General features: G+C 71.0%; 97 protein-coding genes, 2 tRNA genes and 1 pseudogene (2 of these 100 only partly in view). 54 read left to right on the top strand and 46 right to left on the bottom strand.

Annotated elements, in window-relative coordinates; all coding sequences use genetic code 11:
* Positions 1–1,300: the 3' portion of a monodechloroaminopyrrolnitrin synthase PrnB family protein gene (locus tag IEY79_RS10325; RefSeq protein WP_189107067.1), read on the top strand. It extends 17 nt beyond the left edge of the window; the window shows 1,300 of its 1,317 coding nt (coding positions 18–1,317); its start codon lies off the left edge, out of view; its stop codon occupies positions 1,298–1,300.
* Here the strand turns inward: IEY79_RS10325 and IEY79_RS10320 are convergent.
* From IEY79_RS10320 to IEY79_RS10305, 4 genes are all read right to left on the bottom strand, one after another.
* Positions 1,195–1,740: a DUF6630 family protein gene (locus IEY79_RS10320; RefSeq protein WP_189107066.1), complete on the bottom strand. Its 546-nt coding sequence runs from the start codon at positions 1,738–1,740 to the stop codon at positions 1,195–1,197. The two genes, IEY79_RS10325 and IEY79_RS10320, sit on opposite strands and share 106 nt — an antisense overlap.
* A gap of 123 nt (positions 1,741–1,863) precedes the next feature.
* Positions 1,864–3,552 carry an MFS transporter gene (locus IEY79_RS10315; RefSeq protein WP_189107065.1) on the bottom strand — a complete coding sequence of 563 codons (1,689 nt, stop codon included), beginning with the start codon at positions 3,550–3,552 and terminating at the stop codon, positions 1,864–1,866.
* 214 nt (positions 3,553–3,766) lie between these two features.
* Positions 3,767–5,011, bottom strand: coding sequence for a DUF4032 domain-containing protein (locus IEY79_RS10310; protein WP_189107064.1), 1,245 nt, complete (start codon positions 5,009–5,011; stop codon positions 3,767–3,769).
* Positions 5,012–5,065: 54 nt separating this feature from the next.
* On the bottom strand, positions 5,066–6,355 hold the full coding sequence (locus tag IEY79_RS10305; RefSeq protein ID WP_189107063.1) for a damage-control phosphatase ARMT1 family protein: 1,290 nt from the start codon (positions 6,353–6,355) through the stop codon (positions 5,066–5,068).
* Positions 6,356–6,507: 152 nt separating this feature from the next.
* Here IEY79_RS10305 and IEY79_RS10300 point away from each other — a divergent pair, with 152 nt between their 5' ends.
* Entirely contained in the window at positions 6,508–6,981 is a 474-nt protein-coding gene (locus IEY79_RS10300; protein ID WP_189107062.1) for a PaaI family thioesterase, read from the top strand.
* A gap of 45 nt (positions 6,982–7,026) precedes the next feature.
* Positions 7,027–7,887, top strand: a complete 861-nt coding sequence (locus IEY79_RS10295) for a class I SAM-dependent methyltransferase family protein (RefSeq protein WP_189107061.1) — start codon at positions 7,027–7,029, stop codon at positions 7,885–7,887.
* Here IEY79_RS10295 and IEY79_RS10290 read toward each other — a convergent pair.
* Complete coding sequence (locus IEY79_RS10290) at positions 7,868–8,341, bottom strand: anthrone oxygenase family protein (RefSeq protein ID WP_189107060.1); 474 nt, start codon at positions 8,339–8,341, stop codon at positions 7,868–7,870. The genes IEY79_RS10295 and IEY79_RS10290 overlap by 20 nt on opposite strands.
* A gap of 192 nt (positions 8,342–8,533) precedes the next feature.
* On the bottom strand, positions 8,534–10,156 hold the full coding sequence (locus IEY79_RS10285; RefSeq protein WP_229700784.1) for a vWA domain-containing protein: 1,623 nt from the start codon (positions 10,154–10,156) through the stop codon (positions 8,534–8,536).
* Positions 10,157–10,453: 297 nt separating this feature from the next.
* Here IEY79_RS10285 and IEY79_RS10280 point away from each other — a divergent pair, with 297 nt between their 5' ends.
* On the top strand, positions 10,454–11,398 hold the full coding sequence (locus IEY79_RS10280) for a helix-turn-helix transcriptional regulator (RefSeq protein WP_189107058.1): 945 nt from the start codon (positions 10,454–10,456) through the stop codon (positions 11,396–11,398).
* 26 nt (positions 11,399–11,424) lie between these two features.
* Here IEY79_RS10280 and IEY79_RS10275 read toward each other — a convergent pair whose 3' ends face one another.
* Together IEY79_RS10275 and IEY79_RS10270 are read right to left on the bottom strand one after the other, a co-directional pair.
* On the bottom strand, positions 11,425–12,297 hold the full coding sequence (locus tag IEY79_RS10275; RefSeq protein ID WP_189107057.1) for an ABC transporter permease: 873 nt from the start codon (positions 12,295–12,297) through the stop codon (positions 11,425–11,427).
* The gene (locus IEY79_RS10270; RefSeq protein WP_189107056.1) at positions 12,294–14,936 is read right to left on the bottom strand and encodes an alpha/beta fold hydrolase; all 2,643 of its coding nucleotides are present in this window, start codon (positions 14,934–14,936) and stop codon (positions 12,294–12,296) included. The genes IEY79_RS10275 and IEY79_RS10270 overlap by 4 nt, the downstream gene beginning before the upstream one ends.
* A gap of 174 nt (positions 14,937–15,110) precedes the next feature.
* Here IEY79_RS10270 and IEY79_RS10265 point away from each other — a divergent pair, with 174 nt between their 5' ends.
* Positions 15,111–15,527 carry a GNAT family N-acetyltransferase gene (locus tag IEY79_RS10265; RefSeq protein ID WP_189107168.1) on the top strand — a complete coding sequence of 139 codons (417 nt, stop codon included), beginning with the start codon at positions 15,111–15,113 and terminating at the stop codon, positions 15,525–15,527.
* A gap of 19 nt (positions 15,528–15,546) precedes the next feature.
* Here the strand turns inward: IEY79_RS10265 and IEY79_RS10260 are convergent, their stop codons facing one another.
* From IEY79_RS10260 to iolC, 7 genes are all read right to left on the bottom strand, one after another.
* Complete coding sequence (locus tag IEY79_RS10260; protein WP_229700783.1) at positions 15,547–16,398, bottom strand: class I SAM-dependent methyltransferase; 852 nt, start codon at positions 16,396–16,398, stop codon at positions 15,547–15,549.
* Positions 16,399–16,515: 117 nt separating this feature from the next.
* Positions 16,516–17,148: a DUF4291 domain-containing protein gene (locus IEY79_RS10255; RefSeq protein ID WP_189107055.1), complete on the bottom strand. Its 633-nt coding sequence runs from the start codon at positions 17,146–17,148 to the stop codon at positions 16,516–16,518.
* A gap of 124 nt (positions 17,149–17,272) precedes the next feature.
* Positions 17,273–18,772, bottom strand: a complete 1,500-nt coding sequence (locus IEY79_RS10250; protein ID WP_189107054.1) for a CoA-acylating methylmalonate-semialdehyde dehydrogenase — start codon at positions 18,770–18,772, stop codon at positions 17,273–17,275.
* Between the two features lie 49 nt (positions 18,773–18,821).
* Positions 18,822–20,708, bottom strand: a complete 1,887-nt coding sequence (gene iolD, locus IEY79_RS10245) for a 3D-(3,5/4)-trihydroxycyclohexane-1,2-dione acylhydrolase (decyclizing) (protein ID WP_189107053.1) — start codon at positions 20,706–20,708, stop codon at positions 18,822–18,824.
* Complete coding sequence (gene iolB / locus IEY79_RS10240; protein WP_189107052.1) at positions 20,705–21,685, bottom strand: 5-deoxy-glucuronate isomerase; 981 nt, start codon at positions 21,683–21,685, stop codon at positions 20,705–20,707. Before iolB ends, iolD begins: the two co-directional genes overlap by 4 nt.
* Before the next feature lie 81 nt (positions 21,686–21,766).
* A complete protein-coding gene (locus IEY79_RS10235) occupies positions 21,767–22,648 on the bottom strand; it encodes a Cgl0159 family (beta/alpha)8-fold protein (RefSeq protein WP_189107051.1) in 882 nt (293 codons plus the stop codon).
* Positions 22,645–23,763 carry a 5-dehydro-2-deoxygluconokinase gene (gene iolC, locus IEY79_RS10230; protein ID WP_189107050.1) on the bottom strand — a complete coding sequence of 373 codons (1,119 nt, stop codon included), beginning with the start codon at positions 23,761–23,763 and terminating at the stop codon, positions 22,645–22,647. The genes IEY79_RS10235 and iolC overlap by 4 nt, the downstream gene beginning before the upstream one ends.
* A 126-nt stretch (positions 23,764–23,889) precedes the next feature.
* Here iolC and IEY79_RS10225 point away from each other — a divergent pair, with 126 nt between their 5' ends.
* Together IEY79_RS10225 and IEY79_RS10220 are read left to right on the top strand one after the other, a co-directional pair.
* The gene (locus IEY79_RS10225; protein ID WP_189107049.1) at positions 23,890–24,801 is read left to right on the top strand and encodes a sugar phosphate isomerase/epimerase family protein; all 912 of its coding nucleotides are present in this window, start codon (positions 23,890–23,892) and stop codon (positions 24,799–24,801) included.
* 254 nt (positions 24,802–25,055) lie between these two features.
* Positions 25,056–25,253, top strand: coding sequence for a helix-turn-helix transcriptional regulator (locus IEY79_RS10220; protein ID WP_189107048.1), 198 nt, complete (start codon positions 25,056–25,058; stop codon positions 25,251–25,253).
* Positions 25,254–25,349: 96 nt separating this feature from the next.
* Here IEY79_RS10220 and IEY79_RS10215 read toward each other — a convergent pair whose 3' ends face one another.
* Positions 25,350–27,644: an MMPL family transporter gene (locus tag IEY79_RS10215; RefSeq protein ID WP_189107047.1), complete on the bottom strand. Its 2,295-nt coding sequence runs from the start codon at positions 27,642–27,644 to the stop codon at positions 25,350–25,352.
* 152 nt (positions 27,645–27,796) lie between these two features.
* On the opposite strand from IEY79_RS10215, the gene IEY79_RS10210 reads away from it, so the two are divergent.
* Together IEY79_RS10210 and IEY79_RS10205 are read left to right on the top strand one after the other, a co-directional pair.
* Entirely contained in the window at positions 27,797–28,531 is a 735-nt protein-coding gene (locus tag IEY79_RS10210) for a TetR family transcriptional regulator (RefSeq protein WP_373292509.1), read from the top strand.
* A 143-nt stretch (positions 28,532–28,674) separates the two neighbouring features.
* Complete coding sequence (locus IEY79_RS10205) at positions 28,675–28,929, top strand: heavy-metal-associated domain-containing protein (RefSeq protein WP_189107045.1); 255 nt, start codon at positions 28,675–28,677, stop codon at positions 28,927–28,929.
* A 576-nt stretch (positions 28,930–29,505) separates the two neighbouring features.
* Here IEY79_RS10205 and IEY79_RS10200 read toward each other — a convergent pair.
* The 5 genes from IEY79_RS10200 to IEY79_RS10180 all read right to left on the bottom strand — a co-directional run bounded on the left by IEY79_RS10200 (position 29,506) and on the right by IEY79_RS10180 (position 36,825).
* Positions 29,506–30,795 carry a citrate synthase gene (locus tag IEY79_RS10200; protein ID WP_189107044.1) on the bottom strand — a complete coding sequence of 430 codons (1,290 nt, stop codon included), beginning with the start codon at positions 30,793–30,795 and terminating at the stop codon, positions 29,506–29,508.
* A 222-nt stretch (positions 30,796–31,017) separates the two neighbouring features.
* Complete coding sequence (gene recD2 / locus IEY79_RS10195; protein ID WP_189107043.1) at positions 31,018–33,240, bottom strand: SF1B family DNA helicase RecD2; 2,223 nt, start codon at positions 33,238–33,240, stop codon at positions 31,018–31,020.
* Positions 33,241–33,563: 323 nt separating this feature from the next.
* A complete protein-coding gene (locus tag IEY79_RS10190; protein WP_189107166.1) occupies positions 33,564–34,442 on the bottom strand; it encodes a sugar phosphate isomerase/epimerase family protein in 879 nt (292 codons plus the stop codon).
* A 5-nt stretch (positions 34,443–34,447) separates the two neighbouring features.
* Complete coding sequence (locus tag IEY79_RS10185; protein ID WP_189107042.1) at positions 34,448–35,677, bottom strand: dihydrodipicolinate synthase family protein; 1,230 nt, start codon at positions 35,675–35,677, stop codon at positions 34,448–34,450.
* Positions 35,674–36,825: a Gfo/Idh/MocA family protein gene (locus IEY79_RS10180; RefSeq protein ID WP_189107041.1), complete on the bottom strand. Its 1,152-nt coding sequence runs from the start codon at positions 36,823–36,825 to the stop codon at positions 35,674–35,676. Before IEY79_RS10180 ends, IEY79_RS10185 begins: the two co-directional genes overlap by 4 nt.
* A gap of 124 nt (positions 36,826–36,949) precedes the next feature.
* On the opposite strand from IEY79_RS10180, the gene IEY79_RS10175 reads away from it, so the two are divergent.
* From IEY79_RS10175 to IEY79_RS10165, 3 genes are all read left to right on the top strand, one after another.
* Positions 36,950–38,011 (top strand): LacI family DNA-binding transcriptional regulator, encoded by a 1,062-nt coding sequence (locus tag IEY79_RS10175; protein ID WP_189107040.1) that lies wholly within the window; start codon positions 36,950–36,952, stop codon positions 38,009–38,011.
* Positions 38,012–38,157: 146 nt separating this feature from the next.
* A complete protein-coding gene (locus tag IEY79_RS10170) occupies positions 38,158–39,144 on the top strand; it encodes a bifunctional helix-turn-helix transcriptional regulator/GNAT family N-acetyltransferase (protein WP_189107039.1) in 987 nt (328 codons plus the stop codon).
* A complete protein-coding gene (locus IEY79_RS10165) occupies positions 39,141–39,941 on the top strand; it encodes a sugar phosphate isomerase/epimerase family protein (protein WP_189107038.1) in 801 nt (266 codons plus the stop codon). The genes IEY79_RS10170 and IEY79_RS10165 overlap by 4 nt, the downstream gene beginning before the upstream one ends.
* A 190-nt stretch (positions 39,942–40,131) precedes the next feature.
* Here IEY79_RS10165 and IEY79_RS10160 read toward each other — a convergent pair whose 3' ends face one another.
* Both IEY79_RS10160 and IEY79_RS10155 read right to left on the bottom strand, forming a co-directional pair.
* Positions 40,132–40,809: a class I SAM-dependent DNA methyltransferase gene (locus tag IEY79_RS10160; protein WP_189107037.1), complete on the bottom strand. Its 678-nt coding sequence runs from the start codon at positions 40,807–40,809 to the stop codon at positions 40,132–40,134.
* A gap of 294 nt (positions 40,810–41,103) precedes the next feature.
* Positions 41,104–42,531, bottom strand: a complete 1,428-nt coding sequence (locus IEY79_RS10155) for a serine protease (protein WP_189107036.1) — start codon at positions 42,529–42,531, stop codon at positions 41,104–41,106.
* Between the two features lie 1,891 nt (positions 42,532–44,422).
* Between IEY79_RS10155 and lxmK the strand changes: the two genes are divergently transcribed.
* The 7 genes from lxmK to IEY79_RS10115 all read left to right on the top strand — a co-directional run bounded on the left by lxmK (position 44,423) and on the right by IEY79_RS10115 (position 52,698).
* Positions 44,423–45,481, top strand: a complete 1,059-nt coding sequence (lxmK, locus tag IEY79_RS10145; protein ID WP_189107035.1) for a class V lanthionine synthetase subunit LxmK — start codon at positions 44,423–44,425, stop codon at positions 45,479–45,481.
* Positions 45,478–46,803 (top strand): T3SS effector HopA1 family protein, encoded by a 1,326-nt coding sequence (locus IEY79_RS10140; RefSeq protein WP_189107034.1) that lies wholly within the window; start codon positions 45,478–45,480, stop codon positions 46,801–46,803. The genes lxmK and IEY79_RS10140 overlap by 4 nt, the downstream gene beginning before the upstream one ends.
* A 62-nt stretch (positions 46,804–46,865) precedes the next feature.
* The gene (locus IEY79_RS10135) at positions 46,866–48,803 is read left to right on the top strand and encodes an ABC transporter ATP-binding protein (RefSeq protein WP_189107033.1); all 1,938 of its coding nucleotides are present in this window, start codon (positions 46,866–46,868) and stop codon (positions 48,801–48,803) included.
* A complete protein-coding gene (locus IEY79_RS10130; RefSeq protein ID WP_229700781.1) occupies positions 48,800–49,510 on the top strand; it encodes a flavoprotein in 711 nt (236 codons plus the stop codon). Before IEY79_RS10135 ends, IEY79_RS10130 begins: the two co-directional genes overlap by 4 nt.
* On the top strand, positions 49,507–50,334 hold the full coding sequence (locus IEY79_RS10125) for a class I SAM-dependent methyltransferase (protein ID WP_189107032.1): 828 nt from the start codon (positions 49,507–49,509) through the stop codon (positions 50,332–50,334). The genes IEY79_RS10130 and IEY79_RS10125 overlap by 4 nt, the downstream gene beginning before the upstream one ends.
* A gap of 70 nt (positions 50,335–50,404) precedes the next feature.
* Complete coding sequence (locus IEY79_RS10120; protein ID WP_189107031.1) at positions 50,405–51,382, top strand: ABC transporter ATP-binding protein; 978 nt, start codon at positions 50,405–50,407, stop codon at positions 51,380–51,382.
* The gene (locus IEY79_RS10115) at positions 51,379–52,698 is read left to right on the top strand and encodes an ABC transporter permease (RefSeq protein WP_189107030.1); all 1,320 of its coding nucleotides are present in this window, start codon (positions 51,379–51,381) and stop codon (positions 52,696–52,698) included. Before IEY79_RS10120 ends, IEY79_RS10115 begins: the two co-directional genes overlap by 4 nt.
* 346 nt (positions 52,699–53,044) lie before the next feature.
* Here the strand turns inward: IEY79_RS10115 and IEY79_RS10110 are convergent, their stop codons facing one another.
* Together IEY79_RS10110 and IEY79_RS10105 are read right to left on the bottom strand one after the other, a co-directional pair.
* The gene (locus IEY79_RS10110; protein ID WP_189107029.1) at positions 53,045–54,358 is read right to left on the bottom strand and encodes a M16 family metallopeptidase; all 1,314 of its coding nucleotides are present in this window, start codon (positions 54,356–54,358) and stop codon (positions 53,045–53,047) included.
* Positions 54,355–55,740, bottom strand: a complete 1,386-nt coding sequence (locus IEY79_RS10105; RefSeq protein ID WP_189107028.1) for a M16 family metallopeptidase — start codon at positions 55,738–55,740, stop codon at positions 54,355–54,357. The genes IEY79_RS10110 and IEY79_RS10105 overlap by 4 nt, the downstream gene beginning before the upstream one ends.
* A gap of 207 nt (positions 55,741–55,947) precedes the next feature.
* Here IEY79_RS10105 and IEY79_RS10100 point away from each other — a divergent pair, with 207 nt between their 5' ends.
* Positions 55,948–56,130 carry an LxmA leader domain family RiPP gene (locus IEY79_RS10100; RefSeq protein WP_189107027.1) on the top strand — a complete coding sequence of 61 codons (183 nt, stop codon included), beginning with the start codon at positions 55,948–55,950 and terminating at the stop codon, positions 56,128–56,130.
* 112 nt (positions 56,131–56,242) lie between these two features.
* Entirely contained in the window at positions 56,243–56,425 is a 183-nt protein-coding gene (locus IEY79_RS10095; protein WP_078077248.1) for an LxmA leader domain family RiPP, read from the top strand.
* A gap of 91 nt (positions 56,426–56,516) precedes the next feature.
* Here the strand turns inward: IEY79_RS10095 and IEY79_RS10090 are convergent, their stop codons facing one another.
* Genes IEY79_RS10090 through IEY79_RS38000 form a run of 3 tightly spaced genes read right to left on the bottom strand, consistent with a single transcriptional unit; the run spans position 56,517 to position 57,416 of the window.
* On the bottom strand, positions 56,517–56,987 hold the full coding sequence (locus tag IEY79_RS10090; protein WP_189107026.1) for a hypothetical protein: 471 nt from the start codon (positions 56,985–56,987) through the stop codon (positions 56,517–56,519).
* Positions 56,984–57,256, bottom strand: a complete 273-nt coding sequence (locus IEY79_RS10085; RefSeq protein WP_189107025.1) for a helix-turn-helix transcriptional regulator — start codon at positions 57,254–57,256, stop codon at positions 56,984–56,986. Before IEY79_RS10085 ends, IEY79_RS10090 begins: the two co-directional genes overlap by 4 nt.
* A 31-nt stretch (positions 57,257–57,287) precedes the next feature.
* The gene (locus IEY79_RS38000) at positions 57,288–57,416 is read right to left on the bottom strand and encodes a hypothetical protein (protein ID WP_268240585.1); all 129 of its coding nucleotides are present in this window, start codon (positions 57,414–57,416) and stop codon (positions 57,288–57,290) included.
* Between the two features lie 26 nt (positions 57,417–57,442).
* Here IEY79_RS38000 and IEY79_RS10080 point away from each other — a divergent pair, with 26 nt between their 5' ends.
* Together IEY79_RS10080 and IEY79_RS10075 are read left to right on the top strand one after the other, a co-directional pair.
* A complete protein-coding gene (locus IEY79_RS10080) occupies positions 57,443–58,441 on the top strand; it encodes an LLM class flavin-dependent oxidoreductase (RefSeq protein ID WP_229700780.1) in 999 nt (332 codons plus the stop codon).
* Positions 58,434–59,531: a phosphotransferase family protein gene (locus IEY79_RS10075; protein ID WP_189107024.1), complete on the top strand. Its 1,098-nt coding sequence runs from the start codon at positions 58,434–58,436 to the stop codon at positions 59,529–59,531. The genes IEY79_RS10080 and IEY79_RS10075 overlap by 8 nt, the downstream gene beginning before the upstream one ends.
* Before the next feature lie 24 nt (positions 59,532–59,555).
* On the opposite strand, the gene IEY79_RS10070 is transcribed toward IEY79_RS10075, so the two are convergent.
* From IEY79_RS10070 to IEY79_RS10055, 4 genes are all read right to left on the bottom strand, one after another.
* Positions 59,556–63,380 (bottom strand): ABC transporter ATP-binding protein, encoded by a 3,825-nt coding sequence (locus IEY79_RS10070; RefSeq protein ID WP_189107163.1) that lies wholly within the window; start codon positions 63,378–63,380, stop codon positions 59,556–59,558.
* 320 nt (positions 63,381–63,700) lie between these two features.
* Positions 63,701–65,398 carry a thiamine pyrophosphate-binding protein gene (locus IEY79_RS10065; protein WP_189107023.1) on the bottom strand — a complete coding sequence of 566 codons (1,698 nt, stop codon included), beginning with the start codon at positions 65,396–65,398 and terminating at the stop codon, positions 63,701–63,703.
* Entirely contained in the window at positions 65,395–66,399 is a 1,005-nt protein-coding gene (gene speB / locus IEY79_RS10060; RefSeq protein ID WP_189107022.1) for an agmatinase, read from the bottom strand. Before speB ends, IEY79_RS10065 begins: the two co-directional genes overlap by 4 nt.
* Before the next feature lie 113 nt (positions 66,400–66,512).
* Positions 66,513–68,030, bottom strand: a complete 1,518-nt coding sequence (locus IEY79_RS10055) for a sodium:solute symporter family protein (RefSeq protein ID WP_189107021.1) — start codon at positions 68,028–68,030, stop codon at positions 66,513–66,515.
* Between the two features lie 131 nt (positions 68,031–68,161).
* On the opposite strand from IEY79_RS10055, the gene IEY79_RS10050 reads away from it, so the two are divergent.
* The 3 genes from IEY79_RS10050 to IEY79_RS10040 all read left to right on the top strand — a co-directional run bounded on the left by IEY79_RS10050 (position 68,162) and on the right by IEY79_RS10040 (position 71,867).
* Positions 68,162–69,595, top strand: a complete 1,434-nt coding sequence (locus IEY79_RS10050) for a PucR family transcriptional regulator (RefSeq protein WP_189107020.1) — start codon at positions 68,162–68,164, stop codon at positions 69,593–69,595.
* A gap of 160 nt (positions 69,596–69,755) precedes the next feature.
* Positions 69,756–70,913: an acyl-CoA dehydrogenase family protein gene (locus IEY79_RS10045; RefSeq protein WP_189107019.1), complete on the top strand. Its 1,158-nt coding sequence runs from the start codon at positions 69,756–69,758 to the stop codon at positions 70,911–70,913.
* 42 nt (positions 70,914–70,955) lie between these two features.
* Positions 70,956–71,867 (top strand): acyl-CoA thioesterase, encoded by a 912-nt coding sequence (locus tag IEY79_RS10040; RefSeq protein WP_189107018.1) that lies wholly within the window; start codon positions 70,956–70,958, stop codon positions 71,865–71,867.
* A 65-nt stretch (positions 71,868–71,932) separates the two neighbouring features.
* On the opposite strand, the gene IEY79_RS10035 is transcribed toward IEY79_RS10040, so the two are convergent.
* Positions 71,933–72,721 (bottom strand): phosphatase, encoded by a 789-nt coding sequence (locus IEY79_RS10035; protein ID WP_189107017.1) that lies wholly within the window; start codon positions 72,719–72,721, stop codon positions 71,933–71,935.
* Positions 72,722–72,869: 148 nt separating this feature from the next.
* Between IEY79_RS10035 and IEY79_RS10030 the strand changes: the two genes are divergently transcribed.
* Positions 72,870–73,355: a peroxiredoxin gene (locus IEY79_RS10030; protein ID WP_189107016.1), complete on the top strand. Its 486-nt coding sequence runs from the start codon at positions 72,870–72,872 to the stop codon at positions 73,353–73,355.
* Here IEY79_RS10030 and IEY79_RS10025 read toward each other — a convergent pair.
* Entirely contained in the window at positions 73,345–73,956 is a 612-nt protein-coding gene (locus tag IEY79_RS10025; protein ID WP_189107015.1) for an SACE_7040 family transcriptional regulator, read from the bottom strand. The two genes, IEY79_RS10030 and IEY79_RS10025, sit on opposite strands and share 11 nt — an antisense overlap.
* Before the next feature lie 88 nt (positions 73,957–74,044).
* Here IEY79_RS10025 and IEY79_RS10020 point away from each other — a divergent pair, with 88 nt between their 5' ends.
* From IEY79_RS10020 to IEY79_RS10005, 4 genes are all read left to right on the top strand, one after another.
* A complete protein-coding gene (locus tag IEY79_RS10020; RefSeq protein WP_189107014.1) occupies positions 74,045–75,676 on the top strand; it encodes a carboxyl transferase domain-containing protein in 1,632 nt (543 codons plus the stop codon).
* Between the two features lie 85 nt (positions 75,677–75,761).
* Positions 75,762–77,747 (top strand): acetyl/propionyl/methylcrotonyl-CoA carboxylase subunit alpha, encoded by a 1,986-nt coding sequence (locus tag IEY79_RS10015; protein WP_189107162.1) that lies wholly within the window; start codon positions 75,762–75,764, stop codon positions 77,745–77,747.
* Positions 77,744–78,679 (top strand): hydroxymethylglutaryl-CoA lyase, encoded by a 936-nt coding sequence (locus tag IEY79_RS10010; protein ID WP_189107013.1) that lies wholly within the window; start codon positions 77,744–77,746, stop codon positions 78,677–78,679. The genes IEY79_RS10015 and IEY79_RS10010 overlap by 4 nt, the downstream gene beginning before the upstream one ends.
* Positions 78,680–78,681: 2 nt before the next feature.
* Positions 78,682–79,836, top strand: a complete 1,155-nt coding sequence (locus IEY79_RS10005; protein WP_189107012.1) for an acyl-CoA dehydrogenase family protein — start codon at positions 78,682–78,684, stop codon at positions 79,834–79,836.
* Here IEY79_RS10005 and IEY79_RS10000 read toward each other — a convergent pair.
* Positions 79,833–80,519, bottom strand: a complete 687-nt coding sequence (locus tag IEY79_RS10000; RefSeq protein WP_189107011.1) for a DNA alkylation repair protein — start codon at positions 80,517–80,519, stop codon at positions 79,833–79,835. The two genes, IEY79_RS10005 and IEY79_RS10000, sit on opposite strands and share 4 nt — an antisense overlap.
* A gap of 125 nt (positions 80,520–80,644) precedes the next feature.
* Between IEY79_RS10000 and IEY79_RS09995 the strand changes: the two genes are divergently transcribed.
* The gene (locus tag IEY79_RS09995) at positions 80,645–81,328 is read left to right on the top strand and encodes an HAD family hydrolase (protein ID WP_189107010.1); all 684 of its coding nucleotides are present in this window, start codon (positions 80,645–80,647) and stop codon (positions 81,326–81,328) included.
* Positions 81,329–81,358: 30 nt separating this feature from the next.
* Here IEY79_RS09995 and IEY79_RS09990 read toward each other — a convergent pair whose 3' ends face one another.
* Positions 81,359–81,721: a VOC family protein gene (locus tag IEY79_RS09990; RefSeq protein WP_189107009.1), complete on the bottom strand. Its 363-nt coding sequence runs from the start codon at positions 81,719–81,721 to the stop codon at positions 81,359–81,361.
* Positions 81,722–81,875: 154 nt separating this feature from the next.
* Here IEY79_RS09990 and IEY79_RS09985 point away from each other — a divergent pair, with 154 nt between their 5' ends.
* The gene (locus tag IEY79_RS09985; RefSeq protein WP_189107008.1) at positions 81,876–82,907 is read left to right on the top strand and encodes an ABC transporter substrate-binding protein; all 1,032 of its coding nucleotides are present in this window, start codon (positions 81,876–81,878) and stop codon (positions 82,905–82,907) included.
* On the opposite strand, the gene IEY79_RS09980 is transcribed toward IEY79_RS09985, so the two are convergent.
* Both IEY79_RS09980 and IEY79_RS09975 read right to left on the bottom strand, forming a co-directional pair.
* Positions 82,838–83,590 carry a lysophospholipid acyltransferase family protein gene (locus IEY79_RS09980; RefSeq protein ID WP_189107007.1) on the bottom strand — a complete coding sequence of 251 codons (753 nt, stop codon included), beginning with the start codon at positions 83,588–83,590 and terminating at the stop codon, positions 82,838–82,840. The two genes, IEY79_RS09985 and IEY79_RS09980, sit on opposite strands and share 70 nt — an antisense overlap.
* A gap of 410 nt (positions 83,591–84,000) precedes the next feature.
* On the bottom strand, positions 84,001–85,767 hold the full coding sequence (locus IEY79_RS09975) for a beta-N-acetylhexosaminidase (protein WP_229700779.1): 1,767 nt from the start codon (positions 85,765–85,767) through the stop codon (positions 84,001–84,003).
* 127 nt (positions 85,768–85,894) lie between these two features.
* Between IEY79_RS09975 and IEY79_RS09970 the strand changes: the two genes are divergently transcribed.
* From IEY79_RS09970 to glmS, 3 genes are all read left to right on the top strand, one after another.
* Entirely contained in the window at positions 85,895–86,785 is an 891-nt protein-coding gene (locus IEY79_RS09970; RefSeq protein ID WP_189107005.1) for a DUF4429 domain-containing protein, read from the top strand.
* A gap of 89 nt (positions 86,786–86,874) precedes the next feature.
* Positions 86,875–87,156, top strand: a complete 282-nt coding sequence (locus IEY79_RS09965) for a hypothetical protein (protein ID WP_189107004.1) — start codon at positions 86,875–86,877, stop codon at positions 87,154–87,156.
* An 81-nt stretch (positions 87,157–87,237) separates the two neighbouring features.
* Entirely contained in the window at positions 87,238–89,067 is a 1,830-nt protein-coding gene (glmS, locus tag IEY79_RS09960; RefSeq protein WP_189107003.1) for a glutamine--fructose-6-phosphate transaminase (isomerizing), read from the top strand.
* Between the two features lie 39 nt (positions 89,068–89,106).
* Here the strand turns inward: glmS and IEY79_RS09955 are convergent, their stop codons facing one another.
* Positions 89,107–89,628 (bottom strand): universal stress protein, encoded by a 522-nt coding sequence (locus IEY79_RS09955; RefSeq protein ID WP_189107002.1) that lies wholly within the window; start codon positions 89,626–89,628, stop codon positions 89,107–89,109.
* Positions 89,629–89,969: 341 nt separating this feature from the next.
* On the opposite strand from IEY79_RS09955, the gene IEY79_RS09950 reads away from it, so the two are divergent.
* The 8 genes from IEY79_RS09950 (at position 89,970) to IEY79_RS09915 (ending at position 97,568) form a co-directional block, all read left to right on the top strand.
* A complete protein-coding gene (locus tag IEY79_RS09950; RefSeq protein ID WP_189107001.1) occupies positions 89,970–90,272 on the top strand; it encodes a hypothetical protein in 303 nt (100 codons plus the stop codon).
* Between the two features lie 404 nt (positions 90,273–90,676).
* Positions 90,677–91,897, top strand: coding sequence for a GlxA family transcriptional regulator (locus IEY79_RS09945; RefSeq protein ID WP_189107000.1), 1,221 nt, complete (start codon positions 90,677–90,679; stop codon positions 91,895–91,897).
* A 10-nt stretch (positions 91,898–91,907) separates the two neighbouring features.
* On the top strand, positions 91,908–92,501 hold the full coding sequence (orn, locus tag IEY79_RS09940; RefSeq protein ID WP_189106999.1) for an oligoribonuclease: 594 nt from the start codon (positions 91,908–91,910) through the stop codon (positions 92,499–92,501).
* 105 nt (positions 92,502–92,606) lie between these two features.
* Positions 92,607–92,679 (top strand) — tRNA-His (locus tag IEY79_RS09935).
* Positions 92,680–92,816: 137 nt separating this feature from the next.
* Positions 92,817–94,184 (top strand): ABC transporter substrate-binding protein, encoded by a 1,368-nt coding sequence (locus tag IEY79_RS09930; protein ID WP_189106998.1) that lies wholly within the window; start codon positions 92,817–92,819, stop codon positions 94,182–94,184.
* A 5-nt stretch (positions 94,185–94,189) separates the two neighbouring features.
* The gene (locus IEY79_RS09925; protein WP_189107161.1) at positions 94,190–95,230 is read left to right on the top strand and encodes a carbohydrate ABC transporter permease; all 1,041 of its coding nucleotides are present in this window, start codon (positions 94,190–94,192) and stop codon (positions 95,228–95,230) included.
* Positions 95,227–96,111, top strand: coding sequence for a carbohydrate ABC transporter permease (locus tag IEY79_RS09920; RefSeq protein ID WP_189106997.1), 885 nt, complete (start codon positions 95,227–95,229; stop codon positions 96,109–96,111). The genes IEY79_RS09925 and IEY79_RS09920 overlap by 4 nt, the downstream gene beginning before the upstream one ends.
* Positions 96,112–96,143: 32 nt before the next feature.
* Positions 96,144–97,568 (top strand): glycoside hydrolase family 1 protein, encoded by a 1,425-nt coding sequence (locus IEY79_RS09915; protein WP_189106996.1) that lies wholly within the window; start codon positions 96,144–96,146, stop codon positions 97,566–97,568.
* A 197-nt stretch (positions 97,569–97,765) separates the two neighbouring features.
* On the opposite strand, the gene IEY79_RS09910 is transcribed toward IEY79_RS09915, so the two are convergent.
* On the bottom strand, positions 97,766–99,151 hold the full coding sequence (locus IEY79_RS09910) for a sensor histidine kinase (RefSeq protein ID WP_189106995.1): 1,386 nt from the start codon (positions 99,149–99,151) through the stop codon (positions 97,766–97,768).
* Positions 99,148–99,882 (bottom strand): response regulator transcription factor, encoded by a 735-nt coding sequence (locus IEY79_RS09905; protein WP_189106994.1) that lies wholly within the window; start codon positions 99,880–99,882, stop codon positions 99,148–99,150. The genes IEY79_RS09910 and IEY79_RS09905 overlap by 4 nt, the downstream gene beginning before the upstream one ends.
* Before the next feature lie 100 nt (positions 99,883–99,982).
* On the opposite strand from IEY79_RS09905, the gene IEY79_RS09900 reads away from it, so the two are divergent.
* On the top strand, positions 99,983–100,561 hold the full coding sequence (locus tag IEY79_RS09900) for a hypothetical protein (protein WP_189106993.1): 579 nt from the start codon (positions 99,983–99,985) through the stop codon (positions 100,559–100,561).
* Positions 100,562–100,583: 22 nt separating this feature from the next.
* Here IEY79_RS09900 and IEY79_RS09895 read toward each other — a convergent pair whose 3' ends face one another.
* Positions 100,584–101,474, bottom strand: coding sequence for a spermidine synthase (locus tag IEY79_RS09895; protein WP_189106992.1), 891 nt, complete (start codon positions 101,472–101,474; stop codon positions 100,584–100,586).
* 51 nt (positions 101,475–101,525) lie between these two features.
* Positions 101,526–101,975, bottom strand: a complete 450-nt coding sequence (locus IEY79_RS09890) for a hypothetical protein (protein ID WP_189107160.1) — start codon at positions 101,973–101,975, stop codon at positions 101,526–101,528.
* A 282-nt stretch (positions 101,976–102,257) separates the two neighbouring features.
* On the opposite strand from IEY79_RS09890, the gene IEY79_RS09885 reads away from it, so the two are divergent.
* The gene (locus tag IEY79_RS09885) at positions 102,258–103,643 is read left to right on the top strand and encodes an NsdA family TPR-like regulatory protein (protein WP_189106991.1); all 1,386 of its coding nucleotides are present in this window, start codon (positions 102,258–102,260) and stop codon (positions 103,641–103,643) included.
* A gap of 73 nt (positions 103,644–103,716) precedes the next feature.
* Here the strand turns inward: IEY79_RS09885 and IEY79_RS09880 are convergent, their stop codons facing one another.
* The gene (locus tag IEY79_RS09880) at positions 103,717–104,313 is read right to left on the bottom strand and encodes a histidine phosphatase family protein (protein ID WP_189106990.1); all 597 of its coding nucleotides are present in this window, start codon (positions 104,311–104,313) and stop codon (positions 103,717–103,719) included.
* Between the two features lie 234 nt (positions 104,314–104,547).
* On the opposite strand from IEY79_RS09880, the gene IEY79_RS09875 reads away from it, so the two are divergent.
* From IEY79_RS09875 to IEY79_RS09845, 7 genes and pseudogenes are all read left to right on the top strand, one after another.
* Positions 104,548–105,567 (top strand): phosphatase PAP2 family protein, encoded by a 1,020-nt coding sequence (locus IEY79_RS09875; protein WP_189106989.1) that lies wholly within the window; start codon positions 104,548–104,550, stop codon positions 105,565–105,567.
* Positions 105,467–106,726 (top strand): hypothetical protein, encoded by a 1,260-nt coding sequence (locus tag IEY79_RS09870; protein WP_229700778.1) that lies wholly within the window; start codon positions 105,467–105,469, stop codon positions 106,724–106,726. Before IEY79_RS09875 ends, IEY79_RS09870 begins: the two co-directional genes overlap by 101 nt.
* Positions 106,717–108,450 (top strand): hypothetical protein, encoded by a 1,734-nt coding sequence (locus IEY79_RS09865; RefSeq protein ID WP_373292508.1) that lies wholly within the window; start codon positions 106,717–106,719, stop codon positions 108,448–108,450. The genes IEY79_RS09870 and IEY79_RS09865 overlap by 10 nt, the downstream gene beginning before the upstream one ends.
* Entirely contained in the window at positions 108,447–109,802 is a 1,356-nt protein-coding gene (locus IEY79_RS09860) for an AAA family ATPase (RefSeq protein ID WP_189106988.1), read from the top strand. The genes IEY79_RS09865 and IEY79_RS09860 overlap by 4 nt, the downstream gene beginning before the upstream one ends.
* A 93-nt stretch (positions 109,803–109,895) precedes the next feature.
* Entirely contained in the window at positions 109,896–110,243 is a 348-nt protein-coding gene (locus IEY79_RS09855) for a DUF8844 domain-containing protein (RefSeq protein ID WP_189106987.1), read from the top strand.
* Positions 110,244–110,390: 147 nt separating this feature from the next.
* A pseudogene (locus IEY79_RS09850) lies at positions 110,391–111,146 on the top strand (hypothetical protein).
* Positions 111,137–111,210 (top strand) — tRNA-Lys (locus IEY79_RS09845). Before IEY79_RS09850 ends, IEY79_RS09845 begins: the two are co-directional and overlap by 10 nt.
* A gap of 53 nt (positions 111,211–111,263) precedes the next feature.
* Here the strand turns inward: IEY79_RS09845 and IEY79_RS09840 are convergent.
* Complete coding sequence (locus tag IEY79_RS09840) at positions 111,264–112,481, bottom strand: M6 family metalloprotease domain-containing protein (RefSeq protein ID WP_373292506.1); 1,218 nt, start codon at positions 112,479–112,481, stop codon at positions 111,264–111,266.
* Positions 112,482–112,834: 353 nt separating this feature from the next.
* On the opposite strand from IEY79_RS09840, the gene IEY79_RS09835 reads away from it, so the two are divergent.
* The gene (locus tag IEY79_RS09835) at positions 112,835–114,865 is read left to right on the top strand and encodes a putative bifunctional diguanylate cyclase/phosphodiesterase (RefSeq protein ID WP_373292504.1); all 2,031 of its coding nucleotides are present in this window, start codon (positions 112,835–112,837) and stop codon (positions 114,863–114,865) included.
* 31 nt (positions 114,866–114,896) lie between these two features.
* Here the strand turns inward: IEY79_RS09835 and IEY79_RS09830 are convergent, their stop codons facing one another.
* On the bottom strand, positions 114,897–115,055 hold the 3' end of the coding sequence (locus IEY79_RS09830) for an LLM class flavin-dependent oxidoreductase (protein WP_189106984.1). 903 nt of this gene lie beyond the right edge of the window; the window shows 159 of its 1,062 coding nt (coding positions 904–1,062); the start codon falls outside the window, past its right edge; the stop codon is at positions 114,897–114,899.

Below are 115,055 nucleotides of genomic sequence, written 5' to 3'. Positions count from 1 at the left end.
CGACTTCGACCGGTGGATCAGGAACGACTTCGTCGCTCTCAATACGCGGCTGGAGGAGGCGTACTTCGCCGCCGGGGCGCAGATCCTCCACGACCGCCCGGAACTTGAGGCGGTCAGGCGGAGGATCGGCCGCGAAGGCGCCGCGCTGGTCGGGCTGATCACGCAAAGTCATACTCCCCGCACCACGCGGGAGTCCGACGACGAGCGGTACGAACTCCTCGGCTCGGTCGGGCTCTACCTCGGCGCGTGCCGCCGCCATGAGATCGAGGGTCCGCAGTCCGCCGCCTGGCCGCTCGCCCGGGCGCTGGCAGCGTCCCTCGGTGTCGCACCTCGGCTCGTCTTCGCCCACCAGGCCATCTACAACAGGGCGGTCGAGGACTCCTTCCGTACGTTCACCTCGCTCGAAGACGAACGTGTCTTCATCCTGTACAACGCCCTGTCCGTGCTGGCATACCAGCGCACGGCCACGGCGCTGCGACGCGTTCGGACGCTCGGGGTCTCCAGCCCGCTGACGGCGTATCTGCTGCGGGAGGCGCGGTCGGGGCTCGACGACGTCCTCGACCTGGGCAGGACGCTGAGCAAGACCCTCGACGTCGACCGGTTCTTCCTCAACATCAGGCCGTACTACAAACCGCATCGCGTCGGCGGCGTGGAGTACCGGGGTGTCAACGCGGGCGACTTCGCGGCGATCAACTCGATCGACGTGCTGCTCGGTCTCTGTTCGCCGTACGACCCGTTCTACCAGGCGCTGTTGACGGAGAAATACCCGTACCTGCCGCCGGGGGACCAGGAGGAGCTGCGGGCCGTCATGACCGCCGAACCGCTGCTCGACGCCTTCCTCCGGGAGACGGCGGCCGGTCCCCTCACACCGCAACTACGGGACAACGCCGAGTCGTTCCTCACCGTCTGCCGTCTGCACGGCGCCGCGTCCGCCTTTCACCACCACCGGCTCGTCGTCCCCTTCCTCCAGGCCCCTGCCGACCGTGCACGGCGAGAGCAGGAGCCCGAGGCGGGGGACCTGACGACGAGCGGTCCGCCGCTCCATGTGGTGATGGACACCCTGGCGCGCCTGGTCGACCTCAGGACCGCCCGGCGACGGCCGGACACGGACGGCGGCGCGCGGCCGGCCCTGGACCGGCTGCGGCACGCGCTGGAGACCACTCCGGGCACCGCTCCGGGTCCTGCCCCGGCCGGTCAGGCGGCCTTGGGAACGCCCAGGGGCCAGACGGCGAAGCCCGCAGCCTTGGCGAGCGATATCAGCTCGTCGACCCGCGCCGCGCGCACGCACGCCACCGGATAGCAGTCCGAATCGATGTCGAGCACCACGAGAGCCGCGCCCACCTCGCGGTAGTGCCGGCCGCACACCTCAAGGAAGTCATAGGTCGGCAGGTCCGTCTCGCCGTCCTCGAAGAGCGCCCAGGGATCGACGGACGGGCGCGACACCAGCCCGTCCAGCCCGTACCGGATCTCGTCCGCGCCCTCCTTCCAGTCGAACTCCGCGAGCAGCTTGTGCTCGGTGAGCGCGTCCACGAGGGCTATCCACGGGAGACCCGGGAACGGCTCGTCGATGCCGCGGTGATCCAGCCGGTCCCCGTACGCACTCACATAACCCTCGGGGTCGGCGTGCGCCCGCCGCGTCTGTTCGGCGACGGCCGGCCGGTCGGGTGCCAGTAGTGATGCCACCGCTGTCAGGGAGTCGAGGACTCCGTCGGCGGCGGGACCGGATCCAGGACCGGACATGGGCGTGCTCCTCTTGCGGCCAAGGGTCGACGAGTAGGCGGGTGCGCGTCGTTCGGCACCTGAAAACACCTTGCCACAGGGGTACGACAACGGCCCTCGGCCGTGGCTGTCACGGCCCCGGCCCTACGTGTCGGTGGGCCGGGGCGGCCCGGCCGGGTCCGTCGGTGCGTCGGTCTCCGTGGGTGGTGCGGGCTTCCCGGGCTTCTCCGGCTCCCCCGGCTCCGTGAACCGCGGCGTACCCGTCACCCGCGTCCCCGGGTGGAACAGCGAGCAGATGAACGCCAGCGCCAGCGCGATGGCCATCCCGTAGAACACCCACCTGTTCGCCTCGGCGAAGTCCATCCGGATCTCGGCCATCGAGTCGCGCATGGTCCGCGCCACCGCACCGTCGCCCGAGGGCTGTCGCGTGTCCGCCTGACCGGACACACTCTCCGCGATGCTCCGGGCCGCGTCCCCCGCCTCACCGGCGGGCACGCCCTTGGACCGAAGGGTCTCGGCGACCCGGTCGCGGGTGACGTGCGTGAGTACGGTGCCGAACACCGCCAGTCCCACGCTCGCCGCGAAGTTGCGGAGGGTCTGGGTGATGCCGGTGACCTCTCCGTAGGAGGCGCCGATCGCGCGGTTGACCGCGTCGGTGGAGGCGGGAGAGAGCAGCAGACCGATACCCGCGCCGGCCAGTGCCACGTACGGCCACTGGTCGTGCGTCGAGAGGTCCGTCAGCTTGGAGGCCCACAAGCCGAATCCGACCGCTCCGAGCGCGGTGCCGAGCCTGAGCGCCGGTCTGGCGCCCCGCTTGTCCAGGACGTGTCCGCCCCACTGCGACGCGATGGCGAAGCCCACGAAGAAGTACAGCAGGAACAGCGCGGCCTGGTTGGGTGACGAGCTCAGCGAGACCTGCGAGTAGACCGACGCGAAGAAGAACACCGGCACGAACGCGAGCATGGCGAAGAACAGCACCGCGCAGTCAACGGCGAACGCCCGGTCCTTGAAGACCTGGAGCTTGATCAGCGGGTCCCGGACGCGGAGTTCGAACCGGCAGAAGACGACCAGCACGAGCAGCCCGCCGACGATGCAGGCCCAGGTCGTCGCGCTGTCCCAGCCCCATGTGGACGCCTGCTGGAAGCCGAGCACGCTCAGGCCCATACCGACGGCCACCAGCACGGCGCCCGGCACATCGAGCCGTTCGCGGCGCGAGATGTTCGGAATGTGAGCCATCGCGGTCAGTACGAGGGCGATCACCGCCACAGGGACGTTGACCCAGAAGATCGCCCGCCAGGTCCAGCCGGTGAGCCAGCCGCCGAGGAGCGGGCCAACGGCGGTGAGGGCACCGGAGACCCCGAAGAACAGCGCCAGCGCCCGGCCACGCCGCTCGACCGGGAACACGGAGATGACCACGGCCAGCGCCGCGGGGAACATCAGCGCGCCGCCCAGGCCCTGGAAGGCACGGAAGGTGACGAGCCAGGTCTGCGCGTCGCTCCCCTTCGGCACGCACCCGCAGAGGACGGAGGAGATCACGAAGACGAGGGTGCCGATCACCATGATCCGCCGGTGCCCGACGATGTCGGCCAGCCGCCCTCCGAGCGCGAAAAACGCCGCCAGCGTGAGCAGATAGGCGTTGACCACCCACTGCATCCCGGAGGACGAGAGCCCGAGTTCGTCGATGATGTCGGGCGCCGCGATCGAGACGATCGTCTGGTCGATGAAGGTCATCGAGACGGCGAACAGCATGGCCGCGAGTGCCACTGTCTGATTCGGCCCGCCCTTCGTACCGAGGGGCGCGCCGGAGCCGGGGGAATCGTCTCTTTCGCTCATAGGGCGGCATTTTCCCCGCTTTTGTCACACGTCGATGATGCGACACCCGCCCATCGCGGGGACTGAGGAAGGCTCCCCGGCACGCGTCGCCATCGGGCTCCACAGGCACGCCGGCGAGTGGCCCGCGCCACACGAATACCCAGGTGTAACCGGTGGCCCCCCGGGCATTCGCACTCCAGGTCCCGCCGCGTTTCCCCCGTCGCGGCGGGGCCGCTCACTTCTCCCGGGGGCTGTTCCGTCCGGTGGACGGGTCCTGCGTGCCCGGCAGTATGTTGGCGAGGTAGTCCTCGATCGTCGTGTCCAGCCCGACGTCGTGCCCGGCGCTCTCCGACAGATACCACCGATGTTCCAGCAGCTCGTGGTAGATCTGCGCCGCGTCCGTCGTGCGCCGCAGCTCCAGCGGTACGGCCCGTACGGTCGGCCGGAAGACATCCCGTACCCAGCGGTGCGCCAGGACCTCCGGGCGGGCGCCCAGCGGGTCGCCGGGCGCGTAGTCGTCCTGGCCCGCCATCCAGCTCTCCAGGTCGTTGAGCAGGCGCCGCGACTGGTTCTCCTCCGCGTCCAGGCCCGTCAGCCGCAGCAGTTGGCGCTGGTGGTGGCCCGCGTCCACCACCTTCGGCAGAAAGGTCACGGTGTCGCCCTTCGGCGACCGCTCGATCTGCATCTCCGCCACGTCGAAACCCAGTTCGTTGAGGCGACGGATCCGGCGGTCGATGTAGTGGCGCTTGTCGACCGGGTAGACGGACTCCCGCGTCAGCTCGTGCCACAGGTCCTCGTAGCGCCGTACGATCGCCGCTCCGAACGGCACCGGGTCGACCGACGGATGGAGCGAGCCCGCGGCCTCCAGGTCCATCAGCTCCCCGGCAATGTTCACGCGCGCCAGCTCTATGTCGTAGTCGCGCTGGCCAGGGCTGAGCGTCGGCTGGATCTGGCCCGTCTCCGCGTCCACCAGGTACGCGGCGTACGCGCCCGCGTCGCGCCTGAAAAGCGCGTTGGACAGCGAACAGTCGCCCCACGCGAAGCCGGTCAGATGCAGCCTCACAAGGAGGACGGCGAGCGCGTCCATCAGACGCCTCACCGTGCTCGGGCGCATCGTGGACTCGAACATCGAGCGGTACGGCAGCGAGCCCTTGAGGTGCCGTGTGATGAGCGCGGACTCCAGCGGCCTGCCGTCCGCGTCGACCCGTCCCGTCACCACCGCGACGGGGTCGACCGCCGGTATGCCCAGCCGGTGCAGGTCCCTGAGCAGACCGAACTCGCGCACCGCCGGACGCTCGGCGATCTCCTTGACCGCCAGCACCTCGGATCCGGCGGCCGCGAAACGCACCACATGGCGTGAGATGCCGCGTGGGAGCGCCACCAGGCAGTCGTCGGGCCACTCTTCGAGCGGAACACCCCAGGGCAGGTCGAGGAGCACGGCCGGCTGCTCCGGGTTGGTCGCGCTGATCTGGAGCGCCATGGCGCCTGCCTCCGACGTCCGTTCCTGAGTACCTGAGTCCTGAGGAGTGCTGGGTTACCACATTCCGGGGTTCCCCGGCCCGACCTGGACGAGCGCGTGCGTCCCGCTCGTACGCCAGCCCTGCTTCGCGCCGTCTCCGGGGCCCTCGCTCCCGTCCGCTGCTTCGAGTCGCGCCACCGTGCGCGGGTCGAGGCCGACGATCACATCGGACTTCAGGGTACGCAGGGCGGCCACCGGCCCGGGGAAGTGGGCCGTACGCTCCGCGAACGACGTGGTCGGCGGCCAGAGCCGATCGCCGACGAGACGCCGGTAGTTGAGGTCGCCCTTCACGATCGTCAGGGCGGCGCCCGCGAACTCGCGACGAAGATCGGCGGGCATCTCGCTGTACGGGAACGGCTCGCAGTAGAAACCGTGCGTACGTACGTCGAGCCGCCCGTCGCCCATCGCCGCCCAGAGCCGCTTGCCTGCCCCACCCGCGCTGCCGGACGCCTGGGCGATACGGCGCGCGCAGTCGACGACGTCGGCCATGGTCGCGTCGGAGACGTAGTACGGATACGGCTTGACGTGCAGGACGGCCTCGTCCGCGCGGCCGGTGGTGAGGAGGTGGTCGACGAGGACGAGGTCGGGGATCAGCTCGCGCCCGGAGTTGTCGGCGATGACGTGGACGGTCCGCGGGGAGCCGGACGTGCCGGCGCCGGACGGTCTTTCGGCGGACGTCGCGTCCTTGGGAAGCAGCGACCACAGCACGTCGCTGTCGTCCGCGACGAGGGGCGGCGGGTCCTCACGGCGCGCCGCACCCGCCGTGCTGCCTGTGTCCGCCGCGCCCGGTGAACCGACGGCGAAGCCGAGGTCCGCGCGGTTGCCCCAGAGCGAGGCCTGGAGGTACGCGGTGGCCCGCTCCTCCACAGGCCGACCGGCCAGGGCGTCGAGCGCCGCGAGTTCGTCGTCGACGAGCGAGCCGCGCAACTCGGCGCGCTTGAAGGGCGCGAACGGGTCGGTGCCGTGCCAGAGCCCCGGCCCGAAGTAGCCGACCGCTTCGAGGAGCCGGCGGTAGAAGTAGCTCTCGGACCAGAGGAACGGCACGTCGAACCACGACCGGCCGAAGTACTCCGAGCCCCACACGTCCCACCGCTCACGGTCGTGCGCGCCGGGATCCAACGGTTCGATGACGCCCTCCGTGCAGGAGCGGAGCAGCGCGCCGAGCGCACGGTGCCGCTCCGGGGACCACGGGAAGGCGTCCCGTACCTGCTGGATGAGAGCGGGGTGGCGCTCGGCCAGCACGCTCCGCGCGAACGAACCGGGTGCGCTGCTCACGATCACGGGCGCGTCATCCACTTCGGGCATGGCTTCCCTGTCCTCCGGAGCTGGTCGGTGTCGCATCGCTGTCGCCGCCGGTCACGGGAGCGGCCACCTTCGCACCGTACCCTCCATGATTTCGCCCGCTCGTCATGTCACCGTCGCCCCCCTCAGGCCCTCGTCGGGCAGCCTGGTCCGTTGTGGATGTCACCGAGCAGGCCCGCGCCCTTCTGGAACCCGTACCGGCCCATCGGACGGCCGGTATCGAGGTGCTGCGGGCGGCGGACGGCGCGGCGGAGGTCGCGCTGACCACGCCCCACGAGCTGACGAACGTGATCGGCTCGCTGCACTCCGGCGGGCTGGCCGCGCTGATCGACGCGGCCGGCCTCGCCGCGATCATCGCCGCCGGGGAGACCGAGGACGCGTTCGAGGGAGTCGTACCGCTCGGCGCCCGCGCCTCCTTGGACTTCCTGGCACCGGCGCGCGGCAGGCTCGTGGCGACGTGCCGCCTGGACGACGAGGCGTCGCGCGCGCTGCGTCCTGTGCTCGCCCGCGAGACGGACAGGGCCCGGCTGACCACACACACCGAGGTCGTCGACTCGTCGGGTGCGCCGGTGTGCCGGGGCAGTTTCGAGTGGAGCGTACGCAGAACTACTCAGGCGCCGCCCGAGTAGCCGCGCGGATACCGAGGCCCGCGCTCCGGGCCGACTCTGTTGCGCATGACGAAGACGAGCACGACCCAGGGATCTCAGAACCGTCCGAACCAGACACCCCGGAGGCGGACCGGTCCGCTCGGCCGGGTGCGGTGGGCGGCGATGCGCGTCCTCCTCGGCACGGTCGGCCGGGCGAGCGCCGGGATCCGCATCGGATTCCGGCACGGCTTCGACAGCGGATCGATGCTGGACTACGTGTACGTCAACAAGGCCGGCGGCTTTCCCGTGGTGGGACACCTCATCGACCGCGTGTACCTGAACGCGGTCGGATGGCGTGCCGTCCGGGCCCGCCGCGAGCTGCTGAAAGACGTCCTCCGTAAGGAGATCGCGCGGCGCGGCGGCGCGGACGCCGGTGTGCGCGTACTGGACGTGGCCTCGGGTCCGGGCCGCTACCTCCAGGACCTGCTCGCCGAGTACGCGCCCGGCACCCTTCACGTCGAGTGCCGCGACCTGGACCGCGCGGGTCTCGCGCAGGGCGAGCGCCAGGCGGCCGAGCGGGGGCTGACGGGGATCTCGTTCGCGTACGGAGACGCCCTCGACCCGCTGCCCGGCTCCCACGCGCCCGACATCATCGTTGTGTCGGGCCTCTACGAACTGCTGCTGGACGACGCCGTCATCGCCGCGTCCGTGGCGCGCCTGCGCGGGATGCTCGCACCGGGCGGAGCGCTGGTCTTCACGACCCAGACCCACCATCCCCAGCTGGAGTTCATCGCGAACGTGCTGCCGAACCGTGAGGGTGTTCTGTGGGAGATGGAGTGCCGCCCTGTGGAACTGGCCGAACAGTGGGCCGCTCAGGCCGGGTTCGCGGAGGTCGCCAGCCGCCGGGAGTCGGTGGGGCTGTTCACCGTCACGACAGCGAGGCGCTGACGATCAGTGCGAACCCCGCGACGGCGAAGACCGTACGGACGGCGTGGAAGCGGTTCCAGCGGCTCTCGAAGGCCGCACGGACGGCGGTGTCGGGGTGAGTCTCGGGGGACGCCTCCGAGGACGCGAGGGCGTTGTTGAGCGGTATGTTGCCCGCGACGGTGACGAGGTGGTTGAGGACCACGCAGATCAGGCCGGCCACCAGCAGCCACAGATGGGTGTCCGAGCGGTCGTCGACGGGGACGGCGAGCGCGGCGACGGGGAAGGCCACCTCGGCGAGGAACACGAGCAGGAACAGCCCGCGCGGGACCTCTTCGTTGAGCCGGCGCATGGCCGTCACGAACTGCCCGTCCGTCAGCCGGGCCATCGCGGGCATGATCCCGGTGAGGAAGATGAGCATCATGCCGGCGTACAGACCGGTGAAGACGACGGCGAGTGCGAGCAGGACTGAGGCCATGCCGCACATCATGTCGCCTGTCGAGAGACGGCGCACCAACGTTTCTGCGGCTGTCCCGCCCAAGGCGGGTCGCGCCGCCGCAGGGCCTCCCCCGAGCCGCTCCCGGACCGGTCCGAGCCGCTCCCGAACCGGTCCGTACCGCTCGTGGAGCGGTCCGGACCCGTCCTCGGATCGTGAGCAGTTCCTCCCCGTTCAGCCCCGGGCGCGGTTCGCCTGGTCGATCGCCTCCGCCAGCTCCTTCACCGATCCGTCCTCCGTGGAGGCGGCCAACGTCCGTGCCCGCTCCTCCAGTTCACCGAGATCGGGCGCGGCGGGCAGACCTCCGGAGGACATCGCGTTGTCGTCCGCCGACTCTCCCCGCAGGGACTCGGCGAAGTACGCCGCGACGGCGGTGACCTGAAGCCGCGGCTTGGCGTCGCCCCAGAGCCGGGCGTCGACCGCGCTCGCGCCGATCGAGCCCGAGCGCTCGCGCGGCGCCCTCGTCTCGGGATCAAGCCAGCGCACGGTCGCCTTCGCGACCTCACCGCTCGCGCCGGGCCGCAGCTTGACGGCGTACAGCGCCGTCACCGTGTGCCCGGGACCGACCTCGCCGCCGTCGACCCGGTCGTCCCTGAAGTCCTCGTCCGCGACGGCCCTGTTCTCGTAGCCGATGAGCCGGAAGCTCTCGACCGCGTCACTGTCGAAGGCCACCTGCGCCTTGGCGTCCCTGGCGCGCAGTTCGACGTTCATGGGGAGCTGGTCGACGAAGACCTTCCTGGCCTGTTTCCTGTCGGAGACGTACGTCGTGTGTCCGTCGCCCTTGTCGGCCAGCTGTTCCATGAGGGCGTCGCCGTAGTCGCTGCCGACCCCGACGCCGAAGAGGGTGATGCCGTGCTCGGTGCGCTCGTCCTCGATGCGTTCGAGGATCGCGTCCGCCTGTGTCTCACCGGTGTTGGCCAGCGCGTCCGACAGCAGGACGACCCGGTTGGTCGCGCCGCTCCTGCGCCCGTCGACGGCCTCGTCGTAGCCCCTCTCGATGCCCGCCCCCACATTGGTCGATTCGCCGGGCTCCAGATCCTCGATCACGTCGTGGATCCGGGAGCGGCTGTCGCCGACGCGGGTCATCGGCAGGCGGGTCTCGGCCCTGTCGCTGAAGGTGACCAGGGCGATCGAGTCGTCACCGCCCAGCTCGTCCGTAAGGATGCCGAGTGATTCCTTGACGAGGTCGAGACGGCCGGGCTCGGCCATGGAGCCGGAGATGTCGATGACGAACGTGAGCGCGGCCGGCGGGCGTTCGCCCTTGTGGTCGGCCTGGCGGGTGGCCAGCCCGACGCGCATCAGGGACCAGTCGTCCCCCGCCCCCGGCGCGGCCGCGCCGTCGACCGTGACGGAGAACCCGTCGCCCTCGGGACGTTCGTAGTCCTGGCGGAAGCTGTTGACGAACTCCTCGGGCCGTACGGTGCCCGGATCCGGCAGCCGTCCCTCGCCGAGGGTGCGGAGCGCGTATCCGTAGGAGGCGGTGTCGACGTCCAAAGCGAAGGTCGACAGGTAGTCCGGCTCGGGCGCGACCCGCCCGTCCGGTTGGTCGTCGCGCTGACTCTGTTCGCCGTTGCGCTGCCCCCCGCCCTTCTCCGCGCCGTCGGCCGGGCCCGCGGCCCCGGAACCCGAGCCCGATCCCGTACCGGGTGCGTCACGGGCCGGCCCGTTGATCGCCTTCGAGTTTCCGTCACTGCTGCCCGAGCAGCCGGTGAGCAGCAGGCCCCCCGCCAACAGCGCGACCACCGTTCCTCGATATGTCCTCTTGCGGAGCTTCGTCCTCGTTCGGAGCTTCGTCACGGTCCCCCCTGGAATCGTCGGCACTTGTGAATGTGACGATCGAGAGGGTCCGCCGGACCGCCACCGGAGGTTGCGGATGAATCTCAATGCGGCAACGGGCCAGGGGAGTTGCCCGTCGCCGCCCGGCCGGATCCACCGTCTTCGCGTGAAGTCGTGTACCGACCGGTGCCATTGATGCGTGAGTCGACCGCGTTGGCATGGAGTCGCCACTCTCTGAACTGGCCTTGTCACGGTGTGCAGTCTCATGAGTACATTAAGTGGCGTACGGCTCCAACGGGATGGCGGGGGTGGTCGGCCGTGGCACATGTTCCAGGTTCGGTACTCGACAGGGCGGCGCTGCCGGGAAGCGCACTGCGGGGGGACGCGGTGGAGAGTCTCCGACCGGCGGGCAGACCGGTCCGCGGCACCCATCAGGTGGCCGCCGCGCTGGCGGCGCTCGTCCGTTCCGCGCGTCATGAATTGCTGGCGTTCGACGATCCGGGCAGTTCGATGGGGAAGGGCCTGCCGTTGCCGTTCCTGGAGTTCGCCACCGCGTGCGTACGCGCTGCCGCGGAACGGGCGGCTCCGCAGGCGCGACCCGAGGCGCACACCGACGTCGGCTCCGGAGCGGGGTCCGAGGGACCCGACGGACAGGACCCGTCCGACGGGTCCGGACGCTCGGCGGTGTCCGACGCCGGGACCTCCGCCCTGCCCGCTCTCCCGCTCACCGTCCGCAGGATCGTGCCGCGCCGAAGCCTCGCTGCGCTGCCGTACGCGCTCCGGGCTCTCGCGTGCGGCGCACGGCAGACGGATTCGATCCCGTTCAAGATGGTCCTCGTGGACCGTACGACGGCCGCGCTCCCCCTCGACTTCGACCTTCACTTCAACGGGGTCCTGTTGATTAGGGACCCTGTCGTCGTCGGGGCCCTGGTCCGAATCCATCAGCACTGGTGGGACAGTGGTGAGGATGTCCGCCTGACGGCGGACCCACCGGAGAGCGCGCTCGGCGACCCGGTGACGAACCTGGCGCCGGTCGACGCGGAGACCGGTGGCGGAGCGGGTCCCGAGGCCGGTGTCCTCCCGTATCAGTTACGGCCCGTCCTCGATGCCATGTTGTGCGGGCTCACCGACGAGGCGGCGGCCGCGCGGCTCGGCATGTCGCCCCGCACCTACAGCCGTCGGGTCGGCGAGTTGCTCACCGCCCTCGGCACGACGAGCCGCTTCCGCGCGGGGGCGGAAGCGGCTCGTCGGGGCTGGGTGTGAACGGCGCCAGGGCGCCGCGGGGGCGCTCAGCTCACGATGTCCTTGCGGGAGAAGTGCCTGAACGCGAGCGCGAAGAGCACCAGGGCGTAGGTCACCGAGACCGCCGAGCCCTTCAGCATGCCTGTCCACTCCAGCTGGGGCTGGAGCGCGTCCGCCCAGGCGAACTGCCAGTGCGCCGGCAGGAAGTCCCGCCAGTCCCCCAGCGCCGTCACCTGGTCCAGGACATTGCCGATGATCGTCAGACCGACCGCGCCGCCGACCGCGCCGAGTGGGGCGTCGGTCTTCGTGGAGAGCCAGAAGGCGAGCCCGGCCGTGACCAGTTGGGAGACGAAGATGTAGCCGATCACGATCACCAGCCGAGGCACGGCGTCCGATGTCGCCAGGGATCCTCCGGTGGGCAGTGCCAGCGGCCCCCAGCCGTACGCGGCGGTGCCCGCCAACAGCCCGACGACCGGCAGCAGCACCATCGCCGCCAGACTCATGGACAGCGCCACGGCCAGCTTGCTCCACAGCAGCCGCGAGCGCGGCACGGGAGCGGCGAGCAGATAGCGGAGCGAGGACCAGCTCGCCTCGGAGGCCACGGTGTCCCCGCAGAACAGCGCGACGGGCACGACCAGCAGGAAACCCGCCGAGACGAAGAGGCAGACGGCGGCGAAGTTGGCCCCCGACGCGGTCGCGGTGTCCATCAGGTTCAGCCGGCTGCCCCCACCGCCTCCGTCCTCGTCGCTTCCCGGTGTCCCGCCGATGGCGAAGGCCACGATCAGCACGAAAGGCAGTGCGGCGAGCACCCCGCCCATCGCCATCGTGCGCCTGCGCTTGAGCTGTCGTACGAGTTCGACACCGAACGGGAGGGTGCGGCCCGCCCGGTAGCCCGGAGCCGATTCGGTCAGCGTGCTCATGCGGAGGCTCCTGAGATGAGAGTGAGGAAGGCATCCTCCAGGCGACGGTGCGGTCCGACGCCGGTCAGCGCCACGTCCATCCGCATGAGTTCGGTGACCAGGGCGTTGGTACTGGCCCCGTCGAGCTGTACGAGCAGCCCCTCGTCCGTACGGATGGCCGACGCGATCCCGGACATGGCGGCGATCTTGTCGACGACCGGGTCGGGCACCTGTCCGTCCGTGGTGACCAGGACGGTGTCACCGGAGCCGGTGATCTCGGCGACGGGACCCGCCTGGACGAGCCTGCCGCGGTCCATGACCACCAGGTGCGTACAGGTCTGTTCGACCTCGGAGAGGAGATGGCTGGAGACGATGACGGTCCGGCCGTTGGCCGCGTAGCGGATCATCACGTCGCGCATCTCGCGGATCTGCGGCGGGTCCAGGCCGTTGGTCGGCTCGTCCAGGATGAGAAGGTCCGGCAGGCCGAGCATGGCTTGCGCGATCGCGAGGCGCTGCCGCATGCCCTGCGAGTAGGTGCGTACGGCTCGGGCGAGGGCGTCGCCGAGTCCGGCGATCTCCAGGGCCTCTTCGATGTGCGAGTCCTCGGCGGGGCGGCCGGTGGCCCGCCAGTACAGCTCCAGGTTGTCCCGCCCCGACAGATGCGGCAGGAAGCCCGCGCCCTCGACGAAGGAGCCGACGTGGGACAGGACCGGGGCGCCGGGCCTGATGGAGTGCCCGAAGACCCGGATGTCTCCACCGTCGGGAGTGATGAGTCCCATCAGCATGCGCAGGGTCGTGGTCTTGCCCGCGCCGTTCGGGCCGAGGAGCCCGAGCACCTGACCCTTCTCGACGCGGAAGGAGAGATCCCGTACGGCATAGCGGTCCGCGGACTTGGCGTAGCGCTTCGACAGGTCCATGATCTGAAGCGGTACGTCGGCCAGTGCCGGATCGGGCGCCGGTGCGCTGACGCGGCGGCGCGCGGTGAGCAGCAGGAGAGCGGCGATCAGCGCGCCCGCCAGGGGCAGGCCCCAGACCCACCAGGCGAAGGTGGGCGCGGCGGTGGCGAGTGCGGGCGCCGAGGGTACGGACAGGTCGCCGTCCACCGTGACGGTGTAGGTGGCGGGTTCGGCGGGTGAGGCGTAGGCGAGGTCGGTCGCGGCGAAGACGACCCGCAGCCGGTGCCCGGCCTCCAGCTTGTGGTCGATGGCCGGCAGCGTCACGTCGACGGTCTTGCCGCTGCCCCCTTTGACCCCTTCGATCCGGAGCGGGGAGACGAGTTGTGAGGGCAAGACCTGCTGGCGGCCGTCGCTCCCGACGTCGTAGACCTTGGCGAAGAGCACGGCGTCGTCGGTGTCGGCCTTGACGCTCACCCGGACGGTCGGTGAGCCGGTGACCTGGAGCGAGCGGTCGAGCGGCGCGGAGTCGAAGCGGGCGAACTGTCCGGGGAAGTCGAGGGCGATGCCCATGCCGAACGTGGTCAGCCGGGACAGCCCGCCGCCGATGCCCGGCACGGTGGAGATGGCGGGCGGACTCGCGCCTGCGGGGTTCTCGAACGACTGGGCGGCTCCGGACAGCGGGACGTTCGTCGTCCCGCTCCGCAGACCCGGATAGGTGTCGCTGGTCGCGCCCCTCAACAGCGCCTGGCCGTCGGTCGAGTCGACGCCGCCGGTCCGGCTGACGCGGAAGACGGGCCCGGTGTCGGTACCGGTGTCCTTCTTGAGATAGCGGTCGAACCAGGAGGAGATACGGCTCTCGATGCGGCCGGTCTCGGCGGTTCCGCTGTCATGGCCGCCGGCCATCCAGTCGACGGAGACAGGGGCTCCGTTCGCCTTGATCGTCTTCGCCATCACATCGGACTGGCCGAGCGGGAAGAGGGAGTCGGTCTGCCCCTGGATGATCAGCGAGGGCACCTTGATGCGGTCGCCGATCGCGGACGGGCTGCGCTCCGTGAGGAGTTCATCGGCCGCCGCGTCGGGCTTCCCCGCGACGGCGACCCGCTCGTACATCTCGCAGAGCTGCTTCTCGAAGGTGTCGCAGCCGCCGCCGGTGGAGAAGAAGATCCCGGCCCAGAGCTTCTTGAAGACGCCGTCGGGGAAGAGTGAGTCGGCGAGGTTCCAGTAGGTGATCACGGGCGCGATCGCGTCGACGCGCCGGTCGTACCCGGCCCCGAGAAGCGAGATGCCCCCTCCGTAGGAGGCACCGCTCATGCCGACGCGCGGGTCGCCGTCGGAGTCGAGCTGGACCTCGGGGCGCTCGGCGAGCCAGTCGATCATCCGGGAGACGTCTTTGACCTCATGGGCCGGGTCGTTGAGTCCGATCTTGCCGGTGGACTTCCCGAATCCCCTTGCGGACCAGGTCAGTACGGCGAATCCGTCACGCGCGAGCTTCTCGGCCTGCTTCCGTACGTCGTTCTTGCTGCCGCCGAACCCGTGGCCGAGCAGGACGGCGGGCCTGCGGCTGTCGCCGTCACCCGCGGTGAAGTACGAGGTGTCGATCCGGGCGCCGGGCATCTCCATCGTCTGGTCGGCTCGGTGCACGGTGGGTGCGCTGTCCGAGGCGACGGCGGTCCAGGTGCCGGCGCCGACGAGCACGGCGGCCGCGGCCACGCCCGCGAGCCATCGTTTGCGCAGCCGTGGCCGCCGGGGGGTTGGGATCTCCATGCTTGAACCCTAAACGGCACCGCGAGCCGCCCGCGCTTACACCGGTCGGAACTCAGGGACCTCCTCGGGGAGTACGAGGTAGCGTCGCCGTACACCTGGCGCGGTACGCGGCCCCCGAGGTTCTGTAGGTGACGCGCCCGGCGACGCGCCGAGGAGACGAGCCATATGTCCGGCATGGAGATCCGCCGAGCGACGACGGTGGCCGAACTCGTCGCCGCCCAGCATCTGTACGACAGTCCGGCCCGGGAAGAGTGGGCGGAGCGCTTTCTCGCCGCTCCGGGTCATCTGCTGCTGATGGCCTATGTCGAAGGTGTGCCGGCCGGATTCGTCTCCGGCATCGAGATGCTGCATCCGGACAAGGGCGTCGAGATGTGCCTGTACGAGCTCTCGGTGGACGAGCCGTACCGGCGGCGAGGCATCGGGCGGGCCCTGACCGACGCCCTGGCGGACATCGCACGCGAGCGCGGCTGCTACGACATGTGGGTGGGCGTGGACACCGACAACGAACCGGCGTTGGCGACCTACCGTGCGGCCGGCGCCCGTGACGAGGGCGGCTTCTCGATGCTCATCTGGGAGTTCCCGGCCTCCTAGTCCTGTCGGGCCTGCCCCCTCAGGGGCGCTCGGCGGTGACGAGCCAGAGGCGGCTGGTCAGGTTTACGCCTTGCCGGGTCTCGAAGGCGTGGAAGGCTTCCGTGGCCGCGTCGTGCGCGCGCGTACGCGTTCGCTCGTCGGCATCGGCCAGGGCCAGCCAGTGTCGCAGCGGCCCCCATCCCATCAGGAAGGCCGAGGCGTCGGAGGCGTCCTTGCCCCAGTGCTGAGGCAGTGCCAGGGCACGCAGCCCGATTCCCTTGAAGCCCGCCTCGCTGAGGACCCGCTCGGTGTGCGCGGGGTCGGCGAAGGACGCGGGCTGGTGCCTGCTGTCCTCGCCCAGGGCGGGCAGCGTGACCTGGGTGCCGATGGCCGCGAAGATCACCGCCTGGTCCATCAGGCTGAACGACTGCGGGCAGACGAAGGCAAGCCTCCCACCAGGGCGTAACGCTCTTCCGATGTTGCGGAACGCGGCGGCGGGATCGGCGAAGAACATCACCCCGAAGCGGCTCACGGCGATGTCGAAGGACGCCTCCTCGAAGTCGTACACCTGCGCGTCGCCCTGGACGAACGTGACGTCCTCGGCCTGCTCCGCGAGCGCGGAATCCCTGGCGCGCGCCAGCATGGGCGCCGACAGATCGATCCCGACGGCCCGAGCACCCCGGCGCGCGGCGAGCCTGGTCACCCGCCCGTTCCCGCACCCGACGTCGAGGAGCCGATCGCCCTCCTTTATGCCGGCCGCTTCGAGCAGCGGAGCATTGGCGGCATCGTTCAGATTGTCGTACCGATCTTGGTGCTCTGCCCAGTGCCTGCCCTCATAGCCGTTCCACGCCTCGGCCTGGGCTGAATTCACCATGTCCGTCATGCCTTCCATACTGCCGCTCCTCCCGGGTTGGGCACATAGCATGGCGAGAACTCGACGCGCCCGGCGCGCCGGTTTCGCGCGCCCGTACGCGGAGCGATCAGCGGCTTCCTCGGTGACCGAAGCGGCTCACGGGCACAGATGCCGGAGCAATTCGCCGTCGGTGTCTGCCGGATACGGCGTCTCGACGGGCAGCAGCCCGTGCGCGGCGGCCAGTTCACCCTCCCGCACAAGCCCATGAACCCGCCGCGCCAACGGCGTCACGTCCCTGACGGACACGACCCACTCCTCGGCGTACCGCCGCACCGCCTCCCCGGAAAGCCCGAGCTGCAACGACCGGTGGGGCAACGCCTGGAGCCGCACATCAAGCTCCGGATCCCACTGCACCCGAGCGGGACTCCGCTTCAACTCGCGCCGCCACGAGGCCTGGTCGGCGTGCACACCCGGGTCGTAGTGCGACAGGCAGGCATGCCGCAACGCCCACTCGAAGCCCTCCCGGGTGATCTCGACGGCGAGAACCGTCTCCTGCCCCTCTTTCAGCCCCCAGCCGCAGCGATACATCATCCAAAGGAAGGACGGTTTGATCCATGTCATCCTGTCGCGCTTCCAGGTGCCGGGAAAGCGTCCGTCGCGTGCGGCCGGGAGGCCGATCGACGGTGGGTACGCCTGGTGGACGGTGATCGTCGACGCGGTGTGGTGCGCGCGGATGCGGTACTGGGGCTCCGGGGGACGCGGGGTCTCCGGTGTTGTCGCTGTCGCCATCGGGACAGCGTGGTGCGGCGGGCGCCTTGGCGGCCACCTATTAAGGAGGCGGTGGAACGCGGCGACGGCCCGCGCGGAATAGGGGTACCGTGCGGGCCGCCGCGGTTCGGGTGGGCGTCCTTGGTCAGTGATTGCGGGGGAAGCCCAGGTCCACGCCCGACGGGGCGTCCGCCGGGTCCGGCCAGCGGGTTGTGACCACCTTGCCGCGCGTGTAGAAGTGCACGCCGTCGTTGCCGTAGATGTGGTGGTCGCCGAAGAGCGAGTCCTTCCAGCCGCCGAAGGAGTGGTAGCCCACCGGCACCGGGATCGGCACGTTCACGCCCACCATGCCCGCCTCGATCTCCAGTTGGAAGCGGCGGGCCGCGCCGCCGTCGCGGGTGAAGATCGCCGTGCCGTTGCCGAAGGGCGAGGCGTTCATGAGGGCGACGCCGTCCTCATACGTCTCCGTGCGCAGCACGCACAGCACCGGACCGAAGATCTCGTCGCGGTAGGCGTCGGAGTCGGTCGAGACGTGGTCGAGGAGCGACAGACCGATCCAGTGGCCGTCCTCGTACCCCTCGACACGCAGGCCGGTGCCGTCCAGGACGACTTCGGCGCCCTGTGCGGCGGCGCCCGTCACGTACGACGCGACCTTGTCGCGGTGGGCGGCCGTGATCAGCGGGCCCATCTCGGAGGCCGGGTCGGTGCCGGGGCCGATCTTGATCTTCTCCGCGCGTTCGCGGATCTTCTGTACGAGTTCGTCGCCGATCGCGCCGACCGCGACGACCGCCGAGATCGCCATGCAGCGCTCGCCCGCGGAGCCGTACGCCGCCGAGACGGCCGCGTCCGCGGCGGCGTCCAGGTCGGCGTCCGGGAGGACCAGCATGTGGTTCTTGGCGCCGCCGAGCGCCTGGACGCGCTTGCCGTTGGCGGAGGCGGTCGCGTGGATGTAGCGGGCGATCGGCGTCGAGCCGACGAAGGAGACCGCCGCGACGTCCGGGTGCGCGAGGAGGGAGTCGACGGCCACCTTGTCGCCGTGGACGACGTTGAGCACCCCGTCCGGCAGTCCCGCCTCGGCGGCGAGCTCGGCCAGCAGATTCGCCGCCGACGGGTCCTTCTCGCTGGGCTTCAGTACGAAGGTGTTGCCGCAGGCGATGGCCAGCGGGAACATCCACATCGGCACCATCGCGGGGAAGTTGAACGGCGTGATGCCTGCGACGACGCCCAGCGACTGCCTGATCGAGGAGACGTCGACCCGGTTGGCGACCTGTGTCGAGAGCTCGCCCTTCAGCTGTGTGGTGATCCCGCAGGCCAGCTCGACGATCTCCAGCCCGCGCGCGACCTCGCCGAGGGCGTCGGTGTGGACCTTGCCGTGCTCGGCGGTGATCAGCGCGGCGATCTCGTCACGGTGCGCGTCGAGCAGCGCGCGGTAGCTGAACAGGATGCCGGTGCGCGTGGAGAGGGAGGACGTTCCCCAGGTGCCGTACGCGGCCTTCGCCACCGTGACGGCCGCGTCCACCTCCTCCGCCGAGGCGAGCGCGACCCGCGTGGTGACCGCGCCGGTCGCCGGGTCGGTGACCTGGCCCCAATTGCCCGACGCGCCCTCGACGGTCTTGCCACCGATCCAGTGGTTGACGGTCTTCATTCCATGCTCCTTCGGGTCCATCGAGTCCGGCGGTACGGCGGTGCGCCTGTCAGAGGTGGCGGCGGCGGGCCGCGGCTTTCCGGTCGTACTCCTCGCGTGCCGTGACCGCGGACGCGCGCGTCGCCGTCTCGGCCACGGGAACATCCCACCACGCCTGCGCGGGAGGCGCGCCCGACACAGTGTCTGCCGTTTCGGTCTCCGCGTAGACACATGTGGGAACGTCGGACGCGCGCGCGAGGGCGAGGGCTTCACGCAGGTCACGGATGGTTTTGGCGCGGATGACACGCATCCCGAGCGAGGCCGCGTTGGCGGCGAGGTCGACGGGGAGCGGATCGCCCGTGTAGGTCGGCGAGCCGAGGGTGTCGGCCTCCCGGAAGCGGTACGCCGTGCCGAACCGTTCCGCGCCGACGGACTCGGAGAGGCCGCCGATCGACGCGTAGCCGTGGTTCTGGAGGATCACCAGCTTCAGTGGGAGGCGTTCCTGGACGGCGGTGACGATCTCGGTGGGGTTCATCAGATACGTGCCGTCGCCGACCAGCGCCCAGACAGGCCGCCCCGGGTCGGCCAGCATCACGCCGATGGCCGCCGGAATCTCGTAACCCATGCACGAATAGCCGTACTCGACGTGGTACTGGTCGCGGGAGCGGGACCGCCACAGCTTGTGGAGGTCGCCGGGGAGCGATCCGGCCGCGTTGATGAGGATGTCCTCGTCCGTGACGAGCGCGTCGAGGAGCCCGAGGACCTGCGGCTGAGTGGGCCGTACCAGGTCCTCGGAGGTGTCGAAGGCGGCGTCGACGCGGTGCTCCCAGCGTTCCTTGTCCTCCGCGTACTCCGTGGCGTAGCCGGCGTCCACGCGGTGGTCGGCGAGTGCCTTGGTGAGTTGCTCCAGGGCGGTGCGGGCGTCGGCGACCAGGGGGGCGGCGGCGAGCTTGTGGGCGTCGAAGCCGGTGACGTTGATGTTCAGGAAGCGGACGGCCGGGTTCGAGAAGAGCGTCGCGGACGCCGTGGAGAAGTCCGACCAGCGGGTGCCGACGCCGATCACCAGGTCGGCGGTGCGGGCCAGTTCGTCGGCACCGGCGGTGCCGGTGTGGCCGATCCCGCCCACGTCCGCCGGGTGGTCGTGGCGCAGGGAGCCCTTGCCGGCCTGCGTGGAGGCGACGGGGATACCGGTCGCCGTCGCGAAGGCGGCCAGCGCGTCCTCGGCCGCGCTGTGGTGGACACCGCCGCCCGCGACCAGGAGCGGACGGCGGGCGGAGCGCACGGCCTCGGCGGCGTCGGTGAGTTCGTACGGATCGGGGCCCTGTCTGCGCACCCGCCAGACACGCTCGGCGAAGAACTCCTCCGGCCAGTCGTACGCCTCCGCCTGGACGTCCTGCGGCAGCGCGAGGGTCACCGCGCCCGTCTCGGCGGGGTCGGTGAGGACCCGCATGGCGGCGAGGGCGGCCGGGATGAGCGCTTCCGGCCGCGAGACGCGGTCGAAGTACTTCGACACCGGGCGGAGCGCGTCGTTGACGGAGACGTCGCCCGCGTGGGGCACTTCGAGCTGCTGGAGAACGGGGTCGGCGGGGTGCGTCGCGAAGATGTCGCCGGGGAGCAGCAGCACGGGCAGCCGGTTGATGGTGGCGAGGGCCGCGCCGGTGACCAGGTTGGTGGCGCCGGGGCCGATGGAGGTGGTCACGGCGTGGGTGGACAGGCGGTTGCTCTGGCGGGCGTAACCGACGGCGGCGTGGACCATGGCCTGTTCGCTGCGGCCCTGGAAGTACGGCATGTCGGGGCCGGCCTGGACGAGCGCCTGGCCGATGCCCGCCACGTTGCCGTGGCCGAAGATGCCCCAGGTGGCCTCGATCAGCCGGCGGCGGTTGCCGTCGCGTTCGGTGTACTGGCGGGACAGGAAGGCGATCAGTGCCTGGGCCACGGTGAGGCGGCGCGTACTCATCGGTGGGTCTCCTCGTCCTTGTCCTCATAAGGAGGTTGGCTCGGCTGCCCCTGGGGCGGTCCCTGCGGCGGTCGCGTCGGCGGGGCTCCGTAGACCGGCAGTCGGGGATCGACCGCCTGTCCGGGCCAGGTGTCGCGGATCCAGCCGTGGTCGGGGTGGTCGCGGATCAGCCACTGTCTGGTCTCGCCCGGTCCGGCCATCACGTTGAGGTAGTACATGGCACGTCCGGGGGCGGCGATGGACGGGCCGTGCCAGCCGTCGGGGATGAGGACGGTGTCGCCGCTGCGGACCTCGGCGAGGACATCGGTACCGCCGGGCCTGGAGGGCGAGACACGGTGGTAGCCGAGACCGCCGCCCTCGATCTCGAAGTAGTAGATCTCCTCCAGCTCGGACTCGACGCCGGGGTGGTTCTCGTCGTGCTTGTGCGGCGGGTACGAGGACCAGTTGCCGCCGGGTGTGAGGACCTCGACGGCGATCAGCCGGTCGCAGTCGAAGGTGTCGGCGGCGGCGAAGTTGTTGACCTGCCGGGAGCAGTTGCCGCTGCCCCGCAGTTCGACCGGAACCTCCGGTGCGGAGCCGTAGCGAGCGGGGAGTCGTCGCTCGCACTTCGCTCCTGCCAGGGCGAAGCGGCCTCCCGCACCGGAGGCGATCTGGGCGTGGGCGTCACGCGGAACGTACGCGAAGTCCGTGACGGAGCTGAACACGCTTTCTCTGCCCAGCAGTTCAAAGATCTCGCCTTGCGTGTGCACCGTACAACCGCCGTTGAGCGGAAGCACGATCCACTCGCTGTCCCCGCTGTCCAGCGTGTGGGTACCGCCGGGCGGCAGGTCGAGCACGCGCAGGGAGCTGTGCTGCCAGCCGGCCCTGCGCGGCCCGATGTCGAGGGCGTACGGCCCGTTCGCCGCGCTGCCCGCGCGCACATGCCGGTCCAGGAACTCACCGTCGGAGCCCGTGTCGGTGTCGGTGTCCGTCGTCATGGTCGTTCCGTATCCCTCCGCACGTCTGCCTACTCTCCGCTTGACCCCTACAGCCGCTCCCGTCCGGCGGCCCCGGGCCCCCTACAACAGGCCCACGGCGGTGTCGACCGCCGCCGCGACATCGCCGTCCACCGGGTAGAGGAGCGAGCGCCCCACGACCAGGCCCTGCACCGTGGGCAGGCGCAGTGCCTTGCGCCACTTCTCGTACGCGCCCTCCTGGTCGTCGCCGATCTCGCCGCCGAGCAGGACGGCGGGCAGGGTGGATGTCTCCATCACCCGGGCCATGTCGTCGGGATTCTCGGTGACGGGCAGCTTCAGCCAGGTGTACGCGGAGGTGCCGCCGAGGCCGGAGGCGATGGCGATGGACCGGGTCACCGCCTCGGCGGTCAGGTCGTTGCGGAGCCGTCCGTCCCTGCGGCGGCAGATGAACGGCTCGACGAAGACCGGAAGCCGCCGCTCCGCCATGGCGTCCACGGCGCGGGCCGCCGACAGGAGCGTGTCCGCCGAGCGGGCGTCGTCGTAGTCGATACGCAGCAGCAGCTTGCCCGCGTCGAAGCCGAGGCGGTCGATGTCCTCGGCGCGGTGGCCGGTGAAGCGGTCGTCCAGTTCGAAGGAGGCGCCGGCGAGGCCGCCGCGGTTCATGGAACCGACGACGACGCGGTCCTCCAGGGCGCCGAGGAGCAGCAGGTCGTCGAGTATGTCGGAGGTGGCGAGGACGCCGTCCACGCCGGGCCTGGACAGGGCGAGACAGAGGCGCTCCAGCAGATCGACCCGGTTGGCCATGGCCAGCCGGCGATTCCCGACGGCCATGGCGCCACGCGCCGGGTGGTCGGCCGCGACGATCATCAGCCGTCCGCCGGGGCGCAGCAGGGGGCGGCGGCTGCGGCGGGCGGCGGCCTCGGCTACCGCCTCTGGGTGGTGCGTACGGATCCGTGCGAGATCCGACGCGTCGACGCGGGTCACAGGGCACCTTCCGTCGGCAGCGTTCCCGGCGTGGGGACGGGGCCGCCGCCGAGGACCTGGACGACTTCCCGGGCGTACGGCATGGCGGAGGAGCAGGCAAGGCGGGCGGCGACGATGGCACCAGCGGCGTTGGCGTACCGCATGACGCGCTCCAGGTCCCAGCCGGCCAGCAGTCCGTGGCAGAGGGCGCCGCCAAAGGCGTCCCCGGCGCCGAGGCCGTTGACGACTTCGACGGGGACGGGTGGCACCTCGGCGGTGGTGCCGTCGCGATGCATGGCGACCACGCCCTTGGGGCCCTGTTTGACGACGGCCAGTTCGGGTCCGGCGGCGAGGAGCGCCCGGGCGGCGGCGTACGGTTCCCGCTCTCCGACGGCGACTTCGCACTCGTCCAGGTTCCCGACGGCGACTGTCGCATGGCTCAGGGCCTGCGCGTACAGGGGCCGGGCGGCGGCCATGAGGGCTCGCGGATCGTCGGAGGCGCCGGTGGGGGCCGAATCCACGGAAGCGGGGCTTTCGGCGTTGGAGCCGTCGGCCGGCGCCTTCCAGAACATCGGGCGCCAGTCGAGATCGAAGACGGTGATGGCGGTTCCCGGCCGCCGCCCGGACGGACGCGCCTCGGGGTCGCGTGCGCGCGCCTCGCCGCGCGTACGCAGGGCCGTCAGCGTGGCGGCCCGGCTGGGCTCCTCGCACAGGCCGGTGCCCGTCATCCAGAAGATCCGTGCCGACCGGATGGCGTCCAGGTCCAACTCGTCCGGGTGGATCTCCAGATCGGGTGCCTTGGGGTGGCGGTAGAAGTAGAGCGGGAAGTCGTCCGGGGGGAAGATCTCGCAGAAGGTGACCGGTGTAGGCCATCGGTCGACCGGTGTCACCCACCGGTCGTCCACCTCGAACTCCCGCAGGGCTTGGTGGAGATAGTCCCCGAACGCGTCCCGCCCGGTGCGGGTGATGACCGCGCTCCGGCGGCCGAGCCGGGCTGCGGCCACCGCCACGTTCGTCGCCGAACCGCCGAGGAACTTCCCGAAGGTGTCGACCTGCGCCAACGGGACTCCGGTACGCAGCGGATAGAGGTCCACGCCGATCCGCCCCATGGTGATCACGTCGTACGGCTCAGGCATGCTCGTCCCCTCGTTTCGACGGCCCGTCCCAGGTCTAATGCTCCTTCCCGACCTCTGTCAACGTTTTGTCCTGACATTCGGACGAAGGCTTGACACTCTTCTCCGACGGCCGCGAGGCTGACGGCCATGACCTCCTCCGTTCCCCCGCTGGACCGCATCAGGGTCGGGTCGGCACCCGACTCCTGGGGCGTGTGGTTTCCCGACGATCCCCAGCAGGTTCCCTGGAAGCGTTTCCTCGACGAAGTGGCCGAGGCCGGATACGAGTGGATCGAACTCGGTCCCTACGGCTATCTCCCGACCGATCCGGCCCGCCTGGCCGAGGAAACGGCCGCGCGCGGTCTGAAGGTCTCGGCCGGCACCGTCTTCACCGGGCTCCACCACGGGCCCGCCGTCTGGGACACGACCTGGGCGCATGTCGCCGACATCGCTGCGCTCACCAGGGAGATGGGCGCGGACCATCTTGTCGTCATCCCGTCCTTCTGGCGTGACGACAAGACGGGTCAGGTGCTGGAGGACCGGACGCTGACCTCCGCGCAGTGGCACGACCTGACGACCCAGACCGAACGGCTCGGCCGCGAGGTGCGCGACCGCTTCGGGCTGAACATCGTGGTCCACCCGCACGCGGACACCCACATCGACAGCGAGGAGAACGTCAGTCGTTTCCTCGATGCAACCGATCCCGATCTGGTCTCACTGTGCCTGGACACCGGGCACTACGCGTACTGCGGCGGCGACAGCGTCAAGCTGATCGAGACCTACGGGGAGCGGATCGGCTATCTGCATCTCAAGCAGGTGGATCCGGAGATCCTCGCGGACGTGGTCGCGGACGAGGTTCCCTTCGGGCCGGCTGTCGGACGGGGTGTGATGTGCGAGCCGCCGACCGGAGTACCCGCGCTGGGACCCGTGCTGACGGCGGCCCAGAAACTGGGGGTCGATCTCTTCGCGATCGTCGAGCAGGACATGTATCCGTGCCCGCCCGACAAGCCCTTCCCGATCGCCGAGCGCACGCGCCGCTTCCTGCGCTCGTGCGGCGCCTAACCCGGCTCCCCCGTCGAACAGTTGGGCCATTCGTACGTCCTCTTATGATGCGTCGTTTCTGTCACAGACGTCCGCCCAACGTCACGCATATCTCCATTATGCGGGTTTTCCGTCACAGTGGCGCGACAGCCCCTCCCTCACGGTCACTCTGCGTCGTTCAACCGGCAAAGGCTCAGTGATCACCAGCGTTTCAGTCGCAGCCCACCAGACGGCCCCCCGGCCGCCGCTGCGGCGGACGCAGGGAGGTGCCACGCATGACGGACAGAAGTCTCTGGTCCTACAAGGAGATTGCCGCCCACATCCGCGTACAGCCGGACACCGTCCGTTCGTACCGCAAGCATGGTCTGCTTCCGCGGCCGGACCATGTGGAGAACGGAAAGCCCTACTGGTACGCGGACACCATCCGCACCTGGGTGACCAAGCGCCCCGGGAACAGAGGCCGCAGAGAGTGAGGCCCGGGATCTGACCCGCGCCAGTTCCGCGCGGCGACCGGCTCCCAGGGCCCCGTACCCCCGTGGTGGGTACGGGGCCCTCAGCCTCGTTCAGGCTCAGGCCCTGACCTTGTCCCGCTCACCGGCACCGGACACAGCACCCCCGGCACCTTCGGCCGCCCCGGACCCGTCGGTCCCGTCCAAGACCGCCGCCGGACGCGCCTCGCCCTCGCTCACCCCGAACCGGTCGTGGAAGCGTCGCAGCGGTCCCGGCGCCCACCATGTCGCGCTGCCTGTCAGCTTCATCACCGCCGGGACCAGCAGACTCCGCACCACCATCGCGTCCATGACCACCGCGAGCGCGATCCCGAGCCCGAGCATCTTGGTGTTGGTGACCCGCGAGGCGCCGATCGCGACCATGACCACCGCCAGGATCAGCGCCGCCGCCGTGATCAGCCCGCCGGTGCGCTGAAGCCCGAACACGACGGAGCGCTCGTGGTCACCACCGCGGTCGTACTCCTCCTTGATCCGGGATATCAGGAAGACCCCGTAGTCCATGGAGAGTCCGAAGGCGACGCAGAACATCAGCACCGGAAGCGTCGTCTCTATGTCACCCGTCGAGGTGAAACCGAGCAACCCTGAGAAATTGCCGTCCTGGAAGACCCAGACGACCGCTCCGAACATCGCCGTGAGGCTGAGCGCGTTGAGCGCCACCGCCTGTATCGGGATCAGGACGCTGCCCGTCAGCAGGAAGACCAGCAGCAGTGTGACCACGACGATGATGCCCGCGGCCAGGGGCAGCCGGTCCCCGATGGAGTCCTTCGAATCGACCAGTACGGCGGCCGTGCCGGTGACCGAGGTGTCGAAGGCGGCCGGTTCGGCCCGGAGTTCACGGACGAGCCTCTGCGCCTCCTGGCCCACCGCCTCGCCACGCGGCAGCACGGTGAAGTACGCGTGGTCGCCGGAGACGACAGGGCCGTCGACCCGCAGCACATCCGGCAGACCGGCCACCCGGTCACGGAAGTCCGCGTACTCGGCGGAGGTCGCCGCACCCTCGCCCAGCACTTCGAGCCCGCCCCCAGGGCTGCCGGAGAAGCCGCTCCTGATGTCATCCTGGACCACCCGGGACTCCGCGCCCGACGGCAACTGGCGGTCGTCGGCCGTGCCGAACTTCACGCCCAGGAAGGGCAGTCCGAGCAGCACCAGGGCGGTGGCCGTCCCGACGGCGAAGAGCGGAGCCCTGCGCATCACCAGCGCCGCCGTACGTCCCCAGCCACGGCCCGTCTCCACAGCCCCTCCCGACCGGGATCCGTCCGCCCTTCCGTCGGCGGGCGCCGCGCCCTTGCGTACCCGGGTGAACAGCCGCCGCAGATCGAGGGAGTTGATCCGATGGCCCAGCAGCATCAGGGCGGCCGGCAGCAGGATCAGCGCGGCAGCGGCGGCGAGCAGCACCACCGCTATGCCCGCGTAGGCGAATGAGCGCAGGAAGTACTGCGGGAAGACCATCATGGCCGCGAGCGACACCGCGACGGTCAGCGCGGAGAACAGCACCGTCCGGCCGGCGGTGCGCAGCGTGGTGCCCACCGCGTCCCGCACCTCGGCGCCCTCGGCCAGCTCCTCCCGGAATCTGCGCACGATGAACAGCGCGTAGTCCACGGCCAGTCCGAGCCCCAGAGCCGTGGTGAGGTTCTGCGCGAAGACCGACACATCCGTGATCTCGGTGATCCCGCGCAGCACGGCGTTGGTCCCGAGGATGGCGACGATGCCGACGCCCAGCGGCAACAGGGCCGCCACCGCGCTGCCGAAGACCATCACGAGCAGGACCAGCGTGACCGGAAGGGCTATCAACTCGGCCCGCAGCAGGTCCTCCTGGATGATCGTCTGGATGTCGTGCCGCACGGCGACCGGCCCGCCGACGGAGACCTCCAACAGTCCCTGTGTGCCACGGAATTCGGGCGCGATCCGCTCCAGGATCTCGCCGGCCTCCTTCTCCTCTCCCACGATCCTGGCCGCGATCAGCGCCTCGTCCCCCTTCTCGGCGCGCAGCGCGGGCGCCCGCGTCTGCCAGTACGACCCGACGCCTACGACGCCCTCCTCGGCGGCCAGCCGCTCGGTGAGCCGCTCGGCCTGGGCGGCCACGGCAGGGTCGTCCACCCCTCTCTCGCCCGCGTCGACGAGAAGCAGCAGATTCGGCTGGGAGGCCGGGAACTCACGCTCCAGCGCCTTCGTCGCGTACGTCGACGAGGCGGTGGGGTCCTCCCACCCTCCGCTGCCCATCCGGTCGCCGACACCGCTCCCCGCGAGGACCGCGAACGCCGTGATCACCAGGGCGACCAGCAGCGAAAGCCGTGGGCGCGCCGTGACGAACCGGGTCCAGCCGCCGATTCGCGACCCCCCGTTGACTTCGGACATAGTGCGGTGTCCCCTTCACCGTGACCCAGGCATGGGTCGGCGACTGCCATAGACTGGCAAACACGAGCGATCGCTCGCATTCACCAAGAATGCGAGCGAGGACTCGCGTTTGTCAACCACCGCCAACCGATCGAGGGATCCTGGGAGTTCACGTGCCTGAAGCGAGGAGAGGCGGAGCCGTGGAGCGAGGCGTCCAGGACAGCGCGACCAAGGGAGGCGGCGACCCCGCGGACGCGGGGAAGCCGCGCCGCCGCCAGGCCCGCGGCGAGCGCCGTATCGCACAGATCCTGGAAGCGGCGGGCCGCGTCTTCTGCACCAGCGGCTACACAGCGGCGAGCACCAACTCCATCGCCCGGGAGGCCGGCGTCTCACCCGGCACGCTCTACCAGTTCTTCCCGAACAAGGAAGCCATCGCCGTCGAGCTGGGCGACGTACTCCTGACGCGCTGGCGCACGACGTACGGCCAGGCGCTCACACCCACCCACATGGATCTGCCGCTCCCCGAGCTGCTGGACACCGTCCTCGATCCACTGATCACGTTCAACTGCGAGAATCCGGCGTTCCCGGTCCTGATGCACGGATCCGAGATCCCGGGGCAGGTGACCGAGAAGCACGACGCCCTGCACTCCACCCTGCTCACCCGGGTCGAGGAGATGCTGGGCAGCTACCTCCCCGAGGCGCCCCAGGCGGAGCGCACGAGGACGGCGGAGTTCGCCTTCGCCCTCTTCATGGGCGGCATGGATCTGATCCTGTCGCACGAGGGCGAGGAGCGGGAGGCGTACATCAGGGAGCTGAAGACCGCGATGTTCCGCTATCTGGAACCCGTCGTCGGTGACGTGCTTCCCCGCTGCCCGCCACGGCTGGAGAGCTCGGCACCGGACTCCTGACTCCGCGCGCCGGCCGGGCGCCGCGGCCCAGGCTCGCCATCCATACCCCCTAGGGGTATAGTCGGACGCATCGGCGGGCCGCGGTGTTCACGCGGCCCCCTGACACACCTTCTTTCGCACGCTCACCCCCGGAGGAGAACGCCATGACCGCAGAGACGAAGATCGAGACGGAGACAGCGACAGGCGCCGTCACCACGGAGTACGCGGTCACCGGAATGACGTGCGGGCACTGTGAAGGCGCGGTCTCCGACGAGATCTCCGCGCTGGACGGGGTCACGTCCGTGAAGGCGGAGGCCGCCACCGGCCGCGTGATCGTGATTTCCCGGGCGCCGCTGGACGAGAGCGCCGTGCGTGCGGCGGTCGACGAGGCGGGCTACGAACTGGTCGGCCAGGCCTGACCGGCCCAACCCCGAAGGCCGCACACGACCGGATCCGACCCCAGCCGCGTGCGGCCTTCGGTCGTTCCACCCGCCGCCGGGCCACGAACGCCCTGCTCAGCCGCATGATCAGCGGGTACGGCACCCTATGTTTTCATCTGTTTTCGTAGCAACGAACAATTTGCGATTCGGCTCCTTCACATGTGGCACAGGACCTTCACAAAGAGATCTAGATCACATAGATTTGGGGGTAACCATCCGGGCAGCTCGCGAGTCTAAGAGGCGATGCCGAGAACGTCTTGGGGGACGTTCATGAGATGTCTTGGGGGATGTCTCAGGCAAGCGTTGGCCGGGGGACGTGCAACTGGGGAGCTTTGAGCGGCCCCCCTGGTTCGTACGTACCCCGGCAGACCGCGTGAAACTGGCTTCTGCCGGCAACCGCAGACGCCCGGCCCGGATCCCGTGGGGGGAATCCGCTCCGGGGATATGGGAAGCGCCCCGCTATACCGACCCGTGGGGGGATCGGGAAGCGGGGCGCTTTCTGTTGCGCTCCGGCGTGACCGCGAGGTCCGTGGCCGTCGGCCGAGTGCCGAGGATTCAGCGGCTCTCGACAGGAACGAAGTCGCGCAGGACCTCGCCGGTGTAGATCTGGCGCGGGCGGCCGATACGGGAACCGGGCTCCTTGATCATCTCGTGCCACTGGGCGATCCAGCCGGGGAGCCGGCCGATCGCGAACAGCACGGTGAACATCTCGGTCGGGAAGCCCATGGCCCGGTAGATCAGACCCGTGTAGAAGTCCACGTTCGGGTAGAGATTGCGGGAGACGAAGTAGTCGTCGGAGAGCGCGTGCTCCTCCAGCTTCAGGGCGATGTCCAGCAGCTCGTCGGACTTGCCGAGCGCCGAGAGGACATCGTGCGCCGCCGCCTTGATGATCTTCGCCCGGGGGTCGAAGCTCTTGTAGACGCGGTGGCCGAAGCCCATCAGACGGACGCCGTCCTCCTTGTTCTTCACCTTGCGGATGAAGGAGTCGACATCGCCGCCGTTGGCCTGGATGCCTTCGAGCATCTCCAGCACCGACTGATTGGCGCCGCCGTGCAGCGGTCCCCACAGGGCGCTGATGCCGGCGGAGATCGAGGCGAACATGTTCGCCTGCGACGAGCCGACCAGCCGCACGGTGGAGGTCGAACAGTTCTGCTCGTGGTCCGCGTGCAGGATCAGCAGCTTGTCGAGGGCCGAGACCACCACCGGGTCCAGCTCATACTCCTGGGCGGGGACCGAGAAGGTCATGCGCAGGAAGTTCTCGACGTAGCCGAGGTCGTTGCGCGGGTAGACGAACGGGTGACCGATCGACTTCTTGTACGCGTACGCGGCGATGGTCGGAAGCTTGGCGAGCAGCCGGATCGTCGAGAGATGGCGCTGCTTCTCGTCGAACGGGTTGTGGCTGTCCTGGTAGAAGGTCGACAGCGCGCTGACCACGGAGGACAGCATCGCCATCGGGTGCGCGTCACGGGGGAAGCCGTCGAAGAAGCGCTTCACGTCCTCGTGCAGCAGCGTGTGCTGGGTGATCTCGTTCTTGAAGGACGCCAGCTCGTCGACCTTCGGAAGTTCCCCGTTGATGAGCAGATAGCCCACCTCCAGGAACGTCGAGCTTTCGGCCAGCTGTTCGATGGGGTAGCCGCGGTATCGGAGGATGCCCTCTTCACCGTCGAGATAGGTGATGCCGGATTTATAGGCGGCGGTGTTCCCGTAGCCGCTGTCCAGAGTCACCAGGCCGGTCTGGGCCCGCAGCTTCCCGATGTCGAAGCCCTTGTCGCCGACGGTGCTGTCGATCACCGGGTAGGTGTACTCGCCATCGCCGTACCGCAGTACTACAGAGTTGTCGCTCACGTCATCCCTCACCGACGTAGTGCCTCTTCTTCGAGGTGCCCTGACTGTCTCTACCATCCCCCATTTGGCTCAGGAGAGTGCACTCGGGGTCGACCATTAGGCCTATTCGCGGCACTGAGTGCCGCCAACTTTCACATCCTGCCCCCTTCGCCCCGGTTCCGAAAGTCCGGGGCGGGCATTGCCGCCGCCGGGCGTCCGCCGGACGTGGAAGTGAACGCGCCGTTAGAAGCTTCCGGCCTGGAGGCTGCCCGAGAGCCGGTGGTCGAGTGCGGTGAAGCGGCGGCCGGCGGAGACCGTACGTACGGCCTGCCCTATCGCCTTGCGGGAGCCGACCAGGACGACGAGCTTCTTGGCCCGGGTGACCGCCGTGTAGAGCAGATTGCGCTGGAGCATCATCCAGGCGCCCGTCGTGACCGGGATGACCACGGCCGGGTACTCGCTGCCCTGCGAGCGGTGAATGGTCACCGCGTACGCGTGCGCCAGCTCGTCCAACTCGTCGAAGTCGTACGGCACCTCCTCGTCCTCGTCCGTACGCACCGTCAGGCGCTGGTCGTCCAGGTTCAGTGAGGTCACGACTCCGACCGTGCCGTTGAAGACCCCGTTCTGCCCCTTGTCGTAGTTGTTGCGGATCTGGGTGACCTTGTCCCCGACGCGGAAGACACGGCCGCCGAGCCGCTTCTCGGGCAGCTCGGGCCGGGCGGGGGTGATGGCCTGCTGGAGCAGGCCGTTGAGAGTGCCCGCGCCGGCCGGACCGCGGTGCATCGGGGCCAGTACCTGGATGTCGCGTCTCGGATCGAGCCCGAAGGTGGCGGGGATGCGACGGGCCGCGACATCCACCGTGAGCTTCCCGGCCTCCTCCGTCTCGTCCTCCACGAAGAGGAAGAAGTCGCTGAGGCCCTGAGTGATGGGCTGGACACCGGAGTTGATGCGGTGGGCGTTGGTGACCACGCCCGACTGCTGGGCCTGCCGGAAGATCCGGGTCAGCCGCACCTGCGGCACGGGGCCGTCCTCGGCCAGCAGGTCCCGCAACACCTCTCCCGCTCCCACCGAGGGCAGCTGGTCCACGTCACCGACGAGCAGCAGATGGGCACCGGGTGCCACGGCCTTGACGAGCTTGTTGGCGAGCAGCAGGTCCAGCATGGACGCCTCGTCCACCACGACCAAATCGGCGTCGAGCGGCCGGTCCCTGTCGTACGCCGCGTCCCCGCCCGGTTTGAGTTCCAGCAGCCGGTGGACCGTGGACGCCTCGGCGCCGGTGAGCTCGGCGAGGCGCTTGGCCGCCCGTCCGGTGGGCGCCGCGAGCACCACCTTGGCCTTCTTGGCCCTGGCCAGCTCCACGATCGAGCGGACCGTGAAGGACTTGCCGCAGCCCGGGCCGCCGGTCAGGACGGCGACCTTACGTGTGAGGGCGAGCCGCACCGCGGCTACCTGCTCGGGGGCCAGCTCGGCGCCTGTGCGGCCCGCGAGCCAGGGCAGGGCCTTCTCCCAGACGACGTCCTGGAAAGCGGGCATCCGGTCCTCCCCGGCGCGCAGCAGCCGCAGCAGCTGGGCGGAGAGGGACAGCTCGGCGCGGTGGAAGGGCACCAGATAGACGGCGGTGACCGGCTCTCCGCCGTCGGGACCGGGCACCTTCTCCCTGACGACTCCCTCTTCCTCGGCGGCGAGCTCGGCCAGGCAGTCGATGACCAGTCCGGTGTCGACTTGGAGGAGCTTCACCGCGTCGGAGATCAGCTGTTCCTCGGGCAGGAAACAGTGGCCCTGGTCGGTGGACTGGGAGAGCGCGTACTGCAGGCCGGCCTTGGCGCGGTCGGGGCTGTCGTGCGGGATGCCGACGGCCTGGGCGATGCGGTCGGCGGTGAGGAAGCCGATGCCCCAGACGTCGGCAGCCAGCCGGTAGGGCTCGTTCTTCACGACGGAGATCGAGGCGTCGCCGTACTTCTTGTAGATGCGGACGGCGATCGAGGTGGACACTCCGACGCCCTGAAGGAAGATCATGACTTCCTTGATGGCCTTCTGTTCCTCCCAGGCGGCGCCGATCATCTTCGTCCGCTTGGGTCCGAGGCCGGGGACCTCGACGAGCCGCTCGGGCTCCTTCTCGATGATCTCCAGGGTGTCCACGCCGAAATGCTCGACGATCCGCTCGGCGATGCGCGGACCGATGCCCTTGATCAGACCGGAGCCGAGATAGCGGCGGATGCCCTGGATGGTCGCGGGCAGGACCGTCCTGTAGTTCTCCACCGTGAACTGCTTGCCGTACTGGGGATGCGAGGCCCAGCGGCCCTCCATGCGCAGCGACTCGCCCGGCTGCGCGCCGAGGAGCGAGCCGACCACTGTCAGCAGATCGGCACCACGGCCGGTGTCGACGCGGGCGACCGTGTAGCCGTTCTCCTCGTTGCTGTACGTGATCCGCTCAAGAACGCCTTCGAGCACGGCCAGGTTGGACATGATCCGACGCTACCGCCCGGGTACGACAGCGGGCACCGCCTGTGGACAACTCCCCGCCGGACAGAGCCCCGAGAAGGTCCGGACAAGCTTTAGGGGCCCGGTCCCCAGGACCGGGCCCCACGCGCTCCCCCCTCCGGACAAGGCTTCCCGATCCCCCCGGACCCCTCCCCGGAAGCCTTGATGCCATATACGACCGCCGTCACCGCGAAAGGGTTGCATGACTGCGGGCAGTAATTTTTTCTGGCATTAGAAATGCCGACAGAAGATGACAGAAGCGATCATTTGCCTATGAGAGCGGCTTCGTGGCGACAGGGTGGTCTCCCTTACAGCGCATGCCTCACATACCGCTCCGCGACGTCGGCCAGCAGCTCCGCGCCGTCCCGCACCCACAAGGTGTCGTTGAAGAGTTCGACCTCGATCGGTCCGTCGTACCCGGCGGCGTCGACGCGTTCGCGCCACGCCCGCAGGTCGATCGCCCCGTCGCCGATCAGACCGCGGCCGTTGAGCACGCCGGCCGGCAACGGGGTCGTCCAGTCGGCCAGTTGGAAGGAGTGGATCCGGTCCGCCGCCCTGGCGATCGCCGCCGGGGCACGGTCGTCCCACCACACGTGGTACGTGTCCACGACGACCCCGACCTGGTCGACGGGGAAGCGTTCCGCGAGATCCAGCGCCTGGTCGAGCGTGGAGACGACACAGCGGTCGGAGGCGTACATCGGGTGCAGCGGCTCGATCGCCAGCCGTACCCCACGCTCCCCCGCGTACGGCGCGAGGACCTCCAGCGCGTCCACGATCCGTTCCCGCGCACCGTGCAGATCGCGACTGCCGGGCGGCAGCCCGCCCGAGACCAGGACCAGGGTGTCGGTGCCGAGGGTCACGGCCTCGTCGATCGCCGCGCGATTGTCGTCCAGTGCGTCCGCCCGTGCCGCGGGGGCGATCGCCGTGAGGAAGCCGCCGCGGCACAGGGTGGTGACGGCGAGCCCGGCGTCGCGTACGAGCTTGGCGGCGGCATCGAGGCCGTACGCCTGCACGGGCTCGCGCCACAGCCCGACACCCGGCACGCCGAGCCGCACGCACGCCTCGACCAGCTCGGGGAGGGTGAGCTGTTTGACCGTCATCTGGTTGATGCTGAAGCGGCTGAGGTCACCCGGGGGGCCACTCGGACTCGCGTCGCCCGCTGCCGTCACGTCGGCCGATTCGTTCATGTCCGTCACTGGTCCACTCCGTACACGCCGAGCAGGGACTTCATCCGGGCCTCGGCCACCGTCGGGTCCGGGAACAGGCCGAGCCCGTCGGCCAGTTCGTACGCCCGCGCGAGATGCGGCAGCGAACGGGCCGACTGGAGGCCCCCCACCATGGCGAAATGGTCCTGATGCCCGGCCAGCCAGGCGAGGAACACGACACCGGTCTTGTAGAAGCGCGTGGGCGCCTGGAAGAGATGGCGGGACAACTCGACCGTGGGATCGAGCAGTTCACGGAAGCCCTTCGCGTCACCCGTGTCCAGGACCCGTACGGCTTCGGCGGCGACCGGCCCGAGCGGGTCGAAGATGCCCAGCAGCGCGTGGCTGAAGCCGCGTTCGTCGCCCGCGATCAGCTCGGGGTAGTTGAAGTCGTCGCCGGTGTAGCAGCGCACGCCCTGCGGGAGCCGCCGGCGCAGCTCTACCTCACGGCGCGCGTCCAGCAGCGAGACCTTGATCCCGTCGACCTTGTCCGGGTGTTCGGAGATCACCTGGAGGAACGTCTCGGTGGCCGCGTCCAGATCCGAGCTGCCCCAGTAGCCCTCCAGCGCCGGATCGAACATCGGGCCGAGCCAGTGGAGCACGACGGGTTCGTCCGCCTGCCGCAGGAGATGGGCGTAGACGGCCAGATAGTCCTCGGGGCCCCCGGCCGCGGCGGCGAGCGCGCGTGAGGCCATGAGGATGGCCTGGGAGCCGGTCTCCTCGACGAGCGCGAGCTGTTCCTCGTACGCCGCCCGCACCTCCTGAAGAGAATGCGCTCCCGAGGCGAGCTGGTCGGTGCCCACCCCGCACGCGATCCGGCCCCCCGTCGACCGCGCCTCCGCGGCCGAACGGCGGATCAGCTCGGCCGCTCCCGCCCAGTCCAGGCCCATGCCGCGCTGCGCGGTGTCCATGGCCTCCGCGACCCCGAGGCCGTGCGACCACAGATGGCGGCGGAAGGCGAGCGTGGTGTCCCAGTCGACGACGACCGGCGCTCCGGGGCTGCTGTCGGCGTACGGGTCGGCGACGACGTGCGCGGCGGAAAAGACCGTTCGGGAGACGAGAGGGGCCGGGTCGGCGCCCTTGGTGGTGAAGGCGGCCGGTTCAGGGCGCGGCTGGTACGTGCGCAGCCGGCCCCCGGCGTCCGGGAGCCGGAGCCCCTGCCCCGGCTTCCTTACGGAGGATGGGGCGGCTGCGGTGGGGGGTGGGGTTCGGGTGGTCACAGCGAGAGCTCCGGTACGTCGAAGCGGCGCCCCTGCTCCGAGGACTTCAGCCCGAGTTCCGCGAGTTGTACGCCGCGCGCCCCGGCGAGCAGGTCCCAGCGGTACGGCTCGCCGAGTGTGATGTGGCGCAGGAAGAGCTCCCATTGCGCCTTGAAGCCGTTGTCGAACTCGGTGTTGTCCGGGATCTCCTGCCACTGGTCGCGGAAGGACTCGGTGGCGGCCAGGTCCGGGTTCCAGACGGGCTTGGGGGTGGCGCTGCGGTGCTGGACACGGCAGCTGCGCAGTCCGGCGACCGCCGAGCCGTGGGTGCCGTCGACCTGGAATTCGACGAGTTCGTCCCGGTTGACGCGCACCGCCCAGGAGGAGTTGATCTGCGCGACGATGCCGCCCTCCAGCTCGAAGATCCCGTAGGCGGAGTCGTCGGCGGTGGCCGCGTAGGGCTTGCCCTGCTCGTCCCAGCGGCGCGGGATGTGCGTGGTGACGTGCGCCGAGACGGAGTTGACCTTGCCGAACAGTTCGTGCAGGACGTACTCCCAGTGCGGGAACATGTCGACGGTGATGCCGCCGCCGTCCTCGGCCCGGTAGTTCCAGGACGGGCGCTGCGGCTCCTGCCAGTCGCCTTCGAAGACCCAGTAACCGAACTCGCCTCGTACGGAGAGGATCTGGCCGAAGAAGCCGCCGTCGATGAGGCGCTTCAGCTTCAGCAGACCAGGAAGGAAGATCTTGTCCTGGACGACGCCGTGCTTGACGTCGGCGCTCTCGGCGAGCCGGGCCAGGTCGAGGGCGCCTTCGAGGTCGGTCGCGGTCGGCTTCTCCGTGTAGATGTGCTTCCCGGCGGCAACGGCTTTCTTGATGGCTTCGACCCGCGCGGAGGTGACCTGCGAGTCGAAGTAGATGTCGACGCTGTCGTCGGCGAGGACGGTGTCGAGGTCCGTGGACCACTCGGTGAGGCCGTGCCGTTCGGCGACCTCTCTGAGTGCGTGTTCACGGCGGCCGACGAGGACGGGCTCGGGCCAGAGCACGTCACCGTCGCCGAGGTCCAGTCCGCCCTCTTCGCGGATCGCGAGGATGGAACGCACCAGGTGCTGCCGGTACCCCATCCGCCCCGTGACGCCGTTCATGGCGATCCGCACTGTCCTGCGTGTCACGAAGTTCCCTCCATACGGCCGTAGCAAGCGCTTTCTATAGGGTATGAAGCTAGCCTGCCGAAAGCGACCGGACAAGAGTCCGGCACCGATCCACCGCGTCACCCACCTTCCGGAGGAACCGCCGATGACAGTCACCCTGGCCGATGTGGCTGCCCGCGCCCGGGTGTCGCCCGCCACCGTCTCCCGCGTGTTGAACGGGAACTACCCGGTGGCCGCGTCCACCAGGGAACGCGTGCTGCGGGCGGTGGACGAGCTGGACTACGTGCTCAACGGACCGGCCAGCTCGCTCGCCGCCGCCACGTCCGACCTGGTCGGGATCCTGGTCAACGACATCGCCGACCCGTTCTTCGGAATCATGGCCGGGGCCGCCCAGACCGAGATCGGCGGCCAGGAGGGAAGCGGCCGGGCCGGCGGCGAGAAGCTCGCGGTCGTCTGCAACACGGGCGGCTCCCCCGAGCGGGAGCTGACCTATCTCACCCTTCTCCAGCGCCAGCGGGCCGCCGCCGTGATCCTCACGGGTGGCGCCCTCGAAGACCCGGCCCATATCGCGGCGATGTCGGCCAAGTTGACCAAGCTCGCCGACGCGGGGACTCACGTGGTGCTGTGCGGTCGGCCTCCGCTGCCGGGCAGCAGCGCGGTCGTCGCCTCGCTGGCCTTCGACAACCGGGGTGGCGGGCGTCGGCTCACCGAGCATCTGCTGGCGCTGGGGCACCGCAGGATCGGCTATGTCGCGGGCCCGGCGGAACGCACCACCACCCGGCACCGGCTGGAGGGCCACCGGACGGCGCTGGCCGCCGCGGGACTGACGGACGACCAGGGTCCGCTGACGGTGCACGGCCCCTACGACCGGCGCTCGGGCTACAAGGCGACCCTGGAGCTGCTGCGGCGGTCGCCGGACCTGACGGCGGTGGTCGCCGCCAACGACACGGTGGCTCTCGGCGCGTGTGCGGCGGTGCGCGACCAGGGGCTGCGCATTCCGCAGGACATCTCGGTGGCGGGCTTCGACGATCTGCCGTTCTCGGTCGACGCGGTCCCGGCGCTGACGACGGTGCGGCTGCCGCTGCACGAGGCGGGGGCCCGGGCGGGGCGGCTCGCGATGGGGACGGAGGCTCCGCCGCCGGGTGGGATCGCGACGATCGCCGCGGAATTGATGGCGCGGGCTTCGACGGCGCCGCCGCGGGGCTGAGGAGCGAGGCGGGGGGGGCTGGACGGGCACGGGCAGGATCGGGACCGGGGGGTTCACCCGATCGAGTGTCTTGCCGCTCTTGGCGACCCCGGCGTACCGTTGACTCAGTCAAGAAAAATATCGAGCGAACGGGTCGGGGGACCTCCATGACCATTCAGGAGATTCGCGCGTTCAACCGCTTCTACACGAACCTCATCGGCGCGCTGAATTACAGCAAGCACCTCTACACGCCGTACACGCTCACGGAGTCGCGGCTGCTGTACGAGCTCGCGCACACGCCACGTACGGACGCGGCCGAGCTCCGCGCCGAGCTGTCCCTGGACGCGGGCTATTTGAGCAGAATGCTCACCAAATTCGAGCGGGACGGACTGGTGGAGCGGACCCCGTCCGAGCAGGACGCCCGGCGGCAGCGGGTCACGCTGACACCGCAGGGGCGCGGGACCGCCGCGCTGCTCGACGAACGTTCCCGCGAGGCGGTCGGCACACTGCTGGACCGGGTCGAGCCGGACCAGCGCCCGCGTCTCGTGGAGGCGCTGCGGACGGCCAGGGAGCTGCTGAGCGCCGAGGCGAGTGTCGAGGACGGCCGCGGGGCGCCCTCCCGTCGTGACAGCCCCGTCCTGCGCGAGCCGGCCCCGGGTGATCTGGGCTGGATCGTGCAGCGGCACGGCGCGGTGTACGCGGCGGAGTACGGGTGGGACACCGCTTTCGAGGGCCTGGTCGCGAGGATCGTCGCCGACTTCGCGGCGGATCACGACGAGCGGCTGGAGCGGGTATGGATAGCCGAGCTCGACGGCCGGCCGGTGGGCTCGGTGATGTGCGTACGGGACGAGTCACCCGGCACCGCGCGGCTGCGGCTCCTGCTCGTCGAGCCGGAGGCTCGGGGGCACGGCCTGGGCGGGCGACTGATCGAGGCGGTGGTGGATTTCGCACGCGACGCGGGGTACCGGGAGGTGGTGCTGTGGACCAACGACGTCCTGGCGGCTGCCCGAAAGCTCTACATAAGGGCGGGATTCACCCTCGTCGCCGAGGAACCGCACCGTTCCTACGGAGCGGACCTTGTCGGCCAGGACTGGCGGCTCCCGCTTGTCGACCGGTCCGCCGCAGGCTCTCTCGTGAAAGGAAAGACGGAATGAAATTCGCCTTCTCGACCCTCGGCGTCCCCGGCCTCCCCATCCCCGAGGTCGTGGCCCTCGCCAAGCGGACCGGCTACCAGGGGGTGGAGTTGCGCGCCCATCCGGAGGAGCCCGTGCATCCGGGTATCGGCGTGGCCGAACGGGCCGCCGTGGCTGATGAGTTCAAGCGTCAGGGGGTCGAGATCCTGGCGGTCGCGGGCTATGTGCGGGTGGCGGCCGAGGACGCTGACGAGGAGCAGTCGCGCCAGGAGCTGGACGAACTGATCTGGCTGGCCCGCGATCTGGGCGCCTCGTACATACGCGTCTTCCCGGGTGGGGGCGACCAGGATCCCGAGGCCGCCGACGCCACGGCCGCCCGGAGGCTGGCCGCGGCGGCTCCGCTCGCCGCCGAGTCGCGGGTGCGGATCCTGTTGGAGACGCACGACTCGCACCGCACGGGCGCCGACGCGATCCGCGTCCTCGGTCTTGTCGGCCACAAGCAGGTGGGGGCGCTCTGGGACGTGATGCATACCTGGCTCGGTGGGGAACGCCCCGTCACCAGCCATGCGTCGCTGTCGCCGCACCTCGGCTACCTGCAGGTGAAGGACATCGCGTCGGCGGAGGACACCACGCCGTTGGCACTGGGCGCGGGGGTGCTGCCGTTGGGTGAGTGTGTCGGGCTGTTCGCCGGGGACGGGGATGACGGGTGGCTGTGCTGGGAGTACGAGAAGCGCTGGTACAAGGACGCGGCGGACCTCCCCGGGCTGCTCGTCCCCGGGCGCGAGCATCTGGAGGCGCTGCTGGCGCGGGGGCACTGAGGGAGGCGGGGAGGCCCGAGCTCCGGGGCGTACACGTTCGGGACCCAGACCTGCGGTCCGGGTCCGGAGACCGGGGCATGGGTCCGAGGGACGAGAGCCCCGGTGCGGGGTCAGGGGGCCGAGGAACCGGGGTCAGGGGAGTTGGACCCCGAGGCCCGGGGCCGAAGAACCGGGGTCAGGGCTGCCGGGGTCAGGGCTGCTGGGGGATAGGGGGGTGCGGGGGCTTGCGGGCCAGGATCTGGGCGTGGGGGGTTGGTTCCTTGTCGTAGGGCTCGCGCACGAGCCGGGCGGCCACGTGGAAGCCCGCCCGGGCCAGCAGTTCGGTGATCCGGTCGGGGGAGAGCCTGCGGAAGTCGAGGTTGACGCGGTGGCCGAACGCCTCGTCGTAGTGCCGGGGCTCGTCACCGACCTGGAAGGCGAGCAGCAGCCGGCCGCCGGGGGCCAGGACCCGGTGGAACTGCGCGAAGACGTGGGGCAGTTCCTCCGGGACGATGTGGATGATCGAGTACCAGGCGACGAGGCCGGCGAGGGAGCCGTCCGGCAGGGCCAGGTCGGTCATCGACCCTTCCTCGAACCGCAGCTCCGGGTAGCTCCGGCGGGCCATCTCGACCATCACCGGTGACAGGTCGATCCCGGAGACGTCGAGGCCGAGCGTGCGCATATGGGCGCTCATATGGCCTGGTCCGCTGCCGATCTCGACGACGGGACCGGCGCCGTCGGCCCGTACGTACTCGGCGAAGGTGCCGAGCATCGCGCGCCCCAGCGGGTCGGCCTCCGGTTCGGACTTGTTGAGTTCGGCGTAGTCGGCGGCGATGGCGTTGTAGCCGGCTCGGGTGTCGCGGATGTACGCGGGTTCGGGTGCGGTCATGGGCGAGGAGGTTAACCGGCTGCCCGCCGAGGGCGGTTGAGGGGGTGGCGTTGCGGACGGGCTTAGCACACCTTTTCAGCGAAATCAGCGGAATCTTCGCTTCCTGGGAACCTCGGGCGCCTCCCGTACGTCCTATTTCATGTGCTCCCGTCGGCATTCCGCAGCGCGGTGTCGGCCCTCGTACTCACTGGCTACGATCGCTGACTCCCCTCTCCAGGCCGCCTGTGGCCGGGCAGCACACCGCCACCGGTGCGCCCCCCTTGTCTGCGCCGGTGGCGGTTCCGTGCCTGCGGACTACTGACGGAGCGTCGGCATCCGCTCCAGGTCCTTCTTGTCGAGCTTCGCGTCGTACGCGGCCAGCGGCTTCGCCTTCGCGGCGTCCTGCTGCACGGCGGCCGGTGCGACGTCCGCCCAGTCGAGGATGCGGGCCGTGGCCTTCGCCTGGTCGTCGGCCACGAGACCGGCGACATTGGCGCCGTGGTTGGCGCCCGGCGCGGTGAACACATGGCTGTCACGCGTGCCGTGGCCGAGGCGGAAGCGCTCGGCGCCCCACGGGTCGTTCTCGCCGTAGACGAACATCATGCGGTTCGCGTGGTGGCGGACCCAGTTGTCGACGGACGGCATCTCCCACGGACGGAACTTCATGGGGATGTCGCGCGGGACGAAGTTCCGCGGCGGCTGGTAGCCGTAGCGGCTCAGGTTGCCCAGGTGGGGCAGCTTGACCGTGGGCGCGCCGAGTTCGGTGCCCGCCTGGTAGTAGTACGGCGTGTACCCGGAGAGGCCCTGGTCGGTGTAGAACGAGAAACCGGAGATCGCGTCGATGATGTTGTAGATCTCCTCGTCCGACGCGGTGGCCGGCGGGATGTCCGCGCAGTCGGCTTCCAGGCTGTACTGCCAGAAGGCCCAGACGAAGTCGAGCACCACGGCCTCGTACGCCTTGTCGAGCGTGCCGACGGTGGTGAAGGTCGCGCCTTCCGCCTCGGCCCACTCCGCGTACATCTTCTCCAGCGGCTCGCGCCTGACCAGCGCCTCGCGCTGCACGGCGTTGAGCTTGTCGCGGCACTCCTCGGTGCCGACCTTCTCGAAGAAGCGGTCGTAAGCGGAGTCTTCCTTGTTCACCACGTCGTTGGGCGCGACGTAGGCGACGACACCGTCCATGTCCCGCGGGTGGAAGCGCTCGTAGTACGTGGCGGTCATGCCGCCCTTCGAGCCTCCGGTGGAGAGCCACTTCTTCGGGTAGATCTTCTTCAGCGCGCCGAAGATCCGGTGCTGGTCGGCCGCGGCCTGCTCGTAGTCGAGCTTCGACCAGTCGGCCGGGTCGGGCCGGGACGGCGTGAAGAAGCGGTATTCGAGCGAGACCTGGTTGCCGTCGATGATGCGCGTCGGCTCACTGCGGCTCGGGTTGGTGGACACGCCGTACCCGCTCGTGAAGAACACGGTGGGGCGGCTGGTGTCCTTGTGCAGCAGCGTGAGGCGCTGCTTGAAGGTGCCCTTCGACGGCCGTTTGTGGTCGACCGGCTGGGTGTAGTTGAGGACGAAGTATCGGTAACCGGGGTACGGCTTCTCCTCGATCAGGCTCATCCCCGGGATGGCGAGGATCTGGTCCTTGATGTCGGGGGCCGCGGATCCCGCGTTCCCGTCGGCGGCCGTTGCCGCGCCGGCCGTGCCCAGCGTGCCGACGAGCAGCACGAGCGACAGCAGCCATCTCAGCGCCTTGCGCATTCACACTCCCTGTGTTCATGACAGACGCCCGCGAACCTAGCCGGGTAGGCACCCGCGCCGCCAGCCCCCACGAGCCGCTCGCACCCGGATGGCGCCTCCCTCGTGCGCCGTTCCCGCCCCGGCCACGCGGACTCGCAGGAGGCGTGAGCACGGCGCGAGGACGGTGCGAAGACCACGCGGAGGAGGCGCGGAGGGAACGGAGGCGGCACGAAGGAGGCGCGAAGACAGCACGGAGAGAGCACGGAGAGGGAGTGGAGAAACGTTCGGGGATCGGAGACGGAACCGATCGCGGGCCCTTCGAAGCACAATTCCGGGCCCTGGCGGGAGTGGGCTCGCCCACCTCCACCGACGCTTAACACGGTTGTCACAACAGGGGCATCGCCTTTCCTCCGCGTAACCGGCCGGGCGCCTCACCCTGTCCGGAATACAGCCTTCCCGCGCCCGCTCCCGGCACCTTCCCTCCCACCATTCGGCCGTTTATCAACCGGGCCCCCGACGCCCCGAATTGGTTGCCCTGGGATCGTTTCCCCCCTCGTGGACCCCATCCCGCGGGAGGTGCGCGGGACCCCCCGCGGCGGGTCTCGACGCTCACGCGACCGCGCCCGCGGCGGATCGGGGCGGACACCCTGCCGAGGTATCCAGTCGCGACGTTCCGGACATCACCGCCCCGACCAGACTCACGATCACCGTCAATGGATGCTGTGATCTGCGTCACATATTCCGGGTGTGTCGCACCCCCCTCGGACGCCCTCCGAGGGAGCGGAAAACTGAAGCTGGGAGACCGTACGGGCACCCCTCGGACCGGCCGGTGACGGGACGACAGCACAGGGCGATCACATCTCGCCCTGTTCACCTCCCGCACCGGACCGTTTGAACATACGAAGTGGAGGCGAGGTGGAGGGGTGTCATGGCCGCGGGTGGTCGGCGCCTCGCCCACCTCGCACACGGGGGAGAAAACTCCCGCGTCACGGGCGGACGGACCGGATTACCACTCCGGTCCGATGACTGAAACGGGGGAAGGAATTGACTGACGCTTAGACCGGAAATCCATACTTCTCGGACCACGCTCGATCGAACCGGAGACAGCAGCTCTTCCGGCGGCAGCACTGGGAACGAGCATCATGTTTCCGGCCGTCGAGCACCTCGGAATCCGGCGCCTCACCGCCGGACAACCGTGAGGTTGATACAGGTGAATCCACGAAGTGTCCTCAGAGCCCCCCACCTCGGACTGGAAAATGATCACTTGAGAATCCTTCAACTCGTCTCGCAGGGCTGCACCATGGCGCAGGTCGCACGCAGGATGGGAATGAGCGACCGCACACTGCGCCGAAAACTGCGGACGATATGCGAACGGGTCGACGTCGAAACGCCGATCGAAGCGGTTGTGTGGGCCGTACGGCGAAGAATCGTCTGAGCCTCGTCGAATCCACGACCCGACGCCCGTAGAACAAGCACCACGCGGTGGCACACAACGCATCACCCACCGCACACGGGCGACGAGAATACGAAATTCTCGGTTCGGACGGACAGGCCCCCGAACAGCGGCATCGAGTGACGGTTGGCGGAGGAATCGTCACCGACCGCGGTTCGTCGGCCAGACCTCGCACCGCCTCCCACGCGGGTACGGTTTTCCCCGCTGACCCGCGTGGAGGCGGTCCGACGGTCGCGCCGCCGACCCCCGTGGAGGCGGCCCAACGGCCCCGGACCGGCAGTCCCAACGGCCGCCCGGCAGTCGTGCACGTTACCCATCGAGCCCTGCCCTAGCCGACGGTGGCCGATGGCGGTCAATTCGTTGTCCGCCGACGGCGTCCCGCGATAGAAAACGGCTGTGGCAGGCGAAAAGATTCAATACCCGCAGGGCCGGTCTTCCGCGTCGGCTGTCGACAGTCCCGTGGACGCATCGGTCGAACATCTCCTCGTCCAGCTCGACTTGGGTTCACTCAACGCCTCGGAGGTCTTCTCCTATCCCGGCCGCAACGACAACTGGTCGGGCGTGACCGATACCGGCAAGGCCGTATTCGTGAAGCGTCTCAAAGGGAATCCCAAGGAATCCCTGAAGCGCTACCAGCGGCTCATGTCATTCGAGCGCCTGATGAATCGCGGCCAATCCCCCTTCCCCCGACCGGAATTCCTGGGCGGCGACGAGGAAGGGCGCCTGCTCGTCTTCGGGATGCTCGACGACATCCGGTCGGGCAGTGAGCTCGCGGCGGAGGACGAGTTCACCGAGGCGACGTCCGAGGAGGCCGGCCGCACGGTGGCCGCGCTGCACCAACTCCCGTTCCAGCCCGAGGACTTCCCCGAGCCGGACCCGCACCCGTACCCGCCCGTCGAGGACCTGCGTTCACTGCCGCTGGAGCACTACGTCAACGCCACCGGCGCGTTCATCCAGGGCTGGGGACTGCTCCAGCGCGACGCCGCGCTGCTCGACGGGCTCGAACGGCTCCGGGCGACCGAGGCCGAGGCCGCGCGCGTGCCGATCCACGGTGATCTGAGGCTGGATCAGTTCCTGGCCACGGAGACGGCGCTGTACGTCAACGACTGGGAGGAGTTCCGGCTCGGCGACCCGGCGCGTGACGTCGGGGCGTACGCCGGTGAATGGCTGCACCGGGCGGTGCTGCGGATTCCCTCGCAGGAGACGGACGACGCGTTCTCGGCGACGCTCACCCACGAGGAGGTGGTGGCGCGCGGCAGCGAGGAGCTGGACCGCGTGCTGCCGCTGATCGCCGCGTTCCACCGCGGCTACCGCGAGGGCGGCGGCCCCGACGACGAAGGACTCGTCGTACGGGCCACGTCCTACGCCGGATGGCATCTGATCGACCGGCTGATCGCCTCGACCAAGGAGAACGGCCGCCTGTCGGCCATCGTCCGGGCGGCGGCGGGAATCGGCCGGACCGCGCTGCTTGATCCGCGGAGCTTCGTCTCCACGGTGGGACTCGGGGAGGCCGCATGAGCACGGTCACGGGCACGGCTACGGGCAGCTCTACGGGCAGGGCTGCCGGCACGGCGGGGGCCACGGCTGGGGGTACGGCTGGGGGTACGGCTACGGGCACGGACCTCGCGAACGGTCCGGGTGCCGGTCATGACACCGACCCGGCACGACCGGCCGCGCCGACGGACCCCACACCGCTCCTCTCCGCCGGACTCCGCGGCGCCCTGGACTCCGTCCGGATCACGGCGGACGGCAAGACCGCCTGGGTCGGCGACGACGAGGTCACGGCCGAGTCCCCGTCCGCGATGCGCTTCACGCTCGCGCGCGCCCTCTACGAGGTGCTGCACACCGGCCGCGGGATACGCGACCGCAAGGCGCCCAAGACCCTGCGCGCGCCGGAGTACGAGACCCGGATCGCCGAGGCGACCCCGCACGCGGCGACCGTCGCGCCCGCCATCCTCACCGACCGGCGCACGGCCGCCGGCCGGCGCGTGGTCGAGATCGACGGCCTGCGCCTGAACGTGCCCGACCCGGTGACGCTGCGGGAGACCGGCCGCACGGTCGGCGACCCGGCGCGCCCCGTGGTCCTGATGACCCTTCCCTCCGCCCGCCCGCTGATCTCGCCGGGCTTCTTCCTGGTGGACAGCGGCAAGGGCCGTACGGGCGGGGGCGATCTGCTGCGCATGTATCTGCGGGTGGCCGACGCCGAACAGGCGCCCGCCCTGTGGAACGCCGTACTGAGCGCCCTGGAGAGCCGGTCGGCGGTCTACCGGGCGAAGATCATCTCGAATCCGGCCAGCCTGCCGCGCAACGACGGCATGGTGGTCTATCTGAGTTCCGAATCCTGGGGCGTGGTCGACGCGTTGACCGAGAGCGCCCTGGCCACCGGGCTGCCGGAGGGCCCGCCACCCGCGTTCGCGCATGTCGTGGTCCCGGGCGTGACGGCCGCCTGGGAGCCGAAGGACGACCGCACCGGCATGCGCGGACTCAGTTTCGGCGAGCACCGTTCGCATGTGGTGGCCCGCGCCTTCGTGGCCGCCGCCGAGCAGGGGCGCGAGCGCCCCACCGTCGCCGAGCTCTCGGCGGCCTGCGCCGCGGCGAACGTCGATCCCGCCGACCCCGCCCGGAACCTCGACTCGGCGCCCTGGCCCTGGTCGGTCACGTCGCCCGCCGGAACACCGACCGGCGCGGAGACCAACCCCGGGGCCCACACCGAGGCCCACAGCGAGACCGGCGCCCACACCCACACCGACACACGGACCGAGAACAACACCGACCCCAGCGCCAGTGCCGACGCCGATACCGGGGCCGGGGCCGGGGCCGGGGCCGCAGCCGCGCCCTGAACCGTAGGCCGTGCGACCGAAAGTGACCGGATGCAACCGCAAGCTTGAGGAGAACCACCACCATGGCCAAGGCAGATCCACGTCCGGCCGGCACCGACGAACTGCGCGTCTTCGCCCAGCTCCTGGAGGGCCGGAAGACCGCCGTCGCCGGTGCGGTGGTGATGAGCATGCTCTCCGCCGTCGCCACGCTCATGCTTCCGCTCCAGGTCCGCGACCTGGTGATCGCCCTCGGCCAGGACGAGCGGCCGATCCGCCCGATGCTCGCGATGGCCGGTCTCGCGCTCGGCGCGGGTCTCGCGTCGGCCATCGGCTCCTTCCTGCTCGCCCGCGCCGGTGAGGCCCTGGTCTCCGAGGCCCGGTTCCGGATCGCCGCGCACATCCTGACCCTCCCCCTTCGGCGCGTACGACGCGAAGGCGCCGGCAATCTGGTCGCCCGCGCCAGCTCCGACAGCTCGCAGCTGCGCTCCGTGGTGGACGTCGGCGTGGCGCAGATCCCGTCGTCCCTCTTCCTGGCCGTCGGCACGCTGATCGCCATGGGCCTGCTGGACTGGGTCCTGCTCCTGGTCGTCCTGGCCACCTTCACCGTCGCCGGACTCGGCATCTTCGCCTGTGTGCGGGCGATCCGCAGCGGTGTGGAGAGGCAGCAGAACGCCATCGGCACCATGTCCCAGCAGATGACGGCGGCCGTGCTGTCGCTGCCGACGGTCAAGGCGTTCCTGGCCGAGCGTCAGGTGGCCTCATCGCTGGGGCACAGCGTCGACGACGCGCGCAAGGCCGCCGTGTCCGTCGCGCGTGTGAGCGCGCTGGTCGGTCCCACGATGCAGTTCGGCCAGCAGCTCTCGATCGTCGCGGTGATGGTCGTCAGCGGGGCGCGGCTCGCCTCCGGGGATCTGAACATCGGCGAGTTCGCCGCCTTCATCGTCTATCTGCTGCAACTGGTCTCGCCGCTCACCCTGCTGGTCTCGGGCTTCGCCCGGATGCAGTCCGGCCTGGCGGCGCGTGGCCGGCTGAACAGCGTCCTCATGATCCCGTCGGAGGACCCCGGAGCGACCGCCGAGATCACGCCCTCCGCCACCGCGCCGGCGGTGGAGTTCGACCGGGTCACCTACATCGACGGCGAGCGCACCATCATCCACGAGGCGGCCTTCGCGGCGCCCGCGCGCGGGCTGACCGCCATCGTCGGCCCCTCCGGCGCCGGCAAGACGACGCTGCTCGGCCTCACCGAACGCTTCCTGCAGCCGGACTCGGGCCGGATCTCGATCTGCGGGTTCCCGGTCGAGGAGTGGCCGCTGCACCAGCTGCGGGGCCAGATCAGCTATGTCGACCAGAGCTTCACCCTCGTCGAGGGCACGGTGCGGCAGAACCTCCAGCTCGGCCAGGACACCGACGTACCGGACGCCGAACTGTGGCGGGCGCTGGAGAGGCTCGGGCTGCGCGCGGCCGTGGAGGCGCTGCCGGACGGTCTCGACACCGAACTGGGCCGCGCCGAGGACCTGTCGGGCGGTCAGCGGCAACGGCTGGCGGCCGCCCGGGTACTGCTCCGGGAGACCCGCGTCGTCCTCTTCGACGAGCCGACGTCCCAGCTCGACAGCGAGAACGAGGAGCGGCTGAGGGCGCTGATGCGTGAACTCGCCGCCGAACGCGCGGTGATCGCCGTCGCGCACCGCATCTCGACCGTCCAGGACGCCGATCTGATCGTGGTCGTGGACGAGGGGCACATCGTCGACCGGGGTACGCACGAGGAGCTGCTGACGCGCTCCGCGCTCTACCAGGAGCTGGTGCACGGCCAGACGCTGCGCGACGGCAAGGACAAGAACGCCAAGGACAGCAAGGACAGCAAGGACAGCAAGGACAGCAAGGATCCCGAGGAACGACAGGCGACCACGACGGCCGCACCCGTCACCGCACCCCCCACGGACCCGGCGTCCGCGCCGGAGACCGCCCCCGCTCCCGAGCCCGCGCCCGTGGCGGGTTCGGGGGCGGGAGCGGCGGCCCGGTGACCGCCGCGGCGGGGATGCCCGAACCGGCCGGCGTACAACGGCTGTTGGTCGTCGGTACGGGGTCCGTGACGGCCGCCCATCTGCCGTTCTGGGCGAGCTGGCTGAAGACGGCACAGCCCGGCGTGGAGGTGCGGTACGTCCTTACGGGAGCGGCCACCCGGTTCGTCACCCATGAGGCGCTGGCCGCCATCGGTGGCTGCGACGTGCTGGCGGACCGCTGGCCCGAGGAGCCCGAACCGCGCGCCCGCCACGTGGATCTCGCGCAGTGGCCCGACGCCGTGGTGGTCCTGCCCGCGACACTCAACTACCTGGCCCGGCTGGCGCTGGGCCTCGGTGACTCGCCGTCGGTCCTCGCGCTCCAGTGCACGGAGGCCGCGATCGCGCTGGCGCCCGCGCTGCCCCCCGGCGGCGCGCAGAGCGCGGCGTACGCGGAGCACTCCGCCAAGCTCGCAGGACGCCGGGGCGTCGTGGTCGTCCCGCCGCATCCCGGCCGCAGTACGACCAGTGGGCGACGTGAGGCGTGGGCGCCCGCCTCGTTCCCCGAAGTGCTCGCCGCCGCCGACCGGTTGCGGGCGGAGCTGGCGAAGCCGACGGAGACGACGCCCGCGGAGTCGCCGACGCCGGCACAGCCACCGACGCCCACGGCCACGGCCACGGCCCAGGAACACGCATCAGCGGAACAGCGGAAGCAGAGGGAGAGAGCATGACCAACGAGGCACCTCAGCAGACCGGGAACCGTACGAACGGCTCCACCGCCGCCGACGGTTCCACGTCGTCCCAGGGCCGGACCGCCAACGGCAGCAGCGCGTACGGCGAGGCACTGGCCGACGTCTACGACTCGCTCTACCCCACCTCCGGCCCGGCCATCGACTCCATGATCACCTTCCTGGACGAGCTGCGCCCAGCCCCCGCCTCGCTCCTCGAACTGGGCGTCGGCACCGGCCGGCTGGCGATCCCGCTGGCGAAGCACGGCTACCGCGTGCACGGCGTCGACGCCTCCCCCTCCATGCTGGCGAAGCTGCACGAGAACGACCCCACGGGCGGCATCACCAGCTCGGTCGCGGACTTCAGCGCGCTGGAGGTGGAGGAGCGGTACGACGTCGTCCTCACCGCCCTCAACACCTTCTTCATGCTGCCGACCCAGGAGTTGCAGATCAGCTGTCTGCGCGGCATCCACGACGCGCTCGCGGACGGTGGGGTCGCGGTCTTCGAGACGTACAACCCGCAGAACTACCACCGTCTCTCCGAGGCGACGACGCAGATCGGTCATCTGGCCCCGGACGCGCTGCTGCTGGACACGATCCAGGTGAACCGGCAGCTCCAGTCCGCGCTCGTCGTCCACACGATCCTGGGCCCCGGCGGGCTGCGGAAGGTTCCGGAGGTCAGCCGGTACGCGTGGCCGGCGGAGTTCGACGTCATGGCCAGGCTCGTGGGTCTTCGGGTCACCGGTCGCTGGGCCGGCTGGGACCGGAGCGCGCTGTCCGAACTGACGGACAAGCACATCGTCGTGGTAGAGCGTCAAAACGCATGACAACCTTGACGGACTGATGTGTTAACGCAATACTTCAGTGAGTTAACACATCATCGTCGGGAGGTACGGCATGGCTACGGCAGCGCTGGAGGTCGACCGCGTACGGAAGAGCTACGGCAAGCGCCGGGCCGTGGACGACATGACCTTCGACATCCGTCCCGGCGAGCTCTTCGGCTTCGTCGGCAGCAACGGGGCGGGCAAGACCACCACGATGCGGATCATCCTCGGAGTGCTCACGCCCGACGCCGGGGAGGTCCGCTGGCTGGGCCGCCCGGTCGACTTCGCGGCCCGCAGGCAGTTCGGCTACATGCCCGAGGAGCGCGGTCTGTATCCGCGGATGAAGGTCGCCGAACACCTGCGTTACCTGGGCGAGTTGCACGGCATGTCACGTGCCGGGGCGCGGGCCGCGGCCGACCGGTGGATCGAGCGGCTGGAGGTCTCCTCGTACGCCTCCGAGGAGGTCCAGAACCTCAGCCTCGGCAACCAGCAGCGGGTCCAGCTCGCGGCCGCCCTGGTGCACGAGCCGAAGGCGCTGGTGCTGGACGAACCGTTCTCCGGTCTCGACCCGGTGGCGGTGGACGTGATGCGCGACGTGCTCGCGGAGAGGGCCGCCGAGGGCGTGCCCGTCATCTTCTCCAGCCACCAACTGGCCCTCGTGGAGCGCGTCTGCCACCGGGTCGGCATCGTCGGCGGCGGGCGGCTCATCGCCTGCGGCACGGTCGGGGAGCTGAGCGAGAGCGCCGAGCGCCGGCTGCTGGTCGACGCGCCCGAGGCGGGCGAGAACTGGGCGGCGGGGCTGGCGGGCGTGGAGGTCCTGAGCCGCGAGGGCACCCGCACCCGGCTCCGGCTGGCGAAGGGCGCGGACGATCAGCGCGTGCTGCGCGCGGCGCTGGCCACGGGGCCGGTCTCCACCTTCGTATCCGAACAACCGCCACTGACCGAGCTGTACCGCGATCTGGTGACCAGAGACGACGCCGCGAGCGCGGAGACCGCGACGGCAGGCGCGAAGGGCACGGCAGGCAGCGAGAGCGAGGGCGGCGGGCGATGAGTACAGCGGCACAGGCGGACGCGAACGCGGGTTCCGACGCTGAATCCGACGCGGGCGGCGGCGAAGGCACCGACACGGCGGTACGGGACAAAGGCGCGCCCGCCCCCGGCGGCGGCCCCTCCCCCGATCCGGGCACCCTCTCGGCGCGCCGGGCCGTCGGGCTGGTCGCCAAGCGCGAGATCAACAGCAGGATGCGGACGAAGTCCTTCGTACTGAGCACGCTGGGACTGGTGCTCGCCCTCGGCGTCTACACCCTGATCATCCTCTTCTCCAAGGAGGGACCGACCAAGGTCGGCCTCGACCGGGACGCCGCCGCGATGCGCCCGATGCTCACCGCCGTCGCCGACCGGGCGAGCGACCTCGACTTCGAGTTCGTCACCGTCGACGGCGACCGCGCGGAGACACTGCTGCGCGACGGGGATGTCTCCGCCGTGATCAGCGGCGGCACGGCCGACCTCACGGTGACCGTGGAACGCGAGACGAACGACGAGCTTCTCGCCGTCGTGAACGCGGCGGTGGCCGAGGACAGCACCACGCGGGAGCTGGAGCGCGCGGGCGTGGACCCGGCGGAGTTCGCGGAGCGCGTGGCGTCGTCCGGCGCGGAGACCAGAACGCTGGAGCCTTCGGAGAACAGCGCGGCCGAGCAGTTCGCGCTGATCCTCTCCTCCACCGGACTGCTGTACTTCTTCTTCATCGTCTACGGGATCATGCTGGCGCAGGGCGTGGTCGAGGAGAAGACCAGCCGCGTGGTCGAGCTGCTCCTCTCCAGCATCCGGCCCTGGCAGCTGCTGGCGGGGAAGCTGATCGGTGTGGCCGTCGTCGGCGTGACCCAGCTCGTCCTGCTCGGCGGAGCCGCTGTCGTACTCGCCGAGGGCACCGGAGCCATCTCGCTGCCGACGGCGGTGGGCGGGACCCTGATGACGATGGGCGTCTGGTTCCTGCTCGGCTTCTTCCTCTTCGCCGCGATGCTGGCCGCCGCCGCGGCGCGCGTCTCGCGGCAGGAGGACCTCCAGGCGGTGGTGCAGCCGGTGATGGTGCTGATCACCACGCCGTTCGTGCTGGGCATCACCCTGCTGAGCAAGAACGCCCACGACCCGGTGATCGAGTGGCTCTCGCTCGTACCGCCGCTCAGTCCGATCCTGATGCCGGCGCGCATGCTGCTGGGCATCGCGCCGGCGTGGCAGGTGGCGGTGTCCCTGGTGCTGGCCGTGGCCGCGCTGGTGGGACTGACCCGCGTCGCCGGCCGGATGTACGCCAACAGCGTGCTGCGCAGCGGCTCCAGGGTCCCGCTGGCCGACTCACTGCGACTGCGCTAGCGCCCGCCGGCACGTGTCTCCCCAGCGAACCGACCTCCCCCTCCGACGACATCCGCCGTCCCCATCCATCCGCCGGACCCGCCGCCTCCGACGCGGCGGCCCGGCCCGATCCCCCACATCCACCCCGAGTCCCCATCCCCCCACAACACACCCTCACCCAGCACTCAACGGGAGTACCTCATGAGCACCGCAGTCTGGATCGCCATCGGAATCGCCCTTCTCGTCGCCGTCATCGCCGGGATCGGCAAAAGCCGGAGCTGATCGCCGCCCGGCCCGCACAACTGGCGGAGGGGCCGGCGTTCCCGGGAGCCACCCGGGAACGCCGGCCCCTCCGTCGTCCCGTCCCTCAGAAGTCGAGTCGGTCGCCGGCTCCGTCACGTCGCAGGGACGCGACCGCGGACCCGTCGGCGAGGACCACGCCGGTGAAGGCCGCGGGCCGGAAGAACCGCCGCGCCGCCTCCGAGACCGCGTCGTACGTCACCCCGTTCAGCAACGGCCCCCACCCGTGCAGCCAGTCGGCCCCGACCCCGATGTGCAGCAGATTCGACAGGCCGGAGGCAAGGGAGGCCGGGGAGGACATCGCCGTGGCGATGGAGCCGATCGCATAGCTCCTGGCCGCGTCGACCTCGCGCTCCGACGGCGGCTCGGCCGCCATCCGCACGAGTTCGTCCCGGATCACCCCGAGGGCCGCCGCCGTGTGTTCGGCCGCGGTGTCGGCCTCGATCATCAGTGTGGAGGCGCCCGGTACGGACTCCATGCCGGAGCCGAGCTGGTACGCGTACCCCTTCTCCTCACGCAGGTGCGTGACCAGCCGGGAGGCGAAGGACCCGCCGAAGACCAACTGGGCCAGGTGCAGGGCCGGATAGCCGGGATCGGTGCGCGGCAGGGCCGGGGTGGCCAGCCGGATCATGCTCTGCACGGCGCCCGGCCTGTCCGCCCACAGGGGCGGCCCGCCGATGAACGACGGCGGCGGCTCGGGCACGTCGTCCGCCGGACCGGGATGCCATCCCCCGAACACATCGGTCACGGCCGCGAGCGCGTCCTCGGGCCGCAGATCGCCGACCAGCACGAGCACCGCGCCGTCCGCTCCCAGATGCCGAGCGTGCAGTTCGGCCAGGTCCTCCGGCGCGCAGGCGGCGGCCAGTTGGGGCGCCGGCCGCAGGCGGGCGGCGACCTCCTCGCCGTACCTCCGGCGCAGCAGCGCCTGCTGCGCGACGGCCGCGGGCTGGTGCGAGGAGAGTTCGATGCGCCGCGCCAGCCTGGTCCGTTCGGGGGCGACGACGGCCTCCGTCAGCCGGGGCGCGAGGACGGTCTCGGCCATCAACTCCAGTACGGCGGGCAGGGAGTCGGCCAGCGTATGGCCGGTGACGGTGAATCTGCGCGCGTCGGCGCCCGCGATCAGCGCGGCGCCATGCGTGGCGAGAGCCGTGTCGAAGGAGTCGGCGTCCCGGTGTGCGGTGCCTTGCAGGAGGATCCCGGCCAGCAGTTGGCGCAGCGCGACCTCGCCCGGTCCGGTCGCGGCGTACGGGACGGTGAGCCGGATCTCGACGAGGGGGACGACGGGGGCCGAACAGAGCACGACCCGCAGTCCGTTGGGGAGTGTGGTGTCGAGGTCGGGCAGGGGCAGCCGTGGTTCGTGGTGGGCGCCTGGGCCGCTCATGGCGCGACCGCCTTTCCGTGAGCTGTCGCGGTTGTTCCCCGATCGGGCGCGCCCGTGCCCGGGACGAAACGTACGACCGCCCGGTGCGACGCACGCAGCCGTGCCGCGGCCCGGCTCACCTGCTCGCCGGTCACCCCGGTCCGTATCATCTCGGGCAGCCGCTCGGTCAACTCCGCCTCGCCGAAGAGCAGTTCGCGCTGGCCGAGGAGCTGGGCCCGGGTGCTCGGATCGCCCAGTTCACGCAGCGCCGCGGACGCCCAGCGGGCGGTGGTGGCGCGCAACAGCCCGGCGTCCACCTCGTTCTCGACGAGTGTCGCGAGCGCGGTGTCCAGCGCCTCCGTCACGCCCCCCGGGTCGTCCGCCTCATCGGTCCCGTCCGGCCCGCCGTCGTCCGCGCCGGCTGTCCGGCCCTCCGTCGCTCCCCCGTACACCGCGAACAGCGTCAGCAGATCGGGCCCCGTCGTGTCCAGCGGCAGCCCGAACAGCCCGCAGCCGACGGACAGGCTCGCCACCCCGGTCGGCGCGGCCGGCCCCCGGCGCAGCAACGCGTGTCTGCCCTGCCCCAGCAGCGCCGCGAGGACCACGTGCGCGAGATGGTCGGCGCGCTCCTTCACGGGATCGGGCATCCGGTAGCCGATCGCCACGGCGGGCAGCCCGGCATGCGGGTCGGCGACCGACAGCTGTCGGTCCTCCCACGGCTCGGGCTCCGCGGCGTCGGGCGGGGCCGCCACCGGACGCCCCGGCAGGGGCTCGAAATGCCGGCGTACGAGGCGCTCAGCCGCGTCCGGTTCAAAGGCTCCGGTCAGTGTCACCAGGGCATTTCCGGGACCGTAATGGTCGACGAAGAACCGCTCGCAGAGCGGGATGTCGATGGCCGCCAGATCGACGCTCTCGCCGTATCCGTCGCGCGCGTTTTCGGTGAGACTGTGCAGGGCACGCGGCAGTACCCAGGGAAATGCGCCGTACGGACGATTGCGCACCATGAGACGTATCTCTTCGTCAATCACCGCGGTTTGCGTGCGCAGATTCTGCTCGGTAATACGCGGTGAACGCATTCGGTCCGCTTCAAGAGCGAGCAGCATTTCCAACGCGGAGGCGGGAGCCGCGGCGTAATAAACCGTCAGGTCCTGTCTCGTTTTCGCGTCTCCGAGACCGCCGGCCCGCTGTACCTGGGGCAGGTATCCGCCGGGTGCGCTTCCGTGGCCACCCTGGATCATGAGATGTTCGAAGAGATGAGCGAGGCCCGTATGCCCCTTGGGCTCGGTGCGGAAACCCACTCCGTAGTGCACCGCCACACCGATTGACGCGCCGGTCGGATTGGGTGCCAGGAGCACCCGCAGACCGTTGTCCAATACCAGGCGGCGCATCTGATTTCGGGTCATCCAGGCGAGCATAGACTCCGGTCAACTACCGCCTCAACGGGACCCGTTGACCGAAAGCGGCCAGTGTCCGAAAGCGGTCAACCCCATTGCCAGCGCGGCACCGGGAGCGGAATGGTGCTGGCACGGCCGGAGAACGCGATTCCCCAATTGCCGATCCGGTGCAAGGTTCAGGTGCAAGGTTCATTCGAAACGTCCAAGGGAGTTGCCATGAACACCCAGTCCCTGATCAGCGGCTACACCAGCTACGCCGACGCCGACGAGCTCGTCCCCGCGGTCGACGCCCCGGGCGGCACCATCACCGTCACGGTGACCTCGTCACAGGCGTGCATCTCCGCGGCTTCCGCCATCTCGGCCGTGTCGATCGACAACACCTTCGACCACTCCTGCTGAACCGCGTAGCCGCAGCACCGCACCACCGCTTCACGGCTTGACCGCTTCACCGCACCACCCTCGGCAATCGCCGAAAAGGCACCGTTCATTCGAATCGCCCAAGGGAGTTGCTATGAACACCCAGTCCCTGATCAGCGGCTACACCAGCTACGCCGACGCCGACGAGCTCGTCCCCGCGGTGGAGGCGCCCGGCGCCACCATCACGGTCACGGTCACCTCGTCGGCCGCGTGCATCTCCGCCGCGTCCGCCATCTCGGCCGTGTCGATCGACAACACGTTCGACCACTCCTGCTGAACCGCGTAACCACCTGAGCAGGACGAGCGAGGAACAGGGCGGGTGCCCACCGCCGCAATCGGTGGGCACCCGCCTCACCGTTTTACCCGCCCTACTCGTCCCGGAAGCTCTCGCCGTCCTCACCGTCGATGCCGGACAGCCCCAGCAGGATCGAGGGCAGCGCCGCGGAGGTCAGCATCAACGTCGCGAGCAGCGCGGGAATCCGCTCGATCACGTCGGGCTCCTTCTGGAAGGCGACCATGACCAGGACGACCACCATGCCGGCGCCGACCGCGCACTGGTATCCGATGAAGGCGACCCTGTCGCGCACGCCTCGTTCGCGTTCGTCGAGTCCGGCCACCGGCCGTTCGCCCAGGCCGCGGGTCATCGAACGCAGCAGGCCCCACAGCATCAGCCAGACGACGAAGGCCACGAGCCACCAGGAGTCGGAGAAGGCGTTGCCGTCCGAGATCTGCGACAGCACCACCATCGCCGCGCTGAGCACGCAGAGCCCGATCGCCATCGGCTTCAGGGGACCGCTGCCCACACTCGTCGTCTCGTCGGAACTCGGTTGCGGTGTCACGGGCGTTCCTCCTTGTTGTACAGCTGCGCGGAGAGCGGGACGAAGGGCTTACGACTGAAGATCGCCTCGACCGGAAGGCCGAACACGTCGCTGAGCCGGAACGCCAGATCGAGACTCGGGAAGTAGTCACCCCGTTCGATGGCGCCGATGGTCTGCGGGTGCACCTCCACCGAGTTGGCGAGCGCGACCCTACTGAGGCCGCGCTCGGCGCGCAGGACTCTCAGCTGGTTGTAGATCGGCGATCCCTCGCGATGGCTCACTGGGCTCATACGGAAAAGGTAAGGGAAACACAACATTCCGTCAAGGAAAGACAACAGCTACAGTCGGCAACAGGCACAGCCGGAGCGCCCCGCACAGCGCCACCAGCAGCACCACCAGCTGCACAAGCAGAAGCACCAGCACCACACGCACTGCCAGAGCAATCGCCACAGCTACCAGGGAAGGTGTGCTGCCTCGTGACCACCGACGCCTCCGACCGGTCCACGCTGCCGAGCATCCTCGTACCGAGCATGCCGGACACCACCGAGACCGTACGTCCCTACGCCGAGCTGGTACGCGACGGCGACGCACGCCGTGTGTGGATGGGCCAGTCGCTCAAGGTGGAGACGCACCAGGTGTTCGCGCATCTCGCCGGTGCCGGGGTACGGGTCCCCGTCGGCACCAGCGTGACCCTGATGCCCCTGCGGCACCCGTACGAGGCCGCCCTCCAGGCCCGTTCGCTGGCCCTGACGACGGGTCACCCCGTGGTGGCCGGCTACGGCGTCGGCGCGCCCGCCTTCGTACGGAGCCTGGTCGGGCGGCCGTACGACAGCCCCCGCACCATGGCGGCCGAGTACCTCCGTACCGTGCGCTCCCTGCTGGACGGCGAGATCGTCGACCACGCCGGTGACTACCACGCGCTGCGCGGCCGCCTGATGCCGATGGAACACGCCCGCGTGGAGGTCGGGGTGGGCGTGCTGCGGCCCAACATGGCGCGCACCGCGGGCGGTGTCGCCGACGTCGCCATCACCTGGATGACCCCGCCCGGCTATGTCGCCGAGACGCTGATTCCCGCGCTGGACGAGGGCGCGAAGAACCGGGACACCCGGTGCCGGGTCGCGACCGTCGTCCATGTCGCGGTCGACCGCCCGAAGCGGGACCCGTACGTCCTCGCGCACACCGCCGCCGCCGGGCATCTCTCCGCCGACCACTACACGGACATGCTGCGCCGGGCGGGCGTCGCGGCCGACCCGGCGGACCCGCAGGCGGGTGCCGCCGCACTCGTGGACAGCGGGACGTACGTGTACGGCTCCGCCGACCACATCGCGGGCGTGCTCGCCGGGTACCGCGACGCCGGGGTGGACGAGGTGATCCTCAACTGCGGTGGTGTGCTCTTCACCGAGGGCCAGGACGCCGCGCTCCAGGACGCGCGGGAGATCGTCGAGGCGGTCCGGCGCCGGGACGGCCGTGGCTGACCGGGCGGACGCCGCGGCGGACGCTCCGGCAGTCCCCGCGGCGGTACGGCCCGCGGGGGCCGCCGGGTCCGTGACCGTACGCGAGTACGGCACCCGGTATCTGCGGATCAGCGTGCGGTACCACGGCGACGGCCGGTTCAGCTGGCTGCGGGTGCCCGGACCGGCGCACGACCGGCCGCAGGTTCCTCCCCCGCCGGCGGTCGGCGCTGCGCTGCGCCGGGTGGACGCCGCCGGCTCCGGCGCGGCCTCGGGCGCCCGGCTCGCGCTCGGGGAACGGGCCGCGCTCGGTGAGCGGCCCGCGGCGTCCGATGAGGGCGGCGGGCTGGTGTACCGCGTGCCCGGCGCCGTCTCGGTGGCCCGGCTGCTGCCGTCCGGCGACGAGACCGGCTTCCGCCTCTCCGTACGGGCGCTGTCGGACGTGGGGCGGACCCTGCGGCACCTGCACGACGTGCCCTGGGAGTTCACGGAGCCCGCGCCCCCGCACCACGGCGTGGGGCGGCTCCTGGCCTGGATCTCGGGCGCGCCCGGCGAGGCGGAGGAAGGCGCCCGGCTGCGCGCCCTGGTCCACGACCGGCTCGGCCCGCGCCTGTGGACCCGGCTGACCGAGTGGGCCGAGGCCGCCCGTCAACCACCCGGCAGGGGAGGTGCGGTCCTGCTGCACGGCGCCCCCAGCACCGGGTGGCTGGTCCCCTCCCCTGCCGGTGACCACAGCGTCCTGCTCACCGGCGAAGAGGTCACCGGCGGCGACCCGGCGCTCGACCTCGGCTGGATCCTCGGTGAACTGCACGAGCTGCGTTCCGCCGCCACGCGCGGTCTCGGCGCCGCCGGCCAGGGCCCGCCCGTGGACTACCCGGCCGCGGCGCGCGCCCTGCTCGCCGGCTACCTCCGTAAGGAGGACGGTCCGGACGACGCGTCGGGGGACACCGGCGTAGCGCTCCCACCGGGCACCGCCCGCGCGGCCACCCTCCGACTCGCCATCCATATGCGGGACTTCGCTTCCTTCGTGGGCTGGCACGACGATCTGCGCCGCTACGCCGACCTGCTGGCGGAGACCCTCGACGCGGACGGCGCCCCCACGCTCCGGTGGTGAACCCGCGCGCCGTACTCCCCGGCGTCAGGCACCCGCGACGATCGCCCGCTCCCCCGCCGGCTCCGCCTCGCCGATGAAGCTGCGCCACAGCCGCGCGTACGAGCCGCCGAGCGCGAGCAGTTCCGCGTGCGTGCCGTCCTCCACGACCCGGCCGTGGTCCAGTACGACCACCCGGTCCGCGCGCGCGGCCGTCGTCAGCCGGTGCGCGACGACCAGCGTCGTCCGCCGCCCCGACAGCCGGTCCGTCGCCTGGTTGACCAGCCCCTCGGAGGCGAGGTCGAGCGCGGCGGTCGCCTCGTCCAGGAGCAGTACGTCCGGGTCGACCAGCTCGGCACGGGCCAGCGCTATCAACTGCCGCTGACCTGCCGAGAGATTGCGGCCCCGCTCGGCGACCTCGTGCAGATAGCCGCCGTCCAGCGTCGCGATCATCTCGTGCGCGCCGACCGCGCGGGCCGCCGCCTCCACCTCGGCGTCGGTGGCCCCGGGCCGCCCGTACGCGATGGCGTCGCGCACGGTCCCGGCGAAGAGGTATGCCTCCTGCGGTACGACGCCGAGGCGGTGCCGGTAGGCGGTCATGTCCAGGTCGCGCAGGTCGGTGCCGTCCGCCGTGACGCGGCCCGACGTCGGGTCGTAGAAGCGGGCGACGAGCTTGACGAGCGTGGACTTGCCCGCGCCCGTCTCACCCACGAAAGCGACCGTCTGACCTGCCGGTATACGGAGGTTGATGCCCATGAGGGCGGTCTCCTCCTTGACGGGCGCCTTGGTCAGCACGACGGCCTCCTCCGGGTCGCCGGCGCCGCCGCCCTCGGCCAGACCGCCCTCCAGGGTCCCGTACGCGAAGTGCACGTCCTCGAAGGCGATCTCGCCGCGCAGCGACTCCACGGCGAGCGGTGTCCTCGCCGCCTGAGTGGAAGTCGGCTCGCGCAGCAGCTCCTGGATGCGTCCCAGCGAGACAGCCGCCTGCTGGTAGCCGTCGAAGACCTGCGACAACTGCTGCACGGGCGCGAAGAACAGCTCGATGTAGAGGAGATACGCGACGAGCGCGCCGGTCGTCAGCGTCCCCGACTCCACCCGGGCCGCGCCCACGATCAGCACCGCCGCCGCGGCCACCGAGGACAGCAGCTGGACGAACGGGAAGTAGACGGAGATCAGCCACTGGCCGCGCACCCGCGCCTGCCGGTAGTGGTCGCTGCGGTCCGCGAACCGCTTCGCGCCGTCCTTCTCGCGCCCGAAGGCCTGGACGATGCGCAGCCCGGACACGGACTCCTGGAGGTCGGCGTTGACGACGCTGATCCGCTCGCGCGCCAGCTCGTACGCCTTGACGCTCTTGCGCCGGAAGAAGACCGTGCCGACGATCAGCACGGGCAGGGTCGCGAAGACCACCAGCGCCAGCTCCACGTCGATGACCAGGAGCACGACGAGGATGCCGAAGAAGGTGACGACGGAGACGAAGGCCGTGACGAGTCCGGTCTGCAGGAAGGTGGACAGGGCGTCCACGTCCGTCGTCATGCGGGTCATGATGCGACCGGTCAGCTCGCGCTCGTAGTAGTCGAGTCCGAGCCGCTGGAGCTGCGCGAAGATCTTCAGACGCAGCGAGTACAGGACGCGTTCACCGGTGCGGCCCGTCATCCGCGTCTCGCCGATCTGGGCCGTCCACTGCACCAGCACGACGACCAGGCCCAGCAGGGCCGCCGCCCACACCGCGCCGAGCGCGAGCCGTTCCACGCCTTCGTCGATGCCGTGCCTGATCAGGACCGGCAGCAGCAGGCCCATGCCCGCGTCCACGGCGACCATGGCCAGGCTGGCGGCCAGAGGCAGTCCGAAGCCGCGCAGCAGGCGGCGCAGCCCGTAGGACGACTCGGAGGCGACGGCGCGGGCCTCGTCGATCGACGGGACGTCGGTGGCCGGGGGCAACGCCTCGACCTGCGCGAGCAGTTCGGGTGTCGCGCCGGGCGCCGCCGACTCCTCGGCGGGTGCCTCCTCGCGTTCCCACAGGGTCGGGGTGATGCCGCGTTCGGCGTCGAACTCGGCGTCCATCTCCTCCTGGACCGTGCGGTCGTCGTCGGCGGCCGTACCGACGACGACGGCCGGGACATGGCCCGGTGAGACGCCGCCGAGCTCGTCGGGGTCGGTGAGCAGCCGGCGGTAGAGGGCGGAGCGTTCCTGGAGCTCGTCGTGGGTGCCGATGTCGGAGAGCCGTCCTCCGTCGAGCACGGCGATACGGTCGGCGAGGCCGAGGGTGGAGCGGCGGTGGGCGATGAGCAGTGTCGTACGGCCGGCCATGACCGAGCGCAGCGCCTCGTGGATCTCGTGCTCGACGCGGGCGTCGACGGCGGACGTGGCGTCGTCCAGGAGCAGCAGGCGGGGGTCGGTGAGGATCGCGCGGGCCAGGGCGATGCGCTGGCGCTGGCCCCCGGAGAGGGTGAGGCCCTGTTCGCCGACGGTGGTGTCGTAGCCGGCGGGCAGTTCGGCGATGAAGCGGTCGGCCTGGGCCGCGCGGACCGCGCGCTCGATCTCCTCGTCGGTGGCGTCGGGCTTGCCGTACGCGATGTTCGCGCGGACGGTGTCGGAGAAGAGGAAGCTGTCTTCCGGTACGAGCCCGATGGCGGCGCGCAGCGATTCGGTGGTCAGTTCGCGTACGTCGTGGCCGCCGACGAGGACGGCGCCGTGCGTCACGTCGTAGAAGCGCGGCAGGAGCAGCGAGACGGTGGACTTGCCGCTGCCGGAGGAGCCGACGACGGCGACGGTCTCGCCGGGGCGGATCTCCAGCGAGAAGCCCTCCAGGACGGTGCGGCCGTCTTCGTAGGAGAACGTCACGTCGTCGAACTCGACGGACGCCTCGACGTCGGCCGGGAGCTCCTTCGTGCCGTCCTGGATCGACGGCTCGGTGTCGATGAGTTCGAGGACCCGCTCGACGCCGGCACGGGCCTGCTGGCCGACGGTCAGCACCATGGCGAGCATGCGGACGGGGCCGACGAGCTGGGCGAGGTAGGTGGAGAAGGCGACGAACGTGCCGAGGGTGATCTGGCCGCGGGTGGCGAGCCAGCCGCCGAGCGCGAGCATCGCGACCTGCCCGAGTGCCGGTACGGCCTGGAGGGCGGGTGTGTAGCGGGAGTTGAGCTTGATCGTACGCAGCCGGCCCGCGAACAGCTTGCGGCCCGCGGCGCGCAGCTTGCCGGTCTCCTGGTCCTCCTGGCCGAAGCCCTTGACCACGCGTACGCCGGAGACGGATCCGTCGACGACTCCCGCGACGGTCGCGGCCTGCGACTGGGCGTACCAGGTGGCGGGGTGCAGCCGGGTGCGGCTGCGCCGGGCGATGTACCAGATGGCGGGGGCGACGGCGAGGGCGACGAGCGTCAGGGGCAGCGAGAGCCACGCCATGATCACGAGGGAGATGACGAAGAGCAGGAGGTTGCCGATGGTCATCGGCAGCATGAAGAGCAGGCCCTGGATGAGCTGGAGGTCGCTGGTGGCGCGGCCGACGACCTGTCCGGTGGAGAGCTCGTCCTGGCGGCGGCCGTCGAGCCTGGAGATGGTGCCGTACATCTCCGTACGGAGGTCGTGCTGGACGTCCAGGGCGAGGCGTCCGCCGTAGTACCGGCGGATGAAGGTCATGACGTAGATGACGACGGCCGCGGCTATGAGGAGGCCGGTCCAGACGCCGATGGACCGGGTGCCGGTGCCGATGACGTCATCGATGACGACCTTGGTGATCAGCGGGACGAGGGCCATGACGGCCATGCCGGCGAGGGAGGAGCCGAGGGCGAGGATCACGTTGCGCCGGTAGCGCCAGGCGTAGCCGATGAGACGCCGGGCCCAGCCGGCCCTGGCCTCCTCGGCCTGGCCCACGCCCGCCCTGGCCTCCTGGGCCGCGATCACTCCCGCTCGGTCCGCGCCGGCCTCGCTCACTCCGGCCTCGTTCACTCCGGCCGTGCTTCCGCCCGGCCTTTCGCGCTCGGGGTCTGTTCGCTCCGCCGCCACTGTCTGCCGCCCTCCGTCTGCCCTGCCGCTTGTCGGTACGCGGGCGTCCCCCGTGGACCCCCTGCCGGAAGGCATCAACGCGCCCACGTGCGGAATTCATCCCGCTGCAACAAATACCCGTCGCCGGACCGAGGCGCTCGCCGGAGGGACCAGGACCAACGCCGTAGTGCGCCGGGCGACGGCGTGTGCTACCGCGCGGCGGGCAGGTGCGTCGGCGCGAACAGCTTCAGGAGCGCCGGGAGGACCACCACCGAGGGACCGGGGGACGCCAGCGCCTTCGACAGGTCCTCACGCAGTGACTCGGGGCTCGTGCGGACCGCCGGCACTCCGAAGGACTCGGCCAGCGCGACGAAGTCGGGGCGGGCCAGCTCGGTGCCCGTGGTCTGGCCGTAGGCGTCCGTCATGTACTCCCGCAGGATGCCGTAACCGCCGTCGTCCACGATCAGCCAGGTGACGGGGAGGTCGTACTGGCGGGCCGTGGCCAGCTCGGCGATCGAGTACATCGCGCCGCCGTCGCCCGAGACCGCGAGGACCGGCTTCGTACGGTCGGCCGCCGCCGCGCCCAGGGCCGCAGGGAAGCCGTAGCCGAGACCGCCGGCGCCCTGACCGGAGTGCATCGCGCCGGGCCAGGCGGACCAGGCCCAGTAGGCGAGGATCGTCATGTCCCAGAAGCTGGGCGAGGTGACGGGCAGCGCGTCCCGTACGGCGGCGAGGACCCGCTGCTCCAGCTCCAGGTCCTGGGCGCCGATCCGCTCCCGTACCTTCGCCAGCACCGTACGGACGGCGTCCCGCGCGGACTCGGCGGCGGCCGGGTCGCTCCGCTCCGTCACCGACTCCAGCAGCGCGGACAGGGCCTCCCTCGCGTCGGCGTGGATGCCGAGCGCCGGAAGGTTGGACTCCAGCTTGCCGAGGTCGGCCTCGATCTGGATCACCCGGCCGCGCGGGCGGAACGTGTAGTAGTTGGAGGACAGCTCGCCGAGCCCGGAGCCGACGACCAGCACGACGTCGGCGTCCTCCAGGAAGTCGGTGGTGTGCCGGTCCTCCAGCCAGGACTGGAGCGACAGCGGGTGCTCCCAGGGGAAGGCGCCCTTCCCACCGAAGGTGGTGACGACGGGAGCGGCCAGCTTCTCCGCGAGGGTGCGCAGTTTGCCCGCGGCGTCCGCCCGTACGACTCCGCCGCCCGCGATGATCACGGGGCGCTCCGCGTGGGACAGGGTGTGCGCCGCCACGGCGATCAGCTCCGGGCGCGGCAGCAGTTCGCGCGGGGTGGCGTCGACCGCGGTGACGAGCGGCAGCGTCGTCTCCTTGAGGAGGACGTCCTGCGGGATCTCGACCCAGACGGGTCCGTGCGGTGCGGTGAGCGCGGACTCCCAGGCCGCCGCGATGGCGGACGGGATCTGGGAGGCCGTACGGACGAGGTGGACGGACTTGACGATGTCGCGGAACGAGGCCTGCTGGTCGGCCAGTTCGTGCAGATAGCCGTGCCGGCCGCCGCCGAGGCCCGCCGACGGGATCTGGCTGGAGATCGCGAGCACGGGCGAGGACCCCGCGGCTGCCTCCTGGAGCGCGGCGAGCGAGGTCAGCGCGCCCGGTCCGGTGGAGAGCAGCAGGGGTGCGACCTCGCCGGTGACGCGGCCGTAGGCATCGGCGGCGAACCCGGCGTTGTTCTCCACCCGTAGCCCGACGTACTCCAGGTCCGAGCGGCGCAGCGCGTCGAACATGCCCAGCGCGTGCTGGCCGGGCAGGCCGAAGACGGTGGTGGCGCCGAGGCCGTGCAGCGTCTCGACGACGAGGTCGCCGCCGTTGCGCCCGGCGGGCGGGTTCAGGGCCTCGGCGGTCTGCTCGGGGGTGTAGCGGGGGATCTCGTGGTGGTGGTCGTGAGTCACTTCGCGCGGACCTCCGAGATCTGGCGGGACATGATCGTGGTCAGTTCGTACGCGGTGTGGGAGGCGGCGACGGAGGTGATCTCCGCGTGGTCGTACGCCGGGGCGACCTCGACCACGTCCGCCGACACCAGGTGGCAGGAGGCCAGGCCGCGGAGGATTTCGAGGAGTTCGCGGGAGGTGAGCCCGCCGGCCTCGGGGGTGCCCGTGCCGGGCGCGTGGGCCGGGTCGAGCACGTCGATGTCGATCGAGATGTACAGCGGGCGGTCCCCGATGCGCTGCCGCAGCTGGTCGGCGACCTCGTCGACCCCGCGCCGCATGACGTCGGCGGAGGTGACGATGCCGAAGCCCATGCGGTGGTCGTCGTCCAGGTCCTTCCTGCCGTAGAGCGGCCCGCGCGTGCCGACGTGCGACAGCGCCTCGGTGTCGAGGATGCCCTCCTCGACGGCCCGCCGGAACGGGGTGCCGTGCGTGTACTCGGCGCCGAAGTACGTGTCCCAGGTGTCCAGGTGCGCGTCGAAGTGGAGCAGCGCGACGGGGCCGTGCCTCTTGGCGACCGAGCGCAGCAGCGGCAGCGCGATGGTGTGGTCGCCGCCGAGGGTCATCAGGCGCGCGCCCGTTCCGAGCAGGTCGTCGGCCGCCGCCTCGATCGTCTCGACCGCCTCGTTGATGTTGAACGGGTTGGCGGCGATGTCCCCGGCGTCGGCGACCTGCGCGAGCGCGAACGGCGAGGCGTCCTGGGCGGGGTTGTACGGGCGCAGCAGTCGGGACGCCTCACGGATCGCGTTCCCGCCGAAGCGGGCGCCGGGCCGGTAGGACACCCCGCTGTCGAAGGGCACTCCAACAACGACGATGTCGGTGGCCCCGACCTCGTCCAGCCTGGGCAGCCGGGCGAAGGTGGCCGGTCCCGCGAACCGGGGCACGCGGGAGGAGTCGACGGGCCCCTTCGGGCCGCCCTCCGCCGCTCCGGGGCCGGGGCTGTCGGGTCCTGCTGCGCTGCTCATCGTCGAGGCCTTTCGTGGTGCGTGTGCGGATCCAGCATGACCCAGAGCACCGACAGCGCTGACAGCGGCGCCGTCGGGCGGGCGGGACACGGGCTGTTCGGAGGGGGTGGGGCTCAGCCGGTGCCACCGGCGGCGACGGACGGCTTCCGAGGGGCGTCACCGGCTCCGTCGGCGCCTTCGGCACCCTCCGCGTCCTCGCCCGCGAGGCGGCGGCGCCACGCGGCGAGCACGGCCGCGTCCGTCGGCTTCGTCAGGAGGCTGACGACCACATGGACCGCCAGCGAGGCGAGGAGCCCGTAGTAGATGGGCTCGTTGGCCAGGATGCCGTAGGACACCATCAGGCCGATGACGGTCAGCCCGCCGACGATCATCGCGGCGAGCGCGCCCTGCACGGTGCCGCGCCTCCACAGGAGGCCCCCGAGGATGGGCACCAGCAGTCCTCCGACGAGCAGGTTGTACGCGACGGTCAGCGCACCGACGACGTCGTTCAGCGCGATGGCGATACAGATGACGGCGAGTCCCATGACCAGGATGAAGGCGCGGTTGTCCTTCACCTCGTCCCGCTCCCCCACGGCGTCCCGCCCGGTCTGTCGCTGTCCGACGAGTCCCCGCAGCCGCGCCCAGATGTCGTTGTTGGCGACGGTGGCGCAGGCGATCAGCGCCCCGGAGGACGTCGACATCACGGCGGCCAGCGCGGCGGCGAGCACCAGTCCCCTGACGCCCGGCGGGAGTTCGTCCTTGACGATGGTGGCGAACGCGTCGTCGGCGCTCGGCAGCTTCGGGTAGAGGACCTTGGCCGCGGTGCCGATGACGGCTCCGGCGATCGCGTAGAGGAGACAGTAGGTACCCGCGACGGTGCCGCCCCAGCGGGCCGTGGTGTCGGTGCGCGCGGTGAAGACCCGCTGCCAGATGTCCTGCCCGATCAGCATGCCGAACGTGTAGATCAGGACGTACGTGAAGATCGTCTCGCCGCCGATGCCCAGCGGGTCGAAGTACTCCGTAGGAAGCTTCGCCTTCATCTCGGCGAAGCCGCCCGCCTTGACGACCGCGATGGGCAGCAGGAGCAGCAGCACACCGATCGTCTTGACGACGAACTGCACCATGTCCGTCAGCGTGATCGACCACATGCCGCCGAGCGCCGAGTAGGCGACGACGATCGCCCCGCCGAGGATGATCGCGGCGGTGCGGTGCATGTCGAAGAGGACGTCGAAGATCGTGGCGTAGGCGATGGTCGAGGTGACCGCGAGCATCAGGGTGTAGGCCCACATGACAAGCCCGGAGATGAGGCCGGCGCGTCCTCCGTACCGAAGGTCGAGCATCTCGGAGACGGTGTAGACCTTCAGCCGGGCTATGCGCGCGGAGAAGAACACCGAGAGGGCCAGCAGTCCCAGCCCGATGGTGAAGACCATCCAGGCGCCGGAGAGGCCGTACTGGTAGCCGAGGCCGACACCGCCGATGGTGGAGGCGCCGCCGAGGACGATCGCGGCCATCGTGCCGGAGTACATCCAGGGGCCCAGCCGGCGGCCGGCCACCAGGAACTCGCTCTTGGACCTGGCGCGGCGCATGCCCCACCAGCCCATGGCGAGCATGCCGGCGAGATAGACGACGATCACCGCGTAGTCCACAGCCATGGGGCTTCCTCCTGATCGACTCCGGGGCTTCCGGGGGTCCGGTGGTGTGCGAGTCGACGGTAGGTGGCCGGAAAGAAACGCTGAAGTGTACGTTTCATCCATTCCTCCCGCCGCCGATGGATGGACCATCCATGCCGGAACCTTCCGCTCCGCCCACTCCGCCGGTGCCTCTGACCGCACTGCTCGCGGACGGCACGCTCGGCCTGCGCCTGGTCGCCGGGCTCGCCGACGACCGGCCGCCGGTCGACGTCCACTGGGTGCACACCTCGGAGATGGCCGACCCGTATCCGTACCTGCTCGGCGGTGAGCTGCTGCTGACGGCAGGCGTACAGCTCACCGACGCACACGCCGACACCTATGTACGGAGGGTCGTCGAAGCGGGCGCCGCCGCGCTCGGCTTCGGGGTCGCGCCGGTGTACGACACGGTCCCGGACAGCCTTGTCGAGGCGTGCGGCCGGCAGGGGCTGCCGCTGCTGGAGATCCCCCGGCGGACCCCCTTCACCACCGTGGCGCGCGGGGTCTGGCGGCTGATGGCCGAGGCCCGCCACCGCGAGCTGCGCCGGGTCACCGAGGCCCAGCAGGGCCTCGCTGCCGCCGCCGCCCGCCCGGACCCGGTCCCGGCGGTACTGCACCAGCTCGCAGTACGGCTCGGTGGCCGCGCGGTCCTGTTCGCCCCCGACGGCGCCGAGTTGCACACCACGGGCCGGGACCCGGCGCCCGGATTCCGTACGGCCCTGGCCCGGCTGGCCCGCGTGGTGAACCCGCCGCACGGCACCGCCACCGACACTGCCGGCGGCGCGCGCCTGGCCGCGTACGCGCTGGGCGGCGGCCAGGGCCTCGTCCTCGGCGTCGCGGCGAGCGGCCGGGAGGCCGGCGACCACACCGTCACGGGCGTCGCCGTCGTCCTCCTGTCGCTGCTCACAGCGCCGCACCAGGGCGCGGCGGAGGCGGCGCGCTCGGCGGCGCTCGTACGGCTCCTGCTGGGCGCCACGCCCGGCGACGCGGCGCCTCTGCTCGGGCCCGGCCCCTGGACCGTGGTGCACGCGCACGGCGGTGACACGCCCTTCGCCCCGTCGGCGCTGGCGGCGGCTCTCGGCAGCGGCCTGGCCGAGTCGGACGGCACCACGGCGCGCGTCCTCACCGACCGTCCGGTGACCGCCCAGCCGGGCTGGACACTCGGGGTGAGCGCGCCCGTCGCCCCCGCGGACCTGATCGAGGCGGACACCCAGGCCCGGCGGGCGCTGCGCCACGCGGAGGCCACCCGCGCCGGCCTCGTACGGCACCGCGCCCCCGGCCCCGACGCCCTGACCGCGCTCGTCCCTCCTGAAGAGGCGGCCGCCCACGCCCGCGCCCTCCTGATGCCGATCGCGGACTCCCCCGCTCTGACGGAGACCCTGCGCACCTGGCTTTCGCTGCACGGCAGTTGGGACCGTACGGCGGTGGCCCTGTCGGTCCACCGCAACACCGTGCGTCAACGCGTCGCCCGCTGTGCGACCTTGCTGGAGACGGACCTGGACGAGGCGGACGTCCGGATGGAGTTGTGGTTCGCGCTGCGCCGACTGTGACGTGCGCGACGGCTCGGACCCCGCCCTGGACAGTCATGATGACCGCCCGGTAACTTTTTCTTAGGACTGAGCAAGCGCTTAGACACAGTGGCCCGGACCGCGCGGACCGTTCCGATCGGTCGGAGCGTCCGGACCACCCAGACCCAGGGAGAGGGCTTCCGTGCGCCGTAGCGTGTACAACGAGGACCACGAGGCGTTCCGGGAGACTCTCCGCGCCTTCATCGAGGCCGAGGTCGTTCCCGTCTACGACGAGTGGTACGCCGAGGGGCTGGTCCCCCGCGAGTTCTACTACAAGCTCGGTGAGCTGGGCATCTTCGGTATCGAGGTGCCGGAGGAGTACGGCGGCGCGGGCGAGGAGTCGTTCAAGTTCCAGGCCGTCGTCTCCGAGGAGTGCGCCCGCGCGGGAGTCTCCTTCGGAGGGTCCAGCGTCCATGTCGCGCTCTGTCTGCCGTATGTGAAGGCGTACGCCACCGACGAGCAGAAGAAGCGGTGGCTGCCCGGCTTCGTGACCGGCGAGACCATGTACGCCATCGCCATGACCGAGCCCGGCACCGGCTCCGACCTCGCGGGCATGAAGACCACCGCCAGGCTCTCCGCCGACGGCTCGCACTATGTGCTCAACGGCGCCAAGACGTTCATCACCGGCGGCGTGCACGCCGACCGCGTCATCGTCTGCGCCCGCACCGCCCCGCCGAGCCCGGAGGACCGCAGGCACGGCATCTCGCTCTTCGTCGTCGACACCAGGTCCGAGGGGTACGCGGTCGGCCGCAAGCTCGACAAGCTGGGACTGAAGTCCTCGGACACCGCCGAACTGTCCTTCAGCGATGTCAAGGTGCCCGTCGAGGACCTGCTCGGCGAGGAGAACAAGGGCTTCTCCTACCTCGGCCAGAATCTGCCGCAGGAGCGCCTGGGCATCGCCGTCGGCGCGTACGCGCAGGCGTCGGCCGCGATCCGGTTCGCGCAGAGCTACGTGCAGGACCGCACCGTCTTCGGCAAGACCGTCGCCTCCTTCCAGAACACCAAGTTCGAACTGGCCGCCTGCAAGGCCGAGGTCGACGCCGCCGAGGCCGTCTGCGACCGCGCCCTCGACGCGCACGACAAGGGCGAACTGACCGCCGCCGAGGCCGCGTCGGCGAAGCTCTTCTGTACGGAGGTCGCGCACCGCGTGATCGACAAGTGCCTTCAGCTGCACGGCGGCTACGGCTACATGAACGAGTACCCGATCGCCCGCCTCTACGCGGACAACCGCGTCAACCGCATCTACGGCGGTACCAGCGAGGTCATGAAGATGATCATCGCCAAGTCCATGGGCCTGTGAGCCTGTAGGACCGCGCACCAGGACCAGGGACACGATCAGCACATGAACGCACTGGAGTCCCTCCTCGAACTGCTCGACCTGGAGCGGATCGAGGAGGACATCTTCCGCGGTCTCAGCCGCTCGGCGGCGATCCCGCGCGTCTACGGCGGGCAGGTGGCCGCGCAGGCCCTGGTGGCCGCCGGCCGTACGGTCCCCGCCGACCGGTCCGCCCACTCCCTGCACTCGTACTTCCTGCGGGCGGGCGATCCGGGCGCCCCGATCGTCTACACGGTCGACCGCATCCGCGACGGCCGCTCCTTCACCACGCGCCGGGTGGTGGCCGTCCAGCACGGCCAGCCGATCTTCCATCTCTCGGCGTCGTTCCAGGCGTACGAGGAGGGCCTGGAACACCAGGCGCCGATGCCGGCGGCCCCCGATCCGGAGTCGCTTCCCACGGCGGCCGAGACTCTGCCGCGCTACGCGGACCGGTTCGTCGACCCGTCCGTGGCCGGCCTTCTGCTGGAGGCGCGCGCCGCGGTGGATCTGCGGTACGTGGACGCCCCGCCGTACGCCACGGCCGGGCAGCCGCGCGAGGCACGCTCGCAGGTGTGGTTCCGCACGGCCGGCAAGCTCGCCGACGACCCGCTGCTGCATGTCTGTCTGGCGACGTACGTCTCCGACATGACGCTGCTCGACTCGGTGCTGCTCGCACACGGCAGGGGCGGCTGGGCGACGGGCGACATCGTGGGGGCGAGCCTGGACCACGCGATGTGGTTCCACCGGCCCTTCCGGGCGGACGAGTGGCTGCTGTACGACCAGACGTCGCCGTCCGCGTCCGGCGGGCGGGGGCTCGGCCAGGCCCGGATCCACACACAGGACGGGCGGCTGGCGATCTCGGTGATCCAGGAGGGCGTCATGCGCGTGCCCAGGGAGTCCGGCACCGGTCGCGGGGGTTCCGGGGCGGGGCGCGACTGAGCCCGGCCGCTGTCCCTGTCCTCAGCGCCGGGCTGCTGTGGTGCCGTGGTGCCGCTCGTCGGTGCTCAGACGGTGTTGGTGAGACCGGCCTCGTTGAGGAGGTACTCCGTCATCGGGTCGTAGAAACGGGGATCCGTCACATGGTCGTCCAGCGGGACCGTCACCTGGAGGGTGCCCTCGGCCTCGCCGATGAACAGCGCCGGGTCGTTGCAGTCCGCGTATCCGATCGAGTCGAGCCCCCGCTGCCCCGCGCAGCCCGCCCAGCCGTGGTCGGCGAGCACCAGGTCCGGCTGTGGTCTGCCGTCGCGCTCCAGGCCGTCCAGGATCGCGCGCATCGGCTCGGGCGAGTGGGTGTGCCAGAGAGTGGCCCCGCGCTCCAGCATCGCGACACCGGCGAACTGGAAGACCATGCCCTCGTCGGCGGTGAGCCCGCCGGGAATCCGGATGATCTCGCAGCCGGCCAGCCGCAGCGCGTCCGCCGTCTGCCGGTGCACGTCCAGCAGACCGCCGGGATGGCCGGTGGCGAAGAGCACGCTCTCGCGACCGGCCGCCGCCTTGCGCAGCCGCGCGGCCATCCGCTCCAGGGCGTCGACGGTCAGCTCGGGGTCGATGGTGTCCTGCCCGTGCCGGTGCTCCGGGTCGTCGTTGACGCCGCACCGCTCGGCCATCACGGCGAGCACGTCCTGCTCGTCGGTCCAGCGGTCGCCGAGCTCCAGGCCCAGCCAGAAGTGGCGGTCGCCGTTGGCGAGCTTGCGGTAGTGGGAGAGGTTGTTGTCCCTGGGAGTGGCCACGTCTCCGGCGATGCGCGTACGGACGAGGTGGTCGACGAGAGCTTCGCGGCTGGGTATCGGCATGAGCCCATTGTGCCGTCAGATGTACGCGCGGTGCCGCTCGTCCCGGTGAGTGGACGTAACGGGCGTGATCGGGGGCTTCGTCCCCCCAGCGGGCGGCGCCGAGGGCGGCGGGAACAGAGCGACACCAGAACCGACGAGGGAGCCTCTTGTGGCAGCGACACCAGATCAGGGCAGTCCGGTGCAGAACTTCAGCCTGCCGGGCGGGGTGCTCGGCGGGGACGACACCTTCGTACGGAGGGAGTACCGCCTCGACGAGCGGCGGGGCCACCCGCTGGTCCTGGCCTTCTACCCGGGTGACGACACCAGCGTCTGCACCAAGCAGCTGTGCTCGTACTCCGGCGGACTGGAGACGTTCAACGGGCTGGGCGCCGAGGTGTGGGGCATCAGTCCGCAGGATGTCGACAGCCACGAGGCGTTCGCGCGCAAGCACGGCCTGCGGATCCCGCTGCTCGCCGACACCGGCCGGGCCGTGGCGCGGGCGTTCGGGATCGCAGCCCCCGGGATCGGGCTGCGCCGCTCGGTCTTCCTGATCGCGCCGGACGGCACGCTGCACTGGAGGCACGTGGCGCTGTTCGGCGCGACGTTCCAGCCGGTGGAGACGCTGGCCAGGGAGCTGGCCGCGCTCAGGGCGTGATGTCCCGGGAGTCGCCGAGGGCGGCGAACGCTCCGTGCGCCAGGCGGCGCAGGAGCGTTTCCGCCACCGCGCGGCGGGGTGTGCCGCGCCCGGTGGGGCTCAGATGCGGCGTCGAGTTCAGCAGGCCGAAGACCGCGTGCACGGCGCCGCGCGCGACCGGCTCGGGGAGATCCTGGTGGATCTCGCGGACGACGCCGACCCACAGCTCCACGTACTGCCGCTGAAGCTGCCGCACGAGCTTGCGGTCACTGTCCCGCAGGCGGTCCAGTTCGCGGTCGTGCAGGGTGATCAGCGGGCGGTCGTCCAGCGCGAAGTCGATATGGCCGTCGATCAGCGAGGCGAGCACGGCCGCCGGGTCGCCGGTCGTCGCCGCCACCCGCTTCCTGCCGCCGTCCAGCAGCCGGCCGCTGATGCCGACGAGCAGTTCGGCGAGCATGGCGTCCTTGCCCGCGAAATGGCGGTACAGGCCCGGCCCGCTGATACCGACGGCCGCCCCTATCTCGTCGACGCCCACGCCGTGGAAACCACGCTCCGCGAAGAGCCTGGCCGCCTCGTTGAGGATCTGCTCGCGGCGCGTTTGGGCCGCGGTCCTGGTGCTCATGGAAATCCATTCTAGACAGGACGGTTAGCGGTCGTTAACCTGAGAGGTGGACGTTAACGCTCATTAACCCTGCGAGGGAGCTCGACCGATGCAGCAGGCACCCGTGCTGGCGAGCGCCGCGGACCCGGCGGCCGAGTCCTGGCGCGTCAACGAGGCGGCGCATCAGGAGCTCTCCGGCGCCCTGCGCGACCGGCTCGCCGCGGCCCGGCTGGGCGGCGGCGAGAAGTCCCGCGCCCGGCATGTGGCACGCGGCAAGCTGCTGCCCCGGGACCGGGTGGACACCCTGCTGGACCCCGGCTCGCCGTTCCTGGAGCTGGCGCCGCTGGCGGCGGAGGACATGTACGGCGGGCAGGCGCCGGCGGCCGGGGTGATCGCCGGCATCGGCCGGGTGAGCGGCCGTGAGGTGGTCGTGGTCGCCAATGACGCCACGGTCAAGGGCGGGACGTATTACCCGATGACGGTGAAGAAGCATCTGCGCGCCCAGGAGGTCGCGCTGGAGAACAGACTGCCGTGCGTCTATCTCGTGGACTCGGGCGGCGCCTTCCTGCCGATGCAGGACGAGGTCTTCCCCGACCGTGACCACTTCGGCCGGATCTTCTACAACCAGGCGCGGATGTCCGGCGCCGGAATCCCGCAGATCGCGGCCGTCCTCGGCTCCTGCACGGCGGGCGGCGCGTACGTGCCCGCGATGAGCGACGAGGCCGTGATCGTCCGCGGCCAGGGCACGATCTTCCTGGGCGGCCCGCCCCTGGTGAAGGCGGCGACGGGCGAGGTCGTCACGGCCGAGGAGCTGGGCGGCGGCGAGGTCCACTCCCGTACGTCGGGTGTGACCGACCATCTCGCCGAGGACGACGCGCACGCGCTGCGGATCGTGCGCACGATCGTCTCGACGCTCCCCGAGCGTGGCCCGCTGCCCTGGCGGGTCGAGCCGGTGGAGGAGCCGAAGGTCGACCCGATGGGGCTGTACGGGGCGGTGCCGGTCGACTCGCGCACACCGTACGACGTCCGTGAGGTCATCGCGCGGATCGTGGACGGCTCGCGGTTCGCGGAGTTCAAGTCCGAGTTCGGTACGACCCTGGTCACCGGCTTCGCCCGGGTCCACGGCCACCCGGTGGGGATCGTCGCCAACAACGGCATCCTGTTCTCCGAGTCGGCCCAGAAGGGCGCGCACTTCATCGAGCTGTGCGACCAGCGCGGCATCCCGCTGCTCTTCCTGCAGAACATCTCGGGGTTCATGGTCGGCAAGGCGTACGAGGCGGGCGGCATCGCCAAGCACGGCGCGAAGATGGTGACGGCCGTGGCGTGCGCGCGCGTGCCGAAGCTCACCGTCGTGGTCGGCGGTTCGTACGGCGCGGGGAACTACTCGATGTGCGGCCGGGCCTACTCCCCCCGCTTCCTGTGGATGTGGCCGAACGCCAAGATCTCCGTGATGGGCGGCGAGCAGGCGGCCTCCGTACTCGCGACGGTCAAACGCGACCAGATCGAGGGACGCGGCGAGGAGTGGCCTGCCGAGGAGGAAGAGGCGTTCAAGGATCCGGTCCGCGCGCAGTACGAGACCCAGGGCAACGCCTACTACGCGACGGCGCGGCTCTGGGACGACGGGGTGATCGACCCGCTGGAGACCCGTCAGGTGGTGGGTCTGGCGCTGACGGCCTGCGCGAACGCCCCGCTTCCCCAGAAGGACAGCAACGCCCCCGGCTTCGGCGTCTTCCGGATGTGAGTGACACATGACCTCCCTGCACACCACCACCGCGCACACGACCGCCCCGCGCACCAGCACCGTCCGGGCGGCCGCTCCGACCGGCATGTTCGACACGGTCCTGGTCGCGAACCGCGGCGAGATCGCGGTCCGCGTCATCCGTACGCTGCGCGCGCTCGGCATCCGTTCCGTCGCGGTCTTCAGCGACGCCGACGCGGACGCCCGGCATGTACGTGAGGCGGACACCGCGGTCCGGATCGGCCCCGCGCCCGCATCCGAGAGCTATCTCGTGAGTGAGCGGCTGCTGGAGGCCGCGGCCCGTACGGGCGCCCAGGCGATCCACCCGGGCTACGGCTTCCTCGCGGAGAACGCGGCCTTCGCGCAGGCGTGCGCGGACGCCGGGCTCGTCTTCATCGGGCCGACGGCCTCCGCCATCTCCCTGATGGGCGACAAGATCCGTGCCAAGGAGACCGTGGCGGCGGCCGGTGTGCCGGTGGTGCCCGGCTCGTCGGGCAGCGGACTGACCGACGACCAACTGGCCGAAGCGGCCGGGGAGATCGGGATGCCGGTGCTGCTGAAGCCGTCGGCGGGCGGCGGCGGCAAGGGGATGCGGCTCACGCGGCTGGAGTCGGCCCTGCGCGACGAGATCGCCGCGGCCCGGCGCGAGGCCCGCGCCTCCTTCGGCGACGACACGCTTCTGGTCGAGCGGTGGATCGACCGGCCGCGCCACATCGAGATCCAGGTACTGGCCGACGGGTACGGCAACGTGGTCCATCTCGGCGAGCGCGAGTGCTCGTTGCAGCGCCGCCACCAGAAGATCATCGAGGAGGCGCCGTCCGTCCTGCTGGACGAGAAGACGCGGGCGGCGATGGGCGAGGCCGCGGTGCAGGCGGCGCGCTCCTGCGGCTACCGGGGCGCGGGCACGGTCGAGTTCATCGTCCCGGGCGAGGACCCGGGCTCGTACTTCTTCATGGAGATGAACACCCGCCTCCAGGTGGAGCACCCCGTCACCGAGCTGGTCACCGGTCTGGATCTGGTCGAGTGGCAGCTGCGCGTCGCCGCCGGTGAACGGCTCCCGTTCACCCAGGAGGACATCACCCTCACCGGGCACGCGATCGAGGCCCGGATCTGCGCGGAGGACCCCGCGCGCGGCTTCCTCCCGTCGGGTGGCCGGGTGCTGTCGCTGCGTGAGCCGGCGGGCGACGGCGTACGCACGGACTCGGGCCTGAGCGAGGGCACGGAGGTCGGGAGCCTGTACGACCCGATGCTGTCCAAGGTGATCGTGCACGCCCCGGACCGCGCGACGGCACTGCGCAGGCTGCGGGCCGCGCTGGCGGAGACGGTGACGCTGGGCGTCCCGACGAACGCCGGCTTCCTGCGGAGGCTGCTGGCCCACCCCGCGGTGGTGGCGGGCGAGCTGGACACCGGCCTGGTGGAGCGCGACGCGGACTCACTGGTGCCGGCGGAGGTGCCGGTGGAGGTGTACGAAGCGGCGGCGGCGGTACGGGAGTCGGAGCTGGCCCCCACGCCCACGAGCGCCCCGGGCCCCGGCTGGACCGACCCCTTCTCCGTACCGAACGGGTGGCGGATGGGCGGCATGACCGTGCCGGTCACCCACCATCTGCGTATCGCCGGACATGAACCCGTCATACACCGGCTGCTCGGCACGGGACCGTCGCACGTGGAGCCCGGCCGCGTCACCGTCACGGTGGACGGGACGACCCATACATTCCACCGGGCGGACGACTGGCTCGGCAGGGACGGCGACAGCTGGCACGTACGGGACCACGACCCGGTCGAGGCGGCGCTGCTCGGCGCCGCCGGGGCGGGAGGGCTCGACGCGCTCACCGCGCCGATGCCCGGCACGGTCACGGTCGTCAAGGTGGCGGTCGGGGACGAAGTGGTCGCGGGCCAGGGCCTGTTGGTGGTCGAGGCGATGAAGATGGAGCACGTCATCTCGGCCCCGCACGAGGGCACGGTCACGGAGCTCGACGTCACGGCGGGCTCCACCGTCTCCATGGACCAGGTGCTGGCCGTGGTCGCACCGGCCGCGCTCGCCGCACCGTCGGCGGCTGCCGAGGAGGAGAAATGACACTCCCGATGACGGTCATGGACGAGGGTCTGCCGACCCGGATCCGTATCCACGAGGTCGGCGCGCGCGACGGCCTCCAGAACGAGTCGACGATCGTCCCGACCGGGATCAAGGCCGAGTTCATCCACCGCCTCGCCGCCGCCGGGCTCACCACCATCGAGGCGACGAGCTTCGTCCACCCCAAGTGGGTGCCCCAACTGGCCGACGCCGAGCAGCTGTTCCCGATGGTGCGCGACCTGGAGAACGTACGGCTGCCCGTCCTCGTGCCGAACGAGCGCGGACTCGACCGGGCGCTTGCCCTCGGCGTCCGTCAGGTGGCCGTCTTCGCCAGTGCGACCGAGTCCTTCGCCAAGGCCAATCTGAACCGGTCCCTGGACGAGTCGCTCGCGATGTTCGAGCCGGTCGTGGCCCGCGCCCGCGCCGAGCGGCTCCATGTCCGTGGCTATCTGTCGATGTGCTTCGGCGACCCGTGGGAGGGGCCCGTCGCCGTCGACCAGGTCGCCCGGATCGTCAAGGCCCTGGTCGACATGGGCTGCGACGAGGTGTCCCTCGGCGACACGATCGGCGTGGCCACCCCCGGCCATGTGCAGAGCCTGCTCGCCACGCTCATCGAGGAGGGGGTGCACGTCTCGAAGATCGGGGTGCACTTCCACGACACGTACGGCCAGGCACTCGCCAACACCTTCGCGGCGCTCCAGCACGGCGTGACCACCGTCGACGCGTCGGCGGGCGGCCTCGGCGGCTGCCCGTTCGCGAAGAGCGCCACGGGGAATCTCGCCACCGAAGACCTCCTGTGGATGTTGCAAGGCCTCGGTATCTCCACCGGGGTCGATCTCGGTCTCCTCACCGCCACCAGCGCGTGGATGGCCGACCAGTTGGGACGACCCAGCCCCTCACGCGCCGTGCGCGCCCTCTCCCACAAGGAGTCCTAGCCATGCCCCTGGACCACCGGCTCTCCGACGAGCACGAGGAACTGCGGCGTACCGTCGAGGCGTTCGCCCAGGATGTCGTCGCACCCAAGATCGGTGACTTCTACGAGCGGCACGAGTTCCCGTACGAGATCGTGCGCGAGATGGGCCGGATGGGCCTGTTCGGCCTGCCGTTCCCAGAGGAGTACGGCGGCATGGGCGGCGACTACATGGCGCTCGGCATCGCCCTGGAGGAGCTGGCCCGCGTCGACTCGTCCGTGGCCATCACCCTCGAAGCGGGCGTCTCGCTCGGCGCGATGCCGCTGCATCTCTTCGGTACGGAGGAGCAGAAGCGGGAGTGGCTGCCGCGTCTGTGCTCCGGCGAGATCCTCGGCGCCTTCGGGCTGACCGAGCCCGAGGCCGGCTCGGACGCCGGCGGCACCCGCACCACGGCCGTACGGGACGGCGACGAGTGGGTCATCAACGGCTCGAAGTGCTTCATCACCAACTCGGGTACGGACATCACCGGCCTGGTCACGGTCACGGCGGTCACCGGCCGCAAGGAGGACGGCCGCCCCGAGATCTCCTCGATCATCGTCCCGTCCGGCACCCCGGGATTCACGGTCGCGGCCCCGTACTCGAAGGTCGGCTGGAACGCGTCGGACACCCGCGAGCTGTCCTTCTCCGACGTCCGGGTGCCGCTGGCGAATCTGGTCGGTGCGGAGGGCCGGGGGTACGCGCAGTTCCTCCGCATCCTGGACGAGGGCCGCATCGCGATCTCCGCACTGGCGACGGGCCTGGCGCAGGGCTGTGTGGACGAGTCGGTGAAGTACGCGAAGGAGCGCCACGCCTTCGGCCGGCCGATCGGCGCGAACCAGGCGATCCAGTTCAAGATCGCCGACATGGAGATGCGGGCGCACATGGCCCGCCTCGGCTGGCGCGACGCGGCCTCCCGCCTGGTGCACGGCGAGCCCTTCAAGAAGGAGGCCGCGCTGGCGAAGCTCTACTCCTCGACGGTGGCGGTGGACAACGCCCGCGAGGCCACCCAGATCCACGGCGGCTACGGCTTCATGAACGAGTACCCGGTGGCCCGGATGTGGCGCGACTCCAAGATCCTGGAGATCGGCGAGGGCACGAGCGAGGTCCAACGGATGCTGATCGCCCGGGAGATGGGCCTCTAGGTCGTGTTTCGGCGGACGATCTCGGTGATCCAGGTGGGGGCGAAGGGGGACGTGCAGCCCGGGGACGTCGGGTAGTCCTTCAGGACCTCCAGGCGCTCGCCGATGTCGAGCGCGCGGGGGCGGTGTTCGGGGTGGTCGATGCCGATCCGGGCCAGACAGTGGTTCATCGCCCACTGGAGGCGGTCCGGGGCGTCCTTCATCTCGGCCTCGACGACATCGAGCAGTCCCGCGAGGTCGAGACCGTCGGGCTTCTTGGTGACGCGCTCGGTGGTCAGTGCCCAGCCCGCGCTCGCGACGACCGGATCCGGATCGGCGGACCAGGCCCGGCGCAGCTCCTCGAAGTGAGGGCTCCTCTTCACCACGTAGTTCACGAGCCAGTCGTGCACCTTGGGTGCGCGCGCCTCGCGCAGCATGGCGTCCAACTCCTCGCGCCCGAACGCCTTCGGGCGGCAGATCAGCAGCGCCAGCAGCCGCGCCGCGGTGTCGTCCGTGGCCCAGAGCCGGGTGGCGAGTTCGTGCTGTGTCTTCAGCCGCTTGGCGAGCGCTCGCAGTTTGCTGAGGTTCACCCCGTGGTCGTCACCGTGCTTCTCGTTGACCGCACGTGCCTTCGGGTCGTCCAGCCCGGCCAGCTCGGCCATCACCTCGGCCACCGTCGTCCCGGCCACGGCCGCCCCAGTCGTCATCCCGGTCACCTCGGTCTCCTGTCCTGTCCTGTCCTTCAATGGGTGATTCAGCGTACGACGGTAGCCCGCCTCCGGCCGGAAAGGGCGGGGTCGACCATCGGCGGTCCGTTCACGAGACTGGGCGGATGACGACACCGCCCGTCACCCCGGACAGTCTCCGCGCCGTTCTCTTCGACTCGGGCGGTGTTCTGCTGCGTCCGATCGGCGGCCGTTGGAACCCGCGAGCCGACTTCGAGGACACCGTGCTCGCCCACGCCCCCTCGATCGCGCCCGAGGAGTTCGCGGCCGCGATCGCCGCGGGTGACCGGTTCTTCGCCGCCTCGTCGTCGACGCCCGACTACGACGACTACCACCGGGTGATGCTCCGGCGCCTCGGCGTGGACCCGGCCCCGCGCCTTCTCGCCGACCTGCGCCGTGAAGTCGCCCCGGACGTCTTCCTGGAGACGTACCCGGACGTCCACGGGACGCTGGAGGAGCTGGGCCGGCGCGGGGTGCGGATGGCCGTGGTGTCGGACGCCTGGCCCGATCTGCCCCGGCTGCACGCCGGGCTCGGGATCGACCGCTTCTTCGAGGCCTATGCGATCTCGGCCGTCCTGGGGTGCAACAAGCCGGACCCCCGTATGTACCACCACGCGAGCGCCGCGCTGGGACTCCCTCCCGCGCGGTGCCTGTTCGTCGACGACGATCCGGACCTGGTCGCCGCGGCGATCCGGCTCGGCTACGCGGGACGCGCGATGCGCAGGGACCCGGCGGGCGTCTCCGAGGTGCCCTCGATCACCACCCTGACGGAACTTCTGGATCTCTTCTGACCCACGGTCGTACGGCCCCGTCCGCCGTCGTCACCCCGTTCCGCGGTGGCTCAGCACATTGACGACCCGGCCGCTCGGGTCGCGCGCGAAGAAGCGGCGTACGCCCCACTCCTCGTCCCGCAGCGTGTGCACGATCTCCGCGCCGCTCGCCCGCACGGCCGCGTAGGCCGCGTCCACGTCGTCCACCTCGATGCTCATGTCGGCGACGACGGGTCCGGTCGCGTCGTGGGTCAGGAAGCTGACCTGTGCGCTCGGTGTGGACGGTGAGGCGAGGGTGAGGATCCAGCCCTGGTTCATGACCTCCTCGAAGCCCAGCAGGCCGTAGAACGCCCGGCTCCGCTCCTGCTCCTCGGGCCGCACATGGAGGTTGGGCACAACGCGGCGGACGGACATCGCTGACTCCTGCGGGACGTAGGGAGCGGCTGTTCCCCCAACTCTCCCGCACGGCTCGGACACCCGCCCCGTACGCGAGAGTAAGCAAGGTTAGGCTAACCTATTCGAACTGCCCACCGGCCGGTCTCCGGCGCGTACGAAAGCGGACATCGACATGCCCAACGCCCACCATTCACCCCTCAGCCGCCGCGGCGTCCTCGCCGCCGGTGGTGCCGTCGGCCTCGGAGTCGCCCTCGCCGCCTGTGGGAACAGCGACGACGACAAGGGGGAGCCGGGCGCGGCCGACGATGTGAAGGCGGGCCCCTGGTCCTTCAAGGACGACCGCGGCGAGACGGCCGAGGCCGGCAGCGTCCCGAAGAGCATCGTCGCCTTCACCGGCACCGCCGCCGCGCTCCACGACTACGGGATCGAGGTCAAGGGCGTCTTCGGACCGACCACCACCAAGGACGGCAAGCCGGACATCCAGGCGGGTGACCTCGACGTCACCGAGGTCGAGATCCTCGGCAACGTCTGGGGCGAGTTCAACGTCGAGAAGTACGCGGCGCTCGCCCCGGAACTGCTCGTCACCGCCCAGTGGGTCGAGGGCGAACTCTGGTACGTCCCCGAGCAGTCCAAGGACAAGATCCTCAAGCTGGCCCCGAGCGTGGCGCTCCTGGCCGCGGAGACCACCGTCCCCAAGGCGATCCGGCGCCACGCGGATCTCGCCGAGTCCCTGGGCGCCGATCTGGGGGCGAAGAAGGTCACCGACGCGAAGGCCAGGTTCGAGAAGGCGGCGGGCCGGCTGCGGGCCGCCGCGAAGTCCCGTCCCGAGATCAGGGTGCTGGTCGGCTCGGCCAGTCAGGACCTGTTCTACGTCTCCCTCGCCGAGATGTCCGCCGACACCCTCTACTTCCAGGAGCTCGGCGTGAGGTTCGTGGAGCCGAAGGTCAACGCCCAAGGCTTCTTCGAGGAGCTGAGCTGGGAGAACGTCGACAAGTACCCGGCCGACATCATCATGATGGACAACCGTTCCTCCGCCCTCCAGCCCAACGCCCTGACGTCGAAGCCGACGTGGGCGCGGCTGCCCGCGGTCGGGGCGGGCCAGGTCGTTCCGCGCGTCACGGAGCCCATCTACTCCTACGACAAGTGCGCGCCGATCCTCGAAGATCTCGCCGCCGCCATCGAGAAGGCCCGGAAGGTCGCCTGATCGGTGCCGACGGCGACCGGGGCCGCCGTCCGAACAGCCGGTGCGCCGTGCGGGTGCGCGGCGGTCCACCACGCGGCGGTGACCGCGCGATGCGCCTGCGCCGTGGCGGTCGCCGGATCGCCGGTCAGCCGAACCGGGGCGCCGATGTGCACCCGCAGCTCCGGGCGGCGCAGGGGCGCGGTCGCCAGACCCGCGAGCTGCCCGAGTACACCGCCCGAGGTGATGCGGCGGGCGCCGCTCTGTCCGAGGGGGACGACCGGAGCGCCGGTCACGGCGGCCAGCCGGGCCAGGCCGGTACGGAAGGGCCGGGGAGGCAGCTCGGTGGCGTCCCCGCCGTCCGGGATGCCGCCCTCGCCGTAGATGAGGACGACCCGGCCACGCGCGAGCGCGGCCGCGGCGTCGTCGAGGCAGCCCGCGGCCCCCGGGTCGCCGCGGCGGACGGGGACGTGCCCGCCGCGGACGAGCGCGCGCCCGAGGAGCGGTACGCGCCACAGTCCCGCGGCCGCCATCACGACGGGCTCGACGCCCAGTTGACGCAGCGCGGCGAGCACGACCGCCGGATCGCTGAGCGAGGTGTGGTTCGCGGCGACGATGCTCCCCGGCGCCAACTCGCCCTCGGCGTCCAGCGAGACCGTGAGGCGGCCGAAGAACGGCACCAGTGCGGCGGCTGTACGGCTCAGCATGAGGGTCCTCCGGAGGGGCGACGGGCGATGTCTCCCATGGTCGCCAGGAACGCGGGCGCGGGCGTGAGTACCCGTACTCAACCGCCCGCCCCGAACCACCCGTCCCGGTCGGCGCACGCCACGCCCGAACGGGCCGACACCGCAGGTCGGTTGGGGCGTCCCCGTCGAGTCGCCTTCACCGATGGCGGATCGCTGACTTCCGGAGCGTCACCTCGTACTGGATGCCGTGCGGGTTTCACCGCCTCCGCCTCAGCCAGGGATCCGAGCGTGTCGACGCGCAGCGCGAGACGGATGCCCACAGATATACGCCGCACCCCACCGAGGGTGACGGGAGCGGCGGGCGCCCATGTTCACGCACGGCCCTTCACAGGCGCCCGCCTCCCCGTCAGCGCACTCGGCTCACCGCGCGGTCACTCGCCGGGCCAGGGCACGACCGGCGAGGGGTAGTAGTCGATCCCCAGCGCCGTCATCCGCGGTCCCTGCGCCGCCAGTCGGACCTTGTACGTGTCCCAGTCCCGCGCCGACTGCGGGGACCAGCCGATCTCCGCGACACCGGGCAGCCTCGGGAACGCCATCCGCTCGATGTTGTCGCTGGTCGACAGCGTCTCCGACCAGAGCGGCGCCTCGACGCCCAGCACCGCGTCCGGGGCGACACCCGCGTCCGCGAGATAGGCCGCCGGGTCCCAGTCGTACGAGCGGTCGACCTCCACCAGACCGGCCCAGCTCTGGCCCAGATCGGTGTTCCGGTCGTACTTCATGTCGAGATAGACGCGGTCGGCCGGCGACAGGATCAGCTTCGTGCCGGCCTTCGTCGCCTCGGCGACCTGCGCGCGCTCGGCGGCGCCCGTGGCGTCGTAGCCCCAGTACTGCGCGACCGCGCCCTTCACCGGGTCCGCGCCGGTGAGCTGGTGCCAACCCACCACGGTCTTCCCGTATTTGGCCACGACCGCCTGGGTCCGCCGCATGAACTCCACATAGTCCTCATGGCTGGTGGAGTGCGCCTCGTCGCCGCCGATGTGCAGATATCTGCCGGGCGTCAGGGCGGCCAGCTCGCGCACCACGTCGTCCACGAAGTCGTACGTGATCTCCTTCGTCGCGCACAGCGAACTGAAGCCGACGGCCGTGCCGGTGTAGAGCGGCGGCGCGACGCCGTCGCAGTTCAGCTCGGCGTACGAGGCGAGCGCCGCGTTCGTGTGGCCCGGCATGTCGATCTCCGGGACGACTTCGAGATGGCGCGAGGCGGCGTAACGCACCAGGTCGCGGTATTGCGCCTTGGTGTAGTACCCGCCGGGGCCGCCGCCGACCTGGGTCGAGCCCCCGTACGTGGCGAGCCGCGGCCAGGAGTCGATCGCGATGCGCCAGCCCTGGTCGTCGGAGAGGTGCAGATGCAGGGTGTTGATCTTGTAGAGGGCCAACTGGTCGATGTAGCGCTTGACCTGGTCGACGGTGAAGAAGTGCCGGGAGACGTCGAGCATCGCGCCCCGGTAGGCGTAGCGCGGCTTGTCGGTGATGGTGCCGCCGGCGACCTTCCAGGGGCCTCGCTGCCGGCTGTCGCGCTCCACCGAGGCCGGCAGGAGCTGCCGCAGTGTCTGGACGCCGTGGAAGAGTCCGGCGGGCTTGCGGGCCGTGAGCGTGACCCCGTCACGGCCCGACTCCAGACGGTAGCCCTCGTCGCCGAGCGCCCGGTCCCGGTCGCCGGACGTCAGCTTGAGCCGGATCCCGTCGTCACCCCGGCCGTGATCGTGGTCGCGGCCCCGGTGGTCGGCGCGGCCCCGGTCGTCGTCGGTGACCCGCAGGTCGTAGCCGGTGGAGGGACGCAGCAGTCCCGCCAGATAGGTGCCCACGCGCCGTGCCTCGTGGGAGTCCTCGTCGACCCGGATGCGGGTCGAGGAGGTGATGGAGTACGGCGAGCCGCCCGGCCGCACCGAGGCGGGCGCCGGGACGACGTCGCCGAGCGCCCTGACCGCGGAGCCGGAGCCGGAAGTGGAGGTGGACGGGGATCCGGACCCCGTCCCCGTGCGCTCGGGAGCCGCGACGGCCCCTGACGCGGCCACGCACGAGAACAGGGCGACGCCGACGAGCAGCGGGCCGAAGAGGCGCGCGGACGAAGGCCGGCGGGACGCGGACCGGCGGGACGGAAGTGGGGGGAAGGTGGGGGATGTTCCGTGCTGTCTCACAGACTTGCCCCTTCGACGGAGTTCAACTGTGGTGCGGAGCGACCGAACCTCACCATCGGACCCCCGTGTCCCATCCGTGGTCAAGGTGTAGACCAATCTTCGGCGCCTCGGTGGAACAATCGGCCTCATGGCGGAAATCATCCAGAGGGACGGCACTTGGACCTTCGACGGCGACACGGTGCGCATCGTGCCCGGCTCCGACAAGCGCGTGAGTCTGCTGCGCAAGTCGCTCGGCGAAGTCGCCGTGCCGCTGGCGGCGTTGGCGGGGATCACCTTCGAGCAGGGCCGTAAGTCGGGGCGGCTCAGGCTCCGGCTGCGCGAGGGCGCCGACCCGCTCACCAGGGTCGCCGGGGGCAAGCTGGACGACGCCTCCGACCCGTACCAGCTGACCGTGGAGAGCGACCGCACGGGCGTCGCCGAGTACTTCGTCGACGAGGTGCGCAACGCCCTGCTGCTGGACGAGGTCGAGTCGGGTCCGACCGACCGCTTTCTGCTGCCCGGCCCCTCCCTGCCGATCACGATGGGCGCCGGCGACGGGACCGCGACCTTCGACGGCGAGCAGATCCGGCTGGAGTGGAACTGGAAGACCGAGGAGTCCAAGTCCTCGCGGGGCATGACCACCCTCTCGATCGATGATGTCGACGGTGTGGAGTGGCGGCCGAGCGCCGGGATGGAGAATGGATTCCTGCGCTTCGTGGTCGGCAGGGGCAATTCCCCGGCGCCGAAGTACGACCCGCACTCCGTGGAGCTGTACGGCTTCCGGAAGGACCCGCTGATGGCGCTGGTCGCGGCGGCGGTGGTGGCCCGGCTGCCGCACCCGAACGCGGCGCCCGCCGCCCTTCCCTCCCTCACCAAGGCCGCCGAAGGCGCGGACGTGCCCGCACAGCGGGCCGCGAGCGGCGACGATCATGACGCGCTGCTGCGCAGGCTGCGTGAGCTGGGCGAGCTGCACCAGGCCGGGATCCTCACGGAGGAGGAGTTCACGACCGCCAAGCAGGCCGTACTGAAGCGCCTCTGAGCAGCGCCACAACAGAGATCATGGATACTCCTGCCCGGATTCGGGCAGGATTCTTGCAAAGAGCCGCCAAGCACCCGCAGTATCTACGGGTGCTCGAACGCCGTTCACCCTCGTCCCACGACGACCTCGTCGACCATCTGGTCCGCAGCACCGCGCTCCCGCGCGGCGAGGCGGCCCGGGTGATTCTGGACGTCCTGGCGTACTTCGACGAGACCGCCGAGGAGTTCGTCCGGCGCAGACACCGCGAGCTCCAGGCCGGCGGCGCGGCGAACCCGGAGATCTTCGAGCGGATCGCGGCGGAACTGCCGCACCGCGCGGTGGCGCCGCCGGAGCTGTCCCTCAGGCAGCTCCGGCGGATCGTCTACGGCTGAGCCGCGGAGCGTACGGCGACGACCGTCCTCGGACGGCGGCCGGGCACACCACTGATCATTGGCGGAGAGGCAGAGACTGATATGTGCGGAATCGTCGGTTACATCGGGCGGCGTGATGTCGCCCCACTGCTGCTTGAGGGCTTGCAGCGGCTGGAGTACCGGGGCTACGACTCCGCGGGCCTGGTCATCACCGGCAAGGCGGCCGCCGGCAGGTCCTCGGCGCTGAAGATGGTCAAGGCCAAGGGCCGCGTCCGTGAGCTGGAGTCCCGCGTCCCCAAGCGCTTCGCCGGCACCACCGGCATCGCGCACACCCGCTGGGCCACCCACGGCGCCCCGAGCGACCACAACGCGCATCCGCACCTCGACCAGGACAACAAGGTCGCCGTCGTCCACAACGGCATCATCGACAACGCCACCGAACTGCGTGTGAAGCTGGAGGCCGACGGTGTCGTCTTCCTCTCCGAGACCGACACCGAGGTCCTGACCCATCTCATCGCGCGCTCGCAGGCCGAGACGCTGGAGGAGAAGGTCCGCCAGTCGCTGAAGCTGGTCGAGGGCACGTACGGCATCGCCGTGCTGCACGCCGACTTCGCGGACCGTATCGTCGTCGCCCGCAACGGCTCGCCCGTCGTCCTCGGCATCGGCGAGAAGGAGATGTTCGTCGCGTCCGACGTCGCCGCGCTGGTCTCCCACACCCGCCAGGTCGTCACCCTCGACGACGGCGAGATGGCCACCATCAAGGCCGACGACTTCCGTACGTACACCACCGAGGGCTCGCGCACCTCGGCCACGCCGACCACCGTGGAGTGGGAGGCCGAGTCGTACGACATGGGCGGCCACGACACGTACATGCACAAGGAGATCTCCGAGCAGTCCGACGCCGTGGACCGGGTGCTGCGCGGGCGGATCGACGACCGGTTCTCGACCGTGCATCTGGGCGGTCTGAATCTGGACGCGCGCGAGGCCCGCGGGGTGCGGCGCATCAAGATCCTCGGCTGCGGCACCTCGTACCACGCCGGTCTCATCGGCGCCGGGCTGATCGAGTCGCTGGCGCGCATCCCGGCGGACGCGGAGCCCGCGTCGGAGTTCCGTTACCGCAATCCCGTCGTGGACCCCGACACGCTCTACATCGCCGTGTCGCAGTCGGGCGAGACGTACGACGTCCTGGCCGCCGTGCAGGAGCTCAAGCGCAAAGGCGCCCGGGTGCTCGGCGTCGTCAACGTCGTCGGCTCGGCGATCGCCCGCGAGACCGACGGCGGCGTGTACGTGCACGCGGGCCCGGAGGTCTGTGTCGTCTCCACGAAGTGCTTCACCAACACGGTGGTGGCCTTCGCGCTGCTCGCGCTGCACCTGGGCCGGATCCGCGACCTGTCGGTCGCCGACGGCAAGCGGATCATCGCGGGCCTGCGTGATCTGCCCGCCCAGATCACGGAGATCCTGGAGTCCGAGGCGGAGATCAAGAAGGTCGCGGACGAGTACGCGGACGCGAAGTCGATGATGTTCATCGGACGGGTACGCGGCTATCCGGTGGCACTTGAGGCCTCCCTGAAGCTCAAGGAGATCTCGTACATCCACGCCGAGGCGTATCCGGCCTCCGAGTTGAAGCACGGACCGCTCGCACTCATCGAACCGGCGCTGCCGACCGTGGCGATCGTGCCGGACGACGACCTGCTGGAGAAGAACCGCGCGGCGATGGAGGAGATCAAGGCCCGCAGCGGCCGCATCCTCGCGGTCGCGCACCAGGAGCAGCCGAAGGCCGACCACACGATCCTGGTGCCGAAGAACGAGCCGGAGCTGGACCCGATCCTGATGGGGATCCCGCTCCAACTGCTCGCCTACCACACGGCGTTGGCGCTGGGCCGGGACATCGACAAGCCGCGCAACCTGGCGAAGTCCGTGACGGTGGAGTAGCCATGACGGCGCGTCAGCGTCGCCGCCGCGGACGACGGGCTACGGAATGACCACGACGGGCCGCTGGGCCCGTCGTGCCAGCCGTCCCGCCACCGAGCCGAAGATACGTCCCACGATGCCGTGCGTGGAGCCGACGACGATCGCGTCGGCCGAGTACTCCTGGCCGACCTCTTCGAGCTCGTGACAGATGTCGCCGCCGCGCTCGACGAGGATCCACGGCACCTCGGTGAGGTAGTCCGCGCAGGCCAGTTCGAGACCGAGGACCTCGGTGCGGTGGTCCGGCACGTCCACGAAGACCGGCGGCTCGCAGCCCGCCCAGACGGTGGTGGGCAGCCGGTTGGCCACGTGCACGATGATCAGGGCGGAACCGAGTCTGCGGGCCATTCCGATGGCATAGGCGAGTGCGCGCTCGCTGGACGTCGACCCGTCGAAACCGACGACCACTCCGTGCCTGAAGGCCGGGTCGCAGGAGTGGCGCGTCTCTTCCGCCGCTTGCAGGTCCGACGCGTGGTCGGTCAACTGCTCGCGGTCAGCGGGTTCGGGGATTTCGTGACCGGCCATCGATGTCTCGGCGAGGAAGGTCCTTGTGTGAAGGAGCAACAATTGACGGGGCAACGGAGCTGTGTCTGGGAATCATCTTCCCAACCCCTTACCCGCAAGGGTACGGCGGCACTCCTCTTCTGCCCAGGCATGGCCGCCGCACACGCGGCGTATCAGGGGAGCATGCCCGAGCCCGTCGGGGATCGCAACGCCGGATGGCTCGTACACAGGGACGCGGGAAGCGGGCCACCCGGGGGGTGGTAAGTGACCGGACGGCCGGACGCCTCGTTGATCATGGGTCCCCCCGTGGTCGACGCGGTAACTCCAGTCACCACAGCCACCCACGTCACCAGGGAGCCCACGTGTCCGTACGACCGCACCACCACGCCTCCCCCTCGGGGCCTCAGACCGCGTCGGCCGCCACCGCCGATTCCGCGAGCGATGTGGTTCGCTGGGCCGCGTTCAGCTGTGTGCTCGTGCCGGTGGTGCTCGTCGTGTTCGGGACGTCCGTCGGCGGAGCCGCCGTCCCCGCGCTCGGGCTGCTCGCCGTGACGGCGGTCTGCCGGCTTCTGCTGCGCCGCTCGGAGCGCTCGCTGCGCGCGCAACGTACGGCGGGTAACACCAGGCCCCAGGGGGCGCATCGGGGCGCGCATACTCGCGACTGAAGCGCGCCGGGTGACCGGCGCTTCCGGGCCCGCACACCCGTAAGTTTTCAGCCAACTTCACCCCTGCGACCGATCCTTGGCGAAATGGCCTGCCAACCCCCTTGTCACCAGGGCAGAGAGGTCCTTTCCGGCCGCGAAGTGCCTACGGGGACGGGCCATGCGCGCGAGGCGCACTTCCCAGTGGGCCGCCTGAGTGGAACGCTTCGTGATCGAATGCTTCGCGCCAAGTTGCCTTGTCGACATAGCGCCGGATGGAGAACTTGTCACGCCGGCACCACGGGACACAGTAGATTCGATCATGAGTAGCGAACAGTGGGGTCCCGTGCAAAACCGAGGGGAATCGTGCAGGAGCGAAAGACCCGACACGAACGGGGAGACGCGAACACCGAGGGGGGCTTAGCGCCATGAGCCAGGACTCCATTGCCGCACCGGAGTCAGCACGGAAGCTTTCCGGCCGCCGCCGCCGGGAAGTTGTCGCAGTGCTGCTGTTCAGTGGTGGGCCCATCTTCGAGAGCTCCATCCCGCTCTCCGTGTTCGGCATCGACCGTCAGGATGCCGGGGTTCCGCGATACCGGCTGCTCGTGTGCGGCGGGGAGGAAGGTCCGCTCCGCACCACCGGCGGGCTCGAACTCACCACGCCCTACGGCCTGGAGGCGATCGGCAGAGCGGGCACGGTGGTCGTCCCGGCATGGCGGTCCATCACCTCGCCGCCGCCGCCCGAGGCGCTCGACGCGCTGCGCCGCGCGCACGAGGAAGGCGCCCGGATCGTCGGACTGTGCACGGGCGCGTTCGTGCTCGCCGCGGCCGGCCTCCTGGACGGCCGGCCGGCGACCACGCACTGGATGTACGCGCCGACGCTCGCCAAGCGGTATCCGTCCGTGCACGTGGATCCGCGGGAGCTGTTCGTCGACGACGGCGACGTGCTCACCTCCGCCGGCACGGCAGCCGGAATAGATCTGTGTCTGCACATAGTGCGTACGGATCACGGGACGGAGGCCGCCGGGGCACTGGCGCGCAGGCTCGTCGTTCCACCGCGGCGCAGCGGCGGTCAGGAGCGCTATCTGGACAGGTCTTTACCAGAGGAGATCGGCTCCGACCCGCTCGCCGAGGTCGTGGCCTGGGCGCTGGAGCATCTGCACGAGCAGTTCGACGTGGAGACTCTGGCCGCCCGCGCCTACATGAGCCGCAGGACCTTCGACCGCCGTTTCCGTTCGCTCACCGGCAGCGCGCCCTTGCAGTGGCTGATCACCCAGCGTGTGCTCCAGGCGCAGCGGCTGCTGGAGACCTCCGACTACTCGGTGGACGAGGTCGCCGGCCGCTGCGGCTTCCGTTCGCCGGTGGCGCTGCGCGGGCACTTCCGGCGTCAGCTTGGCTCGTCCCCCGCCGCGTACCGGGCCGCCTACCGGGCCCGCCGTCCGCACGGGGACCAGCTCGCGCCGGCGCCGGTGGAGCAGGTCGTACCGCCGCAGGCCGCCCCGGGCGCCAGAAGGACGGCTGCGGCGTCCGCCCCGTCCGGTTCCGCGACGGCCTCGTCGCCGGTGGCGGAGCCGGTCAAGTCCTACTCGGAGGCCTTCGCCTCCGGCCAGGGCCGCCCGAGCCTGCCAGGTCAGCGGAGCGCACCGTAGGGTAAGGCGCATGAACGATCGAATGGTGTGGATCGACTGCGAGATGACCGGGCTCTCGCTGACGGACGACGCACTCATCGAGGTGGCCGCCCTGGTCACCGACTCGGAACTGAACGTGCTCGGCGAAGGGGTCGACATCGTCGTGCGTCCCCCGGACGCGGCGCTGGAGACCATGCCCGAGGTGGTGCGGCAGATGCACACCGCCTCGGGCCTGCTCGACGAGCTGGCCGGCGGCACCACCCTGGCCGACGCCGAGGAGCGGGTGCTGGCGTACGTACGCGAGCACGTCAAGGAGCCCGGGAAGGCGCCGCTGTGCGGCAACACGGTCGGCACCGACCGCGGCTTCCTGCTGCGGGACATGCCGGAGCTGGAGGGCTACCTCCACTACCGGATCGTCGACGTCTCCTCGATCAAGGAGCTGGCGCGCCGCTGGTACCCGCGCGCCTACTTCAACAGCCCCGAGAAGAGCGGCAACCACCGGGCGCTGGCCGACATCCGCGAATCCATCGCTGAGCTGCGCTACTACCGCGAGGCGGTCTTCGTGCCGCAGCCCGGTCCGGACTCGGACACGGCGAAGGCGATCGCGGCCAAGCACGTGCTGTGACCCACGAGAACGCCGCCCGGCCCCAGGCATAACTCGGGCGCGAGCACCCTCGCGGAGGCTGTACACTTTTTCTCGGCCGGTCGGGTACAGGATTGACCGGACGTGGTGGGTATAGCTCAGCTGGTAGAGCACCTGGTTGTGGTCCAGGATGTCGCGGGTTCAAGTCCCGTTACTCACCCTGACGAATGAAGGGCCGGTTCGCGCGAGCGGACCGGCCCTTCGTCGTGTCGCCGCCCGGTCCCTTGACACCTCTCATGTGAGCGGGGACGCTCGACCCACTCGTGGGAGCGCTCCCATCAGTCGAGGAAGGACGTCATGCGCACACATTCCCGTGCGTCCCACCGGCTGGTGGGTCTCGTGGCCGTCGTCGTGCTCGGGGCCGGGACGGTGGCCGGGTGTGCCGAGGACCCGCCCGAGCCGGCAGCCGGGGTCACGAGCGGGGGTGGCACGAGCGGGGGCGGCGCGAGCGGTGACGTCGACGGCGGGAGCGGGGGGACCACTCTCACCGTGGGGGTCTTCGGGGCCTTCGGTCTCAAGGAGGCCGGGCTGTACGACGAGTACATGAAGCTCCACAAGGACGTCGTCATCAGGCAGACGTCCATCGAGCGGAACGAGAACTACTACCCGCAGCTCCTCACCCACCTCGGCAGCGGCAGCGGACTCGCCGACATCCAGGCCGTCGAGGTCAACAACATCGCCGAGATCACCGCCACCCAGGCGGGCAAGCTCGTGGACCTGGGCCGGACCGAGGGCGTACGGAAGGACGGCTTCCTGCCCTGGAAGTGGTCGCAGGCCACCACCGCCGACGGGAGGACCGTCGGCCTCGGCACGGACATCGGGCCGGGGGCGATCTGCTACCGCAGGGACCTCTTCGCCAAGGCCGGGCTGCCCACTGACCGCACGGCCGTCGGGAAGCTGTGGGCGGGCGACTGGCGGAAGTATCTGGCGGCCGGGAAGCGGTACAAGGCGAAGGCACCCAAGGGGACGGTCTTCGTCGACTCGGCGTCCGGGGTGATGGCGGCGATCACCGGCGGGAGCGAGAAACGGTTCTACGACGCGGGCGGCAAGGTCGTCTACAAGACCAACCCGGCCGTACGGGGGGCCTGGGACACCGCGGCCGAGTTCGCCCGCGAGGGGCTGACCGGCAGGCTCCAGCAGTTCACACCCGCGTGGGACCAGGGCTTCGCCAACGCGACCTTCGCGACCGTCTCCTGTCCCGCCTGGATGCTCGGCTACATCCAGGACAAGGCGGGCGCCGCCGGCAAGGGCAAGTGGGACGTGGCCACGGCGCCCCGGCCGAGCAACTGGGGCGGGTCGTTCCTGACCGTGCCCAGGGCCGGGAAGAACACGGCGGCGGCCGCCCGGCTCGTCGCCTGGCTGACCGCGCCCGAGCAGCAGGCGAAGCTGTTCGAGAGGCGCGGCAGCTTCCCGAGCGCCCCGGCCGCGTACGACCTGCCGGCGGTCTCCGAGGCGCGGCACCCCTACTTCGGCGACGCGCCCACGGGGCGGATCTTCGCGGGCGCGGCGGAGGGCGTGCCGGTCCAGATCGTCGGCCCGAAGGACCTGATCATCGCCCAGAACCTCGCGGACGTCGGCATGCTCCAGGTCGACCAGAAGGGCCGGTCGTCCGAGCAGGGCTGGGACGCGGCGGTGAAGGCGATCGACAACGCGCTGGACCGGTGAGCGACATGGCGGGCGTGGCGCGTGACGCGACCGCCGCGGCCCCCTCCGAGCGGGAGGACGGCACCGCGGCGTATCCGGCGCCGCCCGGCGCCAGGGGCGGGGACCACGGCAGGGAGGGGCGCGACGAGCGGGAGCGGGAGCGGCGCCGGCGGTGGCACCGCAGGGACCTGCGGTGGAGCCCGTACGCCTTCGTCGCCCCGTTCTTCCTCTTCTTCGCCGTCTTCGGGCTCTTCCCGCTGCTCTACACCGGCTGGGCATCGCTGCACCGCGTCGAGCTCACCTCGCCCGACGACATGGAGTGGGTCGGGCTGGGCAACTTCTCCCGGCTGCTGCGCGACGACTTCTTCTGGAACGCGCTCCAGAACACGGTGACCATCGGACTGCTCTCGACCGTCCCGCAGTTGCTGATCGCGCTCGGCATCGCGCAGCTGCTCAACTACCGGCTTCGCGGCTCGATGTTCTTCCGGGTGGCCGTCCTCACGCCGTACGCCACGAGTGTCGCGGCGGCCACGCTGGTCTTCGTACTGCTCTTCGGCCGGGACCACGGAATGATCAACTGGGGTCTGGGGCTGGCCGGGTTCGACGCCGTCGACTGGCAGAACGGCACGTGGACGTCCCAACTGGCCGTCTCCACCATCGTCGTGTGGCGCTGGACGGGGTACAACGCGCTGATCTACCTGGCGGCAATGCAGTCGATCCCCCACGAGCTGTACGAGTCGGCCGCGCTCGACGGGGCCTCGCGACGCCAGCAGTTCCTGCATGTCACCCTTCCGTCCCTGCGGCCCACGATCCTCTTCACCTGCGTCGTCTCGACGATCGGCGCGACCCAGCTCTTCGGCGAGCCGCTGCTGTTCAACGGCGGCGCGGGCGCGACCGGCGGCTCGGACCACCAGTTCCAGACGCTGGGGCTCTATCTGTACGAGCAGGGCTGGGTGAATCTGCATCTCGGCCGGGCGTCGGCGATCGCCTGGTCGATGTTCCTGATCCTGCTGATCATCGGCGCGGTGAACTGGCTCGTCGCCCGCCGGCTGCGGAGGAGCTCATGACGTCGGAGACCCGAGGGACGAGGACGCGACGCGGCGCGGGGACGCGACGCGGTGCGGGGCTTCAGCGGCACGCGGGGCGGATCACGTACGCGGTACTGGCCCTGTTCGCCGCCGGCTCGCTCTTCCCGCTCCTCTGGACGGCGATCGCCGCGTCCCGCAACACCACCCGGCTGGCACAGACTCCCCCGCCCTTCTGGTTCGGCGGCAATCTCGTGCGTAATCTCCGTATCGCCTGGACCGACGCCAACATGGGTACGGCGCTGTTCAACACGGTCCTGGTGGCGGGCACCGTGGCCGCCGGGACGGTTCTGTTCTCGACGCTCGCCGGCTTCGCCTTCGCCAAGCTCCGCTTCCGGTTCAAGAGCCTGCTTCTGCTGCTGGTGATCGGCACGATGATGGTGCCGCCGCAGCTCGGTGTCGTACCGCTGTACATGCTGATCGCCGAGCTGTCCTGGACCGACCGGCTCCAGGCCGTGGTCCTGCCCACCCTGGTCAGCGCGTTCGGGGTGTTCTTCATGCGGCAGTATCTGGTCCAGGCGCTGCCGACCGAGCTGATCGAGGCGGCGCGGGTGGACGGTGCGAGCAGTTGGCGCGTCGTGTGGCACGTCGTCTTCCCGGCGGCGCGGCCCGCGATGGCCGTGCTGGGGATGCTGACGTTCGTGCTGGCCTGGAACGACTTCTTCTGGCCGATCATCGCGCTCACACAGAACGGCAGCCCCACCGTGCAGGTGGCTCTCACCGGTCTCGGGCGCGGCTACATTCCCGACCAGTCGGTGATCATGGCAGGTGCCCTCCTCGGTACGCTGCCGCTCCTGCTGGCCTTCGTGATCTTCGGCAAGCATATTGTCGGTGGCATCATGACCGGTGCGGTCAAGGGCTGACCGCGCGTTTCTCCCCGACCCGGAGCGCACCCATGTCCCTCAGTTTTCCGTCCGACTTCATATGGGGCACCGCCACCGCCGCCTACCAGATCGAGGGCGGCGCGCGGGAGATCGGCCGTACCCCGTCGATCTGGGACACCTTCAGCCACACCCCCGGCAAGGTCGAGAACGGCGACACCGGTGACACCGCCGCCGACCACATCCACCGCCGGGCCGAGGACGTGCGCCTCATGGCGGACCTCGGTGTGAACGCGTACCGCTTCTCGGTCTCCTGGTCGCGCGTCCAGCCCATCGGGCGCGGCCCGGCCGTCCAGCGCGGTCTCGACTTCTACCGCAAGCTCGTCGACGACCTGCTGGAGCGGGGCATCCGGCCCGTCCTCACCCTCTACCACTGGGACCTGCCGCACGATCTGGAGACGGCGGGCGGCTGGCCGGTGCGTGAGACGGCGTTCAGGTTCGCGGAGTACGCGCGCATCCTCGGTGACGCGCTCGGTGACCGCGTCGACCGCTGGGTGACGCTCAACGAGCCCTGGTGCAGCGCGTTCCTCGGCTACGCCTCCGGTGTGCACGCACCCGGCCGTACGGATCCGGTGCTCGCGCTGCGTGCGGCGCACCATCTCAACCTCGGCCACGGTCTGGCCACGCAGGCGCTGCGTACGGTGCTGCCCAGACGCGCGCAGGTGACCGTCTGCCACAACGCCGCGGCGATCCGGGCCCGTTCGCAGTCGCCGGAGGACCTGGACGCGCGGCGCCGTATCGACGCCCTGGCGAACCGGATCTTCACCGGGCCGATGCTGGCGGGCGCCTACCCCGAGGACCTGTTCAAGGACACCGCGCGGATCACCGACTGGTCGTTCGTGAAGGCCGACGACACGGCGACGATCAACCAGCCGCTGGACTGGCTGGGCATCAACTACTACACGCCGCACCTGGTGTCGGCGGCGACGGGCACCGGCGCGGACGCGTCCCGCCGCGACAGCCACGGGCACGCCCACGGCGCGGGCGAGAAGTCCCCCTGGCCGGGCGCCGAGTCCGTGACATTCCATCAGCCGCCGGGCGAGGTCACCGAGATGGGCTGGTCGGTCGATCCGACGGGCCTGTACGACGTGCTGATGCGCTACACCCGCGAGGCTCCCGACGTACCGCTGGTGATCACGGAGAACGGCGCGGCGTACGACGACAGGCCGGACGCCGAGGGTGTGGTGCACGACCCGGACCGCATCCGTTTCCTGCACGGGCATCTGTCGGCGGCCCACCGCGCGATGGCCGACGGGGCGGACGTACGTGGCTACTTCCTCTGGTCGCTGCTGGACAACTTCGAGTGGGAGCGGGGCTACGGGAAGCGGTTCGGCGCGGTGCACGTCGACTACGGGACACAGGCCCGTACGCCCAAGTCCAGCGCCCGCTGGTACGCGCGGCTGACGGAGACGGGCGTGCTGCCCGACCCGCCGGCCTGAGGGCGCGCCCCGGCCGGGTGGGGGGTTGGTTCGGTCACCGGCCGGGACGCGGTGGGATGGCGACCGGTGGGGGACGGCAGCCGTGCGGGCGGTTCGCTCTCGCGTCAGCACGCTAGCCGTCCCGGTCCGGACAAGTCACCGATAACGGACAGCGGTTGACGTTCTTGAGGTCCCCTTAAGGAACCATTGGGCGCGGATTAATGGTTGGCCCGCCGGCGCAGCCGGTGTCCGCGGCTCTCCCCCGTGGAGCGCGTGGCGCGCCGCCCGCCGAGTCCGATCCAGATCCGTACCTCCGTGCCGCCGAGCACGGAGCGCCCGATGCGTACGTCTCCGCCGGTCGACTCGGCGACCCGGCGCACGATGTCGAGCCCGAGTCCCGTCGAACCCTCGCCGGCCCCGCTGTTGCCGCGCACGAGGGCCGCCTCGGGGTCCGCGATCCCCGGGCCCGCGTCCGAGACGAGGACGATCACGGCGTCGTCGGCGTGGTGGACGTCGACGGCGAAGGCCGTGCCCTCGGGGGTGTGCCGGAAGACATTGCCGAGCAACGCATCCAGGGCGGCGGCCAGTTCGGGCCTCGCGACCGGGATCTGGGCCGGGCGGCCGACCCCCGCCAGCCGTACCTTCCGGCCCTCGTCCTCCGCGAGGGCCGACCAGAAGTCCATGCGCTCGCGGATGACCTCGGAGACGTCGCAGCCCACACCGGGCGTCGTCGCGCGGGTCTGCGGCTTGGCCTTGCGGGCGGTACGGATGATGGTGTCGACCTCGCGTTCCAGCTGTGCGACGGCCGCCCGCGTCTGGTCGGCGGCCGGGCCCTCCCCCAGCGACGCGGCGTTGAGGCGCAGCACGGTGAGCGGTGTGCGCAGCCGGTGCGAGAGGTCGGCGGCCAGTTCCCTTTCGTTGGCGAGGAGTTGGACCACCTGGTCGGCCATCGAGTTGAAGGCGATCGCCGCCGACCGCAGCTCCGTCGGGCCCTTCTCCGGGACCCGGGCGCCGAGTCTGCCCTCCCCCAGTTCATGGGCGGCTCCCGCGAGCCGCTGGGCGGGCTGGACCATCCGTACGCCGAGCCGGTCGGCGACGGCGACCGAGCCCACGATCAGCGCGACACCCACGCCCGCGAGCACCAGCCAGGCGGTGGCGACACCGTTGGAGACCTCGTCCTCGGGGACGAACACCTCGATGATGGCGACCTTCCCGGTGGAGATCGCGATCGGCTGGAGGAGCGCGGAGCCGCCGCTGACCTCGGCGATGGAGGCCCTGCCGAGCCGCTCGGTGGCGCGCAGGTCCTTCTGCGCGGCCCGGCGGGTGCCGATCTCCATGGGCACGCTGCCCGGCTCGCCGGAGGCGGGCACATGGACGGCCAGCTGTCCCGTGTCGCCGATGGGGCTGGACTGGACGGCCCATTCGAGCTGTTCGCGGCCCTGGGCGATGGAGAGAACGGGGCCGAGGGTCGCGGCCTGCCGTTCGGCGTTGGAGAAGGCCCGGTCCTTGGCCATCTCCTTGATGACGAGGCCGAGCGGGACGGCGAAGGCGAGCACGACCATCGCGGTCACCGCCAGCGAGACCCTGACCAGTGCCCACCTCATGACAGGGGCTCGTACGCGCCCGGGCCCGACGCGGACTCCCGGGGAGCCGGCGGCTCCAGCTTCACGCCGACGCCGCGCAGCGTGTGCAGATAGCGGGGCCGGGCCGCCGTCTCCCCCAGCTTCCGCCGCAGCCAGGACAGATGGACGTCGATGGTCTGGTCGTCGCCGTACGACTGCTGCCACACCTCGGCCAGCAGCTCCTTGCGTGCGACGACCACCCCCGGGCGGCCGGCGAGGAAGGCGAGCAGGTCGAACTCACGCCGCGTCAGATCCAGCCGGGCGCCGTCGAGTTCGGCCTGACGGCGCAGCGGGTCGATGGCGAGACCGCCGACCCGGATGACGCGCGAGGGCGGGTCCTCGGCGGCGGTGGCGCGCGAGCGGCGCAGCACGGCGGCCATCCGGGCGGAGAGATGTTCCACCGAGAAGGGTTTGGTGAGGTAGTCGTCGGCGCCGTCGTTCAACAGCCGTACGATCTCCGCCTCGTCGTCCCGCGCCGTGGCGATGATGACCGGCACGTCGGTGATCCCGCGCAGCATCTTCAGCGCCTCGGACCCGTCCAGATCGGGCAGTCCGAGGTCGAGGATGACCACGTCGAACCGGAAGTGGGCGACCTCACGCAGCGCCTCCAGGGCGGTGCCGACGCTCCGTACGGTGTGGGAGGCCTCGGTCAAGTGCCTGATGAGGGCGGAGCGCACGAACTGGTCGTCCTCGACCACGAGCACACTTGGCATGGGCGGCACCGTACGCCATCCGGGCGGCCTCGGGGTCCGTCGTTCGGGAACGCGGACGGGAACGGGGACGGAAGGACAGACGCGGGGCGGGTGGTGCAGTATGGCCCCGATGCGCAGAGGACTCGTACATGCCATGGCGTGGACGCTGGCGACCGGGGCGGCGGTCACGCTGTCCTGGTGGGGCGTGCACACGGTCGTGGTGGGCACGGTGTACGACCGGCCGCGGGCGCTGCCGATCACCGGGGAGAACGCGACGACGCAGCGCGCCCGGCCGCGGTCCTCGTCGACGCACCGCCCGCCGAGCCCGCCGCCCTCACCCTCGTCGCCGGAGCCCACGGCTTCCTCCCGGGCCCCGGAGTCCTCGAAGACACCGGACGGCAAGCCGTCCGCGACCGCGCCCGCGGAACCGAAGGAGCCGAGCCGGTCCTCGGACCCCGGTCCGGACCCCACGGCGGACGGCAGTGTGAAGAGCTATCCGGTCGACGGCGGGCGGGTCGTCTTCGATCTCGGTCCCCACTCGGCGGAGCTGGTCTCGGCGACACCGGAGGCCGGCTGGCAGATGCAGGTGTGGAAGCAGGACTTCTGGATCCGGGTGACGTTCACGCGGGACGACCGGGAGGTCTCGGTCTTCTGCACCTGGCACGACTCGGCGCCCCGGGTGCAGATCGACGAGCGGTGAGTCCCCCGCCGGGCAGGGGCGTTCAGTCGAAGGAGCCGGCCGGCGGTACGGGTGAGGGCCTGGCGTTCGCGTCGGTGACGGGCGCGGCGCCGCCGGTGAAGTCCCTGAGGGAGCGCCCGTGTTCGACCCGGCCCGGATGCGGGTCGCCCGCGACCCGGCGGGTCAGCTCGGCGACCGGCAACTCCCGGTCGGACGCGAGGAGTACGGCGTTGCCGAACCGCCGGCCGCGCAGCACGGCCGGGTCGGCGGCGAGCGCCAGCTCCGGGAAGACGGTGGCGGCCGTGGCGATCTGGGATCGCAGATGTGCGAGCGGGGGCCCGTCGGCGAGGTTGGCCGCGTAGCCGCCGCCGGGCCTGAGCACGCGCCGCACGTCGGCGAGGAATTCGGTGCTGGTGAGATGCGCCGGGGTACGGGCCCCGTCGAAGACGTCCGTGATCACCAGGTCCGCCCAGCCGTCGGGCATCCTGGCGAGCCCGGCCCGCGCGTCGACGGAGCGGACCCGGATCCTGGCGCCCGGGTCCAGCGGGAGTTCCCTGCGGACGAGTTGGACCAGAGGCGCGTCGAGCTCCACGATCTGCTGGGTGGAGCGGGGGCGGGTCGCCGCGACGTAACGCGCGAGCGTGAACGCGCCGCCGCCGAGGTGCGCGACGTGCAGCGGCCGGCCCGCGGGCGCGACGAGATCGGCGAAGTGACCGAGCCTGCGCTGGTAGGAGAACGAGAGATGCGTCGGGTCGGCGAGATCGACATGTGACTGCGGGGCGCCGTCGATCAGCAGCGTCCAGGCACCGGAGCGCTCGCGGTCGGGCAGCAGCTCGGCGAGCCCGCCGTCGACCGGCTCGGTGACGCTCTCGGCTCCGGCTCCGGGGACACCTCGTCCACGTCGCCCTTTCCTCGCCGCCGGATTCTTCGCCACCGGGCCATTATCGCCCGGTGGCGGTCACCGGCCCCCGCGCACGGGCGGTCGCTACCGGTGGCCGTCCGCGGCCTCGATCAGCCGGGCCGCCTCGCCGAGGGCCTCCCGCAGCACCGCCGGGTCCGTGACCTCCCCGGTCGCGGAGTCCGGCGGCAGCAGCCACGCGCTTCCGCCGACGGGCGGCTCGGCCGGGATGCGCAGTCCCCGGCCGGCGGTCTCCGTACACGCGCTGCCGGGCATGTCCCAGCCCGCCGCCGTGCCGGGCGGCACCAGGAACCCGAGGTTGTCGCAGTTGACGTCGAGGAGCACGGGCCCGACCGAAGGGGCCTCGCCCGCGCCGCGGCGCAGGATGTCGACGGCCTCCAGCCCCTGCCGGGCCGGCACGGTCACCAGGTCGCAGGGCCCGCCGTGGCCCCCGGCGGTGTCACCGGGCGGCGACTCGCTCGCCTCGGCGCTGGGCGTGTGCTGAGCAGTCGTCCATGAGCTGTCACCGGTCTTCATACCGACCTCCAACTCCAACAAGGGGAACCCCTCCTCGGCGAGCGGAGACGTGGCGCGTCTCCGCATGGTTCAACGCGTCGCGGCGTCAACAGCTACGGCGAGAGTCCGCCGCAAAGGGTGGCAGTTCATGGCAGATCGTGGGTGAGATATCCGTTTTGTAGCCAAACACTGTGTAGGCAACTCGTCACAACCGGTACGTTCTTGGACGCCGGAGCGCCGGGAAACCCGGTCAGCAGGTGGACCGGCACGCAGGACCAAGGTGCTCCAAGAGAGGTCTCGGCCATGGTGTCGACCCGGGCGGTTCCCAATCTCACCTTCCGCAGGCTGCGCGGCCGACGCTCGCCGGGGGAGTTCGCGGCGGCCGTGCGCAGGGCGGCCCGGGAGATCGGTGAACAAGTCGCTTGCGACGCACGCTATGTCGGGCGGGTGGAGGCTGGCGAGATCCGCTGTCCCAACTACGCGTACGAACGCGTCTTCCTCCACATGTTCCCCGGCCTCACCCTGGCCGACCTGGGCTTCTCCGCGCGCGAGAGCGTACGCGGCCGGGCTTCCAGAGCCACGGCCGACGCCGCTCCGGCGCCGGCCGCCCTCCCCGACCCGACCCCGATGAACAGCGGCACAGGTGACATGAGCGAGGAGAGCGACGTGCGGCGTCGCGCATTCATGACCGGCGGCACGGCTTCGATGGCGGCCGCCTCTCTCGGCATCGGCGCCGCCCCCGCCCCCGCGGCCGCCGTTCCCGGCCCCCGGCGGGTGGGTGAGGCGGAGGTGAGCGCCCTGGAGGAGGCGGTGCGACGGATCCGGCTGCTGGACGACCGGCACGGCGCCGACGGGCTGTACCGGCGGGCGGCGCAGCCGCTGCGGACGGCGTACGCGCTCCTCGACGCGGGCACCGCCACGCGCGGCGCGACGGCCGACCGGCTGCACGCGAGCGCGGGCGAACTCGCCATCTCGGTGGGGTGGCTGGCGCACGACTCGGGCCGCTTCGACGACGCGCGTTCCCATTACGCGGAGGCGCTGGCGACCGCACGGGTCGCCAATGACCTGGGAGTTGAGGCGCACGCCTTCTGCAACACCTCGTTCCTGGCGAGGGACGCGGGCAGGTACCGCGAGGCGGTACGCGCGGCGCAGGCCGGCCGGCGCGCGGCCCGGGACCTCGCCTCGCCCCGGCTGCTGTCGCTCCTCGCCCTGCGCGAGGCGGGCGGCTGGGCCGGGCTCGGGGAACGTACCGGCTGCGAGCAGTCGCTCGGCCAGGCGCACACGCTCTTCGAGCGCGGTCCCTCGGACACCGATCCGGAGTGGATGTCGTTCTTCGGCGAACCCGAACTTCAGGCGCTGGAGGGGCAGTGCCGCGCGGCGCTGGGCGACTGGTCGGCGGCGGCCCGGCACGCGTACCGGGCCACTGTCCTCCAGGATCCGCACTTCACCCGCAATCTCGCGCTCTACCGGGCGGAGTTGGCGGTGGACCTGGCTCGCTCGGGCTCCCTCGACGAGGCCGCCGCCGCCGGGCAGCAGGTGCTCGACCTGATGGACGAGGTCCAGTCGTCCCGTATCCAGGGCATGCTCGCGGGCATGGTGCGGGTGCTGCTGCCCAAGCGGCGTACGGCGGAGGTCGGCGCCTTCCTGGACCGCCACGCGTCGACGGCGGCGATGGCGCACCGGGCCTGACGGGTCCGGTCCTGCGCGGCCGGCCGGACGGTGCGGGAGGGACCGGCAGCCGGCTGGGCCGGGGGCGGCGGGTTCAGCCCGCGAGATGCCCCGTGTCGTTCCAGATGTCGATCGCCGGAGCCCCGTACGCCCAGTCCAGGACGGACAGCGATGTCGGCGCCAGCCGGATCCGGGACGCGAACGACACGTCCTCCCCCAGCCAGCGCGCGCCGATCGCGCGCAGGATGTGGCCGTGCGCGAAGACCACCACGTCACGGTCGGCCGAGCGCGCCCAGGCGACGACCTCGTCGGCGCGGGCGGCGACCTCCGCCAGGGTCTCCCCGTCGGGGACCCCGTCGCGCCAGATGAACCAGCCCGGACGCACCGCCTGGATCTCCGCCGGGGTCATGCCCTCGTACGCGCCGTAGTCGAACTCCATCAACGCGTCCCACGGCCGCGCCCGTCCGGCGAACCCGGCGAGAGCGCACGTGTCGCTCGCGCGCAGCAGCGGGCTGGTGCGGATCTCCGCGTCGGGCAGACCCGACCACGGCTCACGGTGCAGCCGCTCCCCCAGCAGCTTCGCGCCGCGCCTGCCCTCGTCGAGCAGAGGGACATCCGTCCTGCCGGTGTGCCTGCCGGACAGCGACCACGCCGTCTGACCGTGCCGGGCGAGGAGAATGCGCGAGGCCATGGAAAGTCTCCCTGAGGTTCACAACAGGTGCCCTCCCATCATCCCGCACCTGAACACCGGGCAACCTTCGGGACGATCTCGGCGTCCCCCTGATCAGCCGACGATCACGTCGCGGGGTGTTTCTGTCGTCGCACGAGGGTTCGCGGGGGGACCCCTCGCGGGCGGGCGATCGCCTACACCGTACGGTTGAACGTCGGCGAAAGGCCGCGTAAAAGCATGAGGGAGAGCGTTCGGATGCGGCAGACCGACCATGCGCGCACCGCCCACCGGCCCCGCTGGTGGGCCGAACTGCTGCTGCTGGCAGTGCTGTACGGGGCGTACTCGGCAGGTCGGATCATGGTGCGTGGGGACGTGTCGACGGCGGTCGAGCACGGTCTGGCGATCCTCCGAATAGAGAAGGCGTTCTTCCTGAACGCCGAACATCCGCTCAACCGGCTCTTCACGGACACCCCGGCCCTGGGGATACCCGCCGACTTCATGTACGCCTCGCTGCACTACCTCGTCACGCCCGCAGTACTGATCTGGCTCTTCCGGCGCCGCCCCGCGCACTACCGGGCGGCCCGCACCTGGCTGATGGCCTCCACCCTGCTCGGCCTGGTCGGTTTCACCCTCCTGCCGACCAGCCCGCCCCGGCTGCTCGACGCCAGTCACGGTTTCGTCGACACGATGGCGCAGTACAGCTCGTACGGCTGGTGGGGCACCGAGGCGAGCGCGCCGCGCGGGCTCGGCGCGATGACCAACCAGTACGCCGCGATGCCGAGCCTGCACGTGGGCTGGGCGCTGTGGTGCGGGATTCTGCTGTGGCGGCACGGGAAGGCGCCGCTGCTGCGGTTCATCGGCGCGCTCTATCCGCTGGTCACCGTGATCGTGGTGATGGGGACGGCGAACCACTACTTCCTCGACGCGGTCGCCGGCGGCGCCGTGATGGCGGCGGGCGCGATGCTGACCGGGCCCGCGCTGCGGGCCGCCGACCGGGGGTGGGCGCGCGCGACCGGCCGGTACGCCTTCGTCGGCAGGCTCGTGCGGGTGGCGGCGTCCGACGAACGGCCCTCGCCGAAGGGCGGTTCCGTCGCGGTCGCGAAGATCCCGGCCAACTCCCCGGCCGACCCGGTCAAATCCACGAATGTCAGTGACGGATGCGAGACTTCCGCGGGTGAGCGAATCCCCGGGCAGCGCACCCGCACCAACAGCAGCACCGGCAACCCCGGCAGTACCGGAGCCGCGACCGGCGACGCTCCGGCAGCGGCTCGCTGAGCTGCGCGGACCGGACGTCGCGCCGCATCCGCTGGACGCCCGCGCGCTGGCCGCTCTCGCCGCCAACCCCGGCTGTGGACGCCGGGCGCTGCTGGACGGCGCCGGGGTCGACAAGACGGCGCTCGCGGCGGCGCTCGGCTCTCCCGCCCCGTTCGGGCAGTCGCAGTTCGCTTTCATGCGGGGCAACGCCTTCGAGGCGCGCGTCAAGGCCGACGGCGGTACGGAGCTGCTGCGGCTGCTGCACGAGCGGATGGGCGCGGGGGCGCGCCCGCCCGTGCCCGGTGAGGTGCTCGTCCCCGATCTGACGGCGGCCGGTCCCGAGGGACGCGTCGCGCGTACGGCGCTGGCGCTGCGCGAGGCGACCGGCGCGGCCGGCGGATCCGCCGCGTGGACGCTGCTCGTGCACCCGCTGCTCGCCCTGGAGGTGGCGGGCTCGCCCGCCTATCTGGAGCCGGACGCCGTGGTGGTGCGTCCGGACGGCCGGTGGATCGTCGTGGAGATCAAGTCCTTTCCGATGATCGACAGTTCGGCCGATCCGTCGAAGGTGGGCGCCGCCGCGCGGCAGGCCGCCGTGTACGTGCTGGCGCTGGAGCGGGTCGCCGCGCGGGTGACCGGCGCCGCGGTGGACCACTCGGTGCTGCTGGTCTGCCCCCGGGACTTCTCCAATCTGCCGACCGCCTCGGTCGTGGACGTACGCAAACAACTGTCGGTGACCCGGCGGCAGCTGACCAGGCTCACCAGGATCGACGACATCGCGGCGTCCCTGCCCGAGGGCACCAGCTTCGATCTGGAGCGGTGCTCGCCGGCGGAGCTGACGGCGGCGGTCGACGCGGTGTCGGCGGCGTACGCGCCCGAGTGCCTGGCCGCGTGCGAGCTGGCCTTCCACTGCCGGGGCCAGGCCCGCTCGGCCGGCGCCGTGGAGGCGCTGGGGCGCGGGGTGCGGGGCGAGTTGGGCGGTCTGACGACGGTCGGGGCGGTCCTGGCGGCGGCGCGCGGCGAGAGCACGCCGGGGGTCGCGGACGACGATCCGACGGTCGTGGCGCTGCGCCGGGCCGCCGCGCTGCGCGCCGAGGCGCTGGAGTCGGTCCCGGAGGGCCTGGAGGCCGTCTCGCGGGGCCCGGGGTCCGTTCCGGAAGGCGCGGTCGCCGGATGTCGCTGATCAACACCCTGGCCCGGCTTGAGGCGGTGGAGTCCGGGCGCGCACAGCCGCTGACCACCGTGCGCCACCGGCGGCTGTCGGAGCGCCCGATGGTCTTCGTCCCGCTCACGACGGCCGGTGAGGCGGGTGCCCCGCTCGGCGCGCTCGTCGGTACGGACCGGGAGTCGCCCCGGCTGCTGACCGTGGCCCAGCCCCGCGACCGCGATCTGCGGTTCGCGTTCCTCGCCGATCTGGCGGAGGCGCTGCTGCCGCATCTGGACTCCTACGCGGACGATGTCGAGCCCGCCGAACGCAACGAGACCGACCCGGAGACGGGCAAGCGCGTCAAGGTGGAGGTCGATCTCTGCGTGGACGCGCCGCAGTTGATCGTGCCGAACAGGCCGGGCATCGACTTCGTACGGCTGCTCGGCCGTTCGATGCGGTTCCGGCGTACGGCGGAGCAGGACCCGGACACGCCGTATCCGGCGCCCGCGCGCGTGCCGCTGCTGGGCCGCTGGCTGACGCACTACGGCGAGCGGGCGCGGGTGCCGGGGTCGTCGCTGCTGCTGGCGGCGACCGATCTGCTCAACAGGCACTGGGCGACCGGGCAGTCCAACCTGGAGGACCAGCATCTCGGCGCGCTGCTGGCCTGGATCGATCCGCCGGACGGCGGGTCGGGCCGGGACGCCGCGCTCCGGGCTGAGACGGACCGGGACCGCCGTGGGCAGTTGCTCTGCCCGCCCGCCGGTCCGGCCACGGACCCGGCGTTCGACAACAGGCTGCTGGCGCCGGCGATCGACGAGTACGACCGGGCGCGTCAGTCGCTCGGGGCCGCCGAGGACGGTCCGGGCGCGGACGAGCAGCTGGGCCGGCTGACCAGGGCCGAGCGGGAGATCCGGGCGCTGCTGGCGAGCCAGGCGCGGCCGACGTGGGACGCCGTGTGGCGGGGGCTGGACCTGTTGCGGGAGCTGCCGGAGGGGGCGCGGGTCGCCGACCGCTGGACGCGTGACCGCTGGTCGTTCACGGGCCACCGCGACCGGGTGCGGTCCGGCGAACCGCCGCAGCCCCGGCACGACGACGCGGTGACGGCGGCGCAGAAGCTGGCCTCGCGGGAGACGGCCCAGGCCCAGCTGGAGGCGCAGGAGGCGCTGGACGACCCGCTGGTGCTGGCCGGGCGCAGGCTCTCCGGCGAGGCGTTCATCGGGGAGGTGACGGACGTGGTGATGGCGTACAGCGAGAGCAAACGGCCGAGCCCGCGCCCGCTGATCACGCTGTACAGCGAGGACCGCCCGCAGCTCGGTGAGCGCACGAAGGTCTACCGCTCGCTGGACGGCAAGCCGCAGTCGGCCGAGTTCGTCGGCCGGGAGCCCGGCGGGCACGGCCTGCTGGTCGTGCGGCTGACGGACCGGATGGGCCGCGGCAAGGAACCCGCCGAGGGGTCGGTGCCGGAGAAGGGCGAGCGGATCGCCTGGACCCTGTTCGAACACGACCAGCGCGGTGGCCCGAAGCTGCCGTCGACGGAGGAGACGCCGTGGACGCACGGAGGGCCGCCGGGGGTGGAGGGCGCGGGGGCGGCGCCCGCCGGGGGTCCCGTCGCCGGTGACGCCGGCGCGGCCGGTCCCGTCCTCGGAGCCGTACACCTTCCCGAGTCCCGTACGCCGGCCGACGACGCGCGCCCGCCGTCGCCCCGGCCGTCCCTCCCGCTCCCCCTTCCCGACCCGGTGACCGAGGAAGACTTCCTGTGACCGCCACAACCGCATCCGACCGGGCGGGTTTCGACCCCGGGGCCGAGGCCGCGCGGGCCACCGACGCGATCCTGTACGACACGTTGCACGGCGCGTACCGGGGCGTGGTCGTCGACTCGCCCCCCGGCGCGGGGAAGTCGACGCTCGTGGTGCGTGCCGCGCTCGAACTGGCCGCGGCGGGGCGTCCGTTGATGGTCGTCGCGCAGACCAACGCGCAGGTGGACGACCTCGTCTCACGGCTCGCCGAGAAGGCTCCCGACCTGCCCGTGGGCCGGCTGCACAGCAACGACCCGGATCCGTACGACCCGTTGCTCAACGAGCTGCCGTCCGTACGGAAGTCGGCGAAGGCGGCCGACCTCGCGGGCCTGGACGTGGTCGTGTCCACAGCCGCGAAGTGGGCGCATGTGCAGGGCGTCGAGCCGTGGCGGCACGCGATCGTGGACGAGGCGTACCAGATGCGTTCGGACGCGCTGCTCGCCGTCGCGGGGCTCTTCGAACGGGCGCTGTTCGTGGGCGATCCGGGGCAGTTGGACCCGTTCAGCGTGGTCGGCGCGGACCAGTGGGCGGGGCTGTCGTACGACCCGTCCTCCAGCGCCGTCGCCACCCTTCTCGCGCACAATCCCGAACTGCCGCAGCACCGGCTCCCGGTGTCCTGGCGGCTGCCCGCGTCGGCGGCGCCGCTGGTGTCGGACGCGTTCTACCCGTACACGCCGTTCCGCAGCGGTACGGGCCCGGCGGACCGGCGGCTCACGTTCGCGGTCCCGTCCGACGGGTCGGGCCCGGACCGGGTGGTGGACGAGGCGGCCGCGTCCGGCTGGGGCCTGCTGGAGCTGCCCGCGCGGCGTACGCCCCGTACGGACCCCGAGGCGGTGTCGGCGGTGGCGCTGGTGGTGCGCAGGCTGCTGGAGCGGGGCGGCGCGACGGCCGGCGAGCGCGGCCCGCAGGCGGCGCCGCTGACGGCGGACCGCGTCGCCGTCGGCACGGCGCACCGCGACCAGGCGGCGGCCGTCCGCGCGGCGCTCGCGGGGCTGGGCGTGACGGGGGTGGCCGTGGACACGGCGAACCGTCTCCAGGGCCGTGAGTTCGACATCACGGTCGTCCTGCACCCGCTCTCGGGCCGCCCGGACGCGACGGCGTTCCATCTGGAGACGGGCCGCCTGTGCGTGCTCGCCTCCCGCCACCGCCACGCCTGCATCGTGGTCTGCCGCGCGGGCGTCCCGGAACTGCTCGACGAGCACCCGTCCACGGAACCGGTCCAGCTGGGCGTCACGATCAAGTTCCCCGACGGCTGGGAGGCGAACCACGCGGTGCTCTCCCACCTCGCGGAACACCGCGTGCCCTGGCAGCCCTGAGGCCCACTTGCGCGGGGCGGGACAATGGACGGTGGCCGAAGCGGCACGTACGACATGCACAGGCACCCGCACCAGGAGCAGCAGGAGGAACACATGGCGGAATCCGAGTCGAGTCAGCGGCGGCTGCGGCCCGCCCCGCTGCTGTTCGAGCCGTCGGAGGCGGCCTCCGATCCGGAGCACTTCTTCGACCTGGAGTCGATCGACGACCCGGGCGCGCTGCTGGACCGGGCCACCGAGCTGACGCTCGCCTTCCGGGCCGCGACCGACCGGGCCGTGGAGTTCCAGGCCCTCGCCGCCGCTCAGCTCGCGGATCCCCGGCGGTTCGACCGGCTCACGGCCGCGGACATCGCCGCACGGGCGGAGTGGACCGAGGACTACGCCAGGAAGATGGTCGAGTTCGGCCGCGATCTGCTCCGCAACGGGCGCACGCCCGGGGAGTGACCCGCACCGGGCGTCCGGCCGGGAGCCCATTTCCGGCCAGCCATCTGGCATATGCCGGACCGCAGGTTACGCCCTCCCGCCCCACCCTGTCCCGGTTTCCGACAACTATCGGGAAGCGGTCGGTTACTCCAGGTAGACATAGTCGCCATGAGCGCATGGCTGCGAGATGAATTCCCCTTGAGTCCGGGTGCTTGCGACGACGAGCGCCGGACGGACATCTTCAACTATCTCCGCGACGAGGGCCGCCACCACACGGCGCGGGTCACCGCGACCGGCGCCGGCTGGCTGGCCTCCGCCGAGCCGTACCCCCGCTCCACGCTCGCCCTCTGGGAGGCCCGGCCCACGGCCCCCGGCGTGCTGCCCTGCGGCGCCGTCTTCGACGTCGTCAACGTGCCCTCCGTCTTCGGCAGGCGCATGCTCGACCGGCTGTGGTCCGACGGCCCCGGCTCCGGGCCGGTCGCCACGCACCGGGGCCGGATGATGCTGTTCGCGGCCCCCGGCACCGCTCAGCGGCTCCCGTCGCTGCTGTCCTGGGAGGAGTGGGGGCGCCCGGTCCCCGAGGACAGCGCCCCGGCCGTTCCGCCGCTGCTCTGCCACGGCTCCGGCGACGCCGTGACCGTACCGCCGCTGGTCCCCGGCACCGCTCCTGCCCCGCGCTGGGTGGTAGCCCCCGACACCCGCCATCCGTGGCTGCCGGGCCCCGAGGTGCTGCTCTGGGCGTGCGTGCGGGCGAGCCGCCCCACGGTACGGACGGCGGTCACGCGCCCCCGGACCGACGCGGTGACGGGCCGGCCGGGTTCCCGCCCCTGAGCAGCGCACCAGCGCCGTCGGGGGCCTGTCATATCGATTTTTCTTCGCACCGATCCTGGTGCTAAGGTCTACGACGTCAGCAGGCGCCGCTAGCTCAGTTGGTTAGAGCAGCTGACTCTTAATCAGCGGGTCCGGGGTTCGAGTCCCTGGCGGCGCACAGACAGGGAAAGCCCCTCGCGAGAGCGGGGGGCTTTTTCGTACGCGCGTGCCTCAGACGCCCGTCGTGACCTTCACCGTCCACGCGCCGGTCCGCGTCCGGTCGGCCACCTCCACCTTCGCGCCCTCCCCCGGCACCGTGAACGTCTCCCCGACTGCCAGCGGCGCGTCCGCCAGCGGCGGGTAGACCGACTGGTCCCAGCAGGCCTCGCTGTCCGGGTGCGTGTCCACCACCTCGATGGGGCCGCCGCCCGACTCCGCCTCGCCACTCACCCGGTAGATCAGCACCCCCTCGGTGCAGGTGGTGGAGTCGTTGCCGGTCGAGCCGCGCGCCTCGATCGCCAGGGCCGAGTGCTCGCCCGTCCTGACCACCGCGAGCCGGGTCCCGGCGCTCGCGCCGACCGGGGGCGCGGTGTCCAGCGGTTCCAGGGTGAGCATGCTGCTGCCGGTGGGCTTCACACAGCTGATCTGCCGTCCTTCGAGCCAGCCCAGCTTCCATTTGTGCCAGCCGAAGAGGTCGGGCGACAGACCGAATTGGCTGCCCATCACATCCCAGTCACCGACGTGGGTGTCCCAGTCGCCCTTGCCGTCGGTCGGCCGGTGGTAGAGGTCGGGCAGGTCGAACACGTGCCCGGTCTCATGGGCCAGCACGTTGCGGTCCGGGGGATGGCGCTCGAAGACGGTGACCACGCGCTTGATGTCCGTGCCGTCCGCGCTCAGCGGATGATCGAAGTTGACCACTTTCGTCGCGTCGGAGTCCACGCCTGGCGCATCCGGGTCGGCGACCAGATAGACGAGGTCGTACCGCGAGAAGTCGATCACCGGATCGGCGACCTCCAGTGCGTCCCGGAGGTACGCGGTGCGCATCGCCGGCTCCCAGTCGCGCTTTATCGCGTAGTCGGTGGACGGGCGGGGCATGTCGATCCAGCGGAGCCGGGGGTGCGGATGGAGGGCGAACTTCCCGTACGAGGCCCGCTCGAAGAATCTGCTGGTAGCGGGGAAGTGGTCGGAGACCAGATCGGCGGGGTCGAGGCGCGGCACCGCGTCCGGGAAGGACAGGAAGACCATGACGGCGTCAAGGGTCCTGGCCGGGCGCGGGTAGGAGGCGTTCCAGGTGTCGAGGCCGAGCGAGTGGTGCGCCGCGGTACGCGGCAGGGCGCACGGACCCGCGGAGTTGGCCGCCACGGCGGGGCCGGCCACCAGTGAGGTGGCGGCGACCGCGACGAGGGAGGTGAAGGCCGCGGCGGTACTGCGCAGGCGCGGCCGTCCCACTCCCCCGCGTGTCGGGCGACGCTCCACGTGGACCTCCGGCTGTGGAATGCGGGACAGCTCACCCACCTTGTGCCTTTTTGTAGCGAGACGCCCTGTTCCACTGGACCGGTTGGGTGAGTGGGGCGACACCCCCGGTGGATCACGGAAAGTCACAGCCGATCGGGTCGGGGCATCCCGCGCCCCAGCCGCGCAGAAACGATCGCCCGCCGCCCCGGCGTCGACGTAGCGCGCCCGGGTTCACCACGCGGGAGCTGGAACGGCCCACCGGCCAGCCTCTATGATCGGCAGACTTATCTGCGCCGACCATCCCGAATCACACCCTGTACGACACCACTGCACCGCGGGAGCGAGCCGTGAGCGGAACCTCCGAAAGGCCGCGGCGTGCGGCAGTCGCGGCACCCGATTCCAGCACGTCCTCGGTGACGGAACGTGATGTTCTGGCCATGCTGGACGGTACGGGCTTCGCGCTCGGCGAGCTGCGGACCCTCGCCCGCCCGGCGCCCGTCCGGCCCACCCCCGCCGGCCACCGCGACACCCCCGGTCACCGCGCCGACCGCGACGCCCCCGGCCACCACACCGGAACCGACGCCCGGGGCAGCCACCCCGCCGCCGCCCCGGACAAGCGCGCCGCCGCCCTCGACCACCGCCACGGCACCGACCCCGGCCCCGACCTCCGCGACTACCGCGCCGCCTTCAACGCCGCCCGGCTCCCCATGGCCGTCGTGGACCGTCGGGGGACCGTCGTCACCGCCAACGACGCCCTCGCCGAGTTCGTCGGCAGCGAGCGCACCGCGCTGCGCGACCGCGCCGCCGCCGACCTGGTCGACCTCGCCTCCGACGACCGGACCTGGCACGCGTACCACGAAGTGCTGAGAGGCCGCCGCTCCCGCTTCCGCTGCACCCGCCGTCTCAAACACCCCGACGGCCGCACGCTCTGGGCCGAGGTCACCGTCGCGCCCCTGCCGGACGGCGGCACCGTCCTGCTCTCCCTCACGGACATCAGCGAGCGGCGCGAGCTCCAGGCCAGGATCCGCCACCTTCAGATGCACGACCCGGTGACCCGGCTGCCCAACCGCACGCTGTTCTTCGAGCGGCTCTCCGCCGCGCTCGAATCGTCGTACGACCATGGCAGAACAGGGCGGATCGGTCTCTGCTATCTGGATCTGGACGGGTTCAAGGCCGTCAACGACACCCTCGGGCACCGGGTCGGCGACCGGCTGCTCGCCGCCGTCGCCGGCCGTCTCACCGAGTGCGCCGACAACGACGGGCACAGCCGGGGCGGCAGCCACCTCGTCGCGCGCCTCGGCGGCGACGAGTTCGGGATCCTGGTCGAGGACTCGGCCGGTACGGAACAGCTCGCCGACCTCGCCCGCGCCGTACTCGCCGCCCTCCAGCTCCCCTTCGACCTGGCCGGGCAGCGGCTCTCGGTCTCCGCGTCCATCGGTGTCGTCGAACGGGCCGCCGACGGCACCACCCCCACCGGTCTGATGCAGGTCGCCGACACGACGCTCTACTGGGCGAAGGCGGACGGCAAGGCGCGCTGGACCCTCTTCGACCCGGAGCGCAACGCGCACCGGATGACCCGCCAGGCGCTGTCGTCCACGCTGCGCCCGGCGGTCGAGCGCGAGGAGTTCCTGCTCCAGTACCAGCCGCTGGTGGGGATGGCCGACGGAGTCGTCCAGGGCGTGGAGGCGCTGGTGCGCTGGAACCACCCGCAGTTCGGCATCCTCGCGCCCAACCGCTTCATCGGGATCGCCGAGGAGGACGGCTCGATCGTGCAGCTGGGACGGTGGGTGCTCCGTACGGCCTGTCTCCAGGCCCGTGAGTGGCAGCGGGACCACCCGGCGGAGCGGCCGCTGTTCGTGAGCGTCAACGTCGCCGTACGACAGGTCTGGGACTCCGACCTGGTGGCGGACGTGGCCGCGATCCTCGCCGAGACGGGTCTGGCGCCGCATCTGCTCCAACTGGAGCTGACCGAGTCGGCGGTGATGGGCTCGGCGGGACGTCCGCTCCAGGCACTCCAGGCCCTGAGCGACATGGGCGTGCGGATCGCCATCGACGACTTCGGGACCGGGTACTCGAACCTGGCCTATCTCAGCCGGCTGCCCGTCTCCGTACTGAAGCTCGACGGCTCCTTCGTACGGGGCTTCCGTTACGACGGGGCCGCGCACCCCAATCCGGCGGACGAGACGATCGTCGAGACGCTGGTCCATCTCGCGCACCGGCTGGGCCTGACGGTCACGGCGGAGTGCGTGGAGACGGCGGGGCAGGCGGCGCGCCTGCGCCGGATCGGGTGCGACACCGGGCAGGGCTGGCTGTACTCGCGGGCGGTGGTGCCGGAACGGATCGCGGAGATGATCGGGGCCGGCCCGCTGAAGATCTGACGGGCCGGCCCCGCGGTCGGACGGCCATCGGTCAGGCCGGCAGGCCGTAGGCGTCGGCGATCAGGTCGTAGCTGCGCAGCCGGGCCTCGGCGCCGTGGGCGTTGGCGGTGAGCATCAGCTCGTCGGCGCCGGTGCGCTTCTGGAGGTCGTCGAGACCGGCGCGGACGGCGTCCGGGGTGCCATGGACGAT

It is taken from the genome of Streptomyces camponoticapitis, from assembly GCF_014646115.1.
GTDB classification, from domain to species: domain Bacteria; phylum Actinomycetota; class Actinomycetes; order Streptomycetales; family Streptomycetaceae; genus Streptomyces; species Streptomyces camponoticapitis.
This window is presented reverse-complemented; position numbering and strand designations above follow the sequence as displayed.

Bases quoted from the DNA above. Each gene is read 5' to 3' on its own strand.
- IEY79_RS10320 (WP_189107066.1), bottom strand. From the start codon at position 1,740: ATGTCCGGTCCTGGATCCGGTCCCGCCGCCGACGGAGTCCTCGACTCC.
- IEY79_RS10315 (WP_189107065.1), bottom strand. From the start codon at position 3,552: ATGAGCGAAAGAGACGATTCCCCCGGCTCCGGCGCGCCCCTCGGTACG.
- IEY79_RS10310 (WP_189107064.1), bottom strand. From the start codon at position 5,011: ATGGCGCTCCAGATCAGCGCGACCAACCCGGAGCAGCCGGCCGTGCTC.
- IEY79_RS10305 (WP_189107063.1), bottom strand. From the start codon at position 6,355: ATGCCCGAAGTGGATGACGCGCCCGTGATCGTGAGCAGCGCACCCGGT.
- IEY79_RS10295 (WP_189107061.1), top strand. From the start codon at position 7,027: ATGACGAAGACGAGCACGACCCAGGGATCTCAGAACCGTCCGAACCAG.
- IEY79_RS10290 (WP_189107060.1), bottom strand. From the start codon at position 8,341: ATGGCCTCAGTCCTGCTCGCACTCGCCGTCGTCTTCACCGGTCTGTAC.
- IEY79_RS10275 (WP_189107057.1), bottom strand. From the start codon at position 12,297: ATGAGCACGCTGACCGAATCGGCTCCGGGCTACCGGGCGGGCCGCACC.
- IEY79_RS10270 (WP_189107056.1), bottom strand. From the start codon at position 14,936: ATGGAGATCCCAACCCCCCGGCGGCCACGGCTGCGCAAACGATGGCTC.
- IEY79_RS10265 (WP_189107168.1), top strand. From the start codon at position 15,111: ATGGAGATCCGCCGAGCGACGACGGTGGCCGAACTCGTCGCCGCCCAG.
- IEY79_RS10260 (WP_229700783.1), bottom strand. From the start codon at position 16,398: ATGGAAGGCATGACGGACATGGTGAATTCAGCCCAGGCCGAGGCGTGG.
- IEY79_RS10255 (WP_189107055.1), bottom strand. From the start codon at position 17,148: ATGGCGACAGCGACAACACCGGAGACCCCGCGTCCCCCGGAGCCCCAG.
- IEY79_RS10250 (WP_189107054.1), bottom strand. From the start codon at position 18,772: ATGAAGACCGTCAACCACTGGATCGGTGGCAAGACCGTCGAGGGCGCG.
- iolD (WP_189107053.1), bottom strand. From the start codon at position 20,708: ATGAGTACGCGCCGCCTCACCGTGGCCCAGGCACTGATCGCCTTCCTG.
- iolB (WP_189107052.1), bottom strand. From the start codon at position 21,685: ATGACGACGGACACCGACACCGACACGGGCTCCGACGGTGAGTTCCTG.
- iolC (WP_189107050.1), bottom strand. From the start codon at position 23,763: ATGCCTGAGCCGTACGACGTGATCACCATGGGGCGGATCGGCGTGGAC.
- IEY79_RS10225 (WP_189107049.1), top strand. From the start codon at position 23,890: ATGACCTCCTCCGTTCCCCCGCTGGACCGCATCAGGGTCGGGTCGGCA.
- IEY79_RS10220 (WP_189107048.1), top strand. From the start codon at position 25,056: ATGACGGACAGAAGTCTCTGGTCCTACAAGGAGATTGCCGCCCACATC.
- IEY79_RS10215 (WP_189107047.1), bottom strand. From the start codon at position 27,644: ATGTCCGAAGTCAACGGGGGGTCGCGAATCGGCGGCTGGACCCGGTTC.
- IEY79_RS10205 (WP_189107045.1), top strand. From the start codon at position 28,675: ATGACCGCAGAGACGAAGATCGAGACGGAGACAGCGACAGGCGCCGTC.
- recD2 (WP_189107043.1), bottom strand. From the start codon at position 33,240: ATGTCCAACCTGGCCGTGCTCGAAGGCGTTCTTGAGCGGATCACGTAC.
- IEY79_RS10190 (WP_189107166.1), bottom strand. From the start codon at position 34,442: ATGAACGAATCGGCCGACGTGACGGCAGCGGGCGACGCGAGTCCGAGT.
- IEY79_RS10175 (WP_189107040.1), top strand. From the start codon at position 36,950: ATGACAGTCACCCTGGCCGATGTGGCTGCCCGCGCCCGGGTGTCGCCC.
- IEY79_RS10170 (WP_189107039.1), top strand. From the start codon at position 38,158: ATGACCATTCAGGAGATTCGCGCGTTCAACCGCTTCTACACGAACCTC.
- IEY79_RS10165 (WP_189107038.1), top strand. From the start codon at position 39,141: ATGAAATTCGCCTTCTCGACCCTCGGCGTCCCCGGCCTCCCCATCCCC.
- IEY79_RS10160 (WP_189107037.1), bottom strand. From the start codon at position 40,809: ATGACCGCACCCGAACCCGCGTACATCCGCGACACCCGAGCCGGCTAC.
- IEY79_RS10155 (WP_189107036.1), bottom strand. From the start codon at position 42,531: ATGCGCAAGGCGCTGAGATGGCTGCTGTCGCTCGTGCTGCTCGTCGGC.
- IEY79_RS10140 (WP_189107034.1), top strand. From the start codon at position 45,478: ATGAGCACGGTCACGGGCACGGCTACGGGCAGCTCTACGGGCAGGGCT.
- IEY79_RS10135 (WP_189107033.1), top strand. From the start codon at position 46,866: ATGGCCAAGGCAGATCCACGTCCGGCCGGCACCGACGAACTGCGCGTC.
- IEY79_RS10125 (WP_189107032.1), top strand. From the start codon at position 49,507: ATGACCAACGAGGCACCTCAGCAGACCGGGAACCGTACGAACGGCTCC.
- IEY79_RS10120 (WP_189107031.1), top strand. From the start codon at position 50,405: ATGGCTACGGCAGCGCTGGAGGTCGACCGCGTACGGAAGAGCTACGGC.
- IEY79_RS10115 (WP_189107030.1), top strand. From the start codon at position 51,379: ATGAGTACAGCGGCACAGGCGGACGCGAACGCGGGTTCCGACGCTGAA.
- IEY79_RS10110 (WP_189107029.1), bottom strand. From the start codon at position 54,358: ATGAGCGGCCCAGGCGCCCACCACGAACCACGGCTGCCCCTGCCCGAC.
- IEY79_RS10105 (WP_189107028.1), bottom strand. From the start codon at position 55,740: ATGACCCGAAATCAGATGCGCCGCCTGGTATTGGACAACGGTCTGCGG.
- IEY79_RS10100 (WP_189107027.1), top strand. From the start codon at position 55,948: ATGAACACCCAGTCCCTGATCAGCGGCTACACCAGCTACGCCGACGCC.
- IEY79_RS10095 (WP_078077248.1), top strand. From the start codon at position 56,243: ATGAACACCCAGTCCCTGATCAGCGGCTACACCAGCTACGCCGACGCC.
- IEY79_RS10085 (WP_189107025.1), bottom strand. From the start codon at position 57,256: ATGAGCCCAGTGAGCCATCGCGAGGGATCGCCGATCTACAACCAGCTG.
- speB (WP_189107022.1), bottom strand. From the start codon at position 66,399: ATGAGCAGCGCAGCAGGACCCGACAGCCCCGGCCCCGGAGCGGCGGAG.
- IEY79_RS10055 (WP_189107021.1), bottom strand. From the start codon at position 68,030: ATGGCTGTGGACTACGCGGTGATCGTCGTCTATCTCGCCGGCATGCTC.
- IEY79_RS10050 (WP_189107020.1), top strand. From the start codon at position 68,162: ATGCCGGAACCTTCCGCTCCGCCCACTCCGCCGGTGCCTCTGACCGCA.
- IEY79_RS10040 (WP_189107018.1), top strand. From the start codon at position 70,956: ATGAACGCACTGGAGTCCCTCCTCGAACTGCTCGACCTGGAGCGGATC.
- IEY79_RS10035 (WP_189107017.1), bottom strand. From the start codon at position 72,721: ATGCCGATACCCAGCCGCGAAGCTCTCGTCGACCACCTCGTCCGTACG.
- IEY79_RS10025 (WP_189107015.1), bottom strand. From the start codon at position 73,956: ATGAGCACCAGGACCGCGGCCCAAACGCGCCGCGAGCAGATCCTCAAC.
- IEY79_RS10020 (WP_189107014.1), top strand. From the start codon at position 74,045: ATGCAGCAGGCACCCGTGCTGGCGAGCGCCGCGGACCCGGCGGCCGAG.
- IEY79_RS10015 (WP_189107162.1), top strand. From the start codon at position 75,762: ATGTTCGACACGGTCCTGGTCGCGAACCGCGGCGAGATCGCGGTCCGC.
- IEY79_RS10010 (WP_189107013.1), top strand. From the start codon at position 77,744: ATGACACTCCCGATGACGGTCATGGACGAGGGTCTGCCGACCCGGATC.
- IEY79_RS10005 (WP_189107012.1), top strand. From the start codon at position 78,682: ATGCCCCTGGACCACCGGCTCTCCGACGAGCACGAGGAACTGCGGCGT.
- IEY79_RS10000 (WP_189107011.1), bottom strand. From the start codon at position 80,519: ATGACGACTGGGGCGGCCGTGGCCGGGACGACGGTGGCCGAGGTGATG.
- IEY79_RS09995 (WP_189107010.1), top strand. From the start codon at position 80,645: ATGACGACACCGCCCGTCACCCCGGACAGTCTCCGCGCCGTTCTCTTC.
- IEY79_RS09990 (WP_189107009.1), bottom strand. From the start codon at position 81,721: ATGTCCGTCCGCCGCGTTGTGCCCAACCTCCATGTGCGGCCCGAGGAG.
- IEY79_RS09985 (WP_189107008.1), top strand. From the start codon at position 81,876: ATGCCCAACGCCCACCATTCACCCCTCAGCCGCCGCGGCGTCCTCGCC.
- IEY79_RS09980 (WP_189107007.1), bottom strand. From the start codon at position 83,590: ATGCTGAGCCGTACAGCCGCCGCACTGGTGCCGTTCTTCGGCCGCCTC.
- IEY79_RS09970 (WP_189107005.1), top strand. From the start codon at position 85,895: ATGGCGGAAATCATCCAGAGGGACGGCACTTGGACCTTCGACGGCGAC.
- glmS (WP_189107003.1), top strand. From the start codon at position 87,238: ATGTGCGGAATCGTCGGTTACATCGGGCGGCGTGATGTCGCCCCACTG.
- IEY79_RS09955 (WP_189107002.1), bottom strand. From the start codon at position 89,628: ATGGCCGGTCACGAAATCCCCGAACCCGCTGACCGCGAGCAGTTGACC.
- IEY79_RS09945 (WP_189107000.1), top strand. From the start codon at position 90,677: ATGAGCCAGGACTCCATTGCCGCACCGGAGTCAGCACGGAAGCTTTCC.
- orn (WP_189106999.1), top strand. From the start codon at position 91,908: ATGAACGATCGAATGGTGTGGATCGACTGCGAGATGACCGGGCTCTCG.
- IEY79_RS09930 (WP_189106998.1), top strand. From the start codon at position 92,817: ATGCGCACACATTCCCGTGCGTCCCACCGGCTGGTGGGTCTCGTGGCC.
- IEY79_RS09925 (WP_189107161.1), top strand. From the start codon at position 94,190: ATGGCGGGCGTGGCGCGTGACGCGACCGCCGCGGCCCCCTCCGAGCGG.
- IEY79_RS09920 (WP_189106997.1), top strand. From the start codon at position 95,227: ATGACGTCGGAGACCCGAGGGACGAGGACGCGACGCGGCGCGGGGACG.
- IEY79_RS09915 (WP_189106996.1), top strand. From the start codon at position 96,144: ATGTCCCTCAGTTTTCCGTCCGACTTCATATGGGGCACCGCCACCGCC.
- IEY79_RS09910 (WP_189106995.1), bottom strand. From the start codon at position 99,151: ATGAGGTGGGCACTGGTCAGGGTCTCGCTGGCGGTGACCGCGATGGTC.
- IEY79_RS09905 (WP_189106994.1), bottom strand. From the start codon at position 99,882: ATGCCAAGTGTGCTCGTGGTCGAGGACGACCAGTTCGTGCGCTCCGCC.
- IEY79_RS09900 (WP_189106993.1), top strand. From the start codon at position 99,983: ATGGCCCCGATGCGCAGAGGACTCGTACATGCCATGGCGTGGACGCTG.
- IEY79_RS09890 (WP_189107160.1), bottom strand. From the start codon at position 101,975: ATGAAGACCGGTGACAGCTCATGGACGACTGCTCAGCACACGCCCAGC.
- IEY79_RS09885 (WP_189106991.1), top strand. From the start codon at position 102,258: ATGGTGTCGACCCGGGCGGTTCCCAATCTCACCTTCCGCAGGCTGCGC.
- IEY79_RS09880 (WP_189106990.1), bottom strand. From the start codon at position 104,313: ATGGCCTCGCGCATTCTCCTCGCCCGGCACGGTCAGACGGCGTGGTCG.
- IEY79_RS09875 (WP_189106989.1), top strand. From the start codon at position 104,548: ATGCGGCAGACCGACCATGCGCGCACCGCCCACCGGCCCCGCTGGTGG.
- IEY79_RS09865 (WP_373292508.1), top strand. From the start codon at position 106,717: ATGTCGCTGATCAACACCCTGGCCCGGCTTGAGGCGGTGGAGTCCGGG.
- IEY79_RS09855 (WP_189106987.1), top strand. From the start codon at position 109,896: ATGGCGGAATCCGAGTCGAGTCAGCGGCGGCTGCGGCCCGCCCCGCTG.